The 114,557-nt window shown below is 59.0% G+C and carries 105 protein-coding genes (2 of these 105 cut by a window edge); 44 read left to right on the forward strand and 61 right to left on the reverse strand.

Annotated features, from left to right (window positions below; all coding sequences use genetic code 11):
* A protein-coding gene (locus tag ACW55A_RS05865) for a CBS domain-containing protein (RefSeq protein WP_003369137.1) crosses the window boundary here: on the forward strand, positions 1–282 show its 3' portion. It extends 159 nt beyond the left edge of the window; the window shows 282 of its 441 coding nt (coding positions 160–441); its start codon lies off the left edge, out of view; the stop codon is at positions 280–282.
* Between the two features lie 53 nt (positions 283–335).
* On the opposite strand, the gene ACW55A_RS05870 is transcribed toward ACW55A_RS05865, so the two are convergent.
* Together ACW55A_RS05870 and ACW55A_RS05875 are read right to left on the reverse strand one after the other, a co-directional pair.
* Positions 336–881 carry a DUF4174 domain-containing protein gene (locus tag ACW55A_RS05870; RefSeq protein WP_003434251.1) on the reverse strand — a complete coding sequence of 182 codons (546 nt, stop codon included), beginning with the start codon at positions 879–881 and terminating at the stop codon, positions 336–338.
* Between the two features lie 124 nt (positions 882–1,005).
* Complete coding sequence (locus ACW55A_RS05875; protein WP_187809701.1) at positions 1,006–2,208, reverse strand: aspartate aminotransferase family protein; 1,203 nt, start codon at positions 2,206–2,208, stop codon at positions 1,006–1,008.
* A 103-nt stretch (positions 2,209–2,311) separates the two neighbouring features.
* Here ACW55A_RS05875 and ACW55A_RS05880 point away from each other — a divergent pair, with 103 nt between their 5' ends.
* Positions 2,312–3,217 (forward strand): LysR family transcriptional regulator, encoded by a 906-nt coding sequence (locus tag ACW55A_RS05880; protein ID WP_455809045.1) that lies wholly within the window; start codon positions 2,312–2,314, stop codon positions 3,215–3,217.
* An 81-nt stretch (positions 3,218–3,298) separates the two neighbouring features.
* Here ACW55A_RS05880 and ACW55A_RS05885 read toward each other — a convergent pair whose 3' ends face one another.
* The gene (locus ACW55A_RS05885; protein ID WP_044309585.1) at positions 3,299–5,200 is read right to left on the reverse strand and encodes a HAMP domain-containing methyl-accepting chemotaxis protein; all 1,902 of its coding nucleotides are present in this window, start codon (positions 5,198–5,200) and stop codon (positions 3,299–3,301) included.
* A gap of 224 nt (positions 5,201–5,424) precedes the next feature.
* On the opposite strand from ACW55A_RS05885, the gene ACW55A_RS05890 reads away from it, so the two are divergent.
* Positions 5,425–5,931 carry a GAF domain-containing protein gene (locus tag ACW55A_RS05890; protein ID WP_003434258.1) on the forward strand — a complete coding sequence of 169 codons (507 nt, stop codon included), beginning with the start codon at positions 5,425–5,427 and terminating at the stop codon, positions 5,929–5,931.
* A gap of 33 nt (positions 5,932–5,964) precedes the next feature.
* Here the strand turns inward: ACW55A_RS05890 and ACW55A_RS05895 are convergent, their stop codons facing one another.
* The 3 genes from ACW55A_RS05895 to ACW55A_RS05905 all read right to left on the reverse strand — a co-directional run bounded on the left by ACW55A_RS05895 (position 5,965) and on the right by ACW55A_RS05905 (position 8,457).
* The gene (locus tag ACW55A_RS05895) at positions 5,965–6,216 is read right to left on the reverse strand and encodes a hypothetical protein (RefSeq protein ID WP_455809046.1); all 252 of its coding nucleotides are present in this window, start codon (positions 6,214–6,216) and stop codon (positions 5,965–5,967) included.
* Positions 6,217–6,309: 93 nt separating this feature from the next.
* On the reverse strand, positions 6,310–7,149 hold the full coding sequence (locus ACW55A_RS05900) for a TauD/TfdA dioxygenase family protein (protein ID WP_054081535.1): 840 nt from the start codon (positions 7,147–7,149) through the stop codon (positions 6,310–6,312).
* Positions 7,150–7,230: 81 nt separating this feature from the next.
* Positions 7,231–8,457: a YegJ family protein gene (locus ACW55A_RS05905; RefSeq protein ID WP_498810670.1), complete on the reverse strand. Its 1,227-nt coding sequence runs from the start codon at positions 8,455–8,457 to the stop codon at positions 7,231–7,233.
* 114 nt (positions 8,458–8,571) lie between these two features.
* Here ACW55A_RS05905 and ACW55A_RS05910 point away from each other — a divergent pair, with 114 nt between their 5' ends.
* Positions 8,572–9,099: a GNAT family N-acetyltransferase gene (locus ACW55A_RS05910; RefSeq protein ID WP_003369121.1), complete on the forward strand. Its 528-nt coding sequence runs from the start codon at positions 8,572–8,574 to the stop codon at positions 9,097–9,099.
* Between the two features lie 10 nt (positions 9,100–9,109).
* On the opposite strand, the gene ACW55A_RS05915 is transcribed toward ACW55A_RS05910, so the two are convergent.
* Entirely contained in the window at positions 9,110–9,256 is a 147-nt protein-coding gene (locus ACW55A_RS05915; protein ID WP_498810669.1) for a hypothetical protein, read from the reverse strand.
* 132 nt (positions 9,257–9,388) lie between these two features.
* On the opposite strand from ACW55A_RS05915, the gene ACW55A_RS05920 reads away from it, so the two are divergent.
* Positions 9,389–9,970 (forward strand): ATP phosphoribosyltransferase regulatory subunit, encoded by a 582-nt coding sequence (locus ACW55A_RS05920; RefSeq protein ID WP_455809047.1) that lies wholly within the window; start codon positions 9,389–9,391, stop codon positions 9,968–9,970.
* A gap of 77 nt (positions 9,971–10,047) precedes the next feature.
* Complete coding sequence (locus ACW55A_RS05925) at positions 10,048–10,506, forward strand: metallophosphoesterase family protein (RefSeq protein WP_455809048.1); 459 nt, start codon at positions 10,048–10,050, stop codon at positions 10,504–10,506.
* Between the two features lie 189 nt (positions 10,507–10,695).
* Here ACW55A_RS05925 and ACW55A_RS05930 read toward each other — a convergent pair whose 3' ends face one another.
* From ACW55A_RS05930 to ACW55A_RS05950, 5 genes are all read right to left on the reverse strand, one after another.
* Complete coding sequence (locus ACW55A_RS05930) at positions 10,696–11,127, reverse strand: GNAT family N-acetyltransferase (protein WP_498810668.1); 432 nt, start codon at positions 11,125–11,127, stop codon at positions 10,696–10,698.
* A gap of 107 nt (positions 11,128–11,234) precedes the next feature.
* Positions 11,235–11,816 carry an Imm5 family immunity protein gene (locus ACW55A_RS05935; RefSeq protein ID WP_122265715.1) on the reverse strand — a complete coding sequence of 194 codons (582 nt, stop codon included), beginning with the start codon at positions 11,814–11,816 and terminating at the stop codon, positions 11,235–11,237.
* A complete protein-coding gene (locus ACW55A_RS05940) occupies positions 11,813–13,045 on the reverse strand; it encodes a PAAR domain-containing protein (RefSeq protein ID WP_455809050.1) in 1,233 nt (410 codons plus the stop codon). The genes ACW55A_RS05935 and ACW55A_RS05940 overlap by 4 nt, the downstream gene beginning before the upstream one ends.
* Positions 13,042–13,629: a DcrB-related protein gene (locus tag ACW55A_RS05945; RefSeq protein ID WP_122265717.1), complete on the reverse strand. Its 588-nt coding sequence runs from the start codon at positions 13,627–13,629 to the stop codon at positions 13,042–13,044. The genes ACW55A_RS05940 and ACW55A_RS05945 overlap by 4 nt, the downstream gene beginning before the upstream one ends.
* A 35-nt stretch (positions 13,630–13,664) precedes the next feature.
* On the reverse strand, positions 13,665–15,506 hold the full coding sequence (locus tag ACW55A_RS05950) for a type VI secretion system Vgr family protein (protein WP_122265718.1): 1,842 nt from the start codon (positions 15,504–15,506) through the stop codon (positions 13,665–13,667).
* A gap of 963 nt (positions 15,507–16,469) precedes the next feature.
* On the opposite strand from ACW55A_RS05950, the gene ACW55A_RS05955 reads away from it, so the two are divergent.
* The 3 genes from ACW55A_RS05955 to ACW55A_RS05965 all read left to right on the forward strand — a co-directional run bounded on the left by ACW55A_RS05955 (position 16,470) and on the right by ACW55A_RS05965 (position 21,057).
* Positions 16,470–16,658: a hypothetical protein gene (locus tag ACW55A_RS05955; RefSeq protein ID WP_134816189.1), complete on the forward strand. Its 189-nt coding sequence runs from the start codon at positions 16,470–16,472 to the stop codon at positions 16,656–16,658.
* Between the two features lie 2 nt (positions 16,659–16,660).
* The gene (locus ACW55A_RS05960) at positions 16,661–20,083 is read left to right on the forward strand and encodes a tetratricopeptide repeat protein (protein ID WP_122265719.1); all 3,423 of its coding nucleotides are present in this window, start codon (positions 16,661–16,663) and stop codon (positions 20,081–20,083) included.
* 398 nt (positions 20,084–20,481) lie between these two features.
* Entirely contained in the window at positions 20,482–21,057 is a 576-nt protein-coding gene (locus ACW55A_RS05965) for a GNAT family N-acetyltransferase (protein ID WP_003367325.1), read from the forward strand.
* A gap of 70 nt (positions 21,058–21,127) precedes the next feature.
* Here the strand turns inward: ACW55A_RS05965 and ACW55A_RS05970 are convergent, their stop codons facing one another.
* A complete protein-coding gene (locus tag ACW55A_RS05970; protein ID WP_003367323.1) occupies positions 21,128–22,696 on the reverse strand; it encodes a TerC family protein in 1,569 nt (522 codons plus the stop codon).
* A gap of 648 nt (positions 22,697–23,344) precedes the next feature.
* Here ACW55A_RS05970 and ACW55A_RS05975 point away from each other — a divergent pair.
* The 5 genes from ACW55A_RS05975 to ACW55A_RS05995 all read left to right on the forward strand — a co-directional run bounded on the left by ACW55A_RS05975 (position 23,345) and on the right by ACW55A_RS05995 (position 26,244).
* Positions 23,345–23,626 (forward strand): hypothetical protein, encoded by a 282-nt coding sequence (locus tag ACW55A_RS05975; protein ID WP_002553776.1) that lies wholly within the window; start codon positions 23,345–23,347, stop codon positions 23,624–23,626.
* Between the two features lie 137 nt (positions 23,627–23,763).
* A complete protein-coding gene (locus ACW55A_RS05980) occupies positions 23,764–24,105 on the forward strand; it encodes an FKBP-type peptidyl-prolyl cis-trans isomerase (protein ID WP_003367319.1) in 342 nt (113 codons plus the stop codon).
* A complete protein-coding gene (locus ACW55A_RS05985; RefSeq protein WP_498810667.1) occupies positions 24,102–24,461 on the forward strand; it encodes a hypothetical protein in 360 nt (119 codons plus the stop codon). The genes ACW55A_RS05980 and ACW55A_RS05985 overlap by 4 nt, the downstream gene beginning before the upstream one ends.
* A 50-nt stretch (positions 24,462–24,511) precedes the next feature.
* Positions 24,512–25,216 carry a YoaK family protein gene (locus ACW55A_RS05990; protein WP_032609373.1) on the forward strand — a complete coding sequence of 235 codons (705 nt, stop codon included), beginning with the start codon at positions 24,512–24,514 and terminating at the stop codon, positions 25,214–25,216.
* Positions 25,217–25,281: 65 nt separating this feature from the next.
* Complete coding sequence (locus ACW55A_RS05995; protein ID WP_044310560.1) at positions 25,282–26,244, forward strand: class I SAM-dependent methyltransferase; 963 nt, start codon at positions 25,282–25,284, stop codon at positions 26,242–26,244.
* A gap of 45 nt (positions 26,245–26,289) precedes the next feature.
* Here ACW55A_RS05995 and ACW55A_RS06000 read toward each other — a convergent pair whose 3' ends face one another.
* The gene (locus ACW55A_RS06000; RefSeq protein WP_455809055.1) at positions 26,290–27,129 is read right to left on the reverse strand and encodes an IclR family transcriptional regulator; all 840 of its coding nucleotides are present in this window, start codon (positions 27,127–27,129) and stop codon (positions 26,290–26,292) included.
* A gap of 241 nt (positions 27,130–27,370) precedes the next feature.
* Between ACW55A_RS06000 and ACW55A_RS06005 the strand changes: the two genes are divergently transcribed.
* The 9 genes from ACW55A_RS06005 to moaA all read left to right on the forward strand — a co-directional run bounded on the left by ACW55A_RS06005 (position 27,371) and on the right by moaA (position 36,752).
* Positions 27,371–28,399, forward strand: a complete 1,029-nt coding sequence (locus ACW55A_RS06005) for an ABC transporter ATP-binding protein (RefSeq protein WP_004658466.1) — start codon at positions 27,371–27,373, stop codon at positions 28,397–28,399.
* Positions 28,396–29,268, forward strand: coding sequence for an ABC transporter permease (locus tag ACW55A_RS06010; RefSeq protein WP_122265721.1), 873 nt, complete (start codon positions 28,396–28,398; stop codon positions 29,266–29,268). The genes ACW55A_RS06005 and ACW55A_RS06010 overlap by 4 nt, the downstream gene beginning before the upstream one ends.
* Before the next feature lie 3 nt (positions 29,269–29,271).
* Positions 29,272–30,066: an ABC transporter permease gene (locus ACW55A_RS06015; protein ID WP_455809056.1), complete on the forward strand. Its 795-nt coding sequence runs from the start codon at positions 29,272–29,274 to the stop codon at positions 30,064–30,066.
* Between the two features lie 17 nt (positions 30,067–30,083).
* Positions 30,084–30,374 carry a (2Fe-2S)-binding protein gene (locus ACW55A_RS06020; RefSeq protein ID WP_455809057.1) on the forward strand — a complete coding sequence of 97 codons (291 nt, stop codon included), beginning with the start codon at positions 30,084–30,086 and terminating at the stop codon, positions 30,372–30,374.
* Positions 30,371–31,762, forward strand: a complete 1,392-nt coding sequence (locus ACW55A_RS06025; RefSeq protein WP_455809059.1) for an FAD/NAD(P)-dependent oxidoreductase — start codon at positions 30,371–30,373, stop codon at positions 31,760–31,762. Before ACW55A_RS06020 ends, ACW55A_RS06025 begins: the two co-directional genes overlap by 4 nt.
* Positions 31,759–32,943: an NAD(P)/FAD-dependent oxidoreductase gene (locus tag ACW55A_RS06030; protein WP_498810666.1), complete on the forward strand. Its 1,185-nt coding sequence runs from the start codon at positions 31,759–31,761 to the stop codon at positions 32,941–32,943. Before ACW55A_RS06025 ends, ACW55A_RS06030 begins: the two co-directional genes overlap by 4 nt.
* The gene (locus tag ACW55A_RS06035) at positions 32,940–33,992 is read left to right on the forward strand and encodes an ABC transporter substrate-binding protein (protein ID WP_003409951.1); all 1,053 of its coding nucleotides are present in this window, start codon (positions 32,940–32,942) and stop codon (positions 33,990–33,992) included. Before ACW55A_RS06030 ends, ACW55A_RS06035 begins: the two co-directional genes overlap by 4 nt.
* Positions 33,993–34,141: 149 nt before the next feature.
* The gene (locus ACW55A_RS06040; RefSeq protein ID WP_003367298.1) at positions 34,142–35,488 is read left to right on the forward strand and encodes a cation:proton antiporter; all 1,347 of its coding nucleotides are present in this window, start codon (positions 34,142–34,144) and stop codon (positions 35,486–35,488) included.
* A 265-nt stretch (positions 35,489–35,753) separates the two neighbouring features.
* Positions 35,754–36,752 (forward strand): GTP 3',8-cyclase MoaA, encoded by a 999-nt coding sequence (moaA, locus tag ACW55A_RS06045; RefSeq protein WP_003317890.1) that lies wholly within the window; start codon positions 35,754–35,756, stop codon positions 36,750–36,752.
* 39 nt (positions 36,753–36,791) lie between these two features.
* Here the strand turns inward: moaA and ACW55A_RS06050 are convergent, their stop codons facing one another.
* From ACW55A_RS06050 to ACW55A_RS06080, 7 genes are all read right to left on the reverse strand, one after another.
* Complete coding sequence (locus tag ACW55A_RS06050) at positions 36,792–37,325, reverse strand: DUF3833 domain-containing protein (RefSeq protein WP_455809061.1); 534 nt, start codon at positions 37,323–37,325, stop codon at positions 36,792–36,794.
* Between the two features lie 17 nt (positions 37,326–37,342).
* Complete coding sequence (locus ACW55A_RS06055; RefSeq protein WP_044310570.1) at positions 37,343–37,861, reverse strand: chalcone isomerase family protein; 519 nt, start codon at positions 37,859–37,861, stop codon at positions 37,343–37,345.
* Between the two features lie 214 nt (positions 37,862–38,075).
* A complete protein-coding gene (locus tag ACW55A_RS06060; protein WP_003367294.1) occupies positions 38,076–38,393 on the reverse strand; it encodes a hypothetical protein in 318 nt (105 codons plus the stop codon).
* Between the two features lie 617 nt (positions 38,394–39,010).
* Positions 39,011–40,843 (reverse strand): methyl-accepting chemotaxis protein, encoded by a 1,833-nt coding sequence (locus ACW55A_RS06065; RefSeq protein WP_498810665.1) that lies wholly within the window; start codon positions 40,841–40,843, stop codon positions 39,011–39,013.
* Between the two features lie 501 nt (positions 40,844–41,344).
* On the reverse strand, positions 41,345–43,063 hold the full coding sequence (gene poxB, locus ACW55A_RS06070) for a ubiquinone-dependent pyruvate dehydrogenase (protein WP_455809063.1): 1,719 nt from the start codon (positions 43,061–43,063) through the stop codon (positions 41,345–41,347).
* A gap of 156 nt (positions 43,064–43,219) precedes the next feature.
* Positions 43,220–45,109 carry a penicillin-binding protein 2 gene (mrdA, locus tag ACW55A_RS06075; RefSeq protein ID WP_044308376.1) on the reverse strand — a complete coding sequence of 630 codons (1,890 nt, stop codon included), beginning with the start codon at positions 45,107–45,109 and terminating at the stop codon, positions 43,220–43,222.
* A gap of 138 nt (positions 45,110–45,247) precedes the next feature.
* Complete coding sequence (locus tag ACW55A_RS06080; protein WP_455809065.1) at positions 45,248–45,712, reverse strand: winged helix-turn-helix transcriptional regulator; 465 nt, start codon at positions 45,710–45,712, stop codon at positions 45,248–45,250.
* Between the two features lie 88 nt (positions 45,713–45,800).
* Between ACW55A_RS06080 and ACW55A_RS06085 the strand changes: the two genes are divergently transcribed.
* The 5 genes from ACW55A_RS06085 (at position 45,801) to ACW55A_RS06105 (ending at position 48,511) form a co-directional block, all read left to right on the forward strand.
* Entirely contained in the window at positions 45,801–46,658 is an 858-nt protein-coding gene (locus ACW55A_RS06085; protein ID WP_455809066.1) for an SDR family oxidoreductase, read from the forward strand.
* 97 nt (positions 46,659–46,755) lie between these two features.
* Entirely contained in the window at positions 46,756–47,064 is a 309-nt protein-coding gene (locus ACW55A_RS06090; RefSeq protein WP_003367279.1) for an RcnB family protein, read from the forward strand.
* Positions 47,065–47,403: 339 nt separating this feature from the next.
* Positions 47,404–47,892: a DUF3828 domain-containing protein gene (locus ACW55A_RS06095; RefSeq protein ID WP_003317876.1), complete on the forward strand. Its 489-nt coding sequence runs from the start codon at positions 47,404–47,406 to the stop codon at positions 47,890–47,892.
* 63 nt (positions 47,893–47,955) lie between these two features.
* Complete coding sequence (locus ACW55A_RS06100) at positions 47,956–48,159, forward strand: hypothetical protein (RefSeq protein ID WP_003367271.1); 204 nt, start codon at positions 47,956–47,958, stop codon at positions 48,157–48,159.
* Between the two features lie 154 nt (positions 48,160–48,313).
* Positions 48,314–48,511 (forward strand): hypothetical protein, encoded by a 198-nt coding sequence (locus ACW55A_RS06105; RefSeq protein WP_003367267.1) that lies wholly within the window; start codon positions 48,314–48,316, stop codon positions 48,509–48,511.
* 6 nt (positions 48,512–48,517) lie between these two features.
* Here the strand turns inward: ACW55A_RS06105 and ACW55A_RS06110 are convergent, their stop codons facing one another.
* Positions 48,518–49,969 carry an MFS transporter gene (locus ACW55A_RS06110; protein WP_498810664.1) on the reverse strand — a complete coding sequence of 484 codons (1,452 nt, stop codon included), beginning with the start codon at positions 49,967–49,969 and terminating at the stop codon, positions 48,518–48,520.
* Positions 49,970–50,030: 61 nt separating this feature from the next.
* On the reverse strand, positions 50,031–51,350 hold the full coding sequence (locus ACW55A_RS06115; RefSeq protein ID WP_044308371.1) for an Nramp family divalent metal transporter: 1,320 nt from the start codon (positions 51,348–51,350) through the stop codon (positions 50,031–50,033).
* Between the two features lie 303 nt (positions 51,351–51,653).
* Here ACW55A_RS06115 and ACW55A_RS06120 point away from each other — a divergent pair, with 303 nt between their 5' ends.
* On the forward strand, positions 51,654–53,072 hold the full coding sequence (locus tag ACW55A_RS06120) for an MFS transporter (protein WP_498810663.1): 1,419 nt from the start codon (positions 51,654–51,656) through the stop codon (positions 53,070–53,072).
* Positions 53,073–53,094: 22 nt separating this feature from the next.
* Here the strand turns inward: ACW55A_RS06120 and ACW55A_RS06125 are convergent, their stop codons facing one another.
* From ACW55A_RS06125 to ACW55A_RS06145, 5 genes are all read right to left on the reverse strand, one after another.
* Positions 53,095–53,319, reverse strand: coding sequence for a DUF6555 family protein (locus tag ACW55A_RS06125; RefSeq protein ID WP_003367262.1), 225 nt, complete (start codon positions 53,317–53,319; stop codon positions 53,095–53,097).
* A 736-nt stretch (positions 53,320–54,055) separates the two neighbouring features.
* Positions 54,056–55,882, reverse strand: a complete 1,827-nt coding sequence (locus ACW55A_RS06130) for a glycoside hydrolase family 15 protein (protein WP_003432886.1) — start codon at positions 55,880–55,882, stop codon at positions 54,056–54,058.
* On the reverse strand, positions 55,875–56,675 hold the full coding sequence (locus ACW55A_RS06135) for an SDR family oxidoreductase (protein ID WP_058397301.1): 801 nt from the start codon (positions 56,673–56,675) through the stop codon (positions 55,875–55,877). Before ACW55A_RS06135 ends, ACW55A_RS06130 begins: the two co-directional genes overlap by 8 nt.
* Positions 56,676–56,741: 66 nt before the next feature.
* Positions 56,742–57,779, reverse strand: a complete 1,038-nt coding sequence (locus tag ACW55A_RS06140; RefSeq protein WP_003367259.1) for an NADP(H)-dependent aldo-keto reductase — start codon at positions 57,777–57,779, stop codon at positions 56,742–56,744.
* A gap of 97 nt (positions 57,780–57,876) precedes the next feature.
* A complete protein-coding gene (locus ACW55A_RS06145) occupies positions 57,877–59,688 on the reverse strand; it encodes an ABC transporter ATP-binding protein (protein WP_498810662.1) in 1,812 nt (603 codons plus the stop codon).
* 88 nt (positions 59,689–59,776) lie between these two features.
* On the opposite strand from ACW55A_RS06145, the gene ACW55A_RS06150 reads away from it, so the two are divergent.
* Positions 59,777–60,202, forward strand: coding sequence for a DUF1810 domain-containing protein (locus ACW55A_RS06150; protein WP_060707668.1), 426 nt, complete (start codon positions 59,777–59,779; stop codon positions 60,200–60,202).
* Between the two features lie 7 nt (positions 60,203–60,209).
* Here the strand turns inward: ACW55A_RS06150 and ACW55A_RS06155 are convergent, their stop codons facing one another.
* The 10 genes from ACW55A_RS06155 to ACW55A_RS06200 all read right to left on the reverse strand — a co-directional run bounded on the left by ACW55A_RS06155 (position 60,210) and on the right by ACW55A_RS06200 (position 70,379).
* Entirely contained in the window at positions 60,210–61,307 is a 1,098-nt protein-coding gene (locus tag ACW55A_RS06155; protein WP_498810661.1) for a DUF1615 domain-containing protein, read from the reverse strand.
* A gap of 60 nt (positions 61,308–61,367) precedes the next feature.
* Complete coding sequence (gene glsB, locus ACW55A_RS06160; protein WP_003367254.1) at positions 61,368–62,276, reverse strand: glutaminase B; 909 nt, start codon at positions 62,274–62,276, stop codon at positions 61,368–61,370.
* Positions 62,277–62,346: 70 nt separating this feature from the next.
* The gene (locus ACW55A_RS06165) at positions 62,347–63,162 is read right to left on the reverse strand and encodes a class II aldolase/adducin family protein (protein ID WP_498810660.1); all 816 of its coding nucleotides are present in this window, start codon (positions 63,160–63,162) and stop codon (positions 62,347–62,349) included.
* A 573-nt stretch (positions 63,163–63,735) separates the two neighbouring features.
* Entirely contained in the window at positions 63,736–66,138 is a 2,403-nt protein-coding gene (locus ACW55A_RS06170) for a TonB-dependent receptor plug domain-containing protein (protein ID WP_024661348.1), read from the reverse strand.
* A gap of 281 nt (positions 66,139–66,419) precedes the next feature.
* On the reverse strand, positions 66,420–66,821 hold the full coding sequence (locus tag ACW55A_RS06175; protein ID WP_044308364.1) for an ExbD/TolR family protein: 402 nt from the start codon (positions 66,819–66,821) through the stop codon (positions 66,420–66,422).
* A 1-nt stretch (position 66,822) separates the two neighbouring features.
* Entirely contained in the window at positions 66,823–67,551 is a 729-nt protein-coding gene (locus ACW55A_RS06180) for a MotA/TolQ/ExbB proton channel family protein (protein ID WP_054081809.1), read from the reverse strand.
* 130 nt (positions 67,552–67,681) lie between these two features.
* Positions 67,682–68,515: an energy transducer TonB gene (locus ACW55A_RS06185; RefSeq protein WP_455807670.1), complete on the reverse strand. Its 834-nt coding sequence runs from the start codon at positions 68,513–68,515 to the stop codon at positions 67,682–67,684.
* 393 nt (positions 68,516–68,908) lie between these two features.
* Positions 68,909–69,397 carry a copper chaperone PCu(A)C gene (locus ACW55A_RS06190; RefSeq protein ID WP_164989047.1) on the reverse strand — a complete coding sequence of 163 codons (489 nt, stop codon included), beginning with the start codon at positions 69,395–69,397 and terminating at the stop codon, positions 68,909–68,911.
* Positions 69,397–70,002: an SCO family protein gene (locus tag ACW55A_RS06195; protein ID WP_003367246.1), complete on the reverse strand. Its 606-nt coding sequence runs from the start codon at positions 70,000–70,002 to the stop codon at positions 69,397–69,399. The genes ACW55A_RS06190 and ACW55A_RS06195 overlap by 1 nt, the downstream gene beginning before the upstream one ends.
* A 98-nt stretch (positions 70,003–70,100) precedes the next feature.
* Positions 70,101–70,379 carry a hypothetical protein gene (locus ACW55A_RS06200; RefSeq protein ID WP_455807671.1) on the reverse strand — a complete coding sequence of 93 codons (279 nt, stop codon included), beginning with the start codon at positions 70,377–70,379 and terminating at the stop codon, positions 70,101–70,103.
* A gap of 13 nt (positions 70,380–70,392) precedes the next feature.
* On the opposite strand from ACW55A_RS06200, the gene ACW55A_RS06205 reads away from it, so the two are divergent.
* Positions 70,393–72,891 carry a TonB-dependent receptor plug domain-containing protein gene (locus ACW55A_RS06205; RefSeq protein ID WP_498810659.1) on the forward strand — a complete coding sequence of 833 codons (2,499 nt, stop codon included), beginning with the start codon at positions 70,393–70,395 and terminating at the stop codon, positions 72,889–72,891.
* A gap of 17 nt (positions 72,892–72,908) precedes the next feature.
* Here ACW55A_RS06205 and ACW55A_RS06210 read toward each other — a convergent pair whose 3' ends face one another.
* Positions 72,909–73,463: a TetR/AcrR family transcriptional regulator gene (locus tag ACW55A_RS06210; RefSeq protein ID WP_003367243.1), complete on the reverse strand. Its 555-nt coding sequence runs from the start codon at positions 73,461–73,463 to the stop codon at positions 72,909–72,911.
* 179 nt (positions 73,464–73,642) lie between these two features.
* Between ACW55A_RS06210 and ACW55A_RS06215 the strand changes: the two genes are divergently transcribed.
* Positions 73,643–74,803, forward strand: a complete 1,161-nt coding sequence (locus ACW55A_RS06215) for an efflux RND transporter periplasmic adaptor subunit (protein WP_455807673.1) — start codon at positions 73,643–73,645, stop codon at positions 74,801–74,803.
* 33 nt (positions 74,804–74,836) lie between these two features.
* Positions 74,837–77,980 carry a multidrug efflux RND transporter permease subunit gene (locus ACW55A_RS06220; protein ID WP_498810658.1) on the forward strand — a complete coding sequence of 1,048 codons (3,144 nt, stop codon included), beginning with the start codon at positions 74,837–74,839 and terminating at the stop codon, positions 77,978–77,980.
* A 21-nt stretch (positions 77,981–78,001) separates the two neighbouring features.
* Here ACW55A_RS06220 and ACW55A_RS06225 read toward each other — a convergent pair whose 3' ends face one another.
* Complete coding sequence (locus ACW55A_RS06225; RefSeq protein WP_044308358.1) at positions 78,002–79,594, reverse strand: sensor domain-containing diguanylate cyclase; 1,593 nt, start codon at positions 79,592–79,594, stop codon at positions 78,002–78,004.
* Positions 79,595–79,913: 319 nt separating this feature from the next.
* Positions 79,914–81,014, reverse strand: coding sequence for a dimethylsulfone monooxygenase SfnG (sfnG, locus tag ACW55A_RS06230; RefSeq protein WP_455807675.1), 1,101 nt, complete (start codon positions 81,012–81,014; stop codon positions 79,914–79,916).
* Positions 81,015–81,337: 323 nt separating this feature from the next.
* On the opposite strand from sfnG, the gene ACW55A_RS06235 reads away from it, so the two are divergent.
* Both ACW55A_RS06235 and ACW55A_RS06240 read left to right on the forward strand, forming a co-directional pair.
* The gene (locus ACW55A_RS06235; protein ID WP_003367230.1) at positions 81,338–81,673 is read left to right on the forward strand and encodes a hypothetical protein; all 336 of its coding nucleotides are present in this window, start codon (positions 81,338–81,340) and stop codon (positions 81,671–81,673) included.
* Positions 81,674–81,880: 207 nt separating this feature from the next.
* A complete protein-coding gene (locus ACW55A_RS06240; RefSeq protein WP_072364772.1) occupies positions 81,881–82,918 on the forward strand; it encodes an LLM class flavin-dependent oxidoreductase in 1,038 nt (345 codons plus the stop codon).
* A 291-nt stretch (positions 82,919–83,209) separates the two neighbouring features.
* Here the strand turns inward: ACW55A_RS06240 and ACW55A_RS06245 are convergent, their stop codons facing one another.
* The 5 genes from ACW55A_RS06245 to glnT form a co-directional block, all read right to left on the reverse strand.
* A complete protein-coding gene (locus ACW55A_RS06245) occupies positions 83,210–84,535 on the reverse strand; it encodes an ammonium transporter (protein ID WP_044308355.1) in 1,326 nt (441 codons plus the stop codon).
* Between the two features lie 740 nt (positions 84,536–85,275).
* Positions 85,276–86,616 carry an FMN-binding glutamate synthase family protein gene (locus ACW55A_RS06250; RefSeq protein WP_498810657.1) on the reverse strand — a complete coding sequence of 447 codons (1,341 nt, stop codon included), beginning with the start codon at positions 86,614–86,616 and terminating at the stop codon, positions 85,276–85,278.
* A gap of 15 nt (positions 86,617–86,631) precedes the next feature.
* A complete protein-coding gene (locus ACW55A_RS06255) occupies positions 86,632–87,315 on the reverse strand; it encodes a GltB/FmdC/FwdC-like GXGXG domain-containing protein (protein ID WP_003367221.1) in 684 nt (227 codons plus the stop codon).
* Positions 87,312–88,232 (reverse strand): class II glutamine amidotransferase, encoded by a 921-nt coding sequence (locus ACW55A_RS06260; RefSeq protein ID WP_044308354.1) that lies wholly within the window; start codon positions 88,230–88,232, stop codon positions 87,312–87,314. The genes ACW55A_RS06255 and ACW55A_RS06260 overlap by 4 nt, the downstream gene beginning before the upstream one ends.
* 117 nt (positions 88,233–88,349) lie before the next feature.
* On the reverse strand, positions 88,350–89,684 hold the full coding sequence (gene glnT / locus ACW55A_RS06265) for a type III glutamate--ammonia ligase (RefSeq protein ID WP_498810656.1): 1,335 nt from the start codon (positions 89,682–89,684) through the stop codon (positions 88,350–88,352).
* 289 nt (positions 89,685–89,973) lie between these two features.
* Between glnT and ACW55A_RS06270 the strand changes: the two genes are divergently transcribed.
* The gene (locus ACW55A_RS06270) at positions 89,974–90,579 is read left to right on the forward strand and encodes a helix-turn-helix domain-containing protein (RefSeq protein ID WP_003423969.1); all 606 of its coding nucleotides are present in this window, start codon (positions 89,974–89,976) and stop codon (positions 90,577–90,579) included.
* Between the two features lie 48 nt (positions 90,580–90,627).
* Here ACW55A_RS06270 and ACW55A_RS06275 read toward each other — a convergent pair whose 3' ends face one another.
* From ACW55A_RS06275 to ACW55A_RS06290, 4 genes are all read right to left on the reverse strand, one after another.
* Positions 90,628–91,794: an acetyltransferase domain-containing protein gene (locus ACW55A_RS06275; RefSeq protein WP_498810655.1), complete on the reverse strand. Its 1,167-nt coding sequence runs from the start codon at positions 91,792–91,794 to the stop codon at positions 90,628–90,630.
* Between the two features lie 51 nt (positions 91,795–91,845).
* Positions 91,846–92,406 carry a gamma carbonic anhydrase family protein gene (locus ACW55A_RS06280; RefSeq protein ID WP_103735535.1) on the reverse strand — a complete coding sequence of 187 codons (561 nt, stop codon included), beginning with the start codon at positions 92,404–92,406 and terminating at the stop codon, positions 91,846–91,848.
* An 11-nt stretch (positions 92,407–92,417) separates the two neighbouring features.
* Positions 92,418–93,323, reverse strand: a complete 906-nt coding sequence (gene folE2 / locus ACW55A_RS06285) for a GTP cyclohydrolase FolE2 (RefSeq protein ID WP_003432907.1) — start codon at positions 93,321–93,323, stop codon at positions 92,418–92,420.
* Between the two features lie 174 nt (positions 93,324–93,497).
* A complete protein-coding gene (locus tag ACW55A_RS06290; protein ID WP_003408081.1) occupies positions 93,498–94,406 on the reverse strand; it encodes a LysR substrate-binding domain-containing protein in 909 nt (302 codons plus the stop codon).
* A gap of 208 nt (positions 94,407–94,614) precedes the next feature.
* On the opposite strand from ACW55A_RS06290, the gene ACW55A_RS06295 reads away from it, so the two are divergent.
* The 8 genes from ACW55A_RS06295 (at position 94,615) to ACW55A_RS06330 (ending at position 104,326) form a co-directional block, all read left to right on the forward strand.
* The gene (locus ACW55A_RS06295; RefSeq protein WP_003367204.1) at positions 94,615–96,135 is read left to right on the forward strand and encodes an ABC transporter substrate-binding protein; all 1,521 of its coding nucleotides are present in this window, start codon (positions 94,615–94,617) and stop codon (positions 96,133–96,135) included.
* 101 nt (positions 96,136–96,236) lie between these two features.
* Positions 96,237–97,154 (forward strand): ABC transporter permease, encoded by a 918-nt coding sequence (locus tag ACW55A_RS06300; RefSeq protein WP_002553855.1) that lies wholly within the window; start codon positions 96,237–96,239, stop codon positions 97,152–97,154.
* A gap of 8 nt (positions 97,155–97,162) precedes the next feature.
* Positions 97,163–98,071: an ABC transporter permease gene (locus tag ACW55A_RS06305; protein WP_003367201.1), complete on the forward strand. Its 909-nt coding sequence runs from the start codon at positions 97,163–97,165 to the stop codon at positions 98,069–98,071.
* A 16-nt stretch (positions 98,072–98,087) separates the two neighbouring features.
* Entirely contained in the window at positions 98,088–99,089 is a 1,002-nt protein-coding gene (locus ACW55A_RS06310) for an ABC transporter ATP-binding protein (RefSeq protein WP_004418028.1), read from the forward strand.
* A complete protein-coding gene (locus ACW55A_RS06315) occupies positions 99,086–100,108 on the forward strand; it encodes an ABC transporter ATP-binding protein (RefSeq protein WP_003367197.1) in 1,023 nt (340 codons plus the stop codon). The genes ACW55A_RS06310 and ACW55A_RS06315 overlap by 4 nt, the downstream gene beginning before the upstream one ends.
* Positions 100,105–101,532 (forward strand): M20 family metallopeptidase, encoded by a 1,428-nt coding sequence (locus tag ACW55A_RS06320; RefSeq protein ID WP_044308349.1) that lies wholly within the window; start codon positions 100,105–100,107, stop codon positions 101,530–101,532. The genes ACW55A_RS06315 and ACW55A_RS06320 overlap by 4 nt, the downstream gene beginning before the upstream one ends.
* Positions 101,529–102,680 (forward strand): M20 family metallopeptidase, encoded by a 1,152-nt coding sequence (locus ACW55A_RS06325; protein WP_054081823.1) that lies wholly within the window; start codon positions 101,529–101,531, stop codon positions 102,678–102,680. The genes ACW55A_RS06320 and ACW55A_RS06325 overlap by 4 nt, the downstream gene beginning before the upstream one ends.
* 122 nt (positions 102,681–102,802) lie before the next feature.
* Entirely contained in the window at positions 102,803–104,326 is a 1,524-nt protein-coding gene (locus ACW55A_RS06330; protein WP_455807679.1) for an amidase, read from the forward strand.
* Positions 104,327–104,388: 62 nt separating this feature from the next.
* Here the strand turns inward: ACW55A_RS06330 and ACW55A_RS06335 are convergent, their stop codons facing one another.
* The 11 genes from ACW55A_RS06335 to phnF all read right to left on the reverse strand — a co-directional run.
* Positions 104,389–106,764, reverse strand: a complete 2,376-nt coding sequence (locus ACW55A_RS06335; protein ID WP_122266099.1) for a glucose/quinate/shikimate family membrane-bound PQQ-dependent dehydrogenase — start codon at positions 106,762–106,764, stop codon at positions 104,389–104,391.
* Between the two features lie 207 nt (positions 106,765–106,971).
* Positions 106,972–107,721 carry a phosphonate metabolism protein PhnP gene (phnP, locus tag ACW55A_RS06340; protein ID WP_455807681.1) on the reverse strand — a complete coding sequence of 250 codons (750 nt, stop codon included), beginning with the start codon at positions 107,719–107,721 and terminating at the stop codon, positions 106,972–106,974.
* Complete coding sequence (gene phnN / locus ACW55A_RS06345; RefSeq protein ID WP_024663751.1) at positions 107,712–108,278, reverse strand: phosphonate metabolism protein/1,5-bisphosphokinase (PRPP-forming) PhnN; 567 nt, start codon at positions 108,276–108,278, stop codon at positions 107,712–107,714. The genes phnP and phnN overlap by 10 nt, the downstream gene beginning before the upstream one ends.
* Positions 108,278–109,423 (reverse strand): alpha-D-ribose 1-methylphosphonate 5-triphosphate diphosphatase, encoded by a 1,146-nt coding sequence (locus tag ACW55A_RS06350; protein WP_455807682.1) that lies wholly within the window; start codon positions 109,421–109,423, stop codon positions 108,278–108,280. The genes phnN and ACW55A_RS06350 overlap by 1 nt, the downstream gene beginning before the upstream one ends.
* Entirely contained in the window at positions 109,417–110,133 is a 717-nt protein-coding gene (gene phnL, locus ACW55A_RS06355; RefSeq protein WP_003367180.1) for a phosphonate C-P lyase system protein PhnL, read from the reverse strand. The genes ACW55A_RS06350 and phnL overlap by 7 nt, the downstream gene beginning before the upstream one ends.
* A 41-nt stretch (positions 110,134–110,174) precedes the next feature.
* Complete coding sequence (phnK, locus tag ACW55A_RS06360) at positions 110,175–110,996, reverse strand: phosphonate C-P lyase system protein PhnK (protein WP_455807684.1); 822 nt, start codon at positions 110,994–110,996, stop codon at positions 110,175–110,177.
* The gene (locus ACW55A_RS06365) at positions 110,993–111,880 is read right to left on the reverse strand and encodes an alpha-D-ribose 1-methylphosphonate 5-phosphate C-P-lyase PhnJ (RefSeq protein WP_003367174.1); all 888 of its coding nucleotides are present in this window, start codon (positions 111,878–111,880) and stop codon (positions 110,993–110,995) included. Before ACW55A_RS06365 ends, phnK begins: the two co-directional genes overlap by 4 nt.
* Positions 111,877–112,956, reverse strand: a complete 1,080-nt coding sequence (locus ACW55A_RS06370) for a carbon-phosphorus lyase complex subunit (RefSeq protein WP_498810654.1) — start codon at positions 112,954–112,956, stop codon at positions 111,877–111,879. Before ACW55A_RS06370 ends, ACW55A_RS06365 begins: the two co-directional genes overlap by 4 nt.
* Entirely contained in the window at positions 112,956–113,552 is a 597-nt protein-coding gene (gene phnH, locus ACW55A_RS06375) for a phosphonate C-P lyase system protein PhnH (RefSeq protein WP_455807686.1), read from the reverse strand. The genes ACW55A_RS06370 and phnH overlap by 1 nt, the downstream gene beginning before the upstream one ends.
* Positions 113,552–114,016, reverse strand: a complete 465-nt coding sequence (gene phnG / locus ACW55A_RS06380) for a phosphonate C-P lyase system protein PhnG (RefSeq protein ID WP_003367168.1) — start codon at positions 114,014–114,016, stop codon at positions 113,552–113,554. The genes phnH and phnG overlap by 1 nt, the downstream gene beginning before the upstream one ends.
* A 14-nt stretch (positions 114,017–114,030) precedes the next feature.
* Positions 114,031–114,557: the 3' portion of a phosphonate metabolism transcriptional regulator PhnF gene (phnF, locus tag ACW55A_RS06385; protein ID WP_498810653.1), read on the reverse strand. 223 nt of this gene lie beyond the right edge of the window; 527 of the gene's 750 nt are visible here — the last part of the coding sequence; its start codon lies beyond the right edge, outside the window — the gene reads right to left on this strand; it ends in the stop codon at positions 114,031–114,033.

The raw sequence follows: 114,557 nt of genomic DNA on the forward strand, positions 1-114,557 counted from the left end.
ATCAGTGAGCGCGACTACGCGCGCAAGGTGGTCCTCAAGGGGCGCTCGTCGGTGGGTACACCAGTGAGGGACATCATGAGCAGCAAAGTGATTACTGTCGACTCGCAGCGCAGCGTCGAGGCGTGCATGGGCATCATGACCGACAGCCACCTGCGCCACCTGCCAGTCGTTGAAGGCGGGCAGTTGCTGGGCCTGCTGTCCATCGGTGACCTGGTGAAGGAAGCCATTGCAGAACAGGCGAGTCTTATCAAGCAGCTCGAGCAGTACATTCGCGGCGAATGACCTGAGCAGCGCGTCAGGCGCAGCGCGCGATTGCCGCGCGCTACGCCGTTCACTCAGTCGTCCAGCGTCTTGCCGGGCGCCCCGCCCTTGACCGGTTTGCCCGGTTTTTCGACAGGCGCGGGCTTGGCTGGCGGCTCTGGAGCAGGCGCCACGGCTTCCTGCTCGCGCATCGGCATCTGGTCGATGGTGGCAAAGATCTCTTTGAGGTCTATGGATTCTGACTTCCCGATAGTTTTATCGATCTTTTTCTCGCCGTCCTTGCCCACCAGAATGACCTTGGTACCGACGCCTGCGCCCAGCTTCAATTCACGAATCAAGGCCATGGTCGACTGCGGGTCCATGCTTTTGCCGTCACGTTCGCCGATAGTATTCACCACCGTGAACAGCACCATATTGCGTTCCGTGAAATCTTTATGATTGGCAGGTTCCTTCAGCGCGTCCTTGAGGTGACCCAGCGCCGGATCAGCCTGGCTGGGTGCGATGATGATCAAGGGACGCGACTTGCCGCGCTCCTGTGCCAAAGGGCCGTCGCTGTCGGCAGCAAGCGCTGTACCGGCAGCGACAAGCAGGGTGGCGAGGGTCAGGGACCGGATTAACATGGTGGGCTCCTTTCAAATCCATTGGGTAGCCATCGCGTACAGACCGACACGATGCTGGTCTGTTCTACCGCATATGGGTCATCCCGGTACAGCCCGATGTAATCCTTTTCCTTAATCCGTTGCGTCAGGCAGAGCGTGCAAACGACCGATCACAGGCGCTGTCCAGGCTTGCCGTCAGGCGTTGGACGATCTGCGCCACTTCAGCGGCGTCCAGCACCAAGGGCGGCAACAGGCGAACGATTTTGCCCCGAGTGACATTGATCAGCATGCCATGTTCCTCGGCTGCAATGCGTGTCAGTTCAGGTATGGCCTGGCGCAATTCGATACCGATCATCAAACCCTGGCCACGAACGTCCAGCACGTTCGGGTGAGCTCCTAGCGCATTGCGCAGCCCGTCCAGCAATTGCCGGCCTTGCAGTGCGGCGTTTTCCACCAGCGCCTGTTGTTCGATGATATCGATCACCGTGCAGCCGACCCGGCAGGCCAGCGGATTGCCGCCGAAGGTACTGCCGTGGCTGCCGGGCGTGAACAGTTGCGCCGCCCTGCCCCGCGCCAGGCAGGCACCGATCGGTATGCCGTTGCCGAGCCCCTTGGCCAGGGTCATGACGTCTGGAACGATGCCCTCATGCTGAAAGGCAAACCACTTGCCGGTACGGCCCATGCCGGTCTGGATTTCGTCGAGCATCAACAGCCAGTCACGCCGCGTGCACCGCTCCCTCAAGGCCTTGAGATACCCGGCCGGGGCCATCTGCGCGCCGCCCTCGCCCTGGATCGGCTCGACCAGCACGGCGCAGATCCGGTGCCCATAGGTCGCGCAAATCTTGTCGAACGCCGCCAGATCGCCAAATGGCACCTTGATGTAATCGCCCGGCAAGGTGCTGAAACCCAGACGCACAGCCGGCCCGTCACTGGCCGACAATGTGCCCAGAGTGCGGCCGTGAAAGGCGTTTTCCATGACCACGACCAGAGGCCGTTCGATGTACTTGTGCCAGCCATGCAGGCGCGCCAGCTTGAGCGCAGTCTCGTTGGCCTCGGCACCCGAATTGTTGAAAAACACTGCGTCCAGCCCCGACAGGGCCGTCAGTTTCTGCGCCAGGCGCTGCTGCCAGTCGACGGTGTACAGATTGGACGTGTGCAACAGCAGCCCCGCCTGATCACGAATCGCCTCGACCAGCAGCGGATGCGAGTGCCCCACATTGGTCACTGCCACGCCCGCCACGGCGTCGAGGTATTCGCGCCCGCTCCGGTCCCACAGACGTGTGCCCAGACCATGGGTGAAACTCAGGGCCAGAGGTTGGTAAGTGCTCATCAGGCAGGTGGCGGTCATGAGGTGAAGCTCCTTGGGTATGTTTCGGTTTTTGCAGTATCGTTAACCACCTCAAATGGATAAACAGCGAAATACTTCAATCATTTTAAAGCTGAGATTGATAATGGATTTGTTTCTGGCAATGCGGGTGTACGTGAAAGTGGTCGAGGCAGGCAGCCTGACGGCGGCTGCGCAAGCGTGTTCGATTTCCACCACCATGGTGGGCAATCACCTGCGCGCACTGGAGGAGCGCCTGGGCGTCAGCCTGTTACAGCGCACCACACGTCGCCAGCGTCTGACGGAATTCGGTACCGCGTATTACGAGCGTTGTCTGGAAGTACTGGGGTTGGTGGCCCAGTCCGAGCAACTGGCCGAGCAGGCCCAGGGGGATCCCACGGGTACACTGCGCATCACCGCGCCGCTGACATTCGGCTCGGAGGTGCTGGCACCTGCGCTCGTCGAATTCTCGCGGCGCTTTCCCGAGGTCAAGCTCGATCTGGTGCTGACCAATCAGCGTCTGGACATGATCGACAATGGATTTGACGTCGCCATTCGCCTGGGCAACATTCCAGAATCTTCGCCACTGATCGCGCGCGCCTTGCAGGACTACACCTTGACCATCTGCGCCGCGCCGGACTATCTGGCCCGCAACGGCACGCCGATCCATCCAGCGGAACTTCGCGGGCATAACTGCCTGGCGTTCGCCTATCCGGCGGGAGACGAATGGCGCACGGCCGGTACGCAGTGGCGTATGACCGGCGCCGAAGGCGAAGTGCTGGTGGACGTGAGCGGTTCGATGATTGCCAACACTTCCGCCGCTCTTTATCAGGCGGCTCGGGCAGGCCTGGGGGTAGTGATGCTTCCGGATGCGCTGGTGCAGCGAGACCTGCAGGAGGGCCGGCTGATTGCACTGTTCCCCGACTATCATTTGCCCAGACGACCGACGACCCTGCTGTATGTGCAGGACCGTTATCGATTGCCCAAGCTGAGAAGCTTTGTGGAGTATGCGACGGGGCTCTGGGGACGGTAAGAAGTTACCGCCGGAGGGTCACCGGGTCGACTCCGGCGCGCAGCCTTTATGGTGCGCGCCGGGGTTTACCGGGAATGAACGTCAGACCCGGAATCGACTGACCAGGCTTTGCAGATGCACGCCCAGGCGAGCGAGCTCTACGCTCGATGCAGCGGTCTCTTCACTCGCAGAAGCCGTCTGCTCGGAGATGTCTCGCACATTCAGAACACTGCGATTGATCTCTTCGGCAACGGCGCTCTGCTCTTCGGCGGCTGCGGCGATCTGATGGTTCATCGTCTCGATCGTCGAGATCGCCTGAGTCATGTTATTGATGGAAACACCCGCGTTGCGCGTCAGCTCGACACTGTTTGCAGTCAGCGCCTGGCTGTTGTCGAGGATGGTTGCTACCTGCGCCGTGCGGGTATGCAGGCCGCTGATCAATGCCGCGATCTCTTCGGTCGACGTCTGCGTGCGCTGGGCCAGACTTCTCACTTCGTCAGCCACCACCGCGAAACCCCGGCCTGCTTCGCCCGCACGCGCCGCTTCGATGGCAGCGTTGAGGGCCAGCAGATTGGTCTGCTCGGCAACGGCCTTGATGACATCGAGTACGCCACCAATCTTGTTGCTTTCGTTCTTGAGCTCGTCCATCGCGGACTTGGAGTGAGTAACTTCGGTCGCGAGCTTCTCGATCTGCGCTACAGCCTTGGAAACCACGCCGTCGCCTTCGCGAGCTTCTTTGGAGGCGTTGACCGCAGCATGTGACGCCTGCTCTGCGTTGCGTGCGACTTCCTGAACGGTCGCAGACATTTCGTGCATCGCAGTGGCGACCTGATCGGTTTCGTTCTTCTGACTGTTGACGCCGGCGCTGGTCTGCTCGGTGACGGCCGACAACTGCTCGGCGGCACTGGCGATTTGTGTCACGCCATCGCGCAGGCCACCAATCAGCTCGCGCAGGTTGCCGGTCATGCGCATCATGCTGCCCTGCAACTGACCCAATTCATCCTTGCGGGTAACCAGTTGGTTGTTCGTCAGATCACCGTCAGCAACACGTTCGGCCAGTTTCAGTGTTTCACGCAGCGGGCCTACGATAAGGTTGGTAATAACCCATGCTGCCAGGGCGCTCATGATCAACGCTGCAATCAGCCAGACAGAGAGCAGCATCTTGGCCTGGCTCACATCTTCCACTCTCAGGTTGACCTGATTCTCGGACAGTTTGTCAGCGCATTCAAACAGGATGCCGATGTCTTTAGTGATACCTGCCTGAGCCTGCTCAATCCTGGCCTGCGCCGCGGTGAACTGATTCAAGGTGTTCTGGTAGCTCAGCATAGAGTCCACAAGGTGCTTGATGGTCGCCGACTGACCCTCGAAACCTTGCAGATTTCTGACAAACTCGATAACCGTGTTCATCGATGTTTCCGCTGGAGCACGGTTTTCCGATTTCAGCGAATAGGTGTAGCCACGCAAGTCGAAGCGCATTTTCTGGAACAGCGTCATCGCCTGCACGATGGCATCGCGCTGCGCGGGAGTACCATCATCGGATCGGGCAATAGCGTTCAGTTTTTGCAAATCGTCAGCGCCTGCATCGGCGTACTGGCCAAATACCGAACGGGTCGCCTCACGGGCAGCGGTTGCCTGCATGAGGTTGTCGTAGTGGATGCGGTAATCCTTCAAGGCATCTGCGGCAGTATTGACCAGCGGTGTATTCAACGGCGAGTCGAACACCTGCTGCGCGTACTTCACATGATTTTCGAGACTTTCGAGTGCTTTCAGCCAGTTGCTGGCGCGCTCGGCGTCATAATTGACCGAATAGGCCAATCGGGCTATGCGGACATCTCGCGTGAGCGCCCCCAGCTTGCCGATATCGGAAATTCGCTCGCTTCGTTCACTCAGTGAAGTAATGCCTGTCCAGCCTGTCAGCGCAATCAGCACCGTCAGTACGATGACCAAAGCAAACCCGAGCACGAGCTTGGACCTTACCGAAATATTGCTCAGAGTATTTATCACAGGGAGTCGCTCTTTTGTTGGTCATCAGTGGAATGCAAGAGGCCTGTCCTTGCCATCTATCTATACAATTCACAAATGTCGGCAGCGCGGATTAAAACTTTAAAACTGGCGTCAATATTTCGCTTGAAAATAAATCCCTTGGGGCGTGGTTCACCCCGATGGCATTTCCATCCGAGTCAGTTAGCATGGGCCTTTACGCACATTTGGGTATTCTGGAGAAGTGCATGAGTCTGGAATTGATCGCCTCAAAAAGCAGCTTATTGACCATCGAGGAGCGCTCTGCAATTGCCGAGATCGAGGCCACGACCAATGTGCTGCGACTTGTTACCCGCCTGACAGGCATGCGCTTCGCCGGTATTGCCAAGTTTACCGATGCCGACTGGATCGCCTGCTCTGTCTATGACCCGACAGACCTGGGTATCGACGACGGCGACGTGTTCAAACTCGAAACCACGCTCTGCAACGAGTTTTGCGTCAACCCCGAAGCGCTGTTCGTGCCACAGATAAGCACGAACGGCCGGTACGCGAACCTGCCGGTGGTGAAACGCTACGCCATCGAGAGCTATGCCGGAGTGCCAATCTACCTTCCCGACGGACAACTGTATGGCGCGTTGTGCGCGCTGGACTCCAGCCCGACGCTGTTTGACGACCCCGATCTGTCGGAAACCCTGACCCTGTTCGCCCGCTTGATCGGGTGCATTTTCTTCGCCAACATCAACGAAGGCAGTTGACCCGGGCCTGCGCACTGAAGCAGCACTGTCGACTCACGGGCTGCCAGGCTGCTCTGCCAGCGCATACAGGGGCACGGACTCTAACAAGGCGCTGCTGAACTGGCCTTCGTCGAGTTGCAGGCGATATCGGGGCGGCACAGGTGTGACCGGGTGATCGCCGTCCAGCAAGGCTTCGGCAGGCAGATCAATCCCGAAATGGGGAAACGGCTCCTGAGCCGCCCAACCACCTGCGGCCAGGACCAACAACAGAAAAATACCCGCAATGGGTTCTTTAGGTCTGCACATTCTCGTTTCTCCAATTCCGGCAAAACGATGTGGCTCACAATGAGCTACTCAGTATAAAAGCCAGGGCGGCGCCCTGCTCTCGCGGTCGGCGCATCAGGCGAAGGGCTCTTCGCCCTGCAACTTGGTACGGTGCATCATTCGCCCGCACTCAGGGTCATAGGCTTCCGCCCGATGCATGGTGCCGGTGTTGTCCCATATCACCAGGTCACCGACCTGCCATACATGGCTGTAACTGAACGCCTCGGACGTGGCCCATTCGCGAAGGCCGACCAGAATCCGCGCACTTTGCGCCAGGCCGACGCCAACGACCTGCTGCGCAGTGCAGCCCAGAATCAGCGACTTGCGCCCGGATCGGTGCTTCCAGACCAGCGGCAACTCCTTCTCGCCGATAGCCTGCATGGCCTCGAGCATCGCAAGGCCAGGCTCCGGATTGTAATAGAGTAACGATGCCCATGGCGCGTGAATTACTCGTAAGCTTTCGTAACGATGTTTATCAGCGCTGGATAACCCCTCGTACGCCGCGTAAGTGTTACAGAACCCCGTGTTGCCTCCCCACGTGGCGGGCACCTTGCAAGACAGCAACGATGCCAGAATGGGTGAATCACTGCTCGTACCGTCGATGTGCCAGTAGAGCGAGCCCTTTAGAAACTCCGCACCTGCCGGGTTCTCTTTCACATCCAGGCTGATCCGGGTGATGTTCTGCCCATCGCCGGGTTCAGGACAGAACGTACCCAGCGTGCGGGTAAAGGCAATTTGCTCTGCATCGGAGAAATGAATCTGCGGGAACACCAACACCCCTCGCTGCTCCAGCAGCTCCCGGATCTCCCCAGCGAATCGACCCGATAGCAGTTCCTGCTTGCCGTTGAAAATACGCGCGCCGATACCTGGCTTGATGGGCTCCTGTGACAGCTGAACGAGCGAAGTGGCTAACATGGTGCGACCCTCTTCATAAGTGAACACTACGGTACACTTATGAAGAAATGGAAGCAATAGCCTGTTTTGGCGCGGGACGTTTTAAAGGGGATGCAGGTAATTACCCAAGTGATCGTGCAGGAAGAAAGCGAGCAATACTCCGATAAGCATGGCCAGCAAATCCAGCGCTCTGGCCTTGCCCCATATCGGCGTGCGCTCCCGGAGTCGAAAATACCAGGGACCTGTACAGAGAATAAGACCCTGGCCAAGGAACCAGACAAGGGCAATGAAAAGCCCAGTGCTGAGAAGGCTATCGTTTCTGACAATCAGAGAACCTGCCGACTGACTCAAGGCAGCAAAATAAAGGCCGACCACACCGATGACGGACATCGTCAGCCCAATGGGCCAGGCTGGAAAACCGCGACGCTGTACGTGCTTTTCAAGGTTCGACCGATCCCCCTCCAACAGCTCGATGGTTCTCGGCCATCCTGCAATACGCGCAAGCGTCAGTACGTCATGGCCGTTGCTGTTGGTCGCCGCAGAATCTGCCCCCATGTACAGAAGCGTAGCGACGAAATTGCAATTACCGGCGAGGGTTTCGCGATGGATCATTTGCCAGCCCGAGTCGTCGTAGTCAGTGGCCAGACCCGGATCATCCCGAAGGCCCTCTTCCACAGCACCCTGTGCGTTCAGTCCCATCGGATGCTCAAGCCGCTCCAGCTCGTTCAAGGCACGTTTATCCGCTGCACAGTCCAGTGCGCGCGAGAAGCAGACCGGTGACTTGCCCTCTGCTGCCGGAACAAGCATAACGGTCCCTGCCTCACCAAAGTCCAACCCCCACGCCTGGTCATGCTCGACGCGCTCGGCCGCAGACATGCCCGACCGCAGGGCATCAATAGTGAAACCGCCGAATACGCGACCGCCAAACACATATACCCAGTCATTCAAGCGCTCCAGGGAAACCGACACAGGGTCCCCGACATTGATCGAACTCACCCACAGAGGCTCATTCATGAGAATGCCCGAGAGGGTCAGGCCGTCGAAATCGATATCCGTGACCCACATGTTCTCAACCGATGGGCTGTCGGGATCGGCTGAGTCAGTCGTGAAGGACACCTTTACCGCAGCCAGGTCCAGCGCTTTCACAATTCGGCGACGCTCCCAGGACATCTCGCGCCAGAAGAATCTGAAGGTGCGCTGCGCACTGGCAACCGCGACACGAAAGTCCTCGCTTTCGCCTTCAACACCGTAAATTTTTTGCTCCGTCATTGGCAGGTTCATTCCTTGTTTGATGAGTGCGAACAGAATGGCGGTGTCGCTGGCACTCATTCAATTCGGCTGTTTTAAATACATTACTTTTTGAGTCGCGGTGGCGCCGATCTCAATTTTACCCGTTGCGGCCAGCATGATCCGCTGCCAAAGTGCCTCGAACGAACGCCTGATATGCAATTCAAGGAAAGAATCAACGTGCACGCCCCTGCCCCGCAAATCCTCATCCAGCGCATGGCCGACATTCACCTCGAAGGTGTCACTGCACTCTATAACGAGCCTGCGGTGTGCCGTCAGGTACTGCAGATGCCTTATCAGTCCATCGAAGTATGGCGCAAACGCCTGGCTGCCAGTACCGAGCGACACGTGAAACTGGTCGCGCTCCATGGCAACGAGGTGATTGGCAGCATTGGCCTGGAGCAGTATTCGCGCAGTCGGCAAAGCCATGTCGGCGCTATCGGCATGGGCGTCGCATCGGCCTGGCAGAGCAAAGGCGTCGGCTCGAAGTTGCTGGCAACCGCACTGGACATCGCAGACAACTGGATGAACCTGCACCGGGTGGAACTGACCGTGTATGTCGACAACGAAGCGGCCCAGGGTCTGTATCGCAAATTCGGTTTCGAAACAGAAGGTCGGCTGCGCAACTACGCGGTGCGCGATGGCCTGTTCGTCGATGCCTTGAGCATGGCGCGGCTCAGATAAACCGTGTCCGTCAACACCGCGACTTGAGCGATGCGTCAAAGCCTGCAAGGATCAGCCATGAATCAATTTCCCCAAAGCAACCGACATCACCACCACAGCCCGCTTCAAGGTGCTGCGGTTGCTTGTGCTCATCGATTGGCCAGATATAGATCCACATTCTGACTCATCAGTGAAACCGACCAAGGCGCCCACGGCGCCTTTTTTATTGCCTGAAAAAACTGGAGATCATCCCCCATGACCATGCTACGCGGAACCCGCATCGTGACCGGAACAGAAGCCGCAACCCTGCGTGACACAGAAAACCGTTTCCGGAGCTATCTTCATCGAAGCCGGAGCTGAGGAAGCGATAGTGCCGGCCTTATGGGGCCAGGACACCTTTATCGAAAAAGCCGGCGGCAGCGAAATTATCGGCCAGATGTGGGCCTTCGAGGACAAGGCCGGACGAGCCTGTTGCCTGATACCCGAAGCCACAGCGCTGTTTCAGGAACGCAGCGAAGCGCTGCTTGAGGGGCGACGCGAGGCACTGTTTTTCTACGTGGCACGCTGTTATCGCTACGAGCGGCCACAAGCCGGACGCTACCGCGAATTCACCCAACTGGGGCTGGAAATCCTCAGCACTTCACCGCAGCAGGCATTGCTGCGCAGCCAGGCCATCTGCACCGGTTTTCTGGATTCGCTGGGCCTGGACTATGAACTCAATACCGCCGTGAAACGGGGCCTGAGCTACTACCTGGAAGGCAACGGCTTCGAGGTACGGTGTTCACGCTTGGGCGCGCAGCAGCAAGTAGTTGGCGGCGGCGCCTATCGAGAGGGTGCCGGGTTTGGCATCGGGCTGGAGCGGCTGGTATTGGCGCTTGGGTGCGGCCAATAACGCGCATCCTGTAACTCGCCGTAGAAGCGCAACGCGTTACACTGCGCTTCTACCCTGCCCCCGACCCGAGGCCCCGTATGAAAGTTGGTGTGATTTCCGACACCCACGGACTGCTCCGTCCTGAAGCCATCGCTGCGCTACAGGGCTGCGCACAGATCATCCATGCCGGTGACATCGGCAACCAGGACATGATCGAGCAACTGACCGCCATCGCCCCGCTGCACATCGTGCGCGGCAACAACGACATGGATGCAGACTGGGCAAAACCCATCGCCGATCACCTGCGCTTCGACATCGACGGCTGGCAGGTCCTGCTGGTCCACGACATCGCCGATGTTCCAGCGTTATTGGATGACAGCGTGAAACTGGTCGTTACCGGCCATTCACACAAACCCCTCATCGACTGGCGCGGCGACACGCTGTATCTGAATCCGGGCAGCGCCGGACGGCGGCGTTTCAAACTGCCGGTGACGCTGGCGGTTATTGAGGTGAGTCCGGATGCGATTGAGCCGAGTCTGGTGCAGTTGGTCGACTGACAAACAAGGCTAACGCTGAGTATTTCTTCAGCAAGAAAACGGAGTTTCGAGCAATGATTATCGTCCCCACGCTCCGCGTGGGAATGCAGTTCGTGACGCTCCGCGTCACCCTGAACGCAAGACTCATCCCTGTACCTATGAGCGCTCCAAATGCCAATGCAACACAGGACCTCTAAAGATCCTGCGACATCAGATAATGCTCCTTGCCCCACGCCCCAACACCCGCCAACCGCGCTTGGCGTAAAACCTGTGCTGATCATGGGTATGCAGATACAACTTAGAGATACCGACAGCCCTTGCATGACTACAAATGCCATCGATCAACTGTCCTGCAACGCCCCGGCCTCGCGCTTCCGGTTTTACCAGAACACACGCCAGCCAAGGCCCCAGATCCGGATGCTCGGCCAGATCGTCGCTGGCCAGCGATGCACCGCCCAGCAACTCACCATCCTCCATGGCAATCAGGCACTTCCAATGACCATTTGCCTGTCCTTGAGAAAAGTCGAGTTGCCAGTCAGCGAGTGATTGCGATGCAAACTCGTAATCGAACTGTCGATGGAGCCACAGCGCCATCGTGTCGCTGTGGTGCATGTGGTCGCTGAGCCAATCCAGATTGAGCATGCGAGGTCCTTCAGGATTTCAATCCTTGGTCACCGCCATCAAACCTCCACATCCATAAGCAGCATGCAGAGATTCAGGTTTCAGGGCCAAAGCGTTATTTAATGAACTCACACAACTTGCGGCACAGCAATAGACAGGTACCATTCCCAAAACGCACGGCGTAATTTTGGATCTCCATCCTCAGACAATCCGCCTGCAAAAGCTGACGCGACAAGATAGCTTGACTCGAATCCTTCGGGATCCAAGTCGCGATCTACGCGGTGGTCGTATGGCTCAAATTGAAAATCATCAACAGCTGTTGCAATTGTATTAGCAGCAGCATGCCCAACAAACATTGCCGGATACTCTTCTACTTCGTACTCTTGATCTTCAACTATTGAAACATAGAACTCGTCCCTGAAGCCAAGTGCTTTAGACTCATCAAACTTCCCCTCAGCAGCTTCAAGAGCAATATTTAGAATATAATTTAACGGCTCGTTATCTCCGAATTTCTTTATCCAAAAATTCACACCCTGCCTAACGCACATTACATCTAAAGCAGTCAAGATAACTTTCTTCTTAGCCGCTGCTTCATCTTCAGTAATGGTATTCCATAAAAGCTTTCTGAGAGGAAGTATCAACTCACCCTCAGGCGACTTTGCAACTTCAAGTAGAAGCTTTTCAATCAATACTTTACTTTTGTTATTCATTCCGACCTCATAATTGTTTCGACAGAACCATCGGTCTTAAAAATACGTATCGCTTTAGGATCTGCTACTGTCTGCTCAACCTTACTATACTTAGCCAGCTGAGAAAAGTACCCCTGACAATCAGTACACATAGGCTTCGAAACACCTAAAGGATGATTTGGGCTTGCGATTGACATCTGTTTCTCTGCATGAGATGAAAAGTACTGCCCTTTGTAATCTCTGTCGTATGGGTGTGATTTCACCTCATGCCCAATTTCTTCAGACTTAGCCTTGACCTGCTCCGCAGAAATCCTCTCATAACCTTCGGGCTTTTTATTACCCCAACCACTTAATGTTTTCTTATCATTAGATGAAACAGTTTTTACCTTCAACTCTTTACTTTGCGGAAGGTCGGCTCTGGCCTGTGATGCACGACCAAGAGCAGCTTCGGACTCCGCAATATTTGAGACCTTTGCAGCCCCTTTCGGAGTGATTTTTAAATTGCCTAAATTTGACCCCACACCTTGTACTTTTATGTCATAGCGCGTGTCAAACCACTTGCCTCCTTTTGCACCCAGTCCCCCGCCCAATAAAGCACCGCCGAATGCCATTAATTTTTGTCCATCAGTCCCCTCGCCAAATAACTGCGCCCCGCCCATACTTCCGACAGTGCCTCCAGCAATACCTCCGACTAACCCAGCGATTACAATAACAGGACTTGCGAGGACAACCGCACTAGCCAATCCAACAAGCAAAATACTTCTCTCTAACAACTCAGGAACTTCAGGATTGATAGGATCAGTAGTCTCAGTTCCTCCTCCAATAAATACGTTACTCGAGCCAACTACAATCTTGGCATCACATGCAGTACGATCTCCGACTCGGGCGGCAGGATGGCCATTGATGTAGACATTGCTACTACCTTGAGCTATAACCTGTGGCCTGGAACTACGCTCATCGCATTTTGCCTGATCAGCGTGTGCTCTGGCCGCAGGCTCACCATTGATATACACATTACTCGAGCCACTTACAATTTGGCCAGTTTGGTGATTGCAGCACGATAGGCTTCCGATCAGTTGGCCTACACCAGCCCCCGTCGCAGCAGACGCACCTACTATAGCTACGGCAGCCAAGCCGCCTGTCCCGACAACCAACGCCGCACCAATTGCGCCAATCGCAAGCCCAGCAAGCAGTCCTGTCAGCGAGCCTGTGTGCTCAATTGGATCATTAACGCGAGCTGCGGCGCTCATACCCGATCTACTGCCTGATCCAAGTCTGGATACGACCGCAACTCCAGGGTGTCTACCAACAGATAAAACGCGGTCTTTTCTTCAATAGTCATACCGCCAGGATGGTTACTAGTTCCGGTTACCTGAATAAGAACTGGATGTCGGTGTTCATCGTGATGCAGAAAAATAAATTGGACCTGATGTACGGGGGTTCCCTGCTGCCGCCACCTGAACTCAGCACGCCTTCCCTCCACCCCAGCCACCTCCACGGGAACAAGGTGTTCGATCCACTCCAGATGCGAAAGCGCTTTTTTCAGATCAGCTATTAGCAGTTGAGATAAATCTTCCAGTTGTTTATCACCCTCAACAGGGGTGCGCCCTATCACCACAGATAGCGGGCTGGGCCCAATGTCTGTAAGCGTAAACACATGAAATGTCTTATCCTTAAAACCCTGAGGGCGAATAAAAGTTAGCTCATTTGTATGAAATCGTTCAGGCACTGGAATGGCATCAACAATCGCTTGCGCCAAACGCTCCTCCTCCAAACGCTCCTGCTCACGAATACGGGCTTCGGAGATACGATCGAATATACTTGTTCTTTGCATTAGGCTATTCCTTGTCCGGCAGCTAATTAATGAACTCACTGGTCTTTATTGAGGTTAATCTTCGTCGTGCCTTCCACGTTCACGGTGATGCCCGAGAGGATAATCGTCCCATCCTTGTTCATTACCAGTTTGCTAGCCCCCACTTCAAGTGTAATCGACTCAGCAGACTTTATTTTCACCTCTCCTTTGTCTACAGTAACAAAGTACGATCCTTCCTCAACAGCGATGCTTGTCTCTAACTTGATAGTTTCTGAGTGCTTTCCTTTGACCGTGATTGTCCGATCGCCTCCAACAGTATGGCTTTCGTCTACTTCAACATCAGTATCCAAATTGCGCTCAGCATGCAGACTAACTTGCTCGGCTCCTGGTTTATCCTCAAAACGGAAAAAATTGGCGTTAGAGGCCTGGCCTTTGATTGAGCGTGTAAGGAACCCGCTTTGCGTCTTGTTTGCCGGCAAAGACCATGGTGGGATGTTACGGCTGTTATATAAGCTTCCCATAACCAAAGGCCTATCTGGATTTCCATCAAGAAAGACTACAACTACCTCATCGTCAACCCGAGGAATCTGAATGCTACCGAAACCGCTGCTTGCACCGGACTGAGCCACACGGACCCAGCAAGAGCTCTTATCGTCTTGATTGCCCTCTCGATCCCAGTGAAACTGAACTTTTATTCGGCCGAGACTATCGGTGAATATCTCTTCTCCCGGTGCCCCCACGACTATGGCTGTCTGCGGTCCGCAAATAGTCGGGCGTGGCGTAACGGATTGTGGGCGAAAAACAATTTTTCTTCTAACGCAAGAAAATGTATTGAAATAGCTCGCTGGCTGACCATTTGAGTAATTATTATGACCTTCACTACGGACGCTCATGAGCAGAAATTGCCTATCTTCTGCTGGACCATAGTCGTGATTATAATGCTGCAACAGTTCAAATGTATAACCGGGCCGCATAGCTCGGCAATTACTGGAGCCTTGAAAAGTTTTACCTCTAAGCTCAAGCGCTTCGACTCGCAAGCGTAATAAAGCTCCACCTTCGTCATAGGTGCTATGACTGAACTGACCTGGATAGTCGTAAATCTCGAAATTTTCTACATCGCCCTGCATATTCATACTGTTAATTGTCACGGGCAGACGATTGCGCGGTTGAGAATAGTCAAAAGTCTGGACTGATATTCTGGAGGCCTGAAGCTGACGACTACTCTGCCAATCAGTTATTGAATCAGCGGTCTCAGTAACTGACGCAGTGTGGAAGCGAATCTTCGGTTGGTTAGGCAACGACTCCAGCCTAGTAGAGTCATCGCAGATGATCATCGTGTGATCTTCTGAGGTATGTTCAAAATAATAGAACATCCCCTCTTGTTCGAGCAAACGCTGGACAAAATTAAAGTCTGACTCTCGATACTGAGTGATGTAGCCATAGCGTTTTGCCGGTTTGCTGAGGCGAAACTCATGGCGCGAATAGGCAGAGCATGACGCAAAAACCTGAGCAACGACCTCCTCTACCGTCTTGTCCTGAAATATTCTGCTATCGAAACGGTTTTCAAGCATTGAAAACCAAGGGTTCAGCGTCGCGGTGTAACGAGCGATACCACCATCGCTGCCAATACTGGCAAAGCGCGTGATGTAACCGGCGATATGACGTGCGGATCCATCGGCCAGCTCGATCTCAATAACTGAGTGTTGACCCATCATCGACTTAAGCTTGATCCCGGAATCTTGGCATAGCAGCGTTAGCTCGAAGCTATAGGCGTACGAAAGCCCCTCCGTTCCGCTGAAAGACTCCAGCAAAAGGTCCTGCGTAGGATTGGCAAGATTTCTAAATTTGAACAGACGCCGATTTTGTGGCGAAAACATTGCTGCGAGGTCCATCAACATTTGAATCTCCTTGGAAAAAGCGAGAGGCGGTGTCGCGATCAACGGCTGAGGTCGCAACCCGCTGAGCAGATCCTGATGCAACAGTGTCAATCATTCTGAACCTTGATAGGAGGCCAGCGGCTGACAACCTAAGCTGGATAAATCTGAAAAAATCGTAGGCTCCGAACTACAGACACAGGCGACTTTCTCAAGATCGCCGCACAGGCACCGCAAAAGAACGCGAAAGTGCCATGGGTGCTTCGATACTTATCCTCCCCTACCACCCGTCATTTAAGAAATCGGAGTAGTAAATTTACGGCCGTGGCTGCATAGAGCTTCGGTTTTTTTCGCAGAGCAAGGGGACGTCTTCCATTCCTTCATTTCGCCTACGGCATCAAGACGAAACCAGCCAACGAGGACTTCATTCAGATCGAAGGAAAGGCTCTGGGGCAGCAGTTTCTCAAGTTTTCTGATGACTCATTTTTCTTCGATTGACGTTTGCTTATTATCTCGGCGTAGCAGAAACAGGATGGCAGCATTTGAGACACGAATGGAACGCCAGTCATTAAGTCATGGCTCCATATCGTACGAGAGCCTGATGGTCATTCACTAAGGGCTCAGCCTGTCGCCCGGGCATACAATCACTCTAAGTTTAATGTGAACAATCGCACCCCACAAATGGCTCCGTAAGTAGGTGCGTGCCCAACGTGCATGACTGAATACTGGCTTATCAGTGAGAGGAGAATAGCGAACCGCGAGGCTCAAGAGACAGGAATGGGCAGCTGGGTGGTGCCTATGTGCCTCGCTGGATTAGGGTCGCCTAGCGCTTGTACGGACGTATCGCACACACATCCCAAGCTAACTGGGGAAAGCGTCTAAGATCTCTATGACGTAGGGGATGCGGCGTCTCATCGATATTACGTGGCAGATAGCTATTCTCTCGGGTACGATTGAGATCCGAACAACGCCTGGAGGCGCACTGGAATGAGTTTTTCCTTAGCTGAAAATCCCGAACTGATCCTTGCTGGTGCGGTGCTGTTATGTTTGGTAGTTATTATAAGCTTTAAATTCGTAAAAAAACGAAATGTGAACGTAAAAGCAGACGGTGGCTCAGCTGCCGTTAATGGTAAAAATACAGGCAATATTACAATAAATCATAAAATAGAGAAGTAATCGTGAGTCTCAGGGACTTCTACAAACGCTTAACAGGGAAAGTGACCGATACAAGCGTTTCGGCACGAGGCTCAAGTGTTGCTATAAATGGCCCGAATACAGGGCAGGTAACTATTAATGACCTCGAATCGATTATTGAGGCAGTCAATAAATCAAACACGACACAGTACGCAGTATTAGCGAAAGGCGTGGAGGGAGATCTTCACACCGAATTTGATCGTCAAATAGACCACTATCGGGAGCAAATGAATTCCGGAGCAGTTAACCTTGCCTTGAAGTCATTTGAAAAACTCCTCACTGACCAAATTGAAAAACTCAGCAGCCTCCTAAAGTTTCGAATTAAAGCTAACATTGCCATCTGCCACTACCAGCTAGGCAATATTGCAAAGGCTTCAAACCTTCTCCTAGAAGCTTGCACATATGCTCCCGAAGATAAGCGCGCAATCGCCAATAAAGCGCTAGCATATATACTTCAAGATGATTGCGATAAAGCGCTAGAGTATGGAAAAGAAAAAATTATTGAATATCCTGATAATGAGCTTTTAGCAGGATACATATTACAGGCTACTCGCATAAAATATCATAACCATTGCGTATTTAAAGATCCATTTAGAGAATTTAGCGAGCGGGTTCAGTTGAGCCAGAACGTTCGTATTGCACATATCCATTTATTGGCTTCACGAAAGGTTGAGGGCTGGCGAGATACGGCCAAAAAGTTTCTTGATGAATATCCAGATGATATGCAGGTTAAAAACCTCATAGCTAACGACATTCTTCATCACTACGTGGAGAATCGTCAAAGCGCTAATGGTTTCACATTCACAAAAGATGAGGTTGAAGAGCTAAAACTTGCCGCGCAGTACATCGATGCCGAGTGGCAGCAATTCAAGTCAAGCGATAGGGTCGCTAACGCTAGCGACCTTCAGAACATTCAAAACCTGCTGATTCTTTATAAGCTCACAGGGGACGTAAACGCGCTAATAAAGAACTGTACTTTTGTACTTGAAGAGTTAACAAGTGATCAGGAAGTTATCGAGACAACCGCGCGCAGTTTAATTGATTTACAGGAATCGGAGTTATTTGAGCAGGCCGTACTAAAAGTCACGAACCCAATGAATGCAAGAAAACTCAGATTTTTAAATAATTTAGTAAAAAAAGATTGGAAGAGCCTTAGCGATACCCAAGACTACAATCTAGAAAAATTCGATGATCAGTTTGCTACTCATGCAAAAGTTGTAGTATATATTGCAAGAGCAGTCGAAGGTAAGGCACGAGGAAAAGAACAGCTAGCAAATCTACTCTCAACTTGCGAATTAGACAGTCGAGGTCGATTGCTGCTCTTTGACTTCGCTGCTACAAGCAAAATAAACATTATCGCCCAAATGGCTCATGCATATGGGCACGATCGCGTGACCGAACACTCAGAGACTATAGAGTTCTTCCATTACATGAAGCTCCTACGTTTCTTAACGTTATGGCGGGAAATAGTCCAACGACTCGAATCCCACCCGGCTTTAAGCGATAATTACGAACTGAAACACATGCTAGCATTAGGTTTTCTCAACGAACACCCGATAAGAGCAGAAGCTGTCGCTTTTTTTGAAAGCTATGTTATTCCGAACCCTCAAGGATTCGAGCTGCTTGCGGGGGTATTCTATTTCAAACGGAACGATTTTCTGCAAGCCGTTCCACTGGTAGAGAAATATCTAAGTGACGGTGGGACCGATTTATTTGCGTTCGTTGTGCTTTGTGATATTGCCAAGCTAAGCAGCGACTCGCCTTCGCTTGCAAAACTCTTCAACATGTACGACCCTAGTTGTTTGGAAGGCACTCCTGAACAGCGTATACATGTGGCTAAGCTACGCGCGTCCATTGGAAAAGGTGCAGACGCGCTTGCAGATGCGTATGAAATCCTAATTGAAAATCCTGACTCAGCTCCAGTGGCGCTGGGCTTTTTCAGCATTTTTCTTACAGTAGAAAAAGATAAAATCTTAGATAGTACGGTGGTTATTAGCAATGGATGTTACTATCGACTTTTACCCTCTGAGGGAACGCCTATAGAAAAGATAGTTAATCCCAACACGTCAGACCTATTAGGATTGTCTCCGGAAAAAGTTGATTTCTATACACGGCGCGTTTGGGGAAAAGGCGTAGGCTATGAGTTCATTCAAGAGAAACCTCAAGGAAATATAGTGTGGAGGGTCGATGAGATAAAGCATCCTTACCTACACGCTTTTCACCAAATTTGTCAAAACTACGAAACCCAGTTCCCAGACGCCGGGGGGTTGTGGGCGATACGCGTTGGAGAGGATAATTTTGAGTCGCTATTAGCGTTTATGCAACGGCAGGCCGACCGGCACGAAACCATATTCGGTGAAATACTTGAAAAGCATATACCGCTTGAAATTGCATCGGGGTTAAGTAAGAGTAATATCTTCGACCTGTGTGACCTGATTCGATCTAGAGGGGGTATGATAACTACCTGCGCTGGAACGCATGAAGAAAGACTCGGCGCTATGGAGCTGATGCTTAGCTACCAAGGCAGGCCAGTCATCCTAGATACTTACGCAGCCAAGATAGCAGTTGAGCTAGGAATCTTGGACGGCATGATAGCTTTTTTTAGCAATGTCATCGTAGCTCAAAGCGCCATACAAACACTACAGCTGTTGGCTGTTGATAAAGCGGGGTTCTTAAACATCTCAACTTCAGGTCATCCCGATGTCCTGAACGCGATTAAGCAAATTCAGGAAAAGTGTGAAATAGTCGAATACATATTCTCTCGCTCATCAGATGAACTTACCGAAAAGCTGATCGAAATCAACGCTAGCGGTATAGCACCTTATTTCATTGCCACTGATCGCGAAGCATTGTTCATATCTGAGGATTTGTATTCGAGAGAGTTTTCCGCAAACCTATTTAAGGTTGTAGATAGTATTTGGCTTCAAATAGTAGCGAATGTACTACTGCAGCAAGGGTTGATTACTAAAGAATTATATTGCCGTGCGATCCTTAGCTTAGCTGAACGCAAGCATAACTTTTTATCAGTTGGGTCGATGGTACTTGAACAGACGTATCAATCTGACACAACAGCAGAGTTATCCCAATTTTCGGCTATATGTGAATTCTTAGGAGGAGCGAGCGCTGAACTTGAGAGCCATTATCAGCTCATATATCAGTTTCTTTTGATGCGATGGGTAATTGATTACAATCGAAACTACGATCTTGCGTTGGAGAATATGCTTCTTTTAAGCCACGGGGATGCATTTCCATCTTCCAAAGCTATGAAAGCAACGTCAATTTTATTAAACAAACTGATATCCATACCTGGCGGACAGCAAAAACTCTACGAGCTTATGGATTTGCCAGTGCTAAGGTTGAAAAATTTTATAATCGGGTGGTGGCAAGGTCATTTTTACAAGGAGTAATTCACTATATTGTAGGTCGATCGGAGACGAACAACCGAGGCATTACCCTAACATACAAAAAGCCGCCCACCCTTAATGCGCCCTTTCTACAAACAGACTATATTCGACAAACAAAAAGGGCGTGTACGCACCACTGCTATATAAACCTACGTTCCAATTTAAAGTGCTTATGCTTATAAGAATAAAACCAGATTTCACACTTTTTCGCAAAGCCAAGTCGATTATCGAGACGTCTGCGCGTATGTCGTCCTAAACTAGTTACTATTCAACAAGTACCTGAGCTTTCTCCACACCGTGCTCCCGTCCACGGCCGAGTTCACCGAAAAAGCCTGGAAGTGGTAGCACACCCACGCTAACGTACACGCCGGAATTCAAGCCCTACCCACCAAGGCCTCACCATGATCCAGATTCGCCCCATGACCCCGGAAGATTTCGAGCGCTTCTGGCCCACCTTTCAGGCTGTCGTCATCGCTCAGGAAACCTACGCCTACGACCCTGCCCTCACTCAGGAGCAGGCCCGCGATCTGTGGATGAAGGCGCCCTTGCACACGTTGATTGCCGAGGAAGATGGCCAGCTGTTGGGCAGCTACTACCTGAAGGCTAACGCGGCAGGTCCGGGCAATCATGTGTGCAACTGTGGCTATATGGTGACGGACGCGGCGCGGGGTCGTGGTGTGGCGCGGTTGATGTGCGAGCATTCGCAGCAACTGGCGCGCGACAGCGGGTTCCTGGCGATGCAGTTCAATTCGGTGGTCGCCAGCAATGAGGTGGCGGTCGGGTTGTGGAGCAAGCTGGGTTTCGAGACGGTCGGGCGGTTGCCCAAGGCTTATCGTCATGCCCGATTGGGCCTGGTGGATTGTCTGGTGATGTTCAAGTGGCTGGCTGATGAGCCGGTGGCTAAAGAGCCTGCGCAGCCCAAGTTGATTGGCCGCAAGAATATCGAATCCGTGGTGTCGCGTCCGCGTCGAAAATAAGCGCGACGCACACATGAAAACGGGGCCTGCTCAGCATGAGCAGGCCCCGTCTTGTATTACAGCTCGGTGCTTATTTGCCAGAACCCATATCGGGCTGTTTCTGCAGCAACACCCGAGTCACTCGACGCTCTTCCACGCCGACGACGTGCAGGTTCCAGCCCTGCCAGCTGAGGCTGTCGCCGGTAGACGGCAGGCGATCCAGCAGGCTCATGACCAGTCCGGCCAGGGTCTGATAATCCTCGGTCGCCTTGGCCTGGAAGCCAGTGCGCTCGCGAATCAGGCTCAGGTTCAAGGCTCCCGATACCACGAAGTCCTCGCCCTGCTCGACGATGTCCGGACCTTCCACTTCGCTGGCGTCGGGCAACTGACCAGCGATGGACTCGAGAATGTCGGTCATGCTCAACACGCCGATGAAGTCACCAAACTCGTTGACCACAAAGGCGATGTGCGTCGATTCCTTGCGCATCTGCTCCAGGGCATTGAGGATGGTGAAGCTTTCCAGCAGGTTGATGGCCTTGCGCGACATCAGTTTCAAGTCGGGCTCGTTGCCGGACAACAACTCCTTGAACAGCTCTTTCTTGTGCACGAAGCCCAGCGGCTCATCGATACCGCGCTCGCCAATCAGCGGCAGACGCGAGTAGGACGAGTGCATCAGTTTCAGACGAATCTTCTCGGCGCTGTCGTTCAGGTCGATACAGTCGACTTCGGCCCTCGGCGTCATCACCGTGCGAATCGGCCGCTCTGCCAGCTGCAGTACGCCGCTGATCATCACCCGCTCACGACGGTCAAACACCGGCTCGCTGCTTTCACCATCCAGCATGTCGGTGATTTCCTCATCGACGTCACCAGACTCCAGCTTGCGACCGCCCAACAGGCGCATCACCGCATGAGCCGCACGCTCGCGGCGCGGCAGGTGACCATGGGCCGACTTCTTGCTGCGCTTGCGGGCGATCTGGTTGAACACCTCGATGAGGATCGAGAAGCCGATGGCCGCATACAGATAGCCCTTGGGAATATGGAAACCCAGGCCTTCGGCGGTCAGGCTGAAACCGATCATCATCAGGAAGCCCAGACACAGCATGATCACCGTCGGGCGGCTGTTGACGAATTTGGTCAGCGGCTTGCTGGCAATCATCATCAGGCCGATGGAGAAGATCACCGCGATCATCATCACCGACAGGTGTTCGACCATGCCGACGGCGGTAATCACCGCATCCAGCGAGAACACGGCGTCCAGTACGACGATCTGCGCAACGATAGGCCAGAACAACGCATAGCCCGCATTACCGGCGCGCTGGGCGACATGCCCTTCCAGGCGCTCGTGCAGTTCCATGGTGGCCTTGAACAGCAGGAATACACCACCAAACAGCATGATCAGGTCGCGACCGGAGAACGTCTTGCCGAACACCTCGAATAACGGCTCGGTCAGCGTCACCATCCACGAGATGCTCGCCAGCAGGCCAAGGCGCATGATCAACGCCAGCGACAGGCCAATGACGCGCGCCTTGTCGCGTTGTTCAGGGGGCAGTTTGTCGGCCAGGATGGCGATGAACACCAGGTTGTCGATGCCCAGCACCAGTTCCAGCACGATAAGGGTCAGCAGGCCAAGCCATGCCGTGGGATCAGCGATCCATTCCATGGTTTATGCAGCCTCACGATAAAAATGGCAGGGGTTGGTATGGGTCACTGTAGACCAGACGCCATCGCTGAACGTCAGGCATGGCGTTGCAGCGTCAGAACGCGAAGGTCTGCCGGAATCCATGCAGTGCAAGAGGTTAAGTGGAGAGACGTTCGAATGAAGCGGCCTGCTCGGTAACAGTGAGATCACCGGCCAGCCATACGCGATGGAAGGAGGACAACTCGGAGGCTCCTGGAGGGTATTCATACAGTCCTGAAAATCAATACGGGCGCTGATCGTACAATACCCATAGATGTTTCGTACGTTGGGAAAGTATTACAAGACTTGACCAACGAGCATGCTGCTTGCCGAGCAGTAAATGAGCATGGGGCGACGTTTTGTCACACCTCAAGGCACTACCAGTTGTCTGACAACAGAATGGCGCGGGTAGATGCGCCAATCCATTTGTTTTAAAATGTTTCCATAACGTCAGGCATACGCAGTGCTTCCCGCGATCCTTATTCAACGTCGCCCTTCACTGCTCGCCTGAACAGAATCATAAAAAGAAAGCCCGTCATAGACGGGCTTTTTTCGTTTTCAGCTTTTGCATTCGATGCCCTCGACGGCATCCCGGCAACCCGTTTTCTTAACCTTTGAGGTGATTTACCCATGCTGCGCATCGTTGTTGTTCATTTGTTTCAGTGGCTCAAGCGTCTGTCGTCCGCGCTGTTCTTCCGCAGCGCAGAGGACAACTATTCGCGCAGCTTCACACGCGAAAACGATGACGAAGGCCGCTGGACGTTTGTTTCGATCGTCATCGTTCTGACCCTCAGCCTTTATTGCCTGGCTGGCCTGGGTTACTACGCCAAGACCAATATCTGGGACGGCTTCACTCAAGAGCAGAAAGAGAACATCGCGCAGGCCATGGTGGTCAGCTCGCAGAATCTCTGACAGTTACTGGGTTCGACCAAACGGGGGAAGCAAAAGCTTCCCCCGTTTTTGTTTGACCGGCTTGTCAGGAAGCGGCTTTTCTGCGAGAAAGCCCGCTCGCGCCAATCACAGAGCGCGCTGCAACCGGAAGCATGGCAATGAGCAAAGAATTACAGATTACCGATCTGCACCCCGGCGAGGGCAAGGCAGCGGTAAAGGGTGCGCTGATCACCACGCATTACACCGGAACCCTGGAAGATGGCACGGTGTTCGATTCCTCCCACGAGCGTGGCAAGCCGTTCCAATGCGTGATCGGTACCGGGCGCGTCATCAAGGGCTGGGACCAGGGCCTGATGGGCATGAAGGTCGGCGGCAAGCGTAGATTATTCGTCCCCGCCCACCTGGCCTACGGCGACAGAAGCATGGGCGCATACATCAAGCCCGGTGCCGACCTGACATTCGAAATAGAACTGCTGGAAGTGCTGACCCGCGACGATTGAGCAGCCTGCTTGCAGATCAGCCTGCATCGGCCGATACCCTGACGCACGGGCACACGCCTGATTGCTTGTTATCGCAGAAAAAGCCATGCTCCGGGTATGGAATTCAAGGTCTTGGCACAGGAACACGTATGGCGCTCAATAAGTCGACTCAGGAGCTGAAGCGACACCTGAAAGGGACAGCAACCAATCTGGAAAACACGGCGGAAGAAATTCTCAAACTCGCCTCACAAATGAACGATGTGGATGTCACCGCAGTGCTGCAGATGGTCAACCGTCTTTACAGCGATGCCGATCAGCTCAAAGCGTATGCTGATGAGGTCAAGGCCAAGCGGATCGTGCGCGCCAAGCCGCTGTAAATCGCTGCACCCGAGTTCAGACGCGCTTTCTTCGCTCCAGAGGGCCTTCGATGCTGCCACAGCCCGCCACTTCCAGCGTCAGCCCCAGGCACCTGAACATGCAGAAATGGCGTGGCCGGGTCGGCATGGGCCTGGTCGCTAGCCTGTCGGTTCTGGCCGGCATGACCGATGCCATCGGCTTCATGGCCACCGGCGATTTCGTTTCGTTCATGAGCGGCAACACCACCCGGCTTGCAGTCGCAATCAGTGATGGCGACCTGAGCGTGACGGTGCGTCTGACCCTCGCAATCCTTGCCTTCATTGCCGGCAACGCGCTGGGCGTGGTGGTTGCGCGCCTTGGCGGGCGACGTGCCCTGCCCTTGCTGCTGGGCATCGCTACGCTGCTGTGTGCGGCTGCCGCATGGCCGCTGGAAAGCAACATGCTCGCACTGATCTGGGCGATTCTGGCAATGGGCATGCTCAACGCCGCCGTCGAGCAGGTCAACGGGCTGCCGGTCGGCCTGACTTACGTGACCGGCGCGCTGTCGCGCTTCGGTCGTGGCCTGGGTCGCTGGATGCTGGGGGAACGCCGGGACGGCTGGCGCGTGCAACTGGTCCCCTGGGTCGGCATGTTCATCGGGGCCGTGATAGGCGCGCTACTCGAGCATCGTCTGGGGCTCAACGCTCTGTTGATCAGCGGCAGCCTGTCGGCGTTGCTGGGGCTGGTTTCGCTGAAAATCCCGCACCGCTGGCAACGTCAATACATGCCACGCTGAACCCTGCGATGCCCATCTGCTGAAATACGTTTACCATACGCCGCTTTTCCTGACCGATCTGCGCCATGACCCCTGAAGCACTCGCGATTCTGCAACAGCACCTGATCGACGCGTTGAACAACGTCCCGAATGAAACCCGCCGCCTGTTTCATGGCCGGGGCCGTGTGTGGCCGGGGCTGGAGCACATCACCGTCGACTGGATGCAGGGCGTGGTGCTGGTCTCGGTGTTCAAGGAGCCTCTTGAATCCGAGCTGGCAGCATTGATGCAGCTGTTGCACGCGTTGATCGACACGCCCCAGTGGCAGCAGAGTCAGGCTCACACCTTGCTGCTGCAACACCGCTATCTGCCACAGAGCACCACGCAATGGCTGACCGGCGAGGTCGTGGATGAATGGGTGATCACCGAAAACGGCCTGCGCTACAAAGTCGATTTCGGCAAAAAGCAGAACAGCGGCCTGTTTCTGGACATGCGCTACGGCCGTGAATGGGTGCAGGCTCAGGCCAAGGGCAAGCGCATCCTCAATCTGTTCGCTTACACCTGCGGCTTCTCGGTCGCCGCCCTGGCCGGGGGTGCCGACCACGTAGTGAATCTGGACATGGCCCGCGCTGCATTGAATCGCGGCCGCGAGAATCATCGCCTCAATGATCAGGACCTAAGCCGCGTGACCTTTCTGGGCCATGACCTGTTCAAGTCCTGGGCCAAGGTCACCCGTTGCGGCCCTTATGACCTGATCATCATTGACCCGCCGTCCTTCCAGAAAGGCAGTTTCATGCTCGACAAGGACTACCAGCGTGTCCTGCGTCGATTGCCGGAGTTGCTGGACGAGAACGGTTCGGTGCTGGCGTGCATGAACGATCCCGCTCTGGGACCGGACTTTCTGATTCAGCACACTGCAATCGAAGCGCCCTGCCTGCGCTTCGAACAGCGCCTGGAAAACCCGCCGGAGTTCCCCGACGCTCGCGTTGAGGGCGGCTTGAAGGCGCTGGTGTTCAAGGCAGAAGGCTTGAGCCGCAGCGGATGGGCGTAACGAACGACGACCGACAGCCGCTTCGGAGCTGAACAGGCATGCAGCCTATTCAACCTGCCCAAACACCTGGCTGGGCCGCCGCAGCGACGGGTCGAACGGGTTGATTCTGGCGCTGATGGCCGTGGCTTCACGCTTGAGCAATTCAACTACGGTCATCAGGCGATCGGGCCCCAGCCGGTCGGAGATGGTCGCCACACTGAGCGCAGCCACTGCACGACCGTTGCGGTCCAGGATCGGCACTGCCAGCCCGGCCATGCCCGGTAACGCGCCGGTGTTTCGCCCGGCGTAGCCCAGACGCCGCACGTTTTCCACCTCCGAACGCAGAAACACCTCGTCGTACAGGTGAAAATCCTTGAGCCGTGGCAGGTTGTAGGCAATGACCGTTTCCCGCTCGTCCTCGGGCAGAAACGCGAGAATCGCCAGACTGCCCTGCCCCACGCCCAAGGCAACACGACCGCCGATGTCGCCGGTGAACGTGCGGATCGGGTACGGGCCTTCGCTGCGGTCCAGGCAGATCGCATCGAAACCGCTGCGTGCCAGCAGAAACAGCGAGTCACCCAGTGACGCAGACAGGCGCAACAGGCTGGGGCGCACCACGTCACGCAGGTTGCCGGTATTACCCGCCTTGGCGGCCAAGGCGAAGAACTCAATGCTCAACCGGTAACGTTTGCTGAGCAGATCCTGCTCGACCATGCCCTCATCCATCAGGCTGCGCAGCAAGCGGTGCGTGGTGGGTTGCGACAGCCCGACACGCTGGGCGAGTTGCGTGACCCGCTCGCCGCCTTCATCACACTCGCCCAGGCAGCGCAGTACCGCGAACAGACGGGAAACGGCTCCCACACCGACTTCAGCTTTCGCAACATTCCGATCAGTGGAATTATCCATGACAATATCTCTTTATATTTCCACCAAAAGAATTAATTCAAAGAAAGATGTTATTCAGTGAAATTCCTTGTTGAGCCCATCCTAGCCTTCGCCCTACTCTCAGTCCACAGGGGCGATTTGAACAATCATCGGTAGCCGACTCAGAGCGAGCGCCAACGTCCACAGAACTGCATGACTTCACTTCGCATCTGCCCATGACAAACGCGTGCTTCGGCGCGCATGCACAAAGGTGGAAGCAGGCATGGCATTTCTGCAGCTCGAAGGTCTCTCCAAACGCTACGGCTCCATTGACGCGGTCGTTGCCACCAACCTGGCCGTCGACAAGGGCGAATTCGTTTCTCTGCTCGGCCCTTCCGGCTGCGGCAAAACCACCACCCTGCAAATGATCGCCGGCTTCGTCGAAGTCAGTGACGGACGCATTGTGCTCGACGGGCGCGACATCACTCACGCCAAACCCAGCAGCCGGGGCCTCGGCGTAGTGTTCCAAAGCTATGCGCTGTTTCCGCACATGACCGTGGCTGACAACGTTGCGTTTGGCCTGCGTATGCGCAAGGTGCCTGCCGCCGAGTTGCACCCGCGTGTCAAACGGGTGCTGGAGTTGGTGCGCCTCGGTCAGCATGCCGAGCGCTATCCGCGCGAGTTGTCCGGTGGGCAGCGCCAGCGGGTCGCATTGGCCCGCGCACTGGTCATCGAGCCGCCAGTACTGCTGCTCGACGAGCCGCTGTCCAACCTGGATGCCAACCTGCGCGAAGAGATGCAGTTCGAAATCCGCCGCATTCAGAACGAAGTCGGCATCACCACGCTGATGGTCACCCATGATCAGGCCGAAGCCCTGTCGATCAGCGATCGGGTGGTGGTGATGCAGGCCGGTCGCATCACCCAGATCGACGAGCCTTACAAGCTCTACGAACACCCGCGTACACGCTTCATCTCGGGTTTCGTCGGCAAGGCCAACATGTTGCAGGGAGATCTGGACAGCAGCGGCATCCCGCAGATTCGTCAGGTGCCCGGCGATGGCAGCCTGACCCTCAGTCTGCGTCCCGAGAAGATCGATCTTGTAGCACCTGGCTGCGGACGACTGTCCGGGCGCATCGTCACCCGTTACTTTCTTGGCAGCCAGTGGCTGTATCGCATCCAGACCAGCATTGGCGAAGTGACGGTTGTACGCCGTAACGATGGCCAAGCGCCGCTGGAACAAGGCGCAGCGGTCGACATGGACTGGCCCACCGAGTTGCTGCGCGTGCTGGATGCCGACGAGGTGCGCGCATGAGCCTGCTGAGCGAAATGCGTCAGGGCGGTCGCGGCTATTGGCTGTCGGCTCCGGCGCTGGCGCTGTATATCGGCTTGCTGGTGTTGCCGCTGGGGCTGACTCTGCTGCTGTCGTTCAACGTGTTCGACTATCAGGTCGGGGTGAAAAGCGACAGCTACACGCTGGCCAACTATATGGCCGTGGTCACCGACTCGTATTTCTATGAAATCTTCCTGCGCACCTTCTGGATCAGCGCGCTGGTCACCCTGCTGTGCGTGCTGATCGGCGTCCCCGAAGCCTACATTCTCAGCCGCATGGGCACGCCGTGGCGCTCGATCTTCCTGATCCTGATTCTCACGCCGCTGCTGATCTCGGTGGTGGTCCGGGCGTTCGGCTGGAGCCTGCTGCTGGGCGCGGACGGCCTGATCAATCAGGTCATCCAGTTCATGGGCGGTCGCCCGGTGAAACTGCTGTACACCCCGTTTGCCGTGGTCATTGCGTTGGTCCACGTCATGTTGCCGTTCATGATCATTCCGGTCTGGACCTCGCTGCAGAAGCTCGACCCCACCGCCGAGCAGGCCGCGCTGTCGCTGGGCGCCAGCCAGGCGAAAGTCATGCGCCTGATCGTGCTGCCGCAGGTCATGCCCGGCGTGCTGTCCGGCTCGCTGATCGTGTTCGGCCTGGCCGCCAGTTCGTTCGCCATTCCCGGCCTGCTCGGCGGACGACGTCTGAAGATGGTCGCCACGGTGATCTACGACCAGTACCTCTCGGAGTTGAACTGGCCGATGGGCGCGACCCTTGCCGTGGCGCTGCTGTTGGTCAACCTGCTGGTCATGCTGTCCTGGAACCGCATGATCGAAGGCCGTTACAAAAAAACTCTGGGGGAATGATCCATGTCCAAGAACGGTCCGTTGGCCCTCTCGTTTCATGCGCTGGTGGTGATCTTCATGATGGCCCCGCTGGTCGTGGTGTGCCTGGTGGCGTTCACCCCGGAAAACACCCTGAGCCTGCCCACCACCCATTTCTCGCTGCGCTGGTTCAAGGCCGTTTTCGAGCGCGCCGACTTTATCGATTCGTTCTACAACAGCCTGACCCTGGCGTTCGTATCGGCGACGCTGGCCACGCTGATCGCGGTACCTGCCGCACTGGCAATCACGCGTCATACATTTCCCGGTCGCAATTTTTTCAACGCCCTGTTTCTCTCGCCGATCATCATTCCTCATTTGGTGCTGGGGGTGGCGATGCTGCGCCTGTTTGCGCTTATGGGTGTGAACGGCAGCTTCACCTGGCTGATCTTCGACCATGTCCTGGTCATCACGCCTTACGTACTGCGCCTGGTACTGGCGGCGGCAATCGGCATCGACCGCAGCGCCGAGCACGCCGCCGAGTCCCTGGGGGCCGACCGTTTCACGCTGTTTCGGCAGATCACCCTGCCAATGATCCTGCCCGGCGTGGCAGGCGGCTGGTTACTGGCGTTCATCAACAGTTTCGATGAAGTCACGCTGTCGATCTTCGTTACATCGCCCGCGACGCAGACCCTGCCGGTGCGCATGTATGTCTACGCCACCGAATCCATCGACCCGATGATGGCCGCCGTATCGGCACTGGTCATCGCCCTCACCGCCGCCACCATGATCCTGCTCGACCGGGTCTACGGGCTGGATCGCGTGCTGGTCGGCAAACACTAATCCGGAGCTTTCACGTTATGGCATTGCTGACACGACTGACCGAACATGATCGCCCGGTTCTACCCTTCACCCTTGACGGCCAGCCGGCCAGCGGTCTGTTGGGCGATACCTTGCTGACCGCGGTACTGACCGCCAGCGAACACTTGCGCGGCAGTGACTTCAGCGCCGAACCTCGCGCCGGTTTCTGCATGATGGGCGCCTGTCAGGACTGCTGGGTGAGGCTGGGTGACGGTCAGCGCGTGCGTGCCTGTTCGACGCTGCTGGAGGCCGGTCAGGCGGTGATTCGTGAACCGGGGCGCTGCGTATGAGCGATCAGACAATTGCCATTGTCGGCGCAGGACCGGCCGGTATTCGCGCCGCCCAGACGCTACTGGCCCACGGCATCAAGGCCTGCCTGATCGATGAAGGGCTGCGCGGCGGCGGCCAGATCTACCGTCGCCAGCCGGACAACTTCCAGCGCTCGGCCAAGGCGCTCTACGGCTTTGAAAGCGCCAAGGCGGTCGCGGTGCACGACGCGCTCGACACGCTGGCCGCGCAGATCGACTATCGGCCGCAGACGCTGGTCTGGAACGCCGAAAATCACCAACTCGATACCCTGCAAAACGGTACCGCCGCCACTGTTGATTTCAGCCACCTGATCGTCGCCACCGGTGCCACCGACCGAATTCTGCCGGTGCCCGGCTGGACCCTGCCCGGCGTGTACAGCCTCGGCGCAGCGCAGATCGCGCTCAAATATCAGGGCTGTGCGATTGGCCAGCGCGTGGTGTTTTGTGGCAGCGGCCCGTTGCTGTATCTGGTCGCTTACCAGTACGCCAAGGCTGGCGCGAAGGTGCTGGCGGTGCTCGACAGCGCGCCGTTTTCGGCGCAATGCAAGGCATTGCCGGCGCTGCTGGGCCAACCGGCAACGCTGGCCAAAGGCATATATTACCGGGCGTGGCTGAGCGCACACGGCATTCCCGTGCATCAAGGTGCGCAGCTCACACGCATCGACGGGGATAAACGTGTAGACGGTATTCAATGGCAACGTAACGGCAAATCGGGCCATCTGGCCTGTGATGCGGTCGCTTTTGCCCATGCGCTGCGCAGCGAGACGCAACTGGCTGACCTGCTGGGCTGTGAATTCGCCTGGAGCGCGCTCAACCGGGCGTGGCTGCCGACCCGCGACGACTGTGGACGCAGCAGCGTGTCAGGCATCTATCTGGCGGGCGACGGTGCGGGAATCATGGGCGCAGACGCTGCTGAAATGGCCGGAGAACTGGCCGCGCTCGGGCTGCTGCAAGACATCGGTGTGGTGGCAGACACCGCACGTACCGACACGCTTAAAACTGCCTTGCGTCGCATCGAACGCTTCCGCCACGGGCTGGAAACCGCGTTTCCGTTCCCTGAGGACTGGGCCGCCAACGTGGCGGATGACACGCTGGTGTGCCGCTGCGAAGAAGTCTCTGCAGGCGAGATTCGCAGTACCGTGCAGGATGGCCATTGGGAGATCAACCGGGTCAAGGCCATGTGCCGGGTCGGTATGGGGCGCTGTCAGGGCCGGATGTGTGGTCTGGCCGCGGCCGAAATCATCGCCCGCGAGAGCGGCCGGCCCGTCGAGCACGTCGGCCGACTGCGCGGCCAGGCACCGATCAAGCCGCTGCCCTTTGGTCTGGGGATGCTACCCGTGGAAAAGCAATCGGTGGAGACGCAACCATGAGCACACTGATTGAAACCGATGCGATTGTCATCGGCGGCGGCATTGTCGGCGCCTCGGCAGCCTTGACGCTGGCCCTGAAGGGCAAGCGGGTCGCCTTGCTGGAACGCGATTTTTGCGGATCGCACTCCAGCGGTGTCAATTACGGCGGCGTGCGGCGTCAGGGCCGTCCGTTGTCGCAGTTGCCCTTGTCGCAAAGGGCGCATCAGATATGGGGCAACCTGCGTGAGCTGATCGGCATCGACGGCGAGTACCAGCGCTCGGGCCACCTCAAACTGGCGCGCAGCGAACAGGACATGAATGCCTTGCGCGCCTACGCCCAAGCCAGCCAGGGATTCGGCCTGGATTTGCAACTGCTTGATCGCGATCAGCTGCGCGCGCGTTATCCCTGGGCCGGCGATGTCGCTGTCGGTGCATCGCTGTGCGCCGACGACGGACACGCTAATCCACGTCTGGTATCGCCGGCCTTCGCCCGCGCTGCTCGTCGGGCAGGCGCACAGGTGTTCGAGCAGGCGCCGGTCAGTGAAGTCAGCCACGACGGCAACGTGTTCATCGTCACCACCGCCAGCGGTCTGACACTGCGCGCCACCTGGCTGCTCAACTGCGCCGGGGCGTGGGCCGCAGCGCTGGCAGCACAATTCAACGAACCGGTGCCGATGTATTCAGGGCACCCGGCAATGCTGGTGACAGAACCGCTGCCGATGTTTATGGACGTTAGCACCGGTGTCGAAGGCGGCGGCATTTATGCCCGGCAAGTGGCTCGCGGCAATTGCGTTCTGGGCGGCGGACAAGGCTTTGCCCTCGACCCGGCACGCACCAGACCGGGACAGGCGGCGGTGCTGGATATCCTGCGCAACGCCGTCGAACTCTACCCGCCACTCGCCGGCGCTCAGGCCATTCGCACCTGGAGCGGCACCGAAGGCTATCTGCCGGACCGTGAACCGGTGCTGGGCCCAAGCCTGACCCGTCCAGGTCTGCTGCACGGCTTCGGCTTTGCCGGGACAGGCTTTCAGATCGGTCCGGCAGCGGGTGAAGCGCTGGCCGAATGGGTCTGCGAAGGCGCCTCACGGATTTCGCTCGATGCCTTTTCCATCGGCCGCTTTCAGCAAATCGCCCTGCAAACCCCTGCCATCGAACTTGTTACGAACGTCATCCCATTGCACAGAGGAAGGTCGTCCCTATGAAAAGTACCAAACGTCTCGCCCTCACCGGGCTGTCCTGCCTGCCGCTGGCCGCCGCACTCCTGTCCACGCCTGCCATGGCCGAAACCACGCTGTACTTGGGCATGAACGGTGGGACCATGGAGCGCCTGTATGCCGATCAGGTGCTGCCGGCTTTCGAGAAGGCCAACAACGTCAAGGTGGTGATCGTGCCTGGCACATCGGCCGACATCCTCGCCAAGGTTCAGGCGAGTAAGGACAACCCGCAGATGCACGTCATCTTTCTCGACGACGGAATCATGTATCGGGCTATTTCCATGGGCCTGTGCGACACGCTGCAGCCCAGCGCCAGTCTGGCCGACCTGCCTGCCAAGGCCAAAATCAAGGAACAGGCAGCAGCCGTCAGCCTGGGCGTGACCGGCCTGGCCTACAACACACGGATGTTCAAGGAGCAGGGCTGGAGCGCGCCCACCTCGTGGATGGACCTGGCCGATAAACGTTTCAAGGACAAGGTGGTGTTCCAGTCACTGGCCTCCTCGACCTTCGGCCTGCATGGCTTTCTGATGTTCAACCGTATCCAGGGCGGCAGCGAGAAAGACGTCGAACCCGGCTTCAAGGCCTGGCCGAAGACCATCGGCCCGAACGTACTGGAATACATCGCCAGCTCGGCCAAGATCTCGGAAATGGTGCAGACCGACGAAGCCGCCCTGTTCCCACTGACACCCACCCAGGTCACCGCGCTGAAGATCAAGGGTGTACCGGTGGAATATGCATCGCCCAAGGAAGGCGGCGTGGTGTTGAACGTGGCCGAATGTGCGATAGCCAATAACAACCAGCCGGAGCTGGCCCAGAAGCTGGCGGCCTACCTGCTGACACCAGAAGCACAGGCGCCTGCGCTGGAGTTCGGTGACCAGATCCCGTCGAACCCGAAAACCCCGACCACTGACAAGACACGCAGTCAGGTCGAGGCCATGGAGAAGTACCTGGAAACGGCGGTGACCATCGACTGGGATCAGGTCAATCAGATCCGTCCCGAGTGGAACGCACGCTGGAGCCGCAGCATCGAGCGCTAGAGGTCCACGGCGACGCCGAAAGGCATCGCCGTGCGTAAAAGACGCATGCTGATTGCCATCCGGCAAATTATTTCAACTTATTACCGTGCACGGGAGTCCCACCGTTACGCCCTCTGCTTCGGGCGCATTTTGACGGTGGTTCTTTCTCTATGAGTTTTATTGTCTGCATGGGCGTGCTTGGCGTGCTGTTGATGCTATTGGCGCTCACTTCCTCTTACCTGCGCTGGATGCCAGTGACCACATCGGCCGTGTGCCTGGGATTCGGCTTCGGCATCGGCCCGATGGGCCTGGATATCGTCGATCTGGATTTCGAGAAATCCTACGAGTGGCTGGAACGCCTGACCGAAGTGGCGGTGCTGTTTTCGCTGTTCGGTACGGGCATCAAGTTGCGCCTGCCCTTGCGCGGCAAAGCCTGGCATTCAGCCTATTGGCTGGCCGGGCCGGTGATGCTGGCGACCATCGCTGGCGTGACGGTCGCGGGGCACTACATCATTGGCCTGGACTGGGGCGTGTCGTTGTTGCTCGGCGCGATGCTGTCGCCGACGGACCCGGTACTGGCCGGGATGGTCCAGGTCAACAATGCCCGGGACCAGGACCGCCTGCGCTTCGGCCTGTCCGGCGAAGCGGGCCTCAACGACGGAACCGCGTTTCCATTCGTGATTTTTGCCTTGCTGTACCTGAGTTCCGGGGGCGCGATGGGCGACTGGGTCCAGGGATGGCTGATCAAGGATTTGATATGGGCGGTGCCGGCTGGTCTGTTGATTGGTTACGGCATGGGCCGCGGGGTCGGCCATCTGATGATCTTTCTGCGCATCAAGAACGCCGACAGCACCACCTCGCCCAATGACTTTCTGGCGCTGGCACTGATCGCCCTGGCTTATGTCGTTGCGCAAAGCGTGGGTGCCTTTGGCTTTCTTTCGGTATTTGCCGCCGGATTCGGGCTGCGTCAGGCTGAGGTACGTGTCACGCGGTCAGAGCTGCCGTCTGAGCACGTCGCGCAGCCGGTCCTCGGGCATATGACGTCCTCCCTCGAGCAGGGCACGGTCGCGCAGGTCGACGACATGAGCGACTCGCAACTGGCTGCCGGCGTGATGATGGGCGATATGCTGGCGTTCGGTAGTCTGGTGGAGCGCGCCATGGAAGTCCTGCTGATCACCCTGCTGGGCGCGGCGCTGGCGATGTATTGGGACTGGCGAGCCATTGGCCTGGGTATCGCGCTGTTCTGCGTGATTCGTCCAGCCAGCGTCTGGTTGCTGGTGAGTCGTCGCCTGCTCAACGTCCGACAAAAAGCACTGGTTGGCTGGTTCGGTATTCGTGGGATCGGCAGTCTTTATTACCTGTGTTTTGCCTTGTCGCATGGTCTGGCACACGATGTCGGCCACGTCGTCGTTGGCATGACCCTCTCGGTCGTCGCCCTGAGCATTCTGGTACACGGCATCAGTATCCAGCCTTTGCTGGAGCGTTACGAGCGCAGTTCCGCCGCCAGGCCTGATTGATCAGTCATCAAGGCAAAGCGCCATAGAGCGTGTCGATGAGCGTATTGGAACAAGCAATTGGACTGCGGCATTTCGACTCGGTTAGCGTGGCGTCATCCGGCCAGTGCAAACCGCAATGCGTGCGGCTACTATGTTTATACGCACAAGGCACTTTGCCAGCCTGCGATCAGGCGTGAAATTGGCGCATTACAAATTGGCTGAACCCTTGTCACGCACTGGCCTCCAAACCCGGTAATACAGCCCACTCGATTATTTAGAAGGTGAAATGTCAGAACCCGTCCTGATGGACCGCTTTGCACGTAAGGTCGATTATCTGCGCATGTCGGTCACCGACCGCTGCGATTTTCGCTGCGTGTACTGCATGGCCGAAGAGATGACGTTTCTGCCTCGACAACAGATTCTGTCGCTGGAAGAGATCCTCCAGGTGGCCGAGCGCTTCGTGGCACTGGGCACGCGCAAGATTCGTCTGACCGGTGGTGAACCGCTGGTACGCGCAGGTGTGGTCGGGCTTTGCGAGAAGATCGCCGCCCTGCCCGGCCTGCGTGAATTGTGCATGACCACCAACGGTTCGCAGCTGGACAAACTGGCTGCCCCGCTGTTCAAGGCCGGCGTCACGCGCCTGAACATCAGCCTGGACAGCCTCGATCCACAGCGTTTCCGCGAGCTGACCCGCACAGGCGATCTGCACAAGGTGATTGCCGGCATCGATGCCGCCAACGCCGCCGGTTTTGTGCACACCAAGCTCAACTGCGTGGTGATGCATGGTCGCAACGATGATGAGATCAACGACCTGCTGGCGTTCGCCATCGATCGCAACCTGGACGTTTCGTTTATCGAAGAAATGCCGCTGGGCATCATCAGCGAACACAGCCGCGCCGAATCCTTCTACTCCAGCGATCAGGTGCGCGAACGCATTGCCGAACGTTACACGCTGGTGCCTTCCACTGACTCGACTCAAGGGCCATCGCGCTACTGGCGCCTGGCCGAGGCACCGGGCATTCGCATCGGCTTCATCTCGCCGCACAGCCACAACTTCTGCGGCACCTGCAATCGCGTGCGCATGACCGTCGAAGGTCGCTTGCTGCTGTGCCTGGGCAACGAGCATTCCGTGGATTTGAAGGCGGTATTGCGCGCCAATCCCGGCCAGCCGGAAAAGCTGGAAAAAGCCATCATCGACGCCATGCAGCTCAAGCCGTGGAGCCACAACTTCACCCACGACGATGGCGTGCAGGTGGTGCGCTTCATGAATATGACGGGCGGCTGACAGCCGCCCTGAAGGATGACGCCTCATATGAGGCGTTATTTATTTACCAGCCTTGCGAAAGAACAAGGTGATCTGCCCGACTTCGACACCCAGCTTGGTCATCGACGAACGATTGGCCATGGTCTGCTTGTCGATCAGGTACATCCAGTCATCCAGGCTCACGTCATACTCGGTGCCATCCACCGGCAACCTGAGCACATAGTTCCAGTGGAAGCTGTTGCCTGACACTTCGCCATAGGCCTCGCCAACCACGTCACCTGCCGTGCCCTTCCAGCGCCCCGGACCATCGGGACGCAAGCGCCACTCCCGGACCTGTTTGGTGCCATCGCTGTAGCTGAAGGCCTCGTGCATGACCAGCACTTCGCCTTCACTGTGCCCGTCGATCACCACGGTAAAGCGCTTGGTGACTTCACCGGAGCGCTTTTGAAACATTCCCCAGGCCTCGACACGCCCAGTGAAGTACTGTCTCAGGTCGAGCTTGGGCTCTTCCTGACTGTAACGGGTTACCGGCACGCCGCCGCAGCCGCTCAATACAAGCCCCGCACACAACATCAACATCCGCTTTCTCAGCATGCGCCCTCCTTGATGGGTCATGAGCCGGTACTGCCGAGCAACTGCTCGCGAAGCTCCGGGTTACGGGTTTTCGGGTCAAGCCAGATGGAAAAGAAAGCCTTGGCGAACTGGCTGTCGGGCACCACATGCTGGAGCTTGTCGCCAACATAAAACCGCGCTTCGCGGCCAGGCAGGTACACACCGGTAATCTTCATGCCCGGCTGGACGTCGACAAATGACTGGTTCATCTGCTGGCGCCATTCAGTCAGTTGCTGTTCGGTCACCTTCGAACCGGAAATACGCTTGATCTCATCGATACTGGCATCGACCAGATCTTCCCGGTCAATGTCGCGGTGGTAGGTCAGCTCGAGAGCCAGCGGTGCATCCGCGACGAAGGGCTTGGTGGGGCTTAGCAACCTGGCCGTATAGATGCGAAAACCGAACAGACTGAGGTCACCGCCACCGACGACCTGAGCATTGGGCAATGCCTCACGCCAATCCGCCGAAGCGCCAGCGCTGAGCAACATCACCAACCATAACCATCGTGGCGCACGCATCGGCAACCTCTGTTTATGTCATGTGCAGGCACTGCCGTGACAGTCACCACAGGCAGCGAGTGAGAAGAGTCAGAATCGCTGACTCATGGCCGGAATCTATACCACCAAAAACGCTTTGTACAACCTGTAGGCCCTCGCCGTCCCGGTGACGAAAACCAAAAAACCTGTTCCCGATCAGGATCGGGAACAGGCTTCAGGACCTGCGATGCCCTACTCAGGCAACCTGCGAGTGCGCCTGCCGACGAGTCTTCTGCCACTCACCTTTCAACGCCTGCAGCGTGTTCTCCATATAGGCACGATCGGCAGCGGCTTTCTTGCCGACATAACCCTGGCCACGACGGAACATCTTCAGGGATGCGCGCAGTTGCGGGTGCGCATCACGAAACTCGTGCTCTTGCGTGAACGGCGACATGGCGTCGACGCGAACTTCACCCGACTCGGCCACCCAGGCGATATGGTTATCCAGCGTGTCTTTGCAGGCAGCAAACAGACGAGCCAGTTCATCAATAGTCGGTTGTGTGTTGATATTCATGTTGATGCCCCTTCGCTCGTAGACTGTTCAATAATTGATACATCAAGTTCATGCGCCAGAACTTCAGCAATGCACACGATTGAGTGTGCGTCGAATACCGTTCCAGCCCTCAAGGACATGCAGGTAGCCTTGATGAAGAGCCGCTACACAGCGGCATCAGCGTAGAGAGAAGAAGTCACGAAACCCAAAGACCCGGCCCAGGATCGGCAATCGATCCGTTACAAGCATCATGAGGACATTTCGCCAGCTTCTCGCCCTTATCGACGACAAATGCCAGTTCAGCTCCATCAATCTGCCTTGTGGGCAGCCTACATCCGGGAACATCTCGACGGCTTGCCGAGCCTGTTCATCACACCTTTAGCAGCGCTCCCGATCGGGGAGACAGCTGCATAATGCAAAAGGAAAACGGGCACGTCAACGATTATGTAGTGATTATTTTTTATCACTACATAATCGTATGAGGGACGTGGGGTTACGTGAAAAGGTGACTGAATGGTCATGGGGTACAGGTTATCAAGGGTGGTCAGGGACATCGGCACGACAGCCTCTGAAGACCAGCAAAAAGGCCTGAAAGCGTTCGCTTCCAGGCCTTTTCACAACACACAAACCGCTGACTGTCAGCTCACCTTGAAGCGCCCCACCAGGCCCTGCTGCTGCTCCGCCAGACGCGCGAGCTCGCGGCTGGTGACGGCGGTCTGCTCGGCACCGGCACTGACCTGGATGACCAGCGAGTTGATGTCGTCGACGTTGCGGTGGATCTCTTCGGCCACCAGGCTTTGCTCTTCAGCGGCCGAAGCGACCTGGATGTTGCGGTCGCTGATGGTCGCGATGCCTTCGGCGATCTCTTCCAGCAGTTCACCAGCGCGTACGACGTTGCTGGCACCCTCCTGCGCCTTGCCCAGGGTTTCCTGCATCGACGCGGCAGCGCGTTCCGAGCCGGACTGCAGGTTAGCGATCATTTTCTGGATGCTGACGGTAGAGTCCTGAGTCTTCTTGGCCAGATTGCGTACTTCGTCGGCAACCACCGCGAAACCACGCCCCTGCTCGCCGGCACGTGCAGCCTCAATGGCTGCGTTGAGCGCCAGCAGGTTGGTCTGGTCGGCGACGCCACGAATGACATCGAGCACCGAGGAGATCGAGTTGCTCTCGCCCTTGAGCTCGTCGATGATCCGTGAAGTCTGTTCAGCCTGCACCGAGAGCCCCTGAATCAGGCCGATGGTGTTGTCGATTTCGGTCTTGCCCTGCACGGTGCTGTTGTTGACGCGCTGCGACATCTCGGCCGCGTCGGTGGTGCTGCGCGCGACATCCTTCACCGTGGCACTCATCTCACTGATCGCAGTGGCGACCTGATCAGTGCCCTGGCGTTGTTGCGCCACGTTCTGATTGGTTTGCAACGCCACTGCAGAAGACTGCTCGGCGGCGGTGGCAACCTGCGCTGTGGCGCTGCCGATGTCGCGGATGACCTCACTGATCTGTTGCGCCATGTTGTCCAGATTGCGCGAGATCTCGCCGAACTCGTCCTTGCCGACATAACGGGTCCGCGCGGTCAGGTCGCGGGTGGAAAGAGCCATCAATGTGCGGTTCACATCGACCACTGCGACCTTGATGTTGCGGATGATGACCGACGCCAGCCACAGCACTACGATCAGCATCAGGACGACAATGGCAACCGCCACGTACAGGCTGCTTTGAGCGGAGCTGCGCGCATCCATTGCCAGGCCGACGACGTTCTGGCCAAGCTCTGCCTCCACCTGCGCCATCATGTCGATACGCACGGTCGCAAGGTTGAACCAGTCTTCCGGCTTGACGTTGAGCGGGTCACCCAGCGGAGTATCGAAGCCCAGGCGTTGCAAGCGGGCCACTTCGAGCGATCCTGGTTGCTGCAAAACGGCATTGAGTTTGGTTTTGAAGGCTTCAGGTGACCAGCGCTGGAACGCTTCGAAATACCCCGAGAACTCGCCCAGGTTGCGACTGAAGCGCGATAACAGTGCGGCGTCAAACCGGTTCTGGTTGAATGCCAGACCAAGCAATACACGCTCGCGACCGGCACGTTCCTTCATATCCACGAACTGATTGAGCGAGCTCAGGCCGCGCAATATTTCCGGATCCTCGATACTCGATTCCATTGAGTAAGAGAAGCCGATGAGTGTCTTGATGATGTCGGTGAAGCGCGTACCGGATTCTGTATTGTTGATCCCGAGTGAGTCCACCTTGAGGCGCAGAGCGATCAGCTCCTCGAATGCGCGGTTGACCTTATCAGGTCCGGGAATACCGTCGGTGGACTGGGCGCGCATCTCACTTATAGCCTTGTCGGTTTCCTGACGAAACGTCTTCAGCTTGTCCTGCATGGACTTGCCGCCGCTACCCAGAAATACGCCGCTGGCGCCACGTTCGCGCTGGAGAGTGGTGACTACGTCACTCACTTTCTGTGCGGCGCTGGTGGCTGTCACTGCGCGCCTCATATCACCGAGGTTTTCACTTTTGTCAGCGACGAACAAACCTGCAAAGGCAAGGAAGCCCAATAGGGGGAATATTAAAATAAGCAGCAGTTTCATACTCAAAGGAGCATTTCTAAGCATTGCAGACCTCATGACGTGCAGACTTTTCTATAAAGAATATCCAGGGCGTAACGTTCTGTAGCGTCGACGTTTTTTTTTCGCCAGGGACTGTTCGGTAATCAGCCTGCCGTAGCCGATCTTGCTTCCGTATCACTGTCTCGGCTGTCTTCCGGGAAGCTTTACCCACTATTTGAATTTGTTAGTTCAAACAGCGAACTCAATAAAGCACAGGGTGCAAGAAGTTTGGATCCACAAAGAAATGACCGCCTTGGGCGGTTATGATGAGAAGAGAAATATAAATCCACCGAGAGTGTCACCTGTAACGGCGAAGACAATCTCGATGGATAGAAGTTGCAACTTTTTTCTATTCAACCCATACTTTTTTATAACTGATTAACGCAGGTTGGTTTTCGCCAGCTCCAGCACTTCACTGCCGCGCCCGCTCATGATCGCGCGCATCATGTACAGGCTGAAGCCCTTGGCCTGGGCCAGCTTGATTTTCGGTGGGATGCCCAGCTCCTGCTTGGCAGTGACAACGTCGATCAGCACCGGACCGGGATGATCGAACGCCTTACGCAAGGCGGCAGGCAACTCTTCGGCGTTCTCGACACGCAGGCCCAGAATGCCTGCGCCCAGGGCAATCCCGGCGAAGTTGGTTTCATGCAGGTCAGTGCCATGCGGCACGTAGCCGCTGGCTTTCATTTCCATGTCGACGAAGCCCAGCGAGCTGTTGTTGAACACCACCATCTTGATAGGCAGGTTCAACTGACGAATGCTCAGCAAGTCGCCCAGCAACATGGACAGACCGCCGTCGCCACACAAGGCTACGACCTGACGATCCGGATGTTCAGCCTTGGCCCCCAGAGCTTGTGGCAAAGCGTTGGCCATCGAGCCGTGGTTGAACGAGCCGAGCAGACTGCGCCTGCCATTCATGTGCAGATAGCGTGCAGCCCACAGCGTCGGCGTACCGACGTCGACGGTAAAGATCGCATCGGCATCCGCCTGCTCGTCGACCAGTCGAGTGAGGTACTGCGGATGAATCGGCGTACCATCTGGCGTCGGGGTGGCCAGTTCGTCCAGTTCCTCACGGGCCTTGGCGTAGTGCTTCAGGGCCTTGTCGAGGAAACGGCGATCGGTGTGCGGCCTGAGCTTTGGCTGAAGCGCCTCCAGGGTTTCCCGCACCCCGCCCACCAGACCCAGCGCCACCGGCGTGCGACGCCCTAGCTGGGTCGGATCGAGGTCGATCTGGATGATGTCGGCTTTTTCGGGGTAGAAATTCCGATAGGGGAAGCTGCTGCCGAGAATCACCAGCGTGTCGCAGGACAGCATGGCGTGGTAGCCGGAGCTGAAGCCGATCAGGCCGGTCATGCCGACGTCGAAGGGATTGTCGTATTCGATATGCTGCTTGCCGCGCAATGCGTGGACGATCGGCGCGCCCAGCGTATCCGCCAACGCCAGAACCTGCTCGTGGGCACCCTCGCAACCCGCACCGCACAGGAGTGTGACGGCTTTGGAGTCGTTGAGTATGTCGGCCATCGACTGCAGATCGTTTTCGGCAGGCACCACGTTGGGCGCTGTAGCCTCGATCCATTTTGCCGCGACATCCGGCGCAGCGCTGAGCGCCACGTCGCCCGGCAAGACGATTACCGCCACACCTTTCTGACTGATCGCAGCACGCATGGCACGTTCCAGCACACGCGGGAACTGCTCGGGGTTGCTGACCAGTTCGACGAAGTGGCTGCACTCCTTGAACAGCTCCTGCGGATGGGTTTCCTGAAAGTAATCCAGACCGATTTCCGAAGACGGAATATGCGCAGCAATTGCCAGAACCGGCACCCGGTTGCGATGGCAGTCGTACAGGCCATTGATCAGGTGCAGGTTGCCCGGTCCGCAGCTGCCGGCGCAGACCGCCAGCTTGCCGCTGGACGCCGCCTGCGCACCGGCAGCAAAGGCTGCGACTTCTTCATGACGGGTGTGCATCCAGCGAATCGAATCGGTGCGTTCCAAGCTGTCGGTCAGGCCGTTGAGGCTGTCTCCGGACACCCCCCAGATGTGCGAAACACCCGCCGCTGCGAGGGTTTGCGCGAGATGGTCGGCAATGGTCTTGGACATTCCGGGTTCCTTGTCGAGGCAATGATAATGAGTTCGGTAAAACGCGCGCAGCGCTCTGCCACGCCTGTTGTGGTCGACTCGATGCATTCTCGACAGTTCAGAAAACCTGAGCCCTGTTCAGGGCTCGGTCGTTCGGCAAGCGTTTTAAAACGCTGATCAGGCGTGCGGGTTGCCCGGCGCCTTGGTGGGTGTGGCGTACTCAGGCTTGAGCTTGCCCTCGCTGTCCAGCAGCCAGGCATCGAGAATCTCCCGCACCACGGGGCCTGCTACCCGGCCACCCGCCTCGCCGTTCTCGATGGTCACCGACACGACGATTTTCGGATGGTCGGCCGGCGCGAAACCGACGAACAAGGCGTTATCGCGGTTACGCTCAAGGGTCTTCAGACGGTTATAGCGCTCACCCTGCTTGATCGCCACCACCTGCGCCGTACCACTTTTGCCGGCGATGCGGTACTGAGCGCCCTTGGCCGCATCCCGCGCAATGCCGCGGGGATCGTGCATGACCATCTGCATGCCGGTATTGACCTGATTCCATTCATTGGGATCGCGCAACACGATATTTGGCATCGGATGCTCGTCGACGGGTGCCTTATCACCGACTTCCATCGCCAGATGCGGTCGATGCCAGACACCCTTGCTGGCAATCAGTGAAGTGGCCTGAGCCAGTTGCAACGGCGTGACCTGCATGTAGCCTTGGCCAATGCCGAGAATCACCGTTTCGCCGGGGAACCATGCCTGGCGACGCGTGGCCCGCTTCCATTCGCGGGACGGCATAAGCCCTGCAGACTCCTCGAACATGTCCAGCGACACCTTCTGGCCGATACCGAACATGGTCATGTAATCGTGCAGACGGTCGATGCCGAGCTTGTGCGCCACCGTGTAGAAATAGGTGTCATTGGAACGCATGATCGCCGTGTCCATGTCCACCCAGCCATCGCCACTGTGGTTCCAGTTACGGTATTTGTGGTCGAAGTCCGGCAACTGGAAGTAGCCGGGATCGAAGACCTTTGTCGAGGCGGTCATCACACCGCTGTCGAGACCGGCAATCGCCACTTCCGGCTTGACCGTCGAGCCCGGTGCATACAGGCCACGCAGCACTCGGTTGAACAGTGGCCGGTCAATGGAATCGCGCAGCGCCGCATACTGTTTGAAGCTGATGCCGGTGACGAACAGGTTGGGGTCGAAGCTTGGCTTGCTGACCATCGCCAGCACGTCACCGGTTTCCGGGTCCAGTGCAACCACGGAGCCGCGTCGATCACCCAGCGCGTTTTCCGCCGCGGCCTGCAAATGCGCGTCCAGCGTGAGGGTGATGTTCTTGCCCGGCACCGGGTCAGTGTGTTTCAGCACGCGCAGCACGCGGCCCTGGGCGTTGGTTTCGACCTCTTCATAGCCTACGTGGCCGTGCAGCTCGGACTCGTAGAAGCGCTCGACGCCGGTCTTGCCGATGGACTGCGTGCCGCGGTACTCGTTATCGAGATGGGCCGCTTCCTTTTCGTTGATGCGGCCGACGTAGCCGATCGAATGCGCGAAATGGGCGCCCAACGGGTAATGGCGAACGAACTGCGCCGCCACGTCCACGCCCGGCAGCAGGTACTGATTGACCGCCAGAATAGCGATCTGCTCTTCGGTGAGTTCATAGAGCAATGTTGCCGGTTCGAACGGATGACGGACCTGCTTCAGTTCTTTGTCGAACAGAATCCGGTCTTCGTCGGGCAATTCCAGCAGGGTCATCAGTTCGTCGATGACCTTGTGCCAGTCGCCAGCGCGTTCACGGGTCAGGGTCAGGTTGAAACTGGGGCGATTGTCGGCAAGCACTTCGCCATTGCGGTCAAAGATCAAACCGCGCTCGGGCGGGATCGGCAGCACGTGAACACGGTTGTTTTCGGAAATGGTCGAGTGATAGTCGAACTCGGTGACTTGCAGGAAATACATGCGCGCGACCAGACAGGCAGCCAGCAGGCCGACCAGCACCGCGCAGGCAATCAGGCGCTGATTGACCAGCCGCGTCTCTTTTTCGTGGTCTTTCAGGGGAATTGGATTGGGCATTTCTACAGCTTCTCGGTGAAGGGCAAACGGCGCAACTAAACGTGTATATAAAGATTTCGGCGCGCACCATACCAAGAAGCGGCTGATTACAGGCGATCAAGCCGACAATCGCAGGATGAAAAATCTGTCAGAAAAGACTCATTCGGGCGTGATCTGCAGCGTATTCGACGCTTCACGGGCCTGCATAATGCGCGGCAAATTGGTCTCGATCCAGGTGACGAGGGTTTCAACCTGCAAGGCGACCTCTTCGCCCATCGGGGTCAAGCGGTACTGAACATGCGGAGGCACTACCGGCAACGACTTGCGGCTGACCAAACCATCATGCTCCAGATGTTGGAGCGTTTGCGCGAGCATTTTCTCGCTTACCCCGCCGATCTTGCGGCGTACTTCGCTGAAGCGATGCATGCCACCCCGCAACACCACCAGCACCAGCACGCCCCAACGACTGCAGACATGATTGAGCACCACCCGCGAAGGACAGTCAGTGGCCAGCACATGGCCCTGACGGACCAGCGCCAATAGCGTCTCGGCCGCTTCCGGCGGGAAGCCTTGCTGCATAACACCTGATTGCGGGGTACTTGATTGCGAAGCGGATTCGCTCATGACACTTACCTTTTTGTACGTACTTACTAAAGGTAAGCATCATGACTATGCTGGCGCTTCCTTTCAACCTGATTCAAGGAATCATTCCATGATCGTTGTCACCGGTGCCACAGGCCAGCTTGGCCGCCTCGTCATTGAACAGTTGCTCAGCCGCGTACCCGCTTCGCAAATCATCGCCGCCGTTCGCAGTCCGGAAAAGGCCGCCGATCTGTCCAGGCAGGGTATTCAGGTTCGTCAGGCCGACTATTCACAGCCTGCGACACTCGACAGTGCATTTGCCGGTGCCGACAAAGTGCTGCTGATTTCCTCCAGCGAAGTGGGTCAGCGCCTGCCGCAGCACAAGGCGGTGATTGATGCGGCCAAGCGCGCCGGGGTCAAGCTGCTGGCCTACACCAGTGTTCTGCGTGCCAAGACCTCGGCATTGAGCCTGGCCAGGGAGCACAGCGAAACCGAAGAGTACCTGAGCGCCAGCGGCCTGCCGTTCGTGTTGCTGCGCAATGGCTGGTACACCGAAAACTACACCGCAGGCATTCCGGGCGCACTGACCCATGGCGCGGTCATGGGCAGTGCCGACGAGGGTCGTATCAGCTCTGCTTCGCGTCTGGATTACGCCGAGGCGGCCGCAGTGCTGCTGACATCGGAAACGACACAGGCCGGTAAGGTGTATGAGCTGGCAGGCGACGAGTCCTACACGCTGTCCGAATTTGCAGCGCAGTTGTCGACGCAGAGCGGCAAGTCCCTGCCTTACGTCAACCTGCCACAGGCCGAATTCGAAGCCGCGCTTATCCAGGCAGGCCTGCCTGACTTCGTGGCCCGGTTGCTGGCAGATTCCGATGCCGCTGCTGCCAAGGGCGCCCTGTTCGATGACAGTCGCCAATTGAGCGGGGTGATCGGCCGCCCGACCACCCCGCTCTCGGCAACCATCGCCGAGGCACTGAAAGGCTGAGCACAGCAAACCCGATCGAATGATTTGCCACGGTGAAGGTCCGAGTTATTACGAGGCATTAAGCCATCGCCTGATACCAAAGACTGGGAGTCTTCACATGAACAGCAAATCGTTGATCGCCTGCATGACCTTGCTCGGCTGCTTTTCCGCCGTCACCCTGCCCGTTCACGCGGCAGAGACGGCGGACCCGAAAGTCACCGAATCCAAGGACAACGTCCATGAGCTGGAAGTAGGCTCCCGCGTTCCGGAAAAATATCGTCGCAGCGACCTGGAAGTGAAGGACTGGAAAAGCAAAGGCCTGGAAACACCCGCCAAGGAAAGCGAATGGGTGAAAATTAACGACAAGTACGTGCGTTTCCAGAAGGTCAATGGCCAGATCATGGACATCGTGCCGGTCAAGAAGTAAGGCGCAGCCTGCTTCGCCAGTGCTCTGCGTGAACATGTCCGAGCGCCGCAGGGCGCCGTGCAGGGCATGCCAGCGCAGAGTTCGTTTTATTGGCTGCACCAGCGTAAAAGCAGCCATGAATCAGCAAACTTATAGTCCCTATTCGTCATGATCGAAAATGACTGAATCAAGGTCGTGATGCCTTGAACCGCGTATTGAATGAAATTAGCCTCCATCCACTTTCACCTCCCCGCCCCTCTGATGCGTGACCAAAACCATTGCTTTTTTGTCCACTTGGCTTACAAATGCACTGTCATGTGCCTGTCACTCTCACTGCCACCTTTTCTGCGAGCCCGCTCCATGTCCAGAACCGTCGCCATTGCCTTCGCTTGCCTGCTTTCAACCACTGCCCATGCGGCCTGCCCGGCTGCGACCCCGGTCGACACGGCGCGCTGGATCTACGAGAAGCACCAGGATTTTTATCTGAACGGCAAAGGCAGCGCTGATTATTTGTCCAAACCTCTGCTGAGCCTGCTCAAGAAGGACTGGGCGTGCCAGAACGGCGATCAATGCGCCGTCAGTGCCAACCCGTGGACCGATGCGCAGGACGGTGATGTGCAAAAGCCGATCGACTGGAAGCTGGTGTCCAACTCGGACAAGCAGGCGGTGGTCGAAATGACCTATAACCTGGGTTACAAGGATGCCCCTCAACAGCCGGTCGCCAGCCAGACGACACGCCTGCTGCTGGCAAAAAATGCCAACAGTTGCTGGGTGCTGGAGAACCTTCAGGGGCCACAGGGCGTTGCCTTGATGCAGAGCCTGGAGGAATTTCCCTACGAAGGTGATTGATCGGCCTTGAAACAATCCGCCATTCTCGGTATCACAGGCACTTGAATTTCACGAGCGAGCACCATGAATACCTTTGAGCAATCGATTATTGAGGCTGCGCAGGCCGCCACGCCCAATAACACCGATGCCGAACGCGAAGCCGCCAGAGTCGCCGCCACGCAGGCGGTAGCCGAAATCATGTCCACGCGCAGTGGACTGGACCGCACGCTGGCACTGGCCGAGTTGCTGGATTCCTATTCGGAACACGATGATCAGGAAGATGATTAGGCTGATCGGCACGATGCGAAAAAATGATTGGCCTGTTTATTTATCTGCGGCATTAAAGAAAGCCGACCTTGCCGCCGACAACTCGGTTGGGTGGATTGATGATAGCCACCCGTTCATTTAGTGCGCTCGGATGCGACCTATAAGGGCACCATCCGTGCAGATCGAACAAATGCAAGACATCCAGGCCTACGTCAGGCGCACCGCCGACGAGCTAGAGCGAGTTTCGGCCAACCTCGCCGGGCATCTCCTCTACCTCGAGCGAACCTCCCGTGCACATGAAGCGCAAGAAGTCAGTGAGCGGATCATCGGCCTGCGTGCATCCGTAGATGGCCTTCGCGGTGTGTTCCGTTAACCGCCACTAGTTGTCCACGGCCTGCGACAGCGGTCTCGCTACGTCTTCCAGAGATTTGCGCTCGGCAGCCGCACCCCATATCGCCTGCACCAGCGCCGCCAGCAACATCAGCCCGGCGCCGATCAGATAACCGATCAACACATTGCTGCGCTCACCTGTTTCAATCAACTCCCCAAACAGGGTCGGGCCAATCATACCGCCCAGCCCCGTACCGAACGCGTAGAACACTGCGATTGCCAACGCACGGATTTCCAGTGGAAAGGTTTCCGCCACTGTCAGGTAGGCCGAGCTGGCCGCTGCCGACGCAAAGAAGAAAATCACCATCCACGCAATGGCCTGCTGGGTCACGTCCAGCACACCTTGCTGGAACAGGTAGCCACTGATTGCCAGCAGTACGCCCGACAGGCCATAAGTGAGGCTGATCATCACACGCCGGCCAATCACGTCAAACAGTCTGCCCAGCAGCAGCGGACCGCAGAAATTACCCAGCGCCAGCGGCAGCACGTACCAGCCGACGCGCTCGGCCGGCACGCCATAGAAGTCGGTCAGCACCAGGGCGTAGGTGAAAAAGATCGCGTTGTAGAAAAACGCCTGGGCGGTGAGCAGCGTCAGGCCTACCAGCGAACGCTGACGGAACGTCACCAGCAACGTCCTGGCGACCTCGCCCAGCGGCGTGTGGTCTCGTGCGTGCAGGCGCAGGGGCTTGCCTGCTACGGCGGGCAATACGTGGCCCTGGCGCTGTAAGTCGGCTTCTATCTGCTCGACGATCTGCTTCGCCTGTTCAGCCTGGCCGTGTATCAACAGCCAGCGCGGGCTTTCCGGCAGCCACAGTCGCATCAGCAGAACCAGCAGACCCAATACCGCACCAATGCCGAAACACAGGCGCCAGCCCAGCTCGGCCCTCATCCAGAGGGGGTCGAGCAAGACAATCGAGCCAATCGCACCGAGCGCGGCACCCAGCCAGAACGTGCCGTTGATGGTCAGGTCGACCCAGCCCCGGTAGCGGGCCGGGGTAAATTCCTGAATGGTCGAGTTGATTGCCGTGTACTCGCCACCGATGCCCATACCGGTCAGAAAGCGGAACAGCATGAAGCTCCATACGCTGAAGGAGAACGCCGTAGCGGCCGTCGCACCGACATACAGCAGCAAGGTGATGAAGAACAGCTTGCGGCGCCCGAGACGGTCCGCCAGCCAGCCAAAGAACAACGCGCCCAACACGGCACCGGCAATGTACGCGGCGCCCGCCAGGCCAATGTCGCTATTGGTGAGATTGAGCGCCGGGCTGGCTTTCAAGGCGCCGGCTACCGACCCTGCAAGGGTGACTTCCAGGCCGTCAAGCAGCCAGGTTATGCCCAGCGCCACGACCAGCAAGGTGTGAAACCGCCCACAGGGCAGTCGGTCCAGTCGGGCGGGCAAATCGGTTTCGAAGACGCTGCCCTTGTCGCTCGGTGTGCTCATGTCCGGCTACCTGACGGCTGACATTGGTGTCAGGCTTGAGAGTCGCTGCCGCCGCCCAAGTTCAGCTGATCCAGAACCACAGCAATGTAAGATTGGCCGCCGAGATCAGCCCGAACAGACCCCAGGCAGCCGTTTTCACCAGCCGGCTGTTGACGAACGGCCCCATCAGTTGTGGGTCGCTGGTAAAGCGAATCAGCGGCCAGAGCGCGAATGGCAGCTGCAGGCTCAGCACAACCTGGCTGAGCACCAGCATCTGCCCCACCGAGCTGTCACCCAGCCAGACCACACCGATCAGCGCCGGAATCAGTGCCAGCGCCCGCGTGATCAAGCGCCGCTGCCAGCACGGAATCTTTGCCTGCAGAAAACCTTCGAGCACCACTTGCCCGGCAATCGTGCCGGTAAATGTCGAGCTTTGCCCTGCCGCCAGCAGCGCGATACCGAACAGCACGCTGGCGATCGCGCCACCTACCAGCGGATCGAGCAGGTGATAGGCGTCCTGAATCTCGACCACCTCGGTATGCCCGGTCTTGTGAAAAGCGGCAGCAGCGAGGATCAGAATCGCCGCATTGATCAGCAGTGCCAGGCTCAGCGAACCGATGGTGTCGAGGCGCGCATAGCGAATGGCGCTGGCCTTGCTGGCCTGGTCCGAACCGTTGACCCGCGTCTGCACCACAGACGAATGCAGGTAAAGGTTATGCGGCATGACGGTGGCGCCCAGAATGCCGATGGCGATGTACAGCGGCTCCTGGCTGCTCAATACATCCCAACTCGGCTTCAGACCCGCGACGACGTCCGGCCAGAACGGCTTGATCAGAAACAGCTCGACGGCGAAGCAACTGGCGATGGTTGCAATCAGCCCCAGCACAATGGCCTCCAGACGGCGAAAATTGGCACCCTGCAAGGCCAACACGATCAGCGTATCGAAGGCGGTCAGCGCCACACCGGTGGTGATGGAGACGCCGAGCAACAGATGAAACGCCAACGCTGCCCCCAGCACTTCCGCCAGATCGGTGGCGATGATCGACAACTCCGCCAGCAGCCACTGGCCCTTGGCGACCTTACGGCTGTAGCGGGCGGCCGACAGCTGCGCCAGATCACGGCCGGTAGCGATGCCCAACCGCGAACAGAGGTTTTGCAAGACCATTCCCGAGAGGCTGGCCAGCACCACCACGAACAGCAGTGAGTAGCCGAAGCGCGACCCGGCCTCGATGGCCGTCGCCCAGTTGCCAGGGTCCATGTAGCCGATGGAAACCAGCAGGCCAGGCCCGACGAACAGCATCATCTTGCGCAGCAAGGACGCGTTCGGCGGAATGGCCACACTGTCGGTAGTCGCCGAGGGGCAGAAAGGAGCGGTGGCAGTAGTGGGCAGTTTGTACGTCACGGGAACCCGGAATGCAGAAAGTTAAGGCATCATCCTAAGGTTTTACGACACATGTTGATACATCATTGCTGGCGTCATGCCTGCTGTTTTTCGCCTGCCTCTCTGCCTGACTAGGTCATCACTGCGCCGTTCTCATTTCCACGTAATTCCATCGCTTTAATGGATCCGATATAAAAAATCGAAAAATTGATCCGGTGAACAATTTTTCATCTTTTAGAGCTCGATAACCGCATTAAAAGACCAATGATTACAAATTGTAAGGAGTAGTATTCAGGCCTTAACAAGAACTCAGGATGGCCATCCATGACCTCATTACCTCATGCCGAGGCAGCCGCGAACGAGCCGTTGCGGGCAGCGTATATCTCGGCGCGCATTGACCGACTGCCTGCGGTCGCGACTATCTGGCGACTGGTCGCCCTGCTGTCTCTCGCCGGTTTTTTCGAGCTTTACGACCTGTTCCAGACCGCTTACATCAGTCCCGGCCTGATCCGCGACGGGATCTTCGCCACAGGAAGCCAGGGTTTGTTTGGTTTCTCCGATCAGGCGGCCTTCGCCTCGGCGACCTTTCTGGGGCTGTTCTTCGGTGCCAGCCTTGTCAGCCCGATTGCCGATCGTTACGGACGCCGTGCGATCTTTACCTTCGCGCTGATCTGGTACAGCGTGGCCACCGTAATCATGGGCCTGCAAACCTCTGCACTGGGCGTGATAGGCATGCGCTTCGTCGTGGGTATCGGCCTGGGGGTCGAGCTGGTCACCATCGACACTTACCTGTCGGAACTGGTGCCCAAGCGCATCCGCAGTTCGGCATTCGCCTTTGCCTTCTTCATTCAGTTTTTGTCAGTCCCCAGCGTTGCGCTGATGTCGTGGTGGCTGGTGCCCCAGGACCCTTTCGGTTTTTCCGGCTGGCGTTGGGTAGTGATCAGCAGTGCAGTCTTCGCCCTGTTTGTCTGGTGGCTGCGCTCGGCGCTGCCGGAATCGCCGCGCTGGCTGGCGCAGAAGGCACGCTTCGATGAAGCCGAGCGAATCATGGACGGCATTGAGGCACGCTGCATCAAGGACCACGGCAAACCACTGGATGAGCCTGAACCGGAAAACGTAGCGCTGTCAGGCAACGGCCGATTTGCCGACATGTGGCAGCCACCCTATCGGCGCCGCGCGCTGATGCTGATTGTGTTTCATGTGTTCCAGGCCATCGGCTTCTTTGGCTTCGGCAACTGGCTGCCTGCCCTGCTCTCGGGTCAGGGCCTGAGCGTTACTCACAGCCTGGGGTATGCGTTCGTGATCACGCTGGCTTATCCGCTGGGGCCGCTGCTGTTCGTGAAATTTGCCAACCGCTTCGAAAACAAATGGCAAATCGTCGGTTCGGCGTTGGGGGCGATGATTTTTGGCAGCCTGTTCGCCTTTCAGACCAGCGCGGCAGGACTGATTTTCTGCGGGATCATGATCACGTTCTGCAACGCATGGCTGAGCTTCAGCTACCACTCGTATCAGGGTGAGCTGTTCCCGACCAACATCCGCGCCCGCGCGGTAGGCTTCTGCTACTCGTTCAGCCGACTGTCAACGGTGTTCAGCAGCCTGCTGATCGGGATATTTCTAGACCACTTCGGCACGCCGGGCGTGCTGGCCTTCATCGTCGGCAGCATGTTGATCGTGATCGTCACCATCGGCCGATTCGGGCCACGCACACGCAATCTTGCGCTGGAGCAGATCGCTCACCGGTGACAGGGTGCAGGGTTGAGTGGGTTCAGGCCTGAGCCCACTCAACGTTGGTGACACCAAAGTGCTCGGCATAGGGTTTCGATACCCGAGCGACCTTCTCCAGTCGATATTTCGGTATGCGTGCGAGACCTGCATCGACACTTGCGTGGTGCCATGCTTCAGCGTTATCCATATTCTCGGTTCGTATATAAAAGCTCTTGAACGAACCATTCAGCAGATAATCAATGCGGTAATGCTTTGGAAGTGCCATTGAAAGTCTGATCCTTTTTCAGCAGTGACTTGAAGTATAGGTGACTCTATTCGTGGCGAAGAAATTCATTATTTTTTTGATGTCTGCGACCAATGAACTCTTCTTTTGGCTATATCTGTGGATCCCAACCGCCTGGCGAGTCGTTTGGGATTGGCCCTGTCGGCACATAACTCGCGCTTGATCTCCACACACCGGCGCTTTCAGGATCCCCTGAAGCACGGACGTTGCAGTGGGTAACGGCGCGCCGGCCAGTTGTCGACCAGTCCGATCTCCTGCCGCACACGCTGGTGAGCGGCACGCTGGCAGATGAGTTCACGGGGCGCCAACCCGCCATCACCGTCGCCGCCGCGAGGTTGGCGAAGGCCTGCAGAGTATCCAGATGACGCTGCCGAAGCTCGCGGGGGTCCAACGAATCCAGGAGCGGCCTTCGGCAGACAGAATCACTGCTTAACTACCGGCCCTTCGCGCCGCGCATGGCTGATAACTTTGAAGTTGTACTGCGCGATCCGGTTACTTGATTGAACCATGAATCAATACTTGTCGCAGCGTAGAAAGTTTCAGACAACCGAATGGTATAACGCCCCCGGCGCGGCTGATGGGTTGATAGCGTTTAGCTCATGATTCAAGTAGTCAATATCGGCCATCGTTTCAAAACCACCGGCCGAAAGAACAGCCGGTGGCATTATTCATTGCGACAACGTGGAGCCGCTTGTGATTGATGCGTTTCTGTACCTTTTCAGGGCTGCCAAAGCGCCTGCCCGCCGCCCAGTTTGCGGTCCAGAAAACTGGCCGCACTGATCAACGCCAGATGGCTCAAGGCCTGTGGCGTATTGCCCAGATGATGAGCATGCGCGTCGAACTCTTCGGCGTACAAGCCCAACGGATTGGCGTAACGCAGCAACTGCTCGAACTCCAAGTGCGCCTGTTCGACCCGACCGGCGCGAGCCAGACATTCGACGTACCAGAACGAGCAAGCCACGAAGGCGCCCTCCTCACCTGCCAGGCCATCATCATGATCGTCGTCGTTGCGGTAACGGAACACCATTCCGTCACGCACCAGCGCGGCCTCAATGGCATCCAGCGTCGCAAGCCATTTGGGATCATTGGCACCGACGAAGCGCACCAACGGCATCAGCAACATCGAGGCGTCCAGATTGCGACTGCCCTTGTGCTGCACGAAGTGCCCCAGGTCGTCGTTCCAGAAGTTCTCCCAGATATCGTTGTGGATCTCCTCGCGCACCTTGGTCCAACGCTCGAACGGCCCCGACAGTGAACGCTTGAAGGCCAGACGCAGTGCCCGGTCCAGCGCTACCCAGCACATAAGCCGGGAGTGCAGGAAGTGCTGATCGCCGCCGCGCATTTCCCAGATGCCCACGTCCCTGTCGTTCCAGTGCTCGCACACATAGTCGACCTGACGCACCACATGTTGCCAACCGTCGTGCGAGATGGCGTCGCCGTACTTGTTGGCCAGGTACACGGCATCCATCAGCTCACCGTAGATATCCAGCTGAACCTGCTTGTACGCTTCGTTGCCGATGCGTACCGGCTGCGCACCGCCGTAGCCGGACAAGTGATCGAGATTATCTTCCGGCAGCTCGGCGTGGCCATCCAGCGCATAGAGAATGCCGAGTTTCTCGGTCTGTTCGCAGCAGTCATCCAGTCGCCCACGCACCCAGCTCATGAAGGCATTGGCTTCATCGGTGTACCCCAGGCGCATGAACGCATACACGGTGAACGACGCGTCACGTATCCAGGTGTAACGGTAATCCCAGTTACGTTCGCCGCCCTCGGTCTCCGGCAGCCCGAACGTCGCGGCCGCGACAATACCGCCATGCTTGCGCGAGGTCAGCAGCTTGAGCGCCAACGCCGAACGAGTGACCATTTCACGCCAGCGCCCGGTGTATTGCGATTGCCCTGACCAGCGCCGCCAGAACTTCAAGGTGTCATCGAAATAACGCGAGCATTTGCCCGCAGCAACGTTCGGATCGTCAATTCCGCCAAGGATGAACTCGATGGTCTGGCCCTTGTGCATATGAAATTCGGCCACGGCGTCGTGCTGCTCGAGACGCAACGGCGTCGCCGCCGACAGGCGCATGCCCGGTTGCCCGGCGGCTTCGAAACAGATGTCCTCACCCTCGACCCGCGCGGTGGTGTCGGCGCGGCTGTAATCCATGCGCACTCGGCAGCGCATGCGCAGCGTGGCTTCGCCAAAGCGCACCTGAACGCGGCGCACGATGCGCGGCAGATCGTCCTTGTCCTCGCCGATCGGCATCAGGTCGGTGACTTCCACCACCGCGTCCTCGGAAATCCAGCGGGTTTGCAGGACGTTGGTGTCCGGCAGGTAGATTTGCAGCCGCCTGGCGTCAGGCAGATCGGGCGCCAGCTGAAAGATCCCGGCGTCGGGCGTGTCCAGCAGCGCGGTGAAAATCGACGGGCTGTCGAAGTCCGGCCAGCAACAGAAATCGATACTGCCTGTGTCGGCGATCAGGGCAGCACTGCGCATGTCGCCGATGATGCCGTGATCCTCGATACGGTTTTGCGCCTCTGCGGAAAAATCAGCCATTGCCTCGGAACTCCGGATAGAGGGTCATGCCCCCGTCGATGAACAGGGTGGTGCCATGCACATAATCCGAGGCATCGGAAGCCAGCCAGAGCACGGCATTGGCGACATCTTCCGGCTCGCCGATACGACCATAAGGGATCAGCTTGAGCATTTCCTTCTCGGCGTCGCCCTTGCGTGCATCGGCATTGATCGGCGTACGGATGGCACCTGGGGCAACACTGTTGACGCGAATTTTCAGCTCGCCGACTTCCTGAGCGATGCTGCGCATCAACAGGTCGACGCCGCCCTTGGACGCTGCGTAATTGACGTGCCCGGCCCATGGAATCAACTGGTGCACTGAACTCATGTGAATGATCTTGCCCATCGCCCGCGACACACCGGGGCGCATGCCCTGCTTGATGAACTGGCGCAATGCAGCGCGGGCGCAGAGAAACTGCCCGGTCAGGTTAACGTTAATGACGGTATTCCAGTCTTCCAGCGTCATATCGACGATCGACGCGTCCTTCTGCAAGCCGGAATTGGCGACCAGAATATCCACAGCGCCGAAATGTTCGATGGTCTGCGCAAACAGCCGCTCGACGTCTTCTTCTTTCGAAACGTCGGCACCCACAGCCAGCGCCTTGCCCCCGGCCGCGCGAATCTCTTCGGCCAGCTTCTCGGCAGGTTCAGGCTTGGAGTTGTAGTTGATCACGACGGCGGCACCGGCCTCTGCCAGCGCGCGCGCGGCACCTGCGCCCAGACCGGAACTGGCGCCGGTAACGATTGCGACTTGTTGCTTGAGTGAGATGTGCATCAATTTCAGCCTCGGAGTAAGCGTATTAGTGCTGACTGGCGAGGCTGAAATTAAGTTCAGTGCAGGTTATGGCGCGGGGTTTGGCTGCGAGGTGTGAATGGCCTCGATACCGGCGATGACTTCATCGGACAGCGTGACGTCGATGCTCTCCAGATTGATCTTCAGTTGATCGAGTTTCGTAGCGCCAATGATGTTGCTGGTCACGAACGGCCGACTGGTCACGTAGGCCAGCGCCATCTGCGAAGGATCCAGACCATGCTCGCGGGCCAGCGCGACGTACCTGGCTGTAGCCGTGACGGCCTGCGGATTGTTGTAGCGCTGAAAACGCTCGAACAGGGTCAGACGGCCATCGGCCGGACGTGCGCCATCCAGGTACTTGCCCGCCAGCACGCCGAACGCCAGTGGCGAGTACGCCAGCAGGCCGATCTGTTCGCGAATGGCGATTTCCGCCAGACCGACTTCAAACGTGCGGTTAAGCAGGTTGTAGGGGTTCTGGATCGAGACGGCACGTGGCAGATCGAGGGTTTCGGCAAGGTGCAGAAAACGCTGAGTGCCCCATGGCGTTTCATTGGAGAGGCCGAAGTGGCGAATCTTGCCCGCCTTGACCAGATCGCCCAGTACCGACAGAGTCTCTTCGATTTCGACGGCCTGATCATCCGGGTCGTGGGTGTAACCGAGTACGCCGAAGAAGTTGGTCTTGCGATCCGGCCAGTGCAGCTGGTATAGGTCCAGGTAATCGGTATTAAGGCGCTTGAGGCTGGCTTCCAGCGCCGCAGTGATGTTCTTGCGGTCAAGGCGCGGATTGCCATCGCGGATATGATCCATACGACCTGGACCGGCGACCTTGCTGGCCAGTACCCAGTCGTTGCGGTCGCCGTACTTCTTGAAGTACTCGCCGATGATGCTTTCGGTCTTGGTATAGGTCTCGCCACGCGGCGGCACCGGGTACATTTCTGCGGTGTCGAGGAAATTGACCTTGGCATCCTTGGCCATACGAATCTGTTCGAATGCTTCATCCTGGGTGTTCTGCTCGCCCCAGGTCATGGTGCCCAGACAGATCGCGCTGACCGACAGATCGGTTTTGCCCAATTTACGAAATTGCATCGATGTCTCCGTTTGATTCAAAAAGATACAGCCTGAAACAGGGCTCCCATAAAACGCCGACTGGTCATTCACTGCAACACTTTTTATCCGGTTTCACCTAGCGATAACCCTGCGCCTGCAGATCGAACAGCGCGGCGTAGCGCCCTGCGGTGGCGATCAGGCTGTCATGATCACCGCGTTCCAGCACCCGCCCGTGCTCCAGCACTACAATGTGTTCGGCGTTGCGCACGCTGGAAAACCGATGCGATATGAGTAGCGTCATGCGCCCTCTGGCGTACTCGCGAAAATGCTCGAATACTGCCGCTTCTGCGCCTGCGTCCAGCGCGGCAGTCGGCTCGTCGAGAATCAGGATATCGGCGTCGCGGCGCATGTAAGCGCGTGACAACGCGATTTTCTGCCATTGCCCGCCGGACAGCTCCTGGCCTCCCGCAAACCAGCGACCCAATTGTGTGGCGTAGCCTTTGTCGAGCTGTTCGATGAACTGCGCGGCCATGCCCTGCGCCGCCGCTTCGCGCCAACGGCCTTCATCATGGAAGGCCTGAGTGTCGCCAACGCCGAGGTTCTCGCCGACCAGAAACTGATAGCGAATGAAGTCCTGAAAAATCACGCCGATGCGCGAGCGCAAGGCGTCTTCATCCCACTCCTGCAGGTCGCTGCCGTCCAGCAGAATGCGGCCTTGATCAGGTTGGTAAAGACGCGTCAGCAGCTTGATCAGGGTGGTTTTTCCCGAGCCGTTCTCGCCCACCAGGGCGACGCTGCGCCCCGGCGCCAGGTGCAGATCGATGTTTTCCAGTGCCGGACGGCTGGTCCCCGGATAAGTGAAACTGACGTTCTCGAAGCGCATGCCATCACCGGGCTGCGCGCCCACGGTCAGGCTGCCGGCAGACGGCGTAACCGGCTGACCGAGGTAGACATACAGGTCGGCCAGATACAGCCCGTCCTCGTATAAACCACTGATGGCGCTGAGACTGCTGCTTACTGCGGCCTGCCCCTGCTTGAACAGCACCAGGTACATGGTCATCTGCCCCAGGGTGATCCGCCCGTGCACCGCATCGACCACCACCCAGGCGTAGGCCAGGTAAAACGCAGCCGTGCCAAGCAAGCCGAGCAGGAAGCCCCAACCATCACGGCGCACCGTCAGGCGCCGGTCTTCGGCATACAGACGCTCGAAGGTGTCGCGGTAACGCTTGAGCAGCAGCGGCGCGAAGCCGAACAGCTTGACCTCTTTGATGTAGCCCTCGTGGGAGAGCAGTGTTTCGATGTAGTTCTGCCGACGGGTTTCCGGAGCACGCCGGGTAAACAGGCGGAACGCGTCGCCGGAAAAATGCGCCTCGGCAAAGAACACCGGCAATGCGCCGAGCACCAGAATCAGCAACGCCCAGGGCGAGAAATGCACCAGCAGTACGGCAAAGCTGATCAGCGAAATGAGGTTTTGCAGCAATCCCAGGGATTTGGTCACCAGTGCCAGCGGCCGTGTCGAGGCTTCACGCCGGACGCGCACCAGCTTGTCGTAAAACTCCGAGTCTTCGAACTGCGACAGCGACAGGGTCTGGGCCTTCTCCAGAATCAGGGTATTGACCTTCTGCCCCAGCAGCACGCGCAGCAACGCCTGCTGCACGGAAAGCCCGCGCTGTGCTGCCGCGAGCAAAGCCAGCACACCGGCTTCGAACAACACATAGCGCAACACGGGCCACAACGGTGCTTCGCCTGCGCTGGCGTGCAACTGCATGGCAGCGACCACCGCATCGACGATGCGCTGGCCTAACCAGGCGGCCAGCGCCGGCAGCAAGCCGGCGATCAGCGTGGCGACGATCAGGCCGATGGACAGCGCTCGGGAAGTGGTCCAGACCAGATGCATCGCGCGCAAGGCCTGGTGCATGAACGAAATGAAACGCTTGAAAACCGGCATACGCTTAAAAACTCTTCAGACAGGTCGAACCCCCATGTCGGGCGGCCATCATACGACCACAGGTTCGTTGAAAAACAGGAAACTCATCATGAAAGATGCTTACAACCTGCAACGCTTTGTCGATGCCCAGCAACCGCTGTTCCAGCAGGTATTGACAGAACTCGAAGCCGGGCAGAAACGCTCTCACTGGATGTGGTTCGTGTTCCCGCAGATCCAGGGGCTGGGGCGCAGCGACACAGCGCGACACTACGCAATCACCGATCTCGACGAGGCCCGGGCTTACCTGCAACATCCTGTATTGGGCCCGCGTCTGGAACAGTGCGCCGGCATCATTGCTCCTCAGGTAGAACGTTCGGCACGACAGATCTTCAGTTCGCCTGATGACATGAAACTGCATTCGAGCATGACCCTGTTCAGCATCGCAGCGCCTGAGCGACCTGTGTTTCAGAAAGTGCTGGATACGTTTTTCGAGGGCAAGCGGGATGCGATGACGATGAAACTCCTGTCACGTTGATTCAAACTCACTTCGGTGCGCGCTGTACGCAACGCTCGCGTCGGTCGTCGACGCGCTCGGCAAACCAGGCGGTAGTGAGGTTACGGGTGATTTTCGGGCTTTTCAGGGTGATGCCGGGCAGGATCGCTCTGGGCAACGGTTTGCCAGCTGCCCTGTCCGCCAGTGCGAAGACCTTGCTGTACAGGTCGGTGTCCTCGAATTCCAGCGTGTCGCCCTGCTTGAGCTGGCTCCATATCTGCGACTTGTTCATGCCCAGTCGATCGCCAAGGGTGCGCACCGCAAGCTCGGTGGAGCCCGGCGAGGTGGAATCAAAGCGGATCAGATCGCCATCCAGCGCCAGCTCGATGCCGGTCGCCCGACTCACGGCATTCTGCAAGGCAGCATTGCGGCTTGCGTACCAGCCGGCATTGAAGTCGGCAAAGCGGTACAGCGACTGGGTGTAGTTGACCGGGTAGCCCAGCAGGTGGGCGATACCGAAGTACATGCCGCCACGGCGGGTGAAGACTTCGCGACGAATCGAAACATCGACCGTGTAGGGGTAATCCTCGGCGTGTTTCTCGGCAAAGGCGATGCTGACCTGCATCGGCCCGCCGGTCTTGACCGGATTGAAGTTGCCGAACAACGTCTGCCCCAGCGGCACCATGCCGATGAAATCATCGAAGATCGCGCTGAGGTCTTTCTCGGTGCGCGCAGAATCGAGGCGTTTGCCGTAAGTCTTGCCGTCCGGCGAGCGCACGCGCAATGCGGTGGCGATCAGCGCATTGGGAATGTGCAGCCGCGCCGCGCGGCGGTTGATTTCGGCGCGGGCGATGCGGCCCATGTCCGGCACCGCTGGATCGACCTGAAAGGTCGACTCCTGCTCGGTAACGGCCATCACCGAACACAGGTTTTCGGTGGTCAGCGGGATCTTCTGCGCAGCAAACGCGGCATGAATATCCGTAGCCCACGCCTGGCGATCCGTCACATTGGCAGGCATCAGACGCACGATCTGCGCACGCGCCTGTTCAGGCGTCAGTTCGGGTTCCTGGACGCGCTGCGTGCCACAGCCTGCCAACACCAGCAGCCCGACGCTCAGCAGGAGCGATTTGCATAGCCTTCGATTCAATCCATGACTCCTGTCTGGTTCGCGCTTCGACGCGCTGTTCACTTCAGAAGGCTTTTTATCTCAAAAGACCGACCAGTCGACCCGCGCGCTGAGTTTCTCCAGCGCAGCCATACCGACAAGGGAATTGCCCGCTGCGTTCAACTCCGGGGACCATACACAGACCGAAGCACGCTCGGGCACGATCGCAACGATACCACCGCCTACCCCGCTCTTGCCCGGCAGGCCTACGCGATAGGCGAAATTGCCGGCTTCGTCGTACAGGCCGCTGGTGGCCATGATCGAGTTGACCTGGGTGGCCTGTCGCGCCGTAAGGACCTGCTCGCCGCTGTGAGCGCAAAAGCCCTGATGGGCCAGAAACCCGAACGCCTTGGCCAGGTCGATGCAGTTCATGCTCAGCGCACAATGATGAAAGTAGCTGCGCAGCACGTCTTCCACATCGCCGTGAAAATTATCGAAGGATTTCATCAGATAGGCCGCCGCAGCATTGCGCGAACGGTGCTGGTATTCGGAGTCAGCGACTTTGGAGTCGGAGGTGATCGCCCGATTGCCGCACAGGCGTCGAACGAAGTCGCGCATTGACAGTGACGGTGCTGCAAACCGCGCCTGGTTGATGTCGCAGATTACCAGCGCACCGGCATTGATGAACGGGTTGCGCGGCCTGCCCTGCTCGAATTCCAGTTGCACCAGCGAGTTGAACGGCTGGCCGGAAGGCTCGTGCCCGAGGCGCTGCCAGATCTCCTCGCCCGAGTGACCGATGGCTTGTACCAGGCTGAACACCTTGGAAATGCTCTGTATCGAAAACGCTGTTTCGGCGTCACCGGCGCTGAACACCTGACCATCGTTGCCGTACACCGCGATGCCCAGCTGATCTGGCCGGACCTCGCCCAGTGCCGGGATGTAATCGGCTACCTTGCCCTGTCCAAGCAAAGGTCTTACTTCATCGAGGATTTCGTTCAGCAGGTCTTGCATGTGTGCGCCCCTTGTTTTGGCTGCGCACACTACACCAACCTCAAGCGCCTCGCATCACTGCGTTGCAGGCTCAGGTCTTGTAGTCGGTGTCGTTACGCTCCAGCTCGCGAATCAGGGCATTCCAGTGCCGTGGGACACCCGGCGCATGCCCGTCCTTGATGGCCTTTGCCTGCTGCTCCACCCTGGCAATGACCTCGCGCGGCGGGAACACCAGTTCGGCGTTACCCGCCGACTGCGCTGCAATCTGAATATTGCAGGCGTACTCGAGGGCATGAAGCTGCTGGAACGCATGCTCGACACTCACCCCGCCGGTCAGCAACCCATGGTTGCGCAGGATCATCACGCTTTTGTCACCCAGGTCGGCAACCAGCCGTTCGCGTTCACTCAAGTCCAGCGCAATGCCTTCATAGCCGTGGTAAGCCACCCGGCCGGAGAAGGCAATCGAGTGCTGAGAGATAGGCAGCAGCCCGTCCTTTTGGGCCGACACGGCTATACCGTCACGGGTGTGGGTGTGCAGCACCGCTTGCAGGTCGTGGCGTGCAGCATGAATGGCGCTGTGTATCACGTAACCGGCGTAGTTGATACCCAGCCCGGTGGGGTCATCGACAATAGTCCCGTCAATATCGACCTTGACCAGGTTGGACGCGGTGATTTCATCGAACAGCAGCCCGAACGCGTTGATCAGAAAGTGCTCGTCGGGGCCCGGCACGCGTGCCGAGAAATGCGTATAGATATGATCGGTCCAGCGCTTGAGCGCCGCCAGCCGATAGGCCGCCGCCAGCTTGACCCGGACTTCCCATTCCTCCGGCGACACTCTGTCGCGCACGCTGCCGCTACCCGACGGCGTCGTACCTGAGTGGGCTGGCAAAGCGCTGACGTTGCTCATGGTATTGCTCCTGGATGACTGCTGACTGATCAGCAAGACTAGGCGCATGGGGATTCAATTAAAAATCACATTTACTTCTAAGCTAATTATAAAAAATGAGAATATTAAAGCCTGTCCTGCTACCGGGTTTGCCTGTGTCCACGAGGGTCTATTAATGTTCCTAAAGGGTATTTAAATAAATTTTTATATAGCGATATGCTCCAGCATTTGCCCCCCCCCATGGAGCATCGCATGTCCAATACCGCAAGATTTCTGCTCCGTATCAGTCGCGTCACACAGTGGTTTTTTGATGTCAGGTAGATTGGGGTTCGACTCAGGTCAGCTTTTCGCCCCTCGGTGAGTCACTTTGATGGGGCCAAAGTGACCAAAGCCCCTGGCTCCGTTTCCGGCCCGACTTCGTCGGGTTCCTTCGCCCTGACGCTGACGTCGCACTCTGCGTCGTCAGTGCCATCGTGGTTGAAAAGCGCTTTCGTTTATGTGCAGTGCCCAGGAGCAAGGCATAGCGTCGTGTTGCAGCATCACGAGCTTTATGCAAACGCAACGTATTGGAACGACAGTCAGCGGCAAATCGCGCTACCAGTTATACGTCACCTTGCCGTAGTAATAAGCGCCGCTGTACCCGTAGGGAGAGAATGTGCTGTAGGCCAGGTTGCCGCCGCTGGAGGAGAAGTCGTTGAGCTTTTCCGGGTATTTGTCGGTGACGTTGTCGCCGCCCAGGGTGAAGACCCAGCTCTTGAGTTTGTAGTCGACCGCCAGGTCCAGCAGCCAGGCGGCGCTGAAGGTCTGGTCGTTGACCTTGTCGGCCTGATAGCTGGTGAACTCGCCGTAGCGGACCAGGTTGGAGTGCAGCGCCCAGTTGCCGAGCGTCAGGTCATTGCCCAGTGTCAGTTTGTGTTGTGGCGTGGTGTCACCCAGCAAACCGATGCGCTCCCTGCGATCTACCCGCACCAGATTCACTCCCAACTGATCGAGAATCGCCGGGTTGGCCTTCACGTCGGTGACTTTGGTGTGGTTGTAGTTGTAACCCACCGTGCTGTTCCAGCGCACACCGTTGTCGAACTGGTAGCGGTAATTGGCGACCAGATCGACGCCATCGGTGCTGGTGTCCGTGGCGTTGGTGAAATAGCGGGCACTGGTGTAGTTGATATCGCCTACGCCATTACTGCGCAGGTAATTGATGGCGGTGTTATTGAGCACCAGATTGGAGGACAGCGAGATACGGTCCTGAATGTCGATGCGGTAGACGTCGGCAGTCACGGTCAGGCTGTCCAGCGGCTGGAGTACCAGGCCCAGGCTGTAGTTGCGGGACTTTTCCGGCTTGAGGTCTTCGGCACCCAACAGTTGTGCAACGTTACTGCCGGCCGGAAACGTGCCCGCTTCCTGGATGGTGTTGCCAATCAGTTGCGACGACGTGAAGGTAAAGTTCTGTTGCGCCAGCGAAGGCGCGCGGAAGCCTGTCGATACGCTGCCTCGCAAGGCCACCTGCGGAGTGAAATCGTAGCGCGCTGACAGCGAACCGCTGACATTGGACCCGAAATCGCTGTAGTCCTCGTGGCGGACGGCAGCCGACACACCGAGCTTTTCGGTCAGATTGGTTTCCAGGTCCAGGTACTGTGCGAAGTTATGCCGCGAGTAACTGCCTGCATCCGCCGAGCGGAAACCGCCCAGCCCGGAACTGCCGGTCTGGAAATACGACTCCGCCTGCCCTGCCTCGATCTGATAGCCCTGACGCAGGTATTCCGCGCCAAACGCAACCGATACCGGATAAGGCAACCACGCTGCATTGAATTCTCTGGAAAGGTCGAGGCTCAGTTGCTTCTGATCATTGGTCAGCGTGCCGTTGTAGAAGGAACGCGGCGTGTTCAGTCCCAATGAGGTGTTGATGGTTTTGGTGCGCAGCTCATAAGCGTTTTTGCCATAGTTGGCGGACACGTCGTAGTGCCAGTCATACGCCAGCTCTCCCCGCAGGCCAGCGACCAGCGAGGTGTCTTCGAGCGTGCCGTTGATCAGCGGCAGATAGCCGTTGGGATAAATCGCCGCAATGTTATTTGAAGCATTGCTCGGCCGATAGAACGCGGCGGTTTCGCCACGCCGCTTGCTGTAGCCCCCGAAACTGTAGAACTCCGCCGCGTCATTGAAGCTGTATTCAGCGTTGTACTGCAGCTTGCCCTCATGCGTCTGCGGCTCACCCTGGCGGAACACCTGCTGACCGTAAGTGGTGGACCCGATACTGGACGCTCGAAAGTCGTCACCGGCGCGGTTGGTGTAGTCGTTGTTGACCCCTTCACCGGAAAGGTTGAACGCGCCATTGTCGCCCAAGGCAAAACCGGTATTGCCCGACACCTGACGCTGGATACCGTCGCCCTTCTTGTATTGGCCGTACTGGCTGGAAATCGACCCGCCATGGTCCGCGCTCTTGAGAATGATGTTGATCACCCCGGCGATGGCGTCGGACCCGTAACGTGCCGACGCACCGTCGCGCAGGACTTCGATATGGTCGATGGCCGACAGCGGAATGGCATTCAGGTCGGCAGGTGCCGAACCACGTCCGACCGCCCCGCCCAGATTGACGAAAGCAGATGTGTGGCGGCGCTTGCCATTGACCAGCACCAGCACTTGATCCGGCGACAGGCCGCGCAGTTGCGCCGGACGCGTCAGCTCCGCACCGTCCACCAGGCTCGGCCGGGGGAAATTGATCGAAGGGATCAAACGTGCCAGCACGGTACCCAGTTCGCTGGAGCCGGAACTGCGCAGGCTGTCACCGGATATCACATCGATGGGCGAAAGAGAGGCGCTGGCGGTACGCTCCTGCGCACGGGTGCCGGTGACGATCACTGTACCCAGGGTGGACGCGCCCTGAGTGTTTTGCTCATCTGTCGCTTCTGCGCCGAATGCACTTGCACTGATGCCCGTGACGCTCAGCAAATTGGCTGAAAAAATCGCCGAGGCCACTACACTGCGTTTGAAATACCCCATACCACTACCCCTTGAAAATCCCTGATCCAGAAACTCTGCCCTGGTTACAACGAGCGATCCGTGCGGCGGACGGTGGCGATCATTACGGTGTCTGATTGATGTTCCGGTGGCCCGATGCGTTATAGCTTAATGAACCTGATTTAAATATTTAAATATCAATAACGAATAAGCATCTGCATTTGTGTAAGTACTGAAAAATGCCTGCGATGCAGACAAAAAAAGGCCGTACCTGCCTGAGGATGCGGCCCAAAACCGTTGAAGCTGTAGGTGGTATAAATCTGTTACCTGGCAGTGATCACCGACAATTTGGTAATCCCGGCACGCTCGATGGAGGCCATGGCGCGCGCGACTTCCCCGTAGTTGACGCCATTGTCCGCCTGCAATTGCACGCGTACGTCAGGCGCCTTTTCCTTGGCCGCCTTCAGGTTGGTTTCCAGCAAGTCCGGCTGGATTTCGTCCTTGTTGATGAACAGCTTGCCCTGCCCGTCGATACTCACCACCAATGGGTCTTTCTGCTCCACCGGCGCGACCGAGTCGGTCTTGGGCAGGTTGATCGGGATTGAGTTGGTCAACAGCGGCGCGGTGACGATGAACACCACCAGCAGCACCAGCATCACGTCTACCAGCGGCGTGACATTGATCTCGCTCAGCACTTCATCGGTGTCTTGTGTGGAAAAAGCCATCTCAGGAGGCCTCCTTCACGTTCTGCCCGACGTGCGCGCCCGCAGTGCCCGACTTCAATACCGGATGCAGCAGCACACGGAAGGCGCTCTTCTGCGCCAGGCTGTAGAAGTCATGGGCGAAGTCATCCAGATCGGCAGCGGTCAGTTTCAGGCGTCGCAGAAAGTAGTTGTAGACCAGCACTGCAGGCACTGCGACGGCAATGCCGACGCCGGTTGCCACCAGCGCCGCGCCGATCGGCCCGGCTACCGTTTCCAGGCTTGCCGAACCGGCCGCACTGATGCCCTTGAGGGCTGACATGATGCCCCAGACCGTACCGAACAAACCGATGAAAGGCGAAGTGCTGCCGATGCTGGCGAGGATGGCCAGACCGGTTTCCAGCGAGCGCCGCTCGCGGACGATCTGCTGACGCAAGGCGCGCTCAAGGCGGTCCTGATGGTTGATGGACTGACTGAGGTCATTGGCCTGCGCGCCATCCGGCACCTGAATGGCGGCGTAACCGGCCAGGGCGACCCGAGCGGCAGCGCCCGGTTGCTCCTGGGCCAGTTGAGCGGCGGAATCCAGGCTCGATGCGGCCCAGAACTGTTTGTGGAACTTGCGATCCTGAGACTTAAGGCGCGAAAACTGCACGCCCTTGAGCAGGGCCAGGCCCCAGGTAGCGACGGAAAAAATGACCAGCAGCCAGATGACCGCGTGTTCGATGGATTCAAAAGGCGAAGCAATCAGGTTCATGGCGCAGCTCTCTCTGAACAAAGTCTGAACAAGGCATGGAGTGTGTCGCGATGCGCCTTTGGTTCAGGTAGCTCGCCAGGTCAATCGAATAGCCGGGTTTGGTCTTGAAACGTTATTTGATCTTGAATCCTTATTTGATCCTGAAATCAATGGGCACGCTGACCCAGCCATCCTGGGCTACATCGCCCTGCCTGGCCGGAACGAAACTCCAGCGTTTCACCGCCGCCAGCGCGGCATCGTCAAGCTGGTCGCGACCACTGCTCTTCTGTATCTGAATCTCGCCGGGCTTGCCGCTGGCCAATACATGTACGCGCAACAGCACAGTGCCTTCCCAACCGCGACGCATGGCCAGCGATGGGTATTCCGGGGCCGGGTTGCGCAGGTAGCCCGCGCTGGCCGAGGCCGGGGTTACCGGCTTTGGTGCCGGCGGAGCGGGTGGCGCAGGCGCAGCGACAGGAGCTGCAGGCACCGGAGGCGCGGGTGGCTGCTCAACCGGCTTGGCTACTGGTTTCACGACCGGCTTGACCACCGGTTTGGACGGTTGTGGCTTGGGCTTGGGAATCGGTTTTGGCGGTGGTGGCTTGACGGCCAGTTCGTCCTCGACCGGAGGCGGCGGTTCGACCACCGGCTGCACGACAGGCTCGGGCGGTGGCGGCGGTGTTTCCACAACCGGTGGCGCAGGCTGGGAAAACTCGATGGTCATCGGCGGAATTTCAGGTGGCACCACTGGCAGTGTCGGCGTCGGGTTCTGGCTCAGCCAGTAGATGACTGCGCCATGAAATACCAGCGCCAGCGCACCGAGCAAAATGGCTTCGCGCCGCCCGAGAATGGGCTTGGGGGTGCGTTGCAGCCGCGATAACGCCAGTGGCGCACGGAAAGGACGCCCCAGATCGACCAGGTCGCCACTCGGCGTCTGGCGCCAAGGCACGTCATGTGCACTGGCTGCGGTCTGGACATTGCCCATTGATACACTCCTGCATTTTCATGATAAAAATCCAGGTTCTGTTGGTATCAGTCACCTTCCTCAGGCCGATATGGCGAGGCAATCATCGCCGAAAGAAGCTTGTTCCTGAAAAGAATATTTGGTTCGCCTGTTAGATCCTAAATGCATATAGGAGGCGGACGTTCCGCGTTCGCTTTTGAACGTGCAGTGAGGCACAGAGTTGTGACGCGGAGCGTCACGAAAGGCATTCCCACGCTGGAGCGTGAGGAACGATAGGCGTCATGTAGATCACTCTCTTGCCGGTGCATCGAGCACCCTGTTTGCTGGGGGGCTGTGCCGGCCTCTTCGCGAGCAAGCTCGCTCCCACAAGGCCGGTTTATAACGATGAGTGCCCCGCGTCCGATGCTGCAAGCCTCAATGGCCGCTGTGATCGCCGTGGCTGCTGTGCTCGTCGCTGGTCAGTGACTTGGCGACTGCAGTGACCTGGATCGATTGCTTCGCGCCCTTGGCGTCTTCTACGGTCAGGGTCAGAGGCACCTGATCGCCTTCTTTGACCTGGGCAGCCAGGCCCATGAACATCACGTGGTAGCCGTCGGAATCGAGCATCACCGGTTTGCCGGCCGGCAGGTCGACCGAGTTGACGCGCTGCATGCTCATCACGTCGCCTTTCATGTTCATCTCATGGATCTGCACGGTTTTCGCAACAGGTGAAGCAACGTCGACCAGCTTGCTGTCCGTGTCCGAGGTGATACGCATGAACGCACCCGTGGCGGACTGGCCCGGCACGGTGGCGCGAACCCAGGCATCATCGACGTGTGTTTCGGCCAGGGCCTGAGCGCTCAGGCCCAACAGCGAAAGGCTCAGCAGCAGCGGCTTTGCGACGTTACGAATCAAAACGGTCATCAGCATACTTCCATCAAAGTGAGCAGATCTTCAGTGCATTGTTGAGCGGACAGCCGGTGCGACAACCCCAGGCGCAATACACCGCGGGTGTCGTAGACGTAACTGGTCGCGGTGTGCGAGATCGTGTAGGTGTCACCCAGTGGGACCTTCTCGAAGAATACGCCGAACTCCTTCGCCGTTGCCGCCGTTTCTTCAAGCGTGCCGGACAGTGCGACGAACGTCGGATCGAAGGCCTTCACATAGGCGTCAATCACTTCGGGCGTGTCGCGCTCCGGGTCCAGGGTAATGAACACCACCTGCAGCGTCTTGCCCTCCTCGCCCATCAGCTTCCTGATTTGAGCAGCCCGCGCCAGCGCCGTGGGGCAGATGGCCGGGCACTGGGTGAAACCGAAGAAGATCATCGGCATCAGGCCGCGAAAGCTGGACAGGGTCTTGACGTTGCCTTGCGAATCCTTGAGCCGGAAGTTGCGGCCGACAATCTCGTTGCTCATGTCCTTGCCATGCTTGAACGGCAACGCATTGGAGCTGCCGCAGCCGGTCAACAGGCCAAGGCTCAGCAATGAGAGGCCAGTGACCACCTCGCGGCGTGTCAGATGTTGCGTCATGTCTTGCGTCCCCTGAGGATAAGGCGCGTGGGTTCAGACAAATTCAAAGGCGGCGAATTTACCACTCAAGGACAATGGGGAATACCGCCAATCCTGTATCAAGCCATGAGCAGACGCGCAAACGTCGCGCTCATGGGCTGCCATACGTCGTGCGACAAAACAGCACAGGCGTTGCAACCTTTCCAACAGCCTCCCTTGCAGCGGTCGACACGCAAAGCATTAAATGCAAGTAACGCATCAATATTTAAAATATAATTCCATAAATTAATAATTAGCATATAGCCAAAAGGCCTTTCACAGGTCTGTTTCATAACTCTATATTCGCCAGCAAACCGACCCTTGCCGTGTGGAGGTGCCCAGGATTTTTCAGCATCCAAGGATCACTTCGCTATGGCCTTATTCGCTAATGCCCCTCGTCTTGCCCTGCACAACCCGTTGATCAAAAGCATTGCGCTTGTCGGCCTCGGTCTGATGAATCCGGCTCAGGCTGCCGATGAAGCGACCGACGAGGAGGCACGTCTGGAAAAGGTTACGGTAATTTCCACCGGCATTCGCGGCGCTCAGCGCACGGTGACTGAAAGCCCGGCCCCGATTGATATCGTGACCAGCGATCAGTTACTGAAAACCGGTCGCGCCGACCTGACCGAAGCCATCGCCAAACTGCTGCCCTCCTTCAATTACGGCACCAACGTCGCAGGCTATAACTCGACCATCCGCCCCCTGTCCAACCGCAGTCTGGCACCGGCTTACACGCTGGTGCTGGTCAACGGCAAACGCCGTCACAACAGTGCTCTGCCTGCCAACGGCTCGACCGACAGCAGCGGCGCAAACTCGGTGGACATCGACATGATCCCCATCAGTGCGGTGGAGCGTATCGAGGTCCTCAAGGACAGCGCCGCCGCGCAATACGGCTCGGACGCGATTGCCGGGGTGATCAACGTGATTCTGAAGTCCGGCGCCGAGGGCGGTCATCTGGGGGTGACTTACGGCAAGCTGTACAGCGGCGAAGGCGAAGTGACCAAATTCGAAGGGGACACCGGCTTCGAACTGGGTGACGGCGGCTTTCTGCATCTTTCGGCCGATGCCCGCAAGCGTGGCGATGCCAGCTGGAACGAAAAAGCCACTAATAACGCTTACTTTCCCGGCGACTCTCGAGAGGCGAGCTGGGACCGGGTCGGGGTCAAGAACGGGGATCCGCAGATCAAGGCGTTCAACCTGGCCTACAACGCCGAACTGCCGCTGGATGATCAGACCACACTGTACTCCTACGGCACCTATGGGCAGCGTGACGCCATCATCAACAACTACTTCCGCTACCCCAACGGCAACGCCAACATTCCCGAGTTGTTTGCCGATGGCTATTACCCGTTGAACAATCTGGACGACACCGACTACCAGTATCTGATTGGCGGCAAGGGTGAAGCACTGGGCTGGAACTGGGACCTGAGCACCACGTACGGGCGCAATAACAATCATCAGTACAGCGATAGGACCATCAACCCGTCGCTGGGCCCGGCCTCCCCGACTTCATTCGATGATCTGGCGACCTATCGATTCGAACAGTGGGTCAATAATATCGACATTACCCGCGCATTCGACGGACTGTTTGGCGTACCGCTGCAAGTTTCTGCAGGCCTTGAACATCGCTGGGAGCGTTTCCAGACTTTTTCCGGTGACGCGCAGGCCTATCAGGTCGGCGGCTATCGTTTTCCGGCCACCCTGCCCAACGGTCAGGCCAACCCGCTGGCCGGGCAACTGGCGTCGATTGCCGCCCAGGCCGCAGCGGTCATCTCGCCGCAGGATACGACCAGCCTGCAACGCAACAACTACGCAGCCTACGTCGATTTCGGTATCACCCCGATAGAACCGCTGTTCGTCGATCTGGCCCTGCGCGCCGAGCACTTCGATGATGACTCGGGCAACACGGTCAGCGCCAAGCTCAACTCGCGCTACGAATTCACTGACACCTTCGCCGTGCGCGGCACCGTCGGCACCGGCTTTCGTGCACCTTCACTGACCCAGATCGGCTACAGCATCTCCGACAACAGGGTCGGTGCTGCGCCAGACGGCACCATTATTCCCGCCGTGACGCGCATTGCGCCGGTCAACTCGGAGCTGGCCCAGGCGCTTGGCGCAACCAGCCTGGACCCGGAAAAATCGCGCAACCTGGGGTTTGGCGTGACCTGGCAACCGGCACCTCGCACCAGCCTGACAGCGGACGCCTACTGGATCGAGATTGCCGATCGCATCGCCCGAACCGAAAGCCTGTACGGGCCGGCACTTGCACCGATTCTTGCCGCACAGGGCGTGGACACCAGCACCTGGACCTCGTATTACGCCAATGCCTTCGACACGCGCACGCGCGGCCTGGATATCGTTATCGACCACTCCAGTCAGTACGGCGCATGGGGTGATGTGCGCTGGAGCGCCGGGTTCAATTACAACAAGACCGTCATCACCGACGTCAAGGATGCACCGGCAGCCCTGCAGGAGCTGGGCAGTAACCCCGGTGGCAGCCTGACCTGGGTCGGCCGGGCCCGCGAAGGCGATCTGACTGATGCGCAACCGAAAACCAAATGGGTGCTGGGAGGCAAATGGACGCTGGGGGATTTGGGCGTGAACCTGCAAACCACTCGTTATGGCAAGGTCAAGACGCTCCAGCAACTGGAAAGCGGCGACCGCAGTTTCGGTGCCAAGTGGATCACTGACCTGGATGTGTCCTACACCCTCTACGACAACATCACCCTCAGTGTTGGCGGCACCAATATCTTCGATGTGCGCCCGGACAAAAACGCGATCCCCTCCGCCGTTGGACTCAACCTGTACGGCAACTCACCGTTCTATCCGGGCGGTGGCTTCTGGTACAGCAAGATTGCCTACGATTTCTGACGTCTGCACAGACCTGCCTATCGTGCCGCCGCTCCGTGCAGGAAGAACTGGGTCACCAACGCGCCCATACCGGCGCGTGCCACACGGCCACGGCGTTCGGCGTCGACCATCCCGGAGAGCAGCGCAGCGAACATTTCGGTCAGGACGGCGGCACCGACGTCAATCCGGAACAGGCCTTCACGCTGACCACGCAGGAAAAATGCGTCAAGGGCGTCGGAGTAAGGCAACCAGCGGCGCCCTCCGCTGCTTTCGTCGAGCGAATCCGGACGCCACTGAAACACCAGAAAAACCAGCATTTCGCGATGCATGAGATGATTGTCGACCAGCCGCTGAAGCGCTTCCAGCGGCGGAGCAGTCTGCAGATCGGCGTCGGCGACCATCTGATTCATCAGGTCCGAGGCATGATTGAGCAGCAATTCCACGAGGTTGGCGCGAGTGCCGCAAAAGCGGTTGAGCGTCGCCTTGCTGACGCCGGCCGCCTGAGCAATATCCTTGAGCGTACCGTTGGAGTGGTCGACCAGCGCAACGGCCAGGGCCTTCAGAAATTTGTCGTCAGCAGCAGGTAATTCCATTGGGTACGTATTCAACTCGTATAAGTGGCAGGCGGCGCATTGTGCAGAAACCTTACCGGGTTCTCAAAGCACATACACAATTAGTCACTAAAGGCTCATGTGAGTCAATATTGACTCACCATCTTTCAGAGTGGATCATTCGCGGCTTTAGCATCTGATGGGCTGCGGCCGGGTGAACGATGAGTAGTTTCAGCGATTGGCGTGTGATGCCTGCAGTAGCCCTGCTGGCAGCGTTGGGTCTGGTCGGGTGCGAGCAGAAACAGCAGCAGGATCACGCGGCATCGAAAGCGCCCAAAGAGGTGGAAGCCATTACCGTCAACGCCGAATCGTTCACGGTCGTTGACGAACTGCCCGGCCGTATCGAACCGGTGCGTGTGGCGCAGGTTCGCGCGCGGGTGGCCGGCATCGTGCTGAGCCGCAACTTCGAGGAAGGCGCCGATGTGAAAGCCGGCGCAGTGCTGTTCCAGATCGATCCGGCGCCGTTCAAGGCTGCGCTGTCCAAGGCGCAGGGAGATCTGGCCCGCACTGAAGCCACGCTGTTCGAGACTCAGGCCACGGTCAAACGTTACGAGTCGCTGGTGGAAATTGAAGCGGTCAGCCGCCAGACTTTCGACACCGCCCGCTCTGCACTGCAAAACGCAATCGCCGCTAAAAAGTCGGCTCAGGCTGATGTCGAAACGGCCAGGCTGAACCTGGGCTATGCCACCGTCAAGGCGCCGATTTCAGGCCGCATCGGCCGCGCGATGGTGACCGAGGGCGCGCTGGTCGGTCAGGGCGAAACCACGCTGCTGGCAACCATTCAACAACTCGACCCGGTCTACGCCGACTTTACCCAGCCGGCTGCCGAGGCCTTGCAGATGCGCGCCGCGATACAGGAAGGCCGCTTGCCCAAGGGCGGCGAAGACGCGTTATCACTGAGTGTCGACGGCACCGATTACACGAGCACCGGCACCCTGCTGTTTACCGATGTCGCAGTAGACCGGACCACCGGCCAAGTGTCGTTGCGCGCCCGCTTTGCCAATCCCAAGGGCGTGCTGCTGCCCGGTATGTATGTGCGGGTGCGCACACCGCAGCGCGTCGACAGCAACGCCATTCTTGTCCCGCAGCGCGCCGTTCAGCGCTCCGGCGACGGTGCGGCACGCGTGCTGGTGATTACCCAGGACGGCACGGTCGAAGCGCGTCCGGTCAAAACCGGGGCGATGCAGGATTCGCGCTGGCAGATCACCGAAGGCCTGAAGGCAGACGAACAGGTCATTATCGGCAATATGACCGGGCTCAGCGCCGGCGACAAGGTCGCGCGCAAATCGCCATCCGCCCAACCGCAGGCCAAGGCGCAATAAAGCCGCCTTCAGCGCGACCGAGGATCACTGTCAATGTCTCTCTTCTTTATCAAGCGCCCCAACTTCGCCTGGGTACTTGCCCTGTTCATCCTGCTCGCCGGGTTGATGGCTCTGCCGTCCCTGCCTGTGGCGCAGTACCCGGACGTGGCGCCACCGCAGATCACCATCACCGCCACCTACCCCGGTGCATCCGCGAAGGTGCTGGTCGATTCGGTGACCAGCGTTATCGAGGACGAACTGAACGGCGCCAAAGGGATGCTGTATTACGAGTCGACCAGCAACTCGACCGGCAGCGCGGAAATCAACGTCACGTTCGTGCCGGGCACCAACCCGGACCTGGCTCAGGTCGAAGTCCAGAACCGTATCAAGAAAGCCGAAGCACGCTTGCCGCAGACGGTCCTCAGCCAGGGCCTGCAGGTCGAACAGGCCAGCTCCGGTTTTCTGTTGATCTACACCCTGAACTACAAGGACGGCGCGGCCAACAAGGATACCGTCGCGCTGGCCGACTACGCGGCACGCAACGTCAATAACGAAATCAGCCGGGTGAACGGTGTCGGCAGGCTGCAATTCTTCGCTGCCGAAGCCGCGATGCGGGTATGGATCGATCCGCAGAAGCTGGTGGGCTTCGGGTTGTCCATCGACGACGTGAATGCCGCGATTCGGGCGCAGAACGTGCAGGTTCCGGCAGGCAGCTTCGGCAGCAGCCCGGCCTCGTCACTGCAGGAATTGACGGCCACCCTGGCGGTAAAGGGCACTTTGGACAACCCGGAAGAGTTCGGGCGCATCGTTCTGCGTGCCAACGAAGACGGCTCTGCGGTGCACCTGTCCAATGTGGCGCGTGTAGCGGTCGGCAGCCAGGATTACAGCTTCGAATCACGCCTGAACGGGCAACGTGCCGTCGCCGGTGCCGTACAGCTGTCGCCGGGCGCCAACGCGATCCAGACGGCCAGAGCCGTCGAGCAGCGGCTCACTGAGCTGTCGGTCAATTTCCCGGAAGGCGTCGGGTTTTCGATACCGTACGACACCTCGCGCTTCGTCGACGTGGCCATCGACAAGGTGATCTACACCCTCATCGAAGCCATGATCCTGGTGTTTCTGGTGATGTTCCTGTTTCTGCAGAACATCCGTTACACGCTGATACCGACCATCGTGGTCCCGGTGTGTCTGGCGGGAACGCTGGCGATCATGTACCTGATGGGCTTCTCGGTGAACATGATGACCATGTTCGGCATGGTGCTGGCCATCGGTATTCTGGTCGACGACGCCATTGTGGTCGTGGAAAACGTCGAGCGGATCATGGCTGAAGAAGGCCTCTCTCCCGCCGCCGCAACGGTCAAGGCGATGCAGCAGGTTTCCGGGGCGATTTTCGGCATCACGCTGGTCCTGGCCGCTGTGTTTCTGCCACTGGCGTTCATGGGCGGCTCGGTCGGGGTCATCTACCAGCAGTTCTCGCTGTCGCTGGCCGTGTCGATTCTGTTTTCATGTTTCCTGGCCCTGACGTTCACCCCGGCGCTGTGTGCCACGCTGCTCAAGCCGATCCCGGCCGGGCATCATGAAAAGCGTGGTTTCTTCGGTGGTTTCAATCGCCTGTTCGGCACGTTCACCGACCGTTACGAGCGCGTCAGCTCAAGCATGATCAAGCGCGCCGGCCGCTACATGCTGCTGTACCTCGGTATCGTCGGTCTGCTGGGCTTTTTCTACCTGCGCCTGCCGGAGTCCTTTGTGCCCGTTGAAGATCAGGGCTATCTGATCATCGACGTGCAACTGCCTCCCGGCGCCACCCGGTCGCGTACCGACCTCACCGCGCAATTGCTCGAGAACTACATGCTGTCCCGCGAAGCCACGGGTGCGGTGACCATGCTGCTGGGGTTCAGCTTCTCGGGCATGGGTGAAAACGCCGGTCTTGCGTTCCCGACCCTGAAGGACTGGTCGGAGCGCGGCAAGGGCCAGTCGGCGGCTGAGGAAGCGGCGGCATTCAACCGGCATTTTGCAGGGCTCGGCGACGGCACGGTGATGGCGGTGACGCCACCGCCTATCGACGGCCTGGGCACCTCGGGCGGCTTCTCGCTGCGCCTGCAGGACCGTGCAGGCCTGGGCCGCGAAGCCCTGCTGGCGGCACGCGACAAGCTGCTCGGCGAGGCCAACGGCAACCCGAAGATTCTCTACGCGATGATGGAAGGTCTGGCCGAAGCGCCGCAATTGCGCCTGAACATCGACCGCGAAAAGGCCCGGGCGCTGGGCGTGAGTTTCGAATCGATCAGCAATGCGCTGTCCACCGCCTTCGGTTCCTCGGTGATCAGCGACTTCGCCAATGCCGGACGTCAACAGCGCGTGGTCGTGCAGGCCGAACAAAGTTCGCGAATGACCCCGGAAAGCGTGCTCAAGCTCTACGTACCCAATAGCAGCGGCACGCTGGTGCCGCTGGGCGCCTTCGTTTCGACGCACTGGGAACAAGGCCCGGTGCAGATCGCCCGCTACAACGGCTACCCCGCATTCAGGATTTCCGGTGATGCAGCACCGGGCGTCAGTACCGGTGAGGCCATGGCGGAAATTGAACGGATCGTTTCCGGGCTGCCACAAGGCATCGGTTACGAATGGACTGGCCTCTCCTATCAGGAAAGAGTCGCCAGCGGCCAGGCGATCGGACTGTTCGGCCTGGCGCTGCTGGTGGTGTTCCTGCTGCTGGTCGCGTTGTATGAGAGCTGGGCAATCCCGCTGGTGGTGATGCTGATCGTTCCCGTCGGCGCGCTGGGCTCCGTGCTGGCCGTGACGGCCGTCGGCATGCCCAATGATGTGTATTTCAAAGTCGGCCTGATCACCATCATCGGGCTGGCCGCGAAAAACGCGATTCTCATCGTCGAGTTCGCCAAGGAACTCTGGGATCAGGGCCATTCCCTGCGCGACGCGGCACTTCAGGCTGCACGGCTGCGCTTTCGGCCGATTGTCATGACTTCGCTGGCCTTCATCCTTGGCGTAGTGCCGCTGACCCTGGCCACCGGCGCAGGCGCTGCAAGCCAGCGCGCCATCGGCACTGGCGTCATCGGCGGCATGCTCAGCGCGACGCTGCTGGGCGTGGTTCTGGTGCCTATATTCTTTTTCTGGGTGTTGACCGTGCTGCGCCGCAAACCGCATGCGCAACAGATTGCCGACGATCAGCAACTGACGGAGAAGCGATAGGCAGCAAGCGGCCAGCGGGTATCAATCCCGCTGGCCCGACCTTGGCTCCGTGTCGGCTTGCGCGTCCGTAGAGGACTTGACGCGGGTCCAGGCCGGTAATGTGCCGGTCGCGATTTCCGACGCCACATTCACCCGGTTGCGACCCTGCGACTTGGCGGCATACAACGCGCGGTCGGCAAGCTCAATCAGGCCACGCTGATCGAGTTGGCGATCGGTGCCGACGAATGTCGCGACACCGAGGCTGATCGTCACGATGCCAAACGGGCTGGCGGGATGCTCGATCTGCTCGTCACGGATGGCCTGCAGGATGTTCTCGGCCACCTGGCGAGCGTTCGACTCGTCAGTACCGGGCAACACCACGGCGATCTCTTCACCGCCATAACGGGCGGCAACGTCGCTGGGACGACGAATGAACTGCTCAACCACTCGGGCCAGCGCAATCAGGCATTCGTCACCGGCCAGGTGGCCGTAATGATCGTTGTAGCGTTTGAAATGATCGGCATCGATCAAAATCAGCGACAGCAGGCTGCGCTCGCGTCTGGCGCGCTTGAATTCGACTTCCAGAAACTGATCGAAACGTCTGCGATTGGCCAGCCCGGTCAGCTTGTCTTCGGAGGCAATCAACTCCAGGTGCTGGTTGAGCTGGATCAGGGCTGCCTGTGAATCGAGCAACTGGTCTTCTGCGCGTATGCGGCTGTGAATGTGCCCAATCAGACGAACGCCGAGTCCGATCACCAGTCCGAGCAGCACCAGCATGACCAGAATGGACTGTTTGGTCTGGCCCAGCCAGTCGAGCATGGCTTCTTTCTGACCCAGCGCAACCACGGTGACGATCGGGTAGACATCACTGCGTTTGAACGCATAAAAACGCGCAACACCGTCAATCCTGGAAACGAACTGGGCGGTACCTGACACTCGGCCGCGTTCCGACCTGAAAATGGGCGTCGATGACAGATCGCGACCGATCTCCTGCTCCAGATGGGGATAGCGCACCCGCAACTGCCCGGCGGTCGACGTCAGACTGATAATGCCGGTTTGCCCGACCTTGATGTCCGAATAGAACTTCAACAGGTGGTCGACACCGATGGTGGCGACCATCAGCCCGGCAAAACTCGCGTCGGGATTATTGATGCGTCTGCTGACCGATATGACCCATTCGCCGGAGGCACGGCTGCGAATCGTCGGACCGATGTAAGGGGCTTTGTCAGGCATCTTCAGGTGGTGCTGAAAGAACTCGCGCTGCGCGCTGTTGATGCCGATAACCCTGGGATTGCTCGAGAAGATGCAAATCCCGTCGGCGTTGTACAGCGACACGGTATCGATCTGCGGCAGCGCGCCCATTTCACGCGCAATGACCCACCTGAGACGCTCGATCTGTTCAGGCCCGACGCCGTCCTTTTCGACACGCTCCGTCAGGCCGATCAGCATCAGCTCGCTTTGCTTGAAAATACCATCCGTGTAGGTGCTTAGCGCTCCAGCCAGATTGATCGTGCTGGTCTGGATGTTTTCCAGGGTGTTGCGGCGTGCGGTCCATGCTTGCCAGGCCATCAACATCACCACGCAGGCGCACACTACGAAGATCAGCCATGACGCAAGCCGAAGGTCGCGTTTCAAAACTTGCCTCCACAACAGGTGAGAACCAGTGCATCTGGTTTTTCTGAAAACCGGACCTGATTGCTCAGGGGCCATCGACAATCCTTTCGCTACTAACTGCCATTGTCGGCAAGTGCTCGGCCATACCTGGAAGGCCTGGCATCGATAAAAGCATGCCAGTGAGTGGCATCATAATGCCACGTACAGCTGTCTATGGGTTGATCGGGGATGAACATACGAAAGCAGGCGCACACTGGATCACAGTGGCGCCTGATTTTATGGAGGGCTGTAAACGCGGCCGGCTTACAAGGGCATGGCGGGTTGTCGTTATTGGCGGGGGTCAAGCCGTCTCGGCGACAGGCTTGCGTTGTACAGCGGCTTCCAGTTCGCGTACCAGAGGCAATACGTGCTGGCCGAAATAGGCGACTTCTTCCTGGAAATGCAGGAACGCTGAAAGCACCAGGTCTACGCCAACGGACTTGAGTTCGACGATGCGCTCGGCAATCTGCCGCGGTGTGCCAATCAGGTTGGTCTTGAAGCCATCGTTGTACTGCACCAGATCCTGAAAGGTGGATTTGGCCCAGTTGCCCTCGCCTTCCGGACTGGCCTTGCCAGCCTGCTTCGCAGCATCACCAAAGGCGTTGACGGCTTCCGGATCTGCCTTGTCGACGATTTCGGCCAGCACGGCACGCGCCTCTTCTTCGGTATCCCTGGCAATGATGAAAGCATTCACACCGATCTTCACCGAATGCCCGTTCGCGGCAGCCTTGGCTCGGATGTCATCGACCTGGGCCTTGATGCCTTCGACGGTATTGCCGTTGGTGAAATACCAGTCCGACACCCGCGCCGCCATATCACGTGCGGCCCGCGAGCTGCCGCCCTGAAAGATTTCCGGGTGAGGACGCTGGATCGGCTTGGGCTTGAGGGTGTAATCATGGAAGCGATAGAAATCCCCCTTGAAGGTGAAGTTGTCGGTGGTCCAGATCCCTTTGAGGGCGCGGATGAACTCCTCGGAGCGGCGATAACGTTCATCATGCTCCAGCCAGGGCTCTCCGATAGCCTGAAACTCGCCCTTGAACCAGCCGCTGACAATATTGACCGCCACGCGCCCGGCGGTGAGCTGATCGATGGTCGCCAGTTGCTTGGCGGCCACCGACGGGGTCCATGGCCCGGGCAATATCGCGGCAATGACCTTGAGCTTCTCGGTGGCCGCGAGTAGCGCATGGCTGAAGGCTACGGATTCATGCTGGAATTCGGCGCCATAACCGGCGGTAAAGCGAATTTGCGTCAGCGCGTAGTCGAAACCGGACTGCTCGGCGATCTGCGCCAGCTTGCGGTTGTAGTCGATGGTCCAGCTGGTGCGCTGTTCGATCTTGCTGACTACCAGCCCACCGCTGACGTTGGGTACCCAGTACGAAAATTTTATGGACGATTGGCTCATATCGGTACTCCTCTGGCTGCAAGCTTCCCGAGCGCATTAAGCACAAGGGCCTGCACATCCACAGAGCAGCAACCGTGCCATTCAATAAAACACTGGCATATCAAAGCGTTGCGACAGCTGACTTGCAGCGCCAACTGTCCGTGTCAAGCCAGGGTGTGGAACTGCTGTTGGCGGAGCAACAGCTTTGCGGATTTCCTGACCATGCGCAGGACGTGATTCGCTGAAAGCAAGCCGACGAAAGGCAGCTGGCCCTGCTATCCAGAATCGCATGGCTGGAGTAAATTTTGGATCCAATGAAACCGCATTCATCTGCAGGAGCACCGATGAAATTGCATGCCTGTTTTCTGGCCCTGATGATCCCTGCCCTTTCGGCGCATGCCGAAGGCAAAAGCATATCCATACCTCATGATCCAACCGGCCAGCACGCACTGATAGAGAAAAGCGGCAGCGCAAAGGAACGCGTGGTGATCACCCGGCGTGAAGGCATGCTCGGGGTGATCTACTTCAAGCGGGTCTATAATTGCGCCAACCACACGGTGAACCTGGTCGGCACCGGTTCCACGCTGGAAATCATGGAACAGGCAAAGGCCGTGAGTGGCATGGGACCGGTGATTCGCGACTCCACGGCCGACTACATCGAATCCGAGGCCTGCAGTTGATTCTGACCTGATCAATCCTGCTCCGGCTGAATATGCGACATCCGAAAGCGCCTCCCATGAGGCGCTTTTTTCGTTTCTGCCGTTGGGTTTTACAGCAGGGAGCAGCACCGCAAAAAACACTTGCACCGAAAGTATTACGGTATACCATCAGACAACAATAACTCATCACGCCGGTGCAGGCGCCAGGATTTAAGCGGGGTAAGTGTCATGAAGTTTTCGTTGTTCGTGCACATGGAGCGCTGGGATGAAAGTGTCAGTCATCGCCAGCTGTTCGAGGACCTGACCGAGCTGACGCTGATGGCCGAGCAAGGCGGCTTCAGCACAGTCTGGATAGGCGAACACCACGCGATGGAATACACCATCTCGCCAAGCCCGATGCCGTTGCTGGCGTATCTGGCGGCCAGGACCACACAGATTCATCTGGGCGCCGGCACCATCATTGCGCCGTTCTGGCACCCATTGCGGGTCGCGGGTGAATGCGCGCTGCTGGATGTGATCAGTAACGGGCGTATGGAAGTCGGCCTGGCACGCGGCGCCTATCAAGTGGAGTTCGACCGCATGGCCGGTGGCATGCCGGCCTCCGAAGGCGGCAAGGCGTTGCGTGAAATGGTCCCGGTGGTACGTGCGCTGTGGCAGGGTGACTACGCCCACGACGGCGATATCTGGAAATTCCCGACCTCGACTTCCGTGCCCAAGCCGATCAACACGCCGCCGATGTGGATCGCTGCGCGCGACCCTGACTCGCACAATTTCGCCGTGCAGAACGGCTGTAACGTGATGGTCACCCCGTTGATGAAGGGTGACGAAGAAGTTGTCGACCTGAAGAACAAGTTCGCAGCCGCGCTGGCCAACAATCCCGACGTGCCCCGCCCGCAATTGATGGTACTGCGCCACACGCATGTGCATGCCGCAGACGATCCTGAAGGCTGGAAAGTGGGCGCCACTGCCATCGCGAAGTTCTACCGCACTTTCGACGCATGGTTCGGCAATAAACAGACGCCGGTCAACGGTTTTCTGGCCCCCAGCCCGGAAGAGAAGTTCAAGGAACGTCCGGAATTCGAGCTGGAGAATATCCGCAAGAACACCATGATCGGTACTCCTGAGGAGATCATTCCGCGCATTCGTCATTATCAAGAGTTAGGTGTCGACGAGTTCAGCTTCTGGTGCGACAACAGCCTGCCGCACGCCGAGAAGAAAAAGTCGCTTGAGCTGTTCATCAAGCACGTGGTGCCGGTGTTTCGTTGAGCTGAGCGCGCGGTCTCCAGGCTGTATTGATTATCGTCCCCACGCTCTGCGCTCAACGTTATGCGCAAATCCAACTGCTTATCGTGCCAATGCTCCGCGTTGGCATGCAGTTCGTGACGCTCTGCGTCACACAGCGGTCTTTCTTTGTCAGGTGGATTGGTGGTCGACTCAGGTCACCTTTTCTCCCCTCGGCGACCTGCTTTGATGGGCCAAAGCAGGCAAAACACGCAGCTCCGTTTCCGGCCCGACTTCGTCGGGTTCCCTTGCCCTGACACTGATCCGACAGCCTTCTCAATGGTTGTAGGCCCGCTCGTTATGCTCAGCCAGATCCAGGCCCATTTCCTCCACTGACTCATGCGCGCGCAGGCCGATCAGTGCCTGCACGGCCTTGAGGATGATCCAGCTGACCGCGAAGCAGTAGACCGTGGTGAACAGCACGCCTTTGATCTGGGCAATCACTTGGGCGCCCATGCTGACATCGGGCACCAGACCGCCCAGTGAGGGCACGCAGAACACGCCGGTCAGTAGTGCACCGATCATGCCGCCGATGCCGTGCAGGCCGAAGACGTCGAGGCTGTCGTCATAGCCCAGGCGTTTCTTCAGCACAGTCACGCTCAGGTAGCAGAACACTCCGCACAGCACGCCGATGGCCAGTGCTCCGCCGACTCCGACGTAGGCACACGCCGGGGTGATGCCGACCAGGCCCGCCAATGCGCCGCTTGCCAGACCCAGGGCGCTGGGCTTGCCGACCTTGAACCACTCGGTGAACATCCAGCCGAGTATCCCGGCGCACGCCCCCACTTGCGTGTTGAGCATGACGATGCCGGAGGTGCCGTTCAGGCCGCCACCGGAACCGATGTTGAAACCGAACCAGCCGACCCAGAGCATCGCCGCGCCGGCCATGGTCAGGCTAAGGTTGTGCGCCGGCATCGGGGCGTTCTGATAACCCTTGCGCTTGCCCAGTACCAGGCATGCCGCCAGTGCGGCGACACCGGCGTTGATGTGCACTGCGGTGCCGCCGGCGAAGTCCAGCACGCCCCAGTTGTGCATCAAGGCGCCTGCGCCACCCCAGACCATATGCGCGACAGGCGCATACACCAGGGTGAACCACAGAGCCATGAACAGCAACGCCGCAGAGAACTTCATGCGTTCGGCGAAGGCCCCGGCAATCAGCGCCGGAGTGATGATCGCAAAGGTCATCTGAAAGGTCACGAATACCCCTTCAGGGATGTCGCCGACCAGGCTGTCGGGCGTCATGCCGGCCAGAAACGCACGACTCAGACCGCCCACGAAACTATTGAAACTCACTTGCCCTTCGACCATGTTGCTGGTGTCCACCACCATGCTGTAGCCATAGATGACCCATAGCACGCCTACCACTCCGGCAATGCCGAAACACTGGGTGAACAGCGAGAGCATGTTCTTGGCCCGTACCAGCCCACCGTAAAACAGTGCCAGCCCCGGAAGGCACATGAACAGCACCAGCACGGCTGCGGTGACCATCCAGGCCGTGCTGCCGGTGTTCAGTACGGGGGCGTCAGCTGCCTGCGCAATCGGAGCAAAGGCGCCGAGCGCGAGTAAAGCTGTAAGGGATTTGCCGTGTAGACGATTGACCATGTTCAAAGCTCCCGCAAATGAATGGAAAGTGTCTGGCAGCAAAGAGGTTCATTGGGACAGGCGAGGCTCTTCGGCCTCTTGTGGGTCAAGTTCTCGTTGCGCGAATGGCGTTATATATAAGTCCGATGAGCCCGAAAGCGGGGCTTAACCACCAAGGTTCTCGTTGCCACGCTCCGCGTGGTAATGCATTTCGTGACGCTCCGCGTCACACAGTTCTGCGACTCAGTGAGATTCAGGCTCGACTTGAGTCACCTTTTCGCCCCTCGGCGACCTACTTTGATGGGGCCGAAGTAGGCAAATCCCTTCGCTCCTGTTTCCGGCCCGACTTCGTCGGGTTCCTTCCCTGTCACTGATCCGGGGGGCGCCGCAACGGGCCATCCATGGCCCAAGGTGTGTAAAAACGTCACGAGCGAAGGCAAGACAAGGCAAAAACAGGCGAAAACGGCCGGGGTCGCGACCGACTCTGGGTGTTCTAAATGAGCATTTTTCGCCTGTTTTTAACGCAGTATTGCCAAGCGCAGTCGTTTTTACACAGCCTGGGCCCGGTGCGGCTAGCCCGGCGTCATGCCAGGCTACCCCCGGATCAGCGCCAGGACTCAGCCGTCACTTACGTCGCACTCTGCGTCGTCTGTGCCATCGTGATCGAAAAGCACGTTATGGCGTCAGTCGGTGCCATCGTGATCGAAAAGCACGTTATGGCGTCAGTCGGTGCCATCGCGGTCGAAAAGCCCGTTATGGCGTCAGTACCCAGAGCCAGACCCCGGAATCCACGATGTCCCGGCCAGGGGCACTCGGGCCATGGCGGCTGATTCGACGGTCAGTGCCACCAGATCTTCCGGGTCGAGGTTGTGCAGGTGTGATTTACCGCACGCGCGGGCCATGGTCTGGGCTTCGAGGACGAGTACGCGCAGGTAGTTGGCCAGACGCCGACCGCCTTCGACCGGGTCGAGACGTTTGGACAGTTCCGGGTCCTGGGTGGTGATGCCCGCCGGGTCGCGGCCGTTCTGCCAGTCGTCGTAGTAACCCGCTGCCGAGCCGATCTTTCTCAGTTCTTCGTCGAGCCGCGGATGGTTGTCGCCCAGCGCTATCAGCGCCGCCGTGCCGATCGCCACTGCGTCGGCACCCAGCGCCATGGCCTTGGCCACGTCGGCGCCGTTGCGGATGCCGCCGGAGACGATCAACTGCACCTTGCGATGCATGCCCATCTCCTGCAGCGCCTGCACGGCTTGCGGGATGGCAGGCAGAATCGGGATGCCGACGTGTTCGATGAACACTTCCTGAGTCGCTGCCGTACCGCCCTGCATGCCGTCGAGCACGATCACGTCGGCGCCGGCTTTCACGGCCAGTTTCACGTCGTAGCAGGGACGACTGGCACCGATCTTCACGTAGATCGGCTTTTCCCAGTCGGTGATCTCGCGAATCTCGGCAATCTTGATCGCCAGATCGTCCGGGCCGGTCCAGTCCGGGTGACGGCATGCCGAGCGCTGATCGACGCCGACCGGTAAGGTACGCATGCCGGCCACACGCTCGGTGACTTTCATGCCCAGCAACATGCCACCGCCGCCCGGTTTGGCGCCCTGCCCCAGCACGATCTCGATGGCGTCGGCCTTGCGCAGATCGTCCGGGTTCATGCCATAACGCGATGGCAGGTACTGATAGACCAGATGCTGCGACTGGCCACGCTCTTCCGGGGTCATGCCGCCGTCGCCGGTGGTGGTGCTGGTTCCCGCGATGGTTGCGCCACGGCCCAGTGCTTCCTTGGCGTTGGCCGACAACGCGCCGAAGCTCATGCCTGCAATGGTTACCGGAATTTTCAGGTACAACGGCTTCTTGGCAAAACGATTGCCGAGCACCACGTCGGTCCCGCACTTCTCGCGGTAGCCTTCCAGCGGGTAGCGCGACACGCTGGCGCCGAGCAGCAACAGGTCGTCGAAGTGCGGCAGCTTGCGCTTGGTGCCGCCACCGCGAATGTCGTAGATGCCGGTTTCCGCAGCGCGCTGGATTTCCTGAATGGTCAGGCGATCGAAGGTGGCCGATTCGCGCAGGACTGGAGCAGGTTTGTGGCTGATGGGATCGCTCATGGTAATGCTCCTGAATCAGTACGCGGAGGCGTTATCGACTTTGAAGTTGTAAAGCTGACGGGCCGAGCCGTAGCGTTTGAAATCCGCTGCCTTCTCGTTAAAGCCAGCGCGATTGAGCAACTCCTGCAGCTCCTGCAGATGCTCTTCACGCATCTCCTTGGCGATGCAGTCAGAGCCCAGTGACTCGACCTTGCCTTTGACGTAGATCCGCGTTTCATACAACGAGTCGCCCAGCGCATCACCGGCGTCGCCACAGACCACCAGCCGACCGGCCTGGCCCATGAAGCAGCTCATGTGGCCGATGCTGCCGCCGACCACAATGTCGATGCCTTTCATGGAAATACCGCAACGCGCTCCGGCATCGCCTTCAATCACCAGCAAGCCGCCATGTGCCGTCGCACCGGCCGCCTGCGAGGCGCTGCCCTTGACCCGCACAGCGCCGGACATCATGTTTTCCGCGCAGCCGACGCCGACGTTGCCGTGCACGGTGATCGACGCTTTCTGGTTCATCCCCGCGCAGTAGTAACCCGCGTGGCCCTGGATATCGATGGAGATGGCTTCGTTGACGCCGACCGCCAGGTTGTGTGCGCCATCGGGATGCGTGACCAGCCATTCGCGGTCCTGCAATTCCTTGACCTGGTCGTGCAGGGCCTGATTGAGATCACGCACGGTGGCGCTGGAAAGATCGACGGTTTTCATGGACGTGCTCCCTCGGCTGGCTCGCGTTCCCAGATGTACATGGTGGCCGGGACCGGTTCCCAGACCCTGGCGTTTTCGATCCCCGGCAGGCTGGACAGCGCCTGATATTCCGAAGCCATGGCGACGTAGTCATCGGTTTCGGCAAGGATCGCCGGTTTGCAGGCGATCGGGTCGCGAATCACCGCAAAGCCATTGCGTGTGCCGATGGCGAAGGTAAAGAAGCCATCAAGGTCTTCGAGCGACTTGTCGAGCGCCTGTTTCAGGCTGTCGCCCTGTTGCAGACGCCAGGCCAGATACCCCGCCGCCACTTCGGTGTCGTTGTCGGTCTCGAAGTGAATGCCTTCGCGGCGCAGGTTCTGGCGCAGACGATAGTGATTGGACAACGAGCCGTTGTGCACCAGGCATAGGTCGGAGCCCGTGGAAAATGGATGACTGCCCTCCATGGTCACGGCGCTTTCGGTGGCCATGCGCGTGTGGCCGATGATGTGACTGCCTTTCATGGACGCCAGACCGAAGCGTTCGGAAATCTCCCGCGGCAGGCCCATGCCCTTGAGGATCTCGATGCTCTGCCCGGCACTCATGATGCGCACGCTCGGTGCCAGTTCCGCCAGCGCGGCACGCACCGGGGCTTCTTCGGCCTGAATCTTCAAGACCACGGCGCTGGCGTTCTGAAACCAGTCCAGAGGCGCGCTCAACCTGTCTTGCAGCGCCGCGATCAACGCCGTGAAATCATACTGTTCGGTGGTGGCCTGCAAGGTCAGCTTGACCCAGCCCTGCGCCACTTCATCGCCATAGATGGCGAACCCGGCACTGTCCGGTCCGCGGTCGGTCATGGCTTCGAGCATCGGCTCGAACAACTTGCCGAGTTGCGACTCCAGCGCCGGGTTTTTCAGATACAAACCAACGATTCCGCACATAAGCCTCACCTTGTTCGGGAGCGGCAAGCTTCACGCTGCAAGCCAACCGCATAGACAGAAAAATCAAATTCGCCGCAATCCAGCTTCTTCTTGCAGCCTGAAGCCTGAAACGTGCAGCTAGAAAAACTCGATATAGCGCTTCACTTCCCAATCGCTCACGTGGCGGCTGTATTCCACCCACTCCATGCGCTTGAGGCGGATGAATTCATCGACAATCTCGCTGCCCAGCACTTCGCCAAACAACGGATCGGCCTGCAATGCATCGCAGGCTTCGTTGAGCGACTGCGGCAGGGTCTTGATGCCCCGTGCGGCAATCTCTTCGAGGCTCAATGTGTAGAGGTTCTCGTTGCAGACGTGATCGATCTCCAGTTGCCGGACGATGCCGTCCAGCCCTGCGGCAATGATTGCGGCACTGACCAGATACGGATTGCACCCGGCGTCGGGCAGACGAAACTCCAGGCGGCCATAGGGCACGCGTACCATCGCCGAGCGGTTGTTGGCACCAAAGGCAATGAAAGCCGGGGCCCAGGTGGCGCCCGAAAGTGAGTTGCCGACCACCAGGCGTTTGTAGGAGTTGACCGTGGGCGCGGCAAAGGCACACAGCGCAGGCCCATGAGCCAGCAAGCCCGCAGCGAAGTGATAGGCCAGCTTCGACAACCCCATGCCACTCGGGTCACTGGCATCGTGGAACAGGTTCTTGTTGCTGGCACTGGCGATCGACAGGTGAAAGTGCATGCCATTGCCGGCACGCTTAGGGTCGGGCTTGGGCATGAACGAGCAGATCATGCCCATATCATTGGCGATCTCTCCGGCGGCCATGCGGAAGAAGGTGAAACGGTCAGCCGACTCCATGGCCTCGCTGTAGGTGTAATTGATCTCGAACTGGCCGTTGGCATCTTCATGATCGATCTGATAGATGTCGAAACCCACCGGCTGCAGTGCCTCGGTCAAGCGCTCAAGAAACTCGCGAGAGCGCGACAGCCCCTTATAGTCGTAGCAGGGCTTGTCGAGGTTATCGCTGGCATCGACCATCTGCAGGCTGCCGGTGACATCGCGCTTGAACAGGCTGAACTCGGGCTTCAGGCCGGTATTGAGGGTCCAGCCACGCTGACTGAGGCGTTCGACCTGCCGCTGCAGCACGTAGCGGCTGTCATAGGGCCAGGGTTTGCCATCCACATGGCCGATGCACACCACACGTCCATAGCCCGGCTGCCACGGCACGGGTGTCAGCGACGACAGATCGCCCTTGGCCATGAAGTCTGGCCCGTGAGGCTCCATGCCCATGCCGCAGATCGCGAAACCGGCAAAACCGGCGCCGTCCTCTGCAACCATTTCCAGACCTGTCACAGGAACGGATTTGGTCTTGGCCGAACCATGAATGTCGACGAACTGAGCCAGTACGTACTTGATGCCGTGCTGTTCGATCAGACGCTGTGTTTCGGGTGGCAACATGGGACGTGTCTCCTGGCAAAAGCAAAACGTTTCAGGGAAGGACCGCTGTTCACTGCCTCTCGGGATATATTCCGAACAGGAAAGTTAATTTCCCTTTAGGAATGCAAGGCGCTTGCCAGTTTGGTATGCCAGTTAAACGAAGTGACTCGGGAGGGGTAATTCGGCTGTTTGTATGGGAAACTCGTTTTCCCTCTGGGAATAATCTGCGACTCGGCCAGACCAAGGCTGCTTCAAAACGCACATTCCCAGTGCGAAATAAAAATTATTGAACGGAAACTGTGCAAAGCCGATGAATATGCCGACCGACCCTCATCCGAAATTGAAGCTCGAGCAGTACCTGGGCATTCAGATCAAGCGTCAGCGCCAGGCTCAGGAACTGAAGCTCGCCGACGTGGCGCGCATCGCCGGCATCAGCCAGGGCATGCTGAGCAAGATCGAGAACGCGCAGGTCTCGACCAGCCTCGACAACCTCAGCCGCCTGTGCGACGTGCTGGGCATGCCCATGTCCAAACTGTTCAGCCAGTACGACCAGCAAGGCAGCAGTGCCTTGCTGGTGAAGGCCGATGAAGGACTCGAAGTGGTGAGGCGCGGCACCGAGAAAGGCCACACCTATCACCTGCTCAACCATACCCGTGGGCCGAAGAAGAGTTTCGAGGCGTACATGGTGACGATGGACGATGCCAGCGAAGAGTTTCCGACCTTTTCACACCCAGGTACGGAGTTTCTGCACCTGCTGGAAGGCGAGCTGATCTACCGCCACGGCAACCAGTTGTATCCGATGCAGGCCGGTGACAGCCTGACCTTCGACGGCGACATCCCCCATGGCCCCGAGCAACTGGTGCAGGTGCCGATCAAACTGCTGTCGATCATGAATTACGGGGCGCACGGAGATTGACGCCAGGCGAGACGCGGTATGCCAGCAGGCGTACCGCTGTTGCGGGGACTAGAAGTATTTCAGCCAGCTGATATCCCGACGACGGGCCTTGAGCGCGGCGAACCAGCGCACCGCCGGGAACACCAGAACGGCCAGTACCACCGAGGTCAGCCAGACTCCCCACATGTGGTCGAAACCGAAGTACGTGCCCTGATTGGTGCCCCAGATCGCCAAGGCAATCAGGTACAGGACTTTCAGCACGTAAAGGTGCAGCAGATAGAAAAACATCGGCGCCGAACCGAGCACCACCAGCGGCCTCAACCCGCTTTTCTCCTGACTGCGTTCGAAGGCGATGAGTATCAGCAGACCAATCCCCAGCGTCAGGCAGATGAACAGCAGCGAGGGCGGGTATTTGGTGATGTTGAAGAAGCTCATGACCGTCTGTATGCCGCTGTCGCCGACGCTCCACGGTTTTTCACCGTAGCCGTTGATCAGGCGCAGGACCACGAAGCCCAGCAGTGCCCCTGCCCCACACTTCCACAGATTCGCACGGCGTTTCGCCGCGTCGTAGCTGCTTGAGAACCAGGGGCCTGCGGCGTAGCCCAGTGCGATGATGCCGATCCACGGCAACAACGGATAAGACGTGCGCAAGCGCAGGTTATCGGAAGCCTCGATCCAGCCACGGTCGTGCAGGACCGCCCACGGCACGTGCATGGCCGACTCGACACCGAAATGCACCGTGTCCAGCAGGTTATGCCCGGCAATGATCACCACACCGATGACCACCAGCGCCCAGCGCGGCAGAAACACCATCAACGACAGCGCGACCATGCTCAGGCCGATGGCCCAGATCACTTGCAGGTAGATGATGGTTGGCGGGAACTGGAAGGTCCAGGCAAAGCTCACCAGCGTGAATTCCAGCGCAATCAGAAACAGTCCGCGCTTGAGCAGGAACGCCGAAACGTCGCTTTTGCCCTGATGTTTCTCGCCGTAGAGAAACGCCGAAAGCCCGGTCAGCAGGACGAACAGTGGCGCACACAAATGCGCCAGCGTCCGGCTGAAAAACAGCTCCGGCGCGGTGGTCGTGACGTCCATCGGGTCGATGACCTGGTGGTGCATGAAGAACGTTTCGCGGACATGGTCCAGCAACATGAAAAGAATGATCAGCCCGCGCAGAGCATCGATCGAGCGCAGCCGTGATGCGGGTGCCCGGGTTGAGTGAACAGGTGTTGTCATGAAAGATCCAGATCCGTGGGCGGAAGTGCAATGAGTCAAGGGTGTCCTGGGTCAGAACTCGTTCTGAAGCGCCTTGTAGCCGCGCACCAGATCAATGTTGGTGTGCGCCACATCTTCGGAAAATTCCGAAGCCGAAATGCTCACCGGTGGAAATTGCGAAAGGTCAGTACCCGGCCCGATCCGGGTGGTGGACGGCACGTAAAAGTGCTCCGGCAAATCGCGACCGTCGACCACCGAGTTGTGCCTGACCACGCTGCCGTTGCCGACCTGGCAATTGAACAACACGCTATTGAAACCGATGAACACGCGATCTCCGACCATGCAAGGTCCGTGCACGATGGAGCGGTGGGCAATCGAGGTGAACTCGCCGATGGTGACAGCAGCACCTGATTTCGAATGGATTACCACGCCGTCCTGAATGTTGGAATTGGCCCCGATGACGATCGGCTCCATGTCCCCGGTGGCATCGACTTCATCGGCGCGGATCACGGCGTAGGGGCCGACAAATACGTTGTCCTTGATGATCACCTTGCCGCAGATGATCGCGGTTTGATCGATGTAGGCGGACTCGGCAATGACCGGCAGATGGCCGGAAGGATTTTTACGGATCACGGAATGAAACCTCAGGACAGGTAGTTGGAAGTCTGGGCAGCGGCATCGTGCGGATGCAGGCTTTCGAAGTGGCGGACACTGACGCTGGAAGCTGCATAGCGGCCTTCAAGTGCTTGCTGGACCTTGCGCGCAGCGTCTTCGACGTACATCAGGTTCTGGCCGTTGAGCCGCGCGAAGGCCTGCTCATCGGCACGCTTGACCGCGGTTTGCACCGGGGTGCCCAACGCCTGTTCGACAAGATCGATCAGCGTCATCAGGCCCAGCTCGGTCGCCTGGTCCGCCACCCGCACCTGCACCGTCGCAACGCTGCGCTGGCTGTGCGGCGTGGCAAACGATGCGTTCTCGCGCAGCCAGCTCGCGACCTGCATCGGATCGACAAACGACTGCCTGCCGAAGCGCGCTGCGAATGCCTCTTCCAGCAATTGGCGAGACAATGCAGCCGAGCACGGGCAGGTGGAGGAGTAGGTGATATCCACCGAACTGTCGAGGCACAGCCGACCGGCATGCCAGGTGGCATCGAGCTTCACGGGGTAGGATTTCCAGCCGCTGAGCCCTTCGGTAATCAACGCCGGGCGGCGGCACAGCAGATTGAAGCTCAGCGTCAGTCGGGCATGACTGGAGTGGCAATCGAGGTGGCTCTCGACCATGGCTTCCAGCAAGGCCGACAACGTATAGGGGCTGACGATCTGATGCTCGGCGTAGCCGTCGAGCAGCCGATAGAGTCGCGACATGTGGATACCCTTGACGCTCGGGTCGGCCAGATCGACCTGCAGATCGACATGCGCGTGAACAGGATGACGGATGCCCGCTTCAGCCAGTCTGATCGGCACTTCCACACCTTGCATGCCGACCCAGTCGAGTGAAACCAGCGCCGGGGAAATTTCCGTCAGGGCAACATCCGGGAGAGGTTTGTTCATGTGCGTCGTTCGTCTCGTTGGCGAACTTCACCACGCGGGCGAAGCCTGATGTTGGCGGTTCACAGCCGTACAGTGCACGGCCATAAATTCGTTACACTATAACATCATGATCGTTAACTTCATCACCCAAACGTTACTCACCCCGCACCGCGCCCACGTAACACCGCCAGCGGCTCAGGTCTTTGCCAGCTCCTCGATCAGAAAATCCCGGAAGGCAGCGACTGCTGCGGGCAGGTTGCGCCCGGCCATGCTTTGCAACTCGATACGCCGTGCCTTCATGCCATCGTCGCTGATCGGCAGCGATTTGAGCTGTTTCTCATGGGCGCGTTTATCCAGGGTCATTTCGCTGGACAGGCTGATTCCGCCCTCCTCCCGAACAAACCGCAGCAAGGCGCCGATGTAGTTGCTGGTCAGCACCGGGTCGAACAGCAGGCCCTGCACGCCGCAGCAGATATCAAACAACTGGCGCAAGGTCGTGTCGGTATTGGTCAGGGCGATGGCGTAAGGCTGCAGTTCAGCCAGCGTAACCTCCTTGCGTGCGGCCAGCGGATGGTTATGACTGACCACCGCGCAGATCGCGCCGCTGTGGATGTGCTCGACCTTGATCTCGTTCTGCGGCGTCAGGCTGAAGGTCAGGCACAGGTCAGCGTCGCCCGAGCGCACCCGCTCGGTGGCCTGCGCCGGAGCACAGACCTCCATCGAGAAATGGATACCCTGATACTGCCGCCGAAAACGCGCAATGCACTGCGGCAGAAAATCCAGGGCAAAGCCCTCCGAGCATGCGATGCGCACATGCCCACGCTGCAAGCCTTGCAGCTCGGTGATTTCCAGCACTACCTGCTCGGCCTCAAGCTGTGATTTGCGCGCGTAGGCCGCCAGGCGAACGCCCGCCTCGCTGAGCATCATGCCGCGCGCCTGGCGCTCAAAGAGCACTGCGTCCAGCTCCCGCTCCAGTTTGCTGATCTGTCGACTGACCGCCGAAGACGCGACATTGAGGCGGATCGAGGCTTCGCTGATCGATCCGCACCGCGCCACTTCGAGGAAGTAGCGCAAGGCCGTGGACTGTACGCCGTAGAGTTGCATGACTGCTCCTGCGTTGCCTTTTCAGCAATGAAAGGTTCGAAATATTGTGCTTGTGGCATTGATACGCTTTGCCTAGAGTCATGTCGAGGCGCAACTCACCAAAAGAACCCAATCAAAAGAACACTGCGGCCTCGTTGTTTCCCCCTCTTCTCGCATTTGCGACCCACTGCCCTTTGATACATCCACTTTGCCTTTTGGAGACGACGGCATGGGAATCAAGGGTTTCGCTCGCAGCATCGCGCTATTGAGCCTGTTCAGCAGTTTCTCCGTCCTGGCCGGCAAGGCCGACGACACACTGGTCTACGCCTCCGACAGCGAACCGGAAAACATCAGCCCCTATCACAACGATTTGCGCGAAGGCGTGATCCTCGGTCGCCTGATCTGGGACAACCTGGTCTACCGCAACCCGGACAATGGCGAATACCAGCCGATGCTCGCCACCAGCTGGAAACAGGTCGACGATACGACCATCGATTTCCAGCTGCGCCAGGGCGTGAAGTTTCACAACGGCGACCCGTTCACCGCAGATGACGTGGTGTTCACCCTCAATTATGTGGTGTCTCCAGAGTCCAAGGTGGTCACGGTACAAAATGTCGACTGGATCAAGAGCGCCGAAAAGCTGGGCGACTACAGCGTTCGTCTGCACCTGAAAAAGCCTTTCCCGCCTGCGCTGGAATACCTCTCCAACGCCGTACCGATGTTCCCGAAAAAATACTTCGAAGAAGTCGGGCTGGCAGGCTTCAGCCGTAAACCGATCGGCACCGGGCCTTACAAGGTGACGGCCATCGCCACCGGCGAAGGCGTGAAAATGGACAAGAACCCGGACTACTTCAAGGACAGCCCACAGGGTCAACCGAAGATCGGTCACATCAACTTCCGGGTGATCGCCGATGCCGAAACGCGTCTGGCCGAGCTGATGACCGGCGGCGTCGACTGGACCTGGCGGGTTGCGCCGGATCAGGCGGAAAACCTCAAGGCCATGCCCAATCTGGTGGTCACCAGCGGCGCGACCATGCGTATAGGTTTTCTGATTCTGGATGCGCGCGGCACCTCCAGCGCCGATTCGCCGATGAAACACCTGAAGGTGCGCCAGGCGATCAACCACGCGATCAACCGTGACGGGCTGGCCTCGCAACTGGTCGGCGGCGAGAGCAAGCCGTTGCAGGTCGCCTGCTACCCTGGCCAGTTCGGTTGCGACACCAGCGCAGCCACGGTCTACAACTACGACCCGGCAAAGGCCAAGGCGCTGCTCGCCGAAGCCGGCTACCCGAACGGCTTTGAAACCGAAATCTTCGCCTACCGTGACCGCGATTACGTGGAGGCCATCATCGGCAACCTGCGCGCCGTGGGCATCAACGCCAAGCTGCGTTACCTGAAGTACGCTGCTCTGCGTGATCAGCAGCGTGGCGGCAAGGTACCGATGTCGTTCCAGGCGTGGGGCTCGTTCTCGATCCTCGATACCTCGGCGTCGGCCGGCACCTGGTTCAAGGGCAATCCCGACGACAACATCAAGGACCCGCAAGTCCAGGGCTGGCTGCAGACCGCCGACAACGCGCTGGACCCGCAGGTGCGCAAGGACAACTACCGCAAGGCGTTGCAACGCATCAGCGAGCAGGCCTACTGGGCGCCGTTGTTCAACTACTCGATGAACTACGCCTATGTCTCGGACCTGAACTTCAAGCCTTACCCGGACGAGTTGCCGCGCTTCGTGCTGTCGAGCTGGAAGTAAGCGCCTGACCAAGACCGTCGGCAGCCTGGCTGTGAGGCGCATGACGCGCCTTGCAGTTGGGTCAGCCACCCCGTCATTCCCTGAACACAAGGTCACTTGCCATGTTCGGATTTCTCTTGCGCCGCCTGGGCATTGCCCTGTGCGTAGCGATTACCGTGTCGGTGATCAGCTTTTCCCTGCTGCACCTGTCCGGCGATCTGGCCACTGCCATCGGCGGGCCGGAAGCCACCAGCGAGCAGATCGAACAGATCCGGGTGCAGTACGGCCTCAACAAGCCGTTGGTTACGCAGTATTTCGAATGGCTGGCCGACGTGGTGCGTCTTGATCTGGGCGACTCGTTCTTCTTCCAGGAGTCGGTTTACAACCTGATCGCCTCGCGCCTGTCGATCACCCTCGGGCTGGGCGCAATGGCCCTGAGTATTGCGCTGCTGATCGCCATCCCGCTGGGTGTGCTGGCCGCCGTGAAACGTGACACGTGGATCGATCGCCTGGCACTGAGCATCGCGGTACTGGGTCAGGCCATGCCCAGTTTCTGGTTCGCGCTGATGTTGATCGTGGTGTTTTCGGTCACCCTGAAATGGCTGCCGGTGTCGGGCAATTCGACTTGGGCGCACTTCGTGATGCCGGCCATCGCCCTCGGTTACTACGCCACGCCCGCGATTATGCGCCTGACCCGTGCGGGCATGCTCGACGTGCTCAACTCCGATTACATCCGCACCGCGCGGGCCAAGGGCCTGCGCCCCGCCACCGTGCTGTTCAAGCATGCGCTGCGCAATGCGCTGATTCCGGTGGTGGCCCTCGCCGCGGTGGAATTCGGTTTCATGCTCGGCGGCTCGGTGGTCATCGAGACGGTTTTCTCGCTGCAGGGCATTGGCCAGTTGGCCTGGGACGCGATTGCCCGTGACGACTTTCCGGTGGTGCAGGCGGTCGTGCTGTTGATCGCGGTGATCTACATCGTCCTCACCCTGCTGGCCGACGTGCTCAACGCACTGCTCGACCCGCGCATCCGCGTGAAATAGGAGGCCCCATGAGCACAACCACTTCATCGCCGCTGCTGATCAACGATTACCAGCCTCCGGCGCGCAGCGTCTGGCGCACATTACGCAGCAGCTTCGCGCATCGCGGCTTCGCCATCGGCGCAGTATTGCTGCTGATTATCCTGCTCGGCGCCCTGTTCGCGCCCTGGCTGGCCCCCTACGACCCTTATGCGCAGGACGTGATGCTGCGCATGAAACCGCCTGTCTGGATGGCCAACGGCACCTGGGACTACGTGCTGGGCACCGACAAACTGGGCCGCGATTACCTGTCGCGACTGCTCTACGGCGCACGCATCTCACTGTTCATCGGCTTCTCGGCGGCGCTGATTTCCGGCGTTATCGGCACCATCATGGGCCTGCTGGCCGGATACTTCGGCGGCAAGACCGACGCGGTGATCAGCTACCTGATCACCACCCGCCTGGCGATGCCGGTGGTGATGATCGCGCTGGCCTCCGCGTCGCTGATCGGTGGCTCGCTGAAAGTGGTGATCGTGCTGCTTGGCTGCCTGCTCTGGGACCGCTTTGCCGTGGTGGTGCGCGCTGCCGTGCAGCAGATTCGCGACGCTGAATACGTCGCCTCGGCCCAGGCCCTGGGCTGCTCGACGCTGCGCATTCTGGCCAGCGAAATCCTGCCCAATCTGGTCGGCGCGCTGATCGTTGTCGCTACCCTGGAAATGGCTCACGCGATCCTCCTCGAGTCGGCACTGTCGTTTCTCGGGGTCGGCGTGCAGCCGCCCATTCCTTCATGGGGGCTGATGATCGCCGAGGGCAAACCGTACATGTTCTTTTCCCCTTGGGTCATCGCCATTCCCGGCGTCGCCCTGATGGTGCTGGTGCTGGGCATCAATCTGGTCGGTGACGGCCTGCGCGACCTGATCCTGCCCGACGGGCGCAACTGACAGAGGAGATACGCACATGGCGCTGTTGCATGTTGAAAACCTGCGTGTCGAGATTCCTCTCGGCCAAGACACGCTCCACGCAGTGCGCGGCCTGGACTTTCAGGTCGAGCGCGGCGAAATGCTGTGCATCGTCGGCGAGTCCGGCTGCGGCAAATCCCTGACTTCGCTGGCACTCATGGACCTGCTGCCGCGCAAGGCCCGGCGTACCGCAACGACACTGAGCCTGGACGGCATCGACATGCTGACCCAGAGCGAGCGGCAGATGTGCGACCTGCGCGGCAACCGCCTGGCGATGATCTTTCAGGAGCCCATGACCTCGCTGAACCCGGCCTACAGCATCGGCGATCAGCTCAGCGAAGTGCTTACCCGACACCGCAAGGTATCCCGCAAGGAGGCCCTGCAGCGCGCCGCGCAGATGCTTGAGAAAGTCGGCATCAGCAATGCGGGCGAGCGCCTGCGTCAGTACCCGCATCAACTGTCGGGCGGCCTGCGCCAGCGGGTAATCATCGCCATGGCCCTGATGTGCGAACCGGACGTGATCATCGCCGACGAACCGACCACTGCGCTGGACGTGACCATTCAGGCACAGATCCTGCGCCTGATCCGCGACATTCAGAAGGAGCTGGGTCTGGCCGTGATCTTCATCACCCACGACCTGGGGCTGGTGGCACGTATCGCCGACCGGGTTGCGGTGATGTATGCCGGACAGATCGTCGAAACCGCCCCGGCCATCGAGTTGTTCGAGAACCCGCAACACCCCTATACCCGGGGCTTGCTGGCGAGCATACCGATCCCCGGACGCACTCAACCGGGTCAGCCGCTGGGGTCGATTCCGGGGCTGGTGCCCAGCCTGGTCGGCGAACAACACGGCTGCGCATTTCGCAATCGCTGCCCGCAAGCGATCCCCGCCTGTGCCGACGACGTCCCGCCGATCAATAGCCACAACCATATGACTCGCTGCCTGTTTGCCGCAGCGGGTGCCGAACCTGTGTTTCACCGTGAGGGCGTACCGTCATGAATACCGCCGTGAAACAGGTCCCGACTGCCAGCGTCAAGAAAGACATCGCGCTGGAGCTGTGCGATATACGCCGCGAATTCAGCATCAGCCGTGGCTTTTTCAAACCCAATGCCACGCTCAAAGCCGTCGATGGCGTGTCGCTGCGTCTGATGCGTGGCGAAACACTCGGGCTGGTCGGCGAATCGGGCTGCGGTAAAAGTACCCTGGCGAAGATGCTGCTGGGGCTGCTTGCGCCCAGCAGTGGCGACGTACTGGTCAACGGCAAGCACCTCGCCGGCACCGACCGCAAGGAGATGGCGCGGCGCATTCAGCCGATCTTTCAGGACCCCTACTCGTCACTCAACCCGCGCAAGACCCTGCGCGAGATCGTCACGCTGCCGCTGATCGTGCATGGCATCGGCACCCCGGCCGAACGTCGCCAGCGCGCCGAAGCGATGATGGACGTGGTCGGCTTGCCCAAGCGCGTGATCGACAGTTACCCGAGCCAGCTTTCCGGTGGCCAGCGCCAGCGTGTGGCGATTGCCCGGGCGCTGGTGATGCGACCGGATGTATTGATCTGCGACGAGCCGACTTCGGCGCTGGACGTTTCAGTGCAGGCACAGATTCTCAATCTGTTGCAGGACCTCAAACAGGAATTCGGCCTGACTTACCTGCTGATCAGCCATAACCTGGCCGTCATCGAACATCTGGCCGACCGCGTGGCGGTCATGTACCTGGGGCGCATCGTCGAAGAGCGCAGCCGCGAATCATTGTTCGCCCGGCCTGGCCATCCCTACACCCAGGCGTTGCTGGACTCGGTGCTGACCCCGGACCCGCACTTGGGTATTCCCGATCTGGGTTTGCACGGGGCCTTTCCCAATCCCATGTCGCCGCCGTCCGGCTGCGCCTTTCATCCGCGCTGCCCGGCCTGCATGCCCCAGTGCAAGGAAAAAGCCCCGGCCATTGGCCGCATCGAAGGCGGAACCGTTCGCTGCCACCTGCACGACACCTCAAAACCTCTGGAGCAGATGCCCTCATGAGTAGCCGTTCGCACGCCATCGAAAACGTCACTGAACAGTTCGACAACGGCGCGTTTTTCGCCCTGCTCGGCAAAAGCGTTGCCTACCCGACCCAGAGCCAGGAGGCCGAAAGCCTGCCCGAGCTGTATCGTTATCTTCATGAGTTCATCACCCCGCATGTCGAGCGTCTGGGTTTCAGCGTTACCGTGCATGACAACCCGGTCGCCGGACGCGGCCCGCTGATGATCGCCACGCGCATCGAAGCCCCTGAACTGCCAACGCTGCTTAGTTACGGCCACGGTGACGTGGTTCGCGGCTATGACGCGCAGTGGCAGACAGGCCTGTCGCCGTGGCAGGTGATCGAACGTGGCGAGCGCTGGTACGGACGTGGCACCGCCGACAACAAGGGCCAGCACCTGATCAACCTGACGGCACTGGAGCAGACCCTCAAGGCGCGCGACGGCAAGCTGGGTTTCAACGTCAAACTGCTTCTGGAAATGGGCGAGGAAGATGGCTCCCCCGGCCTGAGCGCGTTCTGCCAGGCGCACGCAGAAGAACTCGCCGCCGACATCTTCATCGCCTCCGATGGCCCGCGCCTCGCAGCGGCACGCCCTACCCTGTTTCTCGGCTCGCGCGGGGTGTTCAACTTCGAGCTGACGGTGAACCTGCGCGAAGGCGCGCACCATTCCGGCAATTGGGGCGGTCTGCTGGCCAACCCGGGGATCATTCTGGCCAATGCCATCGCGAGCATGGTCGATGAGCATGGCCGGGTGAAAGTCGCGGGGCTCATGCCCAAGGCCATCCCCGACGCGGTGAAGGCCGCATTGGCGGATATCGAGGTCGGCGGCGGCCCTGGCGATCCGGACATCGACGCCGACTGGGGCAACCCGGCGCTGTCGCTCAGCGAAAAAGTCTTCGGCTGGAACACCCTCGACGTGCTCGCCTTCAAGACCGGCAACCCGGACGCCCCGGTACACGCCATTCCCGGCAAGGCTCACGCGTTGTGTCACATTCGCTTTGTGGTCGACAGTGATTACAACGCGTTCATCCCCGCGGTGCGCGCGCACTTGGATGCCCATGGCTTCGATCGTGTCGAGGTCAGACAGACGCGCATGGACGTGATGCACGCCACGCGCCTGTCACCGGACAGCCCGTGGGTCGGCTGGGCGCTGGATTCGCTGGCCGCCACCACGGGTAAGAAACCCGCGCTGCTGCCCAATCTGGGCGGTTCGCTGCCCAATGACGTATTCGCTGAAGTGCTGGGCCTGCCGACGGTCTGGGTGCCACACTCATACCCGGCGTGCTCGCAGCATGCACCTGACGAGCACTTGCTGGCTCCGGTGGTCAAGGAGAGCCTGCAAATCATGGCCGGACTGTTCTGGGACCTGGGCACGGACGGCGCACGACTGACCCGGGAGCAGCGGGCACAGGAGCTGAGTGAATGAATGAGGCACAACTGCACGCCACCGCGTGGCTGGCCGAGCAATATGAGGCGATGGAAGCGCTGTTGCAGCGCCTGGTCGATACCGATTCCAACAGTTACGACAAGGCCGGAGTGGATGCGGTCGGCGAACTGCTCGCCGCGCAATTGCAGGCCGACGGGATCAGCGTCGAACGTATCCCGGTTGAGGGTTTCGGCGATGTGCTGCTGGCTGAATTGCCCGGTGGCCCCGGCAAACCAGTGTTGTTGCTGGGTCATCGCGACACGGTATTTCCCAAGGGCACAACCACAACACGCGGCTACACAAAAGACAGTGAGTTGGCCTACGGCCCTGGCGTGGCAGATATGAAAGGCGGACTAGTGCTCAACTGCTTTGCGCTGAAGGCCTTGAAGCGCGCAGGCCCGCTGCCGTTCCCGGTGCAGATTCTGTATACCGGCGACGAGGAAATCGGCTCCGCCAGCGCTCGCACTCACATCGAACACTACGCCCGCCAGGCGCGCGCGGTGCTTAACCCCGAACCGGGACGCGCCAGTGGCAATGTGGTCAGCGCGCGCAAAGGCGGTGCCACGCTGATTATCGAAGTCAGCGGCCGTGCGGCGCATTCCGGGGTCAATCATGCCGACGGCGCCAGTGCCATTCAGGCGCTGGCGCACAAGGTAATCAAGTTGCATGCGCTGACTGATTACGCAGCGGGCATCACCACCAATGTCGGGCTGATCTCTGGCGGCACCTCCAGCAATACGGTAGCGCCCAGCGCCACGGCGAAGCTCGATGTACGTTTTGTGGAGCTTCGGCAATGGGAGGAAATACTTGCAGCCGTGCAAGCGATCGTCGCCGAAGAGGAACTGCCCGGCACGTCAGCCAGACTGCTGGAAGCCACGACCTTCCTGCCGATGGAAGCCCGGCACAGCACTGAACTGCTGGGTATTTATCAAGGTCTTGCGCAGGAACTGGGGTTCAGCGTGGAAGGCGAATTCACCGGGGGCTGCGCCGACTCTGGCTTCACCGCCAGCCTGGGGATCCCGACCCTGTGCGGCCTCGGCCCGGTGGGCGGCAAGGTTCACACCGACCGCGAGTACCTGGAACTGAACACCCTGGTGCCTAGAGGCCAGGCGCTGGTCGGGACGATACTGGCGTTGGGGGATGTTTGAAGAGACTGCCCACGTGCGCCCAATCTGGAAAAAGAGGCGCGACGCAAATGTGTGATGCAGAGCGTCACGAAATGCATTCCCACGCGCAGCGTGCGGAACGATGACATTCGGGAGAACACTCCATGCAAAATTCGTCCGAGCTGCTCGGTAAATCCGCCACCGAACTGCGTGCGCTGATCGGCAACAAACAGCTCTCTCCGGTGGAATTGCTGGACGCCTGTATCGAGCGGATTGAAAGTCTGAACCCGAAGCTCAATGCCTTTGCCGCGACCTGTTTCGAGCGCGCCCGCGACGAGGCAATGCTGGCCGAACATGCCGTCCTGCAGGGCAAGCCACTGGGGCTGCTGCATGGCCTGCCAATCGGCATCAAGGACCTGGAAGAAACCGCCGGGGTACTCACCACCTACGGCTCGCAACTGTTTCGCGACAACATTCCCGCGCAGGACAACCTGTTCGTCGCACGCCTGCGTGCTGCCGGGGCAATCGTGGTCGGCAAAACCAATGTTCCGGAACTGGGCGCAGGCGCCAATACCCGCAATGTGGTGTGGGGCGCGACCGGTAACCCGTTCAATCCTGAACTGAACGCAGGCGGTTCCTCGGGTGGATCCGCCGCCGCACTGGCCGTCGACATGGTGCCGTTGTGCAGCGGCTCGGACACCGGCGGTTCGCTGCGCATTCCCGCGGCGCTGTGCGGTATCGTCGGCCTGCGTACCTCACCAGGGCTGGTACCGAGCGAACGCAAGAAGCTTGGCTGGACACCGATTTCAGTGGTAGGCCCGATGGGTCGCAACGTTGCCGATACCCTGCTGCAACTGCGCGCCAGCGCCGGGCTGGGGCAGTCCGATCCGTTGAGTTATGCCATTGCCGATGACGCGTTTGCACCACGCACCGTCGACCTAAGCCAGCTGCGCGTCGGCTACAGCGAGGACTTCGGCGCGTGTGCTGTGGATGACAGGATCCGTGCCGTCTTTCGAAAAAAGATCAGCGCCCTGAAATCGCTGTTCAAGTCCTGCGAAGCCATCGACCTGAACCTGACCAGCGCCCATCGCACCTTCGACGTCCTGCGCGCCGAAGCGTTCGTCGCCGGGCTGCAGGACGCTCACGACCGCGATCCTGATGCACTGGGGCCCAACACCCGCGCCAATTTCGACATGGGTGCCGCGATGTCACTGCAGGACTGCGTCAAGGCGCATGGCGAGCAAAGCCGGATCTTTCGCGGCTTCCAAAAACAATTCGAGCACTACGACCTGATCCTCGCGCCCACCACGCCAGTCTCGCCCTTCCCCTGGAGCGAGCTGTACCTGCGCGAAGTCAACGGCGTGCCTCTGGACAATTACTATCGCTGGCTGGCGCTGTGCTACACCATTACCCTGACCACCAACCCGGCGCTGTCCCTGCCCTGCGGCACCGACCACAACGGCATGCCGTTCGGGCTGCAGGTGATCGGCAGGTTCCGCGGCGACGCAAAACTGCTCGCCTGCGCCGAAGCGCTTGAACAGGCGACGGCGAATGACCCACGCTTGTCTCGCCCACGCCCGGACCTACAGAAACTGCTGGCCTCGGCGGTCGACCTGACTCACATCGTCACGCATCCGCCGGTTTACGGCGGATCGAGAACGGGCAAGCCGGAGATTGGTGCGATGTGAAAGCGGCGCAGCAAGATAAACAAGGCTGAGGGGCAGCATCTGCCCCTCAGAGGTGACATGCGTTACTTGGGTAACGCGTAGGCAATCACGTAATCGCCACGATCCGGCGATTGGCGGGCGCCGCCTGCGGTGAGCAGGATGTACTGCCTGCCGGTCTTGGGCGACACATAGGTCATCGGGCCGGACTGGCTGCCGACTGGCAGACGGGCCTTCCAGATTTCATTGCCGTTGCCGCTGTCGAAGGCACGCAGGTAGAAGTCCTGAGTACCGGCGAAGAACAGCAAGCCCGACTGGGTGGACAACGAAGCGCCCAGCGTCGGCATGCCAATCGGAATCGGCAGGCCCATGCGAATGCCCATCGGGCCTGTGTCCTTCACGGTGCCGACCGGAACCTGCCACATCAGTTTCTTGGTTTTCAGGTCAATCGCCGACATGGTGCCGAACGGCGGTGCCTGGCAGGGGATGCCGACGGCAGACAGGAAACGCTGACGCATGGCCCCGAAAGGAGTGCCGGTCTGTGGCACAACGCCCATTTCGATACCGCTGGCACCGGCGGCGATCTTGTCGCGCGGGATCATGTAGTTGGCCAGGCCCAGGCGCATGTCATTGACGAACATGTAGCTGTTGGTGGGGTCAACCGAGACACTGCCCCAGTTCATGCCACCCAGCGAACCGGGGAACTGCAACGCCGGGTCGAGCCCCGGTGGCGTGTAGACACCCTCGTGACGCATGCCTTTGAAGGCGATCCGGCACATCAACTGGTCGAATGCCGTGGCGCCCCACATGTCCGACTCTTTCAAGGTCTGGTTGCCGATCGACGGCATGTCCACCGAGAACGGCTGGGTGGGCGAATAGCGTTCTCCCGGCACGTTACCTTGCGGCACAGCGCGCTCCTCGACCCGCGAGATCGGCACGCCGGTTTCGCGGTTGAGCAGGAAGATCTCGCCCTGCTTGGTGACTTGTGCCAGTGCCGGCTGGGTACCGCCCTTGCCGTCCGGGATGTCATACAGCAACGGCTGCGCCGGAATGTCGAAGTCCCACAGATCGTGGTGAGTCATCTGGAAGCTCCAGCGCACCTGACCGGTCTTGACGTCCACCGCCACGACTGACGAGGACCACTTGTCATCCTGCTCGGTACGCGTCCCGCCGAAGAAGTCGGGTGTTGCGTTACCGGTCGGCAGGTAGATCAGGCCAAGCTTGTCATCGTAGGACATGGCCGACCAGACGTTAGGCGTGCCACGGGTATAGGTTTCGCCTGCGGGCGGACGTTTGGTGGTATTCGGATTACCCGGATCCCACGCCCAGACCAACTCACCCGTGTGCACGTCGTAGGCGCGTACTACGCCCGGTGGCTCACCGGTAGAGAAGTTGTCGGCAACACGACCACCGACAACCACTACATTGCCCGCCACCAATGGCGTCGAGGTTTGCTGGTAGTAGCCCTCCTTGACTTCGCCCATGTCGGTTTTCAGATCAACCACGCCTTGACTGCCGAAGTCCTTGCAGGTCTCGCCCGTCTTGGCGTCGAGTGCGATCAGACGCGCGTCGCCAGTCGGCAGGAACACGCGCGCGACGCATGCGCCTGATGGTGCTGGTGCATTGGCTGTCGCTGCTTCGGCTACAGGTGCCGCGAAGTAGCCCAAGCCTCGGCAACGTTGCCAGTTGGGCGCACTGCCCTGAGGATCGAACTTCCAGCGCTGTGTGCCGGTATCTGCATCGAGTGCGAAGACCTTGCCGTAAGCGGTGCAGGTGTAAACCGTGTCGCCGATTTGCAGCGGGGTGTTCTGGTCCTCTGCGCCGGCCCCGGTACTTTGCGGGATGTCGCCGGTATGAAAGGTCCAGGCAACCTGCAGCTTGTCGACGTTGCTTTTGTTGATCTGATCCAAAGCGGCAAAGCGATTGCCTGCCGGGGTATTGCCCCAGTGCGCCCAGTTCTTCTGCTCGGAGCCCGGAGCCACCGGAATCACATCAGGCATGCTGGCGGCGCTGACCACATGGCTCGGGACGAACATATAACCGATGGTCGCTACAACACCAATGGCCAACAGACCGGCGAGGCCATAGGCACCGCGGCCTGCCTGAGCACCCGAGGCGCGAACCAGTGTCGGATAGATCAGTGCCACCACCAGGCCGATAACGGCGAAGGTCAATACTCGGGAAACCAGCGGCCAGTAATGCAGTCCTGCATCCCAGACAGCCCAGATGGCGGTCAGTATCAGGGCAATGCCATACAGTAACGCACCTTTGGGCTTGCGGGCGGCAATCAGTGCACCACTGACCAGCATCGCCAGGCCCATCAGCAGGAAGAACCAACTGCCGCCAAGCGCTACCAGATAGCCACCGCCACCTGCCAGCCCGAGTCCGATCAAGGCGATCAACCCACCCAGTCCAGGCAGCAGGAACCTGCCGGCTGCCCCTGTATTTTGCGCATTTGTCATTTTTCAAACCTGTCGGATTTTCACAGGTGCGCAGAATGTACTAAACGGTTCATTAAGACAAATTGTCGCAGCCTGCCAGGCATGGATAAAGTCATGGCCGAGCGACATCAGGCAGACTCAGGTTACTGACAGGACCGGGCAAAGCCGCGGGGCGTCTGGCGCGATGTATTGCGGGCGATCAGCGAACAGAATTTTCGCGCCAGCGTCTTACAGGATCATCCTGTCCTGACCGACGAACACTTGATCAGGCAGTTGCCTCGCTTGCCCCATCAACCACGCATCCAGCGTATGGCCGACATGCGTCAGCACCGCCCTGCCCGGTCGCAGACACTCGATGGTTTGCAGCGCCAACGTCAAGTCGTTGTGATTACGCGGCGGCTGAGGCTGTGGAGGCATCGAGCAGTCGAGTACCAGCAGGTCCAGCGGTCCACGTTGCAGATACTCGCGGGTGTCGTCAGGCAAGCCGACGGTGTCGGTCAGGTAGGCAAAACGTTGCCCGTCGCCTTCGAACAGGTAACCGAACGTAGGTTTTGAGTGCGCCAGTGGCAGCGCTGTGACCTGCAACGCACCCAGTGCACGGCGCTCGAAAGCCGCGAATGGCTGGCTGAAATCCAGAATACCGGGGTGTTTGTAGAGGTCGGCCAGGCCTTCCGGATCCGCCGGGCCGTGGACCGGAATCACCAGCCCCTGGCCCCAGCGCAGGTGCAACAGCCCCTGCGCATGGTCGGCGTGATAGTGCGTCTGCAGAATCCCGCTCAGGCTGCGCGGTGGGAAACGCTCGGTGAGGTCGGTCAGGCCGCTGTCGATCAACCAGCGTTGGTCGGCGCACTCGATCAGCGCGCTGCACGGCAAGCGGCGCAGATCATGGTCGGCCCGCGCGGCAGCACACGCCACGCACTGACAACCGTAGACCGGCACCTGTCGGGCGTCACCGGTGCCCAACAGGGTCAGGCGCATGCGTGACGCTTGTCGAGCAAGCCGAGCAGCGTGGCAACGGTGTGTTGCAGATCAGCGGAATTATCCAGCGGGAAAACCTGCGGATTGCTCGCCAGCAAATCTCCGGCAAAGCGCGAGTTGCGCGCAAGGCGCTCCTCGATTTCCGCGAGGCTTTCCCGGTTGCGCGCCAGCAGGCGCTTGCGTAACACCTCCTGATTGACGGTCAGCAACACCGCCAGCAGCGTGGGATAGCGCGCCTGCGCCTTTTGCAGATGCGCCCTGGAGCCGTTGATAAGGACGTCATGGCCTTCCAGCAGCCACTGATCGATCTCGACGGGAATGCCGTAGTGAAGACCATTGGCCTGCCAGCTCAAGGCGAACGCGCCTCGCTCGCGCATCTGCTCGAACTGCTCGACGGTCACCGCCTGGGCTGCCTCGCCCACCGCTTCGGCGGAACGGGTGATCACCCGCCGAACGACCCGGCAATCACGTTGCGCCAGGGTATCCCGGGCCGCGTCCAGCAGGCTGTCCTTGCCTGATCCGGACGGCCCGATGAGATAGATCAACCTGCCAACCATCAAAACACCCTCTTGCCTTGTCGCCAGACCCTGTCGATAACCGGCAGGCCGGCATGATCACGCGCCTGGATCAGATCAGCGCGCAGCCCCACACGTATTTCACCACGATCCGCCAACCCGGCAGCCACGGCCGGCGTACGGCTGACCATGTTGATCGCCTGCGGCAGGTCACATGCGTTGTCCTGAGCGGCGAGCATGAATGCAGACTGCAACAGGCTGGCCGGGTAGTAATCGCTGGACAGAATATCCAGCAACCCGTCACGGGCCAGCGATGCTGCCGCCACGTTACCGGAGTGCGAGCCGCCGCGCACGATGTTCGGTGCGCCCATCAACACGCTCATGCCCAGTTGCCGACAGCCACGGGCCGCTTCGAGCGTGGTCGGGAACTCGGCGATGCTCATGCCGAAACCTGCCGACTCCTCGACATGCGCCATGGTTGCATCGTCGTGACTGGCAATCGACAGGCCGCGCGCCAGGCACAGTTCGACAATCGCACGCCGGTAACGGTCGGCGTACTCGTTGGAGTTGGCCACCTGTTCAACGATGAAACGGTCCATTTCCTCATTGTTCATGTGGTACTTGCCCATGTAGTACTCACGGTACTTGGACTCCAGGGCAAACTGACGCTGGCCGGGCGCGTGGTCCATCACCGAGACCAGTTGCACCAGTGGCTGGTCCACCAGATCGCGAAACACGCTCAAGGTGTCCGGGTGACTGACCTCGCAGCGCAGGTGCAACACGTGCTCGGCGCGAGTCAGGCCTGCCGCATTGGCGTCGGCAATCGCCTGTAGCATGGCGGGCAATTGCTGCATGCGCTTGCCTTTGGGGTTGATGTCGCCGATCGACAGCGCGTCGAACACCGTGGTGATGCCCGCCGCGACGATTTGCGCATCGTGGCTGATCACCGCCGACATCGACGGCCAGTCGACACCCGGACGCGGCGACAGGTGCTTTTCCAGGTTGTCGGTGTGCAATTCCACCAGCCCCGGCAGCAGGTAATCGCCCTGCATGTCCTGGGCCTGACTCAACTGGCTGCATCCACTCTCGACCTCGGCAATCAGGCCGTCACGGACCACCACAGTGCCGGTGAATACCTGCTCGGCCGTCACCACGCGGGCGTTACTGAAAACCTGTTCATTCAGCATTGCAGCAACTCCTTGGCGGTAAGGTCCACCGGGGTCATGTCGAGTTGACGATTGGCGACAGCGTCACGGGCGTCGCGGTCATGGAAGATACCGATCAGGGCGGCACCGGCCTGTTTGGCCTCGTCGACCAGTTCCAGCACCACCCGGCGATTGGCGTCGTCCAATGACGCAGTCGGTTCGTCGAGGAGCAGCACCGGCCACGGCACCATGAACGCGCGCGCAATGTTTATGCGCTGCTGTTCGCCACCGGAAAACGTGCTGGGCGCCAACGGCCACAGGCGCTGCGGAATATTCAGCCGCCCCAGCAGCAGTTGCGCGCGCTCCTGCGCCTGCTCACGGGACCAGCCGCGCGCCAGAGCCGGTTCCATGACCACGTCCAGGCTGGACACACGCGGAATCACGCGCAGGAACTGGCTAACGTAGCCGAGCGTTTTGCGCCGCACCTCAAGCACCTGGCGCGGGGTTGCGCCGACCAGCTCGGTCCACTCGCCTTCATGCTGCACGCGAATGCTGCCGGCGGCAGGCAGGTAGTTGCCATACAGGGTGCGCAGCAGCGTGCTCTTGCCCGCGCCGGATTGCCCGCTGAGCACCAGGCATTCGCCGGCGCGCACCGAGAAATTCAGGCCGCGCAGCACATTGAGGACCACGCCGTTGTGCTGATGCAGGGTGAAGGTTTTCGACAGGTCACGGACCTCGATCAAGGTTGTCATCGGGCTCACCTCTTCTGTACAGGCTGTTCGGACAGTGCGACTCATGGCTGCAATACCGAGGACACCAACAGTTGCGAATACGGGTGTTGCGGGTCATCGAGAATCTGGTCAGTCAGGCCGCTTTCGACCACTTCCGAGCGACGCATGACCATCAACCGGTCGGCGAGCAACCGCGCGACCGCCAGATCGTGGGTAACGATGACCACGGCCAGATCCAGCTCCCGCACCAGACCGCGCAACAAATCGAGCAAGCGGGCCTGCACCGACACGTCGAGCCCGCCGGTGGGTTCGTCCATGAACACCAGTCTGGGGCTGGAGACCAGATTGCGGGCGATTTGCAGGCGCTGCTGCATGCCGCCGGAAAAGGTCCGCGGCAGGTCGTCGATGCGCTGCGGATCGATCTCCACCTGGGTCAGCCAGTCCAGCGCGGCACCCCGCAACTGCTGATAATTACGTACCCCCTGCGCCATCAGACGCTCGCCGATATTGGCGCCGGCCGACACGCCCATGCGCAGGCCATCGCGCGGGTTCTGTTCGACAAAACCCCACTCGGTGCGCAGCAAGGTGCGCCGCTGCGCCTCACTGGCGCTGTACAGGTCGAACCAGTCGCCCGCCTTGCTGCGATAGTCGATGCTGCCGCGGTCCGGCGGGCAACGTCCGCTCAACAGCGAGAGCAACGTGGATTTCCCCGAGCCGGACTCGCCAACGATGCCCAGCACTTCGCCGGGGTACAGATCAAAACTGACGTCCTGACAGCCTTTCTGCACACCGTACAGGCGAGTCAGGCCGCGTACCTTGAGCAGCGGCTGCACCGCCTCAGGAAGGCGCCCGCCCGCCGCGCCCAATGAACGTGCACTGATCATCGGTCGTTCTCCTGCTGTTTGACGCGCTGGGCGCAGTAATCGGTGTCGGAGCAGACAAAGCTCTGCGTCCCGGCATCGTCGAGAATCAGCTCGTCGAGAAAGGAATCATGACTGCCGCAGATCGCACAGCACTGCTCCCAGCGCTGCACCTCGAACGGGTGATCTTCAAAGTCCAGGCTTACTACCTGCGTATACGGCGGCACGGCGTACAGACGCTTTTCGCGCCCCGCACCGAAGAGCATCAATGCCGGGCTCATGTGCAGCTTGGGGTTATCGAATTTAGGAATCGGCGACGGGTCCATCACGTAGCGTTCATCGACCATCACCGGGTAGGCGTAACTGGTGGCGATATGGCCGAAGGTGGCGATGTCCTCGTAGAGTTTGACGTGCATAACGCCATAATCATCCAGCGCGTGCATGGTCCGGGTCTCGGTTTCCGAGGGCTCGATGAAACGCAGCGGCTCGGGAATCGGCACCTGATAGACCATGATCTGATCGGCCTGCAGCGGCGTTTCCGGGATCCGGTGACGGGTCTGGATGACGGTCGCCTCAGGCGTGCGCTCGGTGGTAGCGATGCCGGCCGTGCGGGCAAAGAAACGCCTGATCGAGACAGCGTTGGTGGTGTCGTCAGCGCCCTGATCGATGACCTTGAGCACATCATCAGCGCCCAGGATCGCAGCGGTCAGCTGCATCCCGCCAGTGCCCCAGCCATACGGCAGCGGCATTTCGCGCCCGCCAAACGGCACCTGATAACCGGGGATCGCCACCGCCTTAAGCAAGGCGCGACGAATCATACGTTTGGTCTGCTCGTCCAGATAAGCGAAGTTGTAGGCCTCATCCCGTGCAGGCCTTTGCTGTGCGGTGTTCATCGGTGCATTACTCATTGGTCGCTCCCCGGTTTCGGTGCAGACTTGCGCAGCTTGCGGATCAACTCCAGTTCGGACTGGAAATCGACGTAATGCGGCAGCTTGAGGTGCGAGACGAAACCCGCCGCTTCGACGTTGTCGCAATGCGCCAGGACGAACTCTTCCTGCTGGGCCGGTGAGCGGACTTCTTCGTTGAATTCCTCGGCGCGCAGCGAGCGGTCCACCAGCGCCATGCCCATCGCCTTGCGCTCCGCGTTGCCGAAGGCAAGGCCGTAACCCCGGGTAAACTGCGCGGGTTCGCTGGCCGAGCCGACGAACTGATTGACCATCTCGCATTCGGTGACTTCGATGTCGCCAATCGCAATCGGGAAGCCCAGTTCTTCAGGTTCGATCCAGACTTCCACCTCGCCGATGCGGATTTCCCCGGCGAACGGGTGATTGCGGCCATAACCGCGCTGGGTCGAATAACCCAGCGCCAGCAGGAACCCCTCATCGCCACGCGCCAGCGCCTGCAAGCGCTGGGCACGACTGGACGGATACTCCAGCGGTTCGCGGGTGATGTCCGCCACGCGCTCACCGTCGTCGACTTCGGGCTTCATAAGCCCTTCCTTGGCCAGCAACCCGAGCACTCGCGGACAGGACTCAAGGGTGGCGTGCGGGGTAACTTCCGGGCCCGGGTGCTCGCCTTCGGCCAGCAAGGTGAAATCCAGCAGGCGGTGGGTGTAGTCGAAGGTCGGCCCCAGCAATTGACCGCCGGGGACGTCCTTGAACGTGGCCGACAGGCGACGGTTGAGCTGCATGTTCGAGGTGTCGATGGGCAGGCTGGCGCAGAAGCGCGTCAGCGTGGTGCGATAGGCACGCAGCAGGAAGATCGCTTCGATCAGATCGCCCGCCGATTGCTTGATCGCCAGCGCAGCCAGTTGCGGGTCGTACAGCGAACCCTCGCTCATGACCCGCGCGACCGCCAGCGGCAGTTGCTGGCGGACCTGCTCGACGTCGAGTTCGGCAATGCCGGTGTCGCCACGACGCCTGCTGGCCAGCAGACGGTGAGCGTTATCGATGGCCTGTTCGCCACCCTTGACCGCGACGTACATCAGGCACACTCCTGCACACGGGTGCTGCGTGGCAAGCCGAGCAGTCGATTGCCAGAGACAAAGAACACATCCAGCCCGCAAGGGAAGACATTACGTGCTTCACGTGCAGCCCAGAAACCTTCATCCAGCGGCAACGCCACCGAATGGTGTCGCTTGATGCCGGGACCGCTCCAGGCAAGCATCCGCCCGCCTTCCAGGTCAGGCAGCTGGATCAGCAAGGTGCAGGATTGATCCGGGTAGCGATCATTGCCGGTATCGAAATCGTGCAGTTGCAGAGCAGTCGATGCATCGAGCAACGCGAAGCGGGCCGCGTGCCGGTCAGTGACAATCGGGCTGCCGCAATGAAAGGCAATGTTTGCGCGAATCGCCGGGGTATCGAATGCCGGCGCCAGCCACACTGGCGTGTCCAGGTCCAGCAACGCCAGGCACAGGGCATGGGTTGCACTGTCCAGGCCCTGCAAGGCCGGCGGTTGGTGCGCGGTGGGCAGGGTCTGAATCACGCCCGGCCCGGACAACGCCTTGAGGGCGACGCGAAAACTGCGTTGGGCATCCAGTACAGGATCGGTGAAGGCAGGTTGCAAAAGGACGGCATTCATCAGTCTTCTCCTCGGACCAGGGTAAAGAATTCGACTTTGGTGGCAGCGGCCTCCGCGTCCTTGCGCGCCCGACGCTCGGCTTGCGCACGCGCCAGCGGCTCGATCAGTTCGGACAGCCACCAGGCCTGCTGCGCGCCCTGCAAATGCGCGTCGGCCAGAGCCGCCAGTTCGGCGTGACGCTTGTCGCGTCCGGCCAGATAGCTGTAGCCGGTGCGACCATCGGCCAGACGCACCACACAGCGCGTCACACTCATTTCGCCGAGGTTGAAAGCTGAACCGGTGCCGCCCATACGGCCCCGCACCAGGGTCATGCCGATTTCCGGAGCGCGGATCATCTGGTAATCGGTGTCGCGCAACGCCGCTTCGTGACGCTGCAATCGCTCGCGACTCGGCTCATCGACATGGGCACGTGCCAAGACGCCCATCCAGTGCTGACGTGCGGCTGTTTCAGGGGATGCTTGCATGGAACACCTCGGGGTCAGTCCGTCGTTGGGTGGCCAGCCATCTGGCTGTCGGCAATCGGGTTGAATGCCACTTGGTACTGGAAGCGGTCTGAACGGCTGACCGAGCGTGAAAGCTCTACGGGCCGCCCCGACCGGTCACACGAAACCGTCAATACCGTCAGCGCAGGCATGTGTCGGGGCATCAGCAGCAACCCCGCCTCTCCGCGGGACGGCAAGCGCGCACCGATCAGGCTCTGTGCACGGCTCAACGGCAACTCGCGCTCGGCCAGGTACTGGCGCACCGAGCCGCACTGATACTCAGCCAGCAACTCGCTGTAACGGGCGCTGTAGCGATGGCAGATCAGACTCACGGCCTGCCCGTCCAGCTTGCGCAAGGTCTGCAGTTCAATCAGTGGCGCATGCTCGGCCAGCCCCAGATGCAGCGCATCTTCCTGGCTGGCGAGGCATTCGCGGCGCACCAGCAGCACGGCCTCGACCCCGATGCCCTGCGCCGACAGCGACTTGCTATAGGCGCTTTCGGCCTGCATCGGGTAGATCAACG

It is taken from the genome of Plantibacter cousiniae (nom. nud.) (assembly GCF_977070315.1).

Coding starts and splice junctions, on each gene's coding strand:
- ACW55A_RS05925 (WP_455809048.1), top strand. CDS start 10,048: ATGAAAGTTGGTGTGATTTCCGACACCCACGGACTGCTCCGTCCTGAA.
- ACW55A_RS05870 (WP_003434251.1), bottom strand. CDS start 881: ATGTTAATCCGGTCCCTGACCCTCGCCACCCTGCTTGTCGCTGCCGGT.
- folE2 (WP_003432907.1), bottom strand. CDS start 93,323: ATGAACAAACCTCTCCCGGATGTTGCCCTGACGGAAATTTCCCCGGCG.
- ACW55A_RS06055 (WP_044310570.1), bottom strand. CDS start 37,861: ATGCGTGCGCCACGATGGTTATGGTTGGTGATGTTGCTCAGCGCTGGC.
- ACW55A_RS06080 (WP_455809065.1), bottom strand. CDS start 45,712: ATGAGCGAATCCGCTTCGCAATCAAGTACCCCGCAATCAGGTGTTATG.
- ACW55A_RS06035 (WP_003409951.1), top strand. CDS start 32,940: ATGAAAAGTACCAAACGTCTCGCCCTCACCGGGCTGTCCTGCCTGCCG.
- ACW55A_RS06020 (WP_455809057.1), top strand. CDS start 30,084: ATGGCATTGCTGACACGACTGACCGAACATGATCGCCCGGTTCTACCC.
- sfnG (WP_455807675.1), bottom strand. CDS start 81,014: ATGAGCCAATCGTCCATAAAATTTTCGTACTGGGTACCCAACGTCAGC.
- ACW55A_RS06175 (WP_044308364.1), bottom strand. CDS start 66,821: ATGGCTTTTTCCACACAAGACACCGATGAAGTGCTGAGCGAGATCAAT.
- glnT (WP_498810656.1), bottom strand. CDS start 89,684: ATGTTGCCACCCGAAACACAGCGTCTGATCGAACAGCACGGCATCAAG.
- ACW55A_RS05880 (WP_455809045.1), top strand. CDS start 2,312: ATGGATTTGTTTCTGGCAATGCGGGTGTACGTGAAAGTGGTCGAGGCA.
- ACW55A_RS06260 (WP_044308354.1), bottom strand. CDS start 88,232: ATGTGCGGAATCGTTGGTTTGTATCTGAAAAACCCGGCGCTGGAGTCG.
- ACW55A_RS06235 (WP_003367230.1), top strand. CDS start 81,338: ATGAAATTGCATGCCTGTTTTCTGGCCCTGATGATCCCTGCCCTTTCG.
- ACW55A_RS06350 (WP_455807682.1), bottom strand. CDS start 109,423: ATGCTGAATGAACAGGTTTTCAGTAACGCCCGCGTGGTGACGGCCGAG.
- ACW55A_RS06245 (WP_044308355.1), bottom strand. CDS start 84,535: ATGGTCAATCGTCTACACGGCAAATCCCTTACAGCTTTACTCGCGCTC.
- ACW55A_RS05915 (WP_498810669.1), bottom strand. CDS start 9,256: ATGTGGATCTATATCTGGCCAATCGATGAGCACAAGCAACCGCAGCAC.
- ACW55A_RS06120 (WP_498810663.1), top strand. CDS start 51,654: ATGACCTCATTACCTCATGCCGAGGCAGCCGCGAACGAGCCGTTGCGG.
- ACW55A_RS05980 (WP_003367319.1), top strand. CDS start 23,764: ATGAGCAAAGAATTACAGATTACCGATCTGCACCCCGGCGAGGGCAAG.
- ACW55A_RS06015 (WP_455809056.1), top strand. CDS start 29,272: ATGTCCAAGAACGGTCCGTTGGCCCTCTCGTTTCATGCGCTGGTGGTG.
- ACW55A_RS05945 (WP_122265717.1), bottom strand. CDS start 13,629: ATGCAAAGAACAAGTATATTCGATCGTATCTCCGAAGCCCGTATTCGT.
- ACW55A_RS06050 (WP_455809061.1), bottom strand. CDS start 37,325: ATGCTGAGAAAGCGGATGTTGATGTTGTGTGCGGGGCTTGTATTGAGC.
- ACW55A_RS05875 (WP_187809701.1), bottom strand. CDS start 2,208: ATGACCGCCACCTGCCTGATGAGCACTTACCAACCTCTGGCCCTGAGT.
- ACW55A_RS06240 (WP_072364772.1), top strand. CDS start 81,881: ATGAAGTTTTCGTTGTTCGTGCACATGGAGCGCTGGGATGAAAGTGTC.
- ACW55A_RS05935 (WP_122265715.1), bottom strand. CDS start 11,816: ATGAATAACAAAAGTAAAGTATTGATTGAAAAGCTTCTACTTGAAGTT.
- ACW55A_RS06335 (WP_122266099.1), bottom strand. CDS start 106,764: ATGACAAATGCGCAAAATACAGGGGCAGCCGGCAGGTTCCTGCTGCCT.
- ACW55A_RS06190 (WP_164989047.1), bottom strand. CDS start 69,397: ATGACCGTTTTGATTCGTAACGTCGCAAAGCCGCTGCTGCTGAGCCTT.
- ACW55A_RS06185 (WP_455807670.1), bottom strand. CDS start 68,515: ATGGGCAATGTCCAGACCGCAGCCAGTGCACATGACGTGCCTTGGCGC.
- mrdA (WP_044308376.1), bottom strand. CDS start 45,109: ATGCCCAATCCAATTCCCCTGAAAGACCACGAAAAAGAGACGCGGCTG.
- ACW55A_RS06325 (WP_054081823.1), top strand. CDS start 101,529: ATGAATGAGGCACAACTGCACGCCACCGCGTGGCTGGCCGAGCAATAT.
- ACW55A_RS06180 (WP_054081809.1), bottom strand. CDS start 67,551: ATGAACCTGATTGCTTCGCCTTTTGAATCCATCGAACACGCGGTCATC.
- ACW55A_RS06210 (WP_003367243.1), bottom strand. CDS start 73,463: ATGGAATTACCTGCTGCTGACGACAAATTTCTGAAGGCCCTGGCCGTT.
- phnK (WP_455807684.1), bottom strand. CDS start 110,996: ATGATCAGTGCACGTTCATTGGGCGCGGCGGGCGGGCGCCTTCCTGAG.
- ACW55A_RS06090 (WP_003367279.1), top strand. CDS start 46,756: ATGAACAGCAAATCGTTGATCGCCTGCATGACCTTGCTCGGCTGCTTT.
- ACW55A_RS06275 (WP_498810655.1), bottom strand. CDS start 91,794: ATGACAACACCTGTTCACTCAACCCGGGCACCCGCATCACGGCTGCGC.
- ACW55A_RS06320 (WP_044308349.1), top strand. CDS start 100,105: ATGAGTAGCCGTTCGCACGCCATCGAAAACGTCACTGAACAGTTCGAC.
- ACW55A_RS05975 (WP_002553776.1), top strand. CDS start 23,345: ATGCTGCGCATCGTTGTTGTTCATTTGTTTCAGTGGCTCAAGCGTCTG.
- ACW55A_RS05910 (WP_003369121.1), top strand. CDS start 8,572: ATGCAATTCAAGGAAAGAATCAACGTGCACGCCCCTGCCCCGCAAATC.
- ACW55A_RS06130 (WP_003432886.1), bottom strand. CDS start 55,882: ATGGCTGATTTTTCCGCAGAGGCGCAAAACCGTATCGAGGATCACGGC.
- ACW55A_RS06195 (WP_003367246.1), bottom strand. CDS start 70,002: ATGACGCAACATCTGACACGCCGCGAGGTGGTCACTGGCCTCTCATTG.
- phnP (WP_455807681.1), bottom strand. CDS start 107,721: ATGCGCCTGACCCTGTTGGGCACCGGTGACGCCCGACAGGTGCCGGTC.
- ACW55A_RS06100 (WP_003367271.1), top strand. CDS start 47,956: ATGAATACCTTTGAGCAATCGATTATTGAGGCTGCGCAGGCCGCCACG.
- ACW55A_RS06290 (WP_003408081.1), bottom strand. CDS start 94,406: ATGCAACTCTACGGCGTACAGTCCACGGCCTTGCGCTACTTCCTCGAA.
- ACW55A_RS06300 (WP_002553855.1), top strand. CDS start 96,237: ATGTTCGGATTTCTCTTGCGCCGCCTGGGCATTGCCCTGTGCGTAGCG.
- ACW55A_RS06060 (WP_003367294.1), bottom strand. CDS start 38,393: ATGAATATCAACACACAACCGACTATTGATGAACTGGCTCGTCTGTTT.
- phnL (WP_003367180.1), bottom strand. CDS start 110,133: ATGACAACCTTGATCGAGGTCCGTGACCTGTCGAAAACCTTCACCCTG.
- ACW55A_RS06365 (WP_003367174.1), bottom strand. CDS start 111,880: ATGAGTAATGCACCGATGAACACCGCACAGCAAAGGCCTGCACGGGAT.
- ACW55A_RS06025 (WP_455809059.1), top strand. CDS start 30,371: ATGAGCGATCAGACAATTGCCATTGTCGGCGCAGGACCGGCCGGTATT.
- ACW55A_RS06305 (WP_003367201.1), top strand. CDS start 97,163: ATGAGCACAACCACTTCATCGCCGCTGCTGATCAACGATTACCAGCCT.
- moaA (WP_003317890.1), top strand. CDS start 35,754: ATGTCAGAACCCGTCCTGATGGACCGCTTTGCACGTAAGGTCGATTAT.
- ACW55A_RS05895 (WP_455809046.1), bottom strand. CDS start 6,216: ATGTGCAGACCTAAAGAACCCATTGCGGGTATTTTTCTGTTGTTGGTC.
- ACW55A_RS06255 (WP_003367221.1), bottom strand. CDS start 87,315: ATGAAAACCGTCGATCTTTCCAGCGCCACCGTGCGTGATCTCAATCAG.
- ACW55A_RS06295 (WP_003367204.1), top strand. CDS start 94,615: ATGGGAATCAAGGGTTTCGCTCGCAGCATCGCGCTATTGAGCCTGTTC.
- ACW55A_RS06140 (WP_003367259.1), bottom strand. CDS start 57,779: ATGCAATTTCGTAAATTGGGCAAAACCGATCTGTCGGTCAGCGCGATC.
- ACW55A_RS05965 (WP_003367325.1), top strand. CDS start 20,482: ATGATCCAGATTCGCCCCATGACCCCGGAAGATTTCGAGCGCTTCTGG.
- ACW55A_RS06170 (WP_024661348.1), bottom strand. CDS start 66,138: ATGGGGTATTTCAAACGCAGTGTAGTGGCCTCGGCGATTTTTTCAGCC.
- ACW55A_RS06165 (WP_498810660.1), bottom strand. CDS start 63,162: ATGAGCAACGTCAGCGCTTTGCCAGCCCACTCAGGTACGACGCCGTCG.
- ACW55A_RS06085 (WP_455809066.1), top strand. CDS start 45,801: ATGATCGTTGTCACCGGTGCCACAGGCCAGCTTGGCCGCCTCGTCATT.
- ACW55A_RS06030 (WP_498810666.1), top strand. CDS start 31,759: ATGAGCACACTGATTGAAACCGATGCGATTGTCATCGGCGGCGGCATT.
- phnH (WP_455807686.1), bottom strand. CDS start 113,552: ATGAATGCCGTCCTTTTGCAACCTGCCTTCACCGATCCTGTACTGGAT.
- ACW55A_RS06370 (WP_498810654.1), bottom strand. CDS start 112,956: ATGTACGTCGCGGTCAAGGGTGGCGAACAGGCCATCGATAACGCTCAC.
- ACW55A_RS06205 (WP_498810659.1), top strand. CDS start 70,393: ATGGCCTTATTCGCTAATGCCCCTCGTCTTGCCCTGCACAACCCGTTG.
- ACW55A_RS05955 (WP_134816189.1), top strand. CDS start 16,470: ATGAGTTTTTCCTTAGCTGAAAATCCCGAACTGATCCTTGCTGGTGCG.
- ACW55A_RS05900 (WP_054081535.1), bottom strand. CDS start 7,149: ATGTTAGCCACTTCGCTCGTTCAGCTGTCACAGGAGCCCATCAAGCCA.
- ACW55A_RS06315 (WP_003367197.1), top strand. CDS start 99,086: ATGAATACCGCCGTGAAACAGGTCCCGACTGCCAGCGTCAAGAAAGAC.
- ACW55A_RS05930 (WP_498810668.1), bottom strand. CDS start 11,127: ATGCTCAATCTGGATTGGCTCAGCGACCACATGCACCACAGCGACACG.
- ACW55A_RS06310 (WP_004418028.1), top strand. CDS start 98,088: ATGGCGCTGTTGCATGTTGAAAACCTGCGTGTCGAGATTCCTCTCGGC.
- ACW55A_RS05950 (WP_122265718.1), bottom strand. CDS start 15,506: ATGTTGATGGACCTCGCAGCAATGTTTTCGCCACAAAATCGGCGTCTG.
- ACW55A_RS06135 (WP_058397301.1), bottom strand. CDS start 56,675: ATGCACATCTCACTCAAGCAACAAGTCGCAATCGTTACCGGCGCCAGT.
- ACW55A_RS06250 (WP_498810657.1), bottom strand. CDS start 86,616: ATGAGCGATCCCATCAGCCACAAACCTGCTCCAGTCCTGCGCGAATCG.
- ACW55A_RS06215 (WP_455807673.1), top strand. CDS start 73,643: ATGAGTAGTTTCAGCGATTGGCGTGTGATGCCTGCAGTAGCCCTGCTG.
- ACW55A_RS06005 (WP_004658466.1), top strand. CDS start 27,371: ATGGCATTTCTGCAGCTCGAAGGTCTCTCCAAACGCTACGGCTCCATT.
- ACW55A_RS06010 (WP_122265721.1), top strand. CDS start 28,396: ATGAGCCTGCTGAGCGAAATGCGTCAGGGCGGTCGCGGCTATTGGCTG.
- ACW55A_RS05990 (WP_032609373.1), top strand. CDS start 24,512: ATGCTGCCACAGCCCGCCACTTCCAGCGTCAGCCCCAGGCACCTGAAC.
- glsB (WP_003367254.1), bottom strand. CDS start 62,276: ATGCAAGACCTGCTGAACGAAATCCTCGATGAAGTAAGACCTTTGCTT.
- ACW55A_RS06125 (WP_003367262.1), bottom strand. CDS start 53,319: ATGGCACTTCCAAAGCATTACCGCATTGATTATCTGCTGAATGGTTCG.
- phnN (WP_024663751.1), bottom strand. CDS start 108,278: ATGGTTGGCAGGTTGATCTATCTCATCGGGCCGTCCGGATCAGGCAAG.
- ACW55A_RS05890 (WP_003434258.1), top strand. CDS start 5,425: ATGAGTCTGGAATTGATCGCCTCAAAAAGCAGCTTATTGACCATCGAG.
- ACW55A_RS05995 (WP_044310560.1), top strand. CDS start 25,282: ATGACCCCTGAAGCACTCGCGATTCTGCAACAGCACCTGATCGACGCG.
- ACW55A_RS06150 (WP_060707668.1), top strand. CDS start 59,777: ATGAAAGATGCTTACAACCTGCAACGCTTTGTCGATGCCCAGCAACCG.
- ACW55A_RS06040 (WP_003367298.1), top strand. CDS start 34,142: ATGAGTTTTATTGTCTGCATGGGCGTGCTTGGCGTGCTGTTGATGCTA.
- ACW55A_RS06000 (WP_455809055.1), bottom strand. CDS start 27,129: ATGGATAATTCCACTGATCGGAATGTTGCGAAAGCTGAAGTCGGTGTG.
- ACW55A_RS06110 (WP_498810664.1), bottom strand. CDS start 49,969: ATGAGCACACCGAGCGACAAGGGCAGCGTCTTCGAAACCGATTTGCCC.
- phnG (WP_003367168.1), bottom strand. CDS start 114,016: ATGCAAGCATCCCCTGAAACAGCCGCACGTCAGCACTGGATGGGCGTC.
- ACW55A_RS06270 (WP_003423969.1), top strand. CDS start 89,974: ATGAATATGCCGACCGACCCTCATCCGAAATTGAAGCTCGAGCAGTAC.
- ACW55A_RS06095 (WP_003317876.1), top strand. CDS start 47,404: ATGTCCAGAACCGTCGCCATTGCCTTCGCTTGCCTGCTTTCAACCACT.
- ACW55A_RS06145 (WP_498810662.1), bottom strand. CDS start 59,688: ATGCCGGTTTTCAAGCGTTTCATTTCGTTCATGCACCAGGCCTTGCGC.
- ACW55A_RS05940 (WP_455809050.1), bottom strand. CDS start 13,045: ATGAGCGCCGCAGCTCGCGTTAATGATCCAATTGAGCACACAGGCTCG.
- ACW55A_RS05970 (WP_003367323.1), bottom strand. CDS start 22,696: ATGGAATGGATCGCTGATCCCACGGCATGGCTTGGCCTGCTGACCCTT.
- ACW55A_RS06220 (WP_498810658.1), top strand. CDS start 74,837: ATGTCTCTCTTCTTTATCAAGCGCCCCAACTTCGCCTGGGTACTTGCC.
- poxB (WP_455809063.1), bottom strand. CDS start 43,063: ATGTCCAAGACCATTGCCGACCATCTCGCGCAAACCCTCGCAGCGGCG.
- ACW55A_RS06330 (WP_455807679.1), top strand. CDS start 102,803: ATGCAAAATTCGTCCGAGCTGCTCGGTAAATCCGCCACCGAACTGCGT.
- ACW55A_RS05905 (WP_498810670.1), bottom strand. CDS start 8,457: ATGAGTGCCAGCGACACCGCCATTCTGTTCGCACTCATCAAACAAGGA.